The 115,343-nt window shown below is 69.0% G+C and carries 81 protein-coding genes (1 of these 81 running past the window's edge); 38 read left to right on the forward strand and 43 right to left on the reverse strand.

The window, feature by feature from the left end:
* Positions 1-128: 128 nt before the first annotated feature.
* Genes QHF84_RS36250 through QHF84_RS36265 form a run of 4 tightly spaced genes read right to left on the reverse strand, consistent with a single transcriptional unit; the run spans position 129 to position 3,505 of the window.
* The gene (locus tag QHF84_RS36250; protein WP_281318105.1) at positions 129-782 is read right to left on the reverse strand and encodes a radical SAM protein; all 654 of its coding nucleotides are present in this window, start codon (positions 780-782) and stop codon (positions 129-131) included.
* Between the two features lie 14 nt (positions 783-796).
* Complete coding sequence (locus QHF84_RS36255; RefSeq protein WP_281318106.1) at positions 797-1,654, reverse strand: biotin--[acetyl-CoA-carboxylase] ligase; 858 nt, start codon at positions 1,652-1,654, stop codon at positions 797-799.
* On the reverse strand, positions 1,651-2,499 hold the full coding sequence (gene nadC / locus QHF84_RS36260; RefSeq protein WP_281318107.1) for a carboxylating nicotinate-nucleotide diphosphorylase: 849 nt from the start codon (positions 2,497-2,499) through the stop codon (positions 1,651-1,653). Before nadC ends, QHF84_RS36255 begins: the two co-directional genes overlap by 4 nt.
* 10 nt (positions 2,500-2,509) lie before the next feature.
* The gene (locus QHF84_RS36265) at positions 2,510-3,505 is read right to left on the reverse strand and encodes a beta-ketoacyl-ACP synthase III (protein WP_281318108.1); all 996 of its coding nucleotides are present in this window, start codon (positions 3,503-3,505) and stop codon (positions 2,510-2,512) included.
* Positions 3,506-3,710: 205 nt separating this feature from the next.
* Between QHF84_RS36265 and QHF84_RS36270 the strand changes: the two genes are divergently transcribed.
* The 4 genes from QHF84_RS36270 (at position 3,711) to QHF84_RS36285 (ending at position 8,423) form a co-directional block, all read left to right on the forward strand.
* Positions 3,711-4,553 (forward strand): hypothetical protein, encoded by an 843-nt coding sequence (locus QHF84_RS36270; RefSeq protein WP_281318109.1) that lies wholly within the window; start codon positions 3,711-3,713, stop codon positions 4,551-4,553.
* A gap of 107 nt (positions 4,554-4,660) precedes the next feature.
* The gene (locus QHF84_RS36275) at positions 4,661-5,272 is read left to right on the forward strand and encodes a Uma2 family endonuclease (protein WP_281318110.1); all 612 of its coding nucleotides are present in this window, start codon (positions 4,661-4,663) and stop codon (positions 5,270-5,272) included.
* A 197-nt stretch (positions 5,273-5,469) separates the two neighbouring features.
* Positions 5,470-7,449: a serine/threonine protein kinase gene (locus QHF84_RS36280; RefSeq protein ID WP_281318111.1), complete on the forward strand. Its 1,980-nt coding sequence runs from the start codon at positions 5,470-5,472 to the stop codon at positions 7,447-7,449.
* A 56-nt stretch (positions 7,450-7,505) separates the two neighbouring features.
* Positions 7,506-8,423, forward strand: a complete 918-nt coding sequence (locus QHF84_RS36285) for a hypothetical protein (protein ID WP_281318112.1) — start codon at positions 7,506-7,508, stop codon at positions 8,421-8,423.
* A 4-nt stretch (positions 8,424-8,427) separates the two neighbouring features.
* On the opposite strand, the gene QHF84_RS36290 is transcribed toward QHF84_RS36285, so the two are convergent.
* A complete protein-coding gene (locus tag QHF84_RS36290) occupies positions 8,428-9,129 on the reverse strand; it encodes a hypothetical protein (protein WP_281318113.1) in 702 nt (233 codons plus the stop codon).
* A gap of 137 nt (positions 9,130-9,266) precedes the next feature.
* Here QHF84_RS36290 and QHF84_RS36295 point away from each other — a divergent pair, with 137 nt between their 5' ends.
* On the forward strand, positions 9,267-9,803 hold the full coding sequence (locus QHF84_RS36295; RefSeq protein WP_281318114.1) for an FKBP-type peptidyl-prolyl cis-trans isomerase: 537 nt from the start codon (positions 9,267-9,269) through the stop codon (positions 9,801-9,803).
* A gap of 127 nt (positions 9,804-9,930) precedes the next feature.
* Here the strand turns inward: QHF84_RS36295 and QHF84_RS36300 are convergent, their stop codons facing one another.
* Both QHF84_RS36300 and QHF84_RS36305 read right to left on the reverse strand, forming a co-directional pair.
* A complete protein-coding gene (locus QHF84_RS36300; protein WP_281318115.1) occupies positions 9,931-10,791 on the reverse strand; it encodes a serine/threonine-protein kinase in 861 nt (286 codons plus the stop codon).
* 79 nt (positions 10,792-10,870) lie between these two features.
* Complete coding sequence (locus QHF84_RS36305; protein WP_281318116.1) at positions 10,871-11,296, reverse strand: tellurite resistance TerB family protein; 426 nt, start codon at positions 11,294-11,296, stop codon at positions 10,871-10,873.
* Positions 11,297-11,417: 121 nt separating this feature from the next.
* Between QHF84_RS36305 and QHF84_RS36310 the strand changes: the two genes are divergently transcribed.
* The 3 genes from QHF84_RS36310 to QHF84_RS36320 all read left to right on the forward strand — a co-directional run bounded on the left by QHF84_RS36310 (position 11,418) and on the right by QHF84_RS36320 (position 13,242).
* Positions 11,418-12,140 (forward strand): tetratricopeptide repeat protein, encoded by a 723-nt coding sequence (locus QHF84_RS36310; protein ID WP_281318117.1) that lies wholly within the window; start codon positions 11,418-11,420, stop codon positions 12,138-12,140.
* A 28-nt stretch (positions 12,141-12,168) separates the two neighbouring features.
* A complete protein-coding gene (locus QHF84_RS36315) occupies positions 12,169-12,891 on the forward strand; it encodes a nucleotidyltransferase family protein (protein WP_281318118.1) in 723 nt (240 codons plus the stop codon).
* A gap of 150 nt (positions 12,892-13,041) precedes the next feature.
* Positions 13,042-13,242, forward strand: a complete 201-nt coding sequence (locus QHF84_RS36320) for a hypothetical protein (protein ID WP_281318119.1) — start codon at positions 13,042-13,044, stop codon at positions 13,240-13,242.
* 77 nt (positions 13,243-13,319) lie between these two features.
* Here QHF84_RS36320 and ileS read toward each other — a convergent pair whose 3' ends face one another.
* Together ileS and QHF84_RS36330 are read right to left on the reverse strand one after the other, a co-directional pair.
* Complete coding sequence (gene ileS / locus QHF84_RS36325; protein WP_281318120.1) at positions 13,320-17,102, reverse strand: isoleucine--tRNA ligase; 3,783 nt, start codon at positions 17,100-17,102, stop codon at positions 13,320-13,322.
* 73 nt (positions 17,103-17,175) lie between these two features.
* Complete coding sequence (locus QHF84_RS36330) at positions 17,176-17,460, reverse strand: hypothetical protein (RefSeq protein WP_281318121.1); 285 nt, start codon at positions 17,458-17,460, stop codon at positions 17,176-17,178.
* Positions 17,461-17,889: 429 nt separating this feature from the next.
* On the opposite strand from QHF84_RS36330, the gene QHF84_RS36335 reads away from it, so the two are divergent.
* From QHF84_RS36335 to lpxB, 6 genes are all read left to right on the forward strand, one after another.
* Entirely contained in the window at positions 17,890-20,007 is a 2,118-nt protein-coding gene (locus QHF84_RS36335; protein ID WP_281318122.1) for an OmpA family protein, read from the forward strand.
* Positions 20,008-20,236: 229 nt separating this feature from the next.
* The gene (locus QHF84_RS36340; protein ID WP_281318123.1) at positions 20,237-24,103 is read left to right on the forward strand and encodes a MopE-related protein; all 3,867 of its coding nucleotides are present in this window, start codon (positions 20,237-20,239) and stop codon (positions 24,101-24,103) included.
* 192 nt (positions 24,104-24,295) lie between these two features.
* The gene (locus QHF84_RS36345; RefSeq protein WP_281318124.1) at positions 24,296-24,898 is read left to right on the forward strand and encodes a hypothetical protein; all 603 of its coding nucleotides are present in this window, start codon (positions 24,296-24,298) and stop codon (positions 24,896-24,898) included.
* Positions 24,876-25,811: a matrixin family metalloprotease gene (locus tag QHF84_RS36350; protein ID WP_281318125.1), complete on the forward strand. Its 936-nt coding sequence runs from the start codon at positions 24,876-24,878 to the stop codon at positions 25,809-25,811. The genes QHF84_RS36345 and QHF84_RS36350 overlap by 23 nt, the downstream gene beginning before the upstream one ends.
* Positions 25,808-27,052, forward strand: a complete 1,245-nt coding sequence (locus QHF84_RS36355) for an HRDC domain-containing protein (RefSeq protein ID WP_281318126.1) — start codon at positions 25,808-25,810, stop codon at positions 27,050-27,052. The genes QHF84_RS36350 and QHF84_RS36355 overlap by 4 nt, the downstream gene beginning before the upstream one ends.
* Positions 27,049-28,191 carry a lipid-A-disaccharide synthase gene (gene lpxB / locus QHF84_RS36360; RefSeq protein ID WP_281318127.1) on the forward strand — a complete coding sequence of 381 codons (1,143 nt, stop codon included), beginning with the start codon at positions 27,049-27,051 and terminating at the stop codon, positions 28,189-28,191. The genes QHF84_RS36355 and lpxB overlap by 4 nt, the downstream gene beginning before the upstream one ends.
* Before the next feature lie 18 nt (positions 28,192-28,209).
* Here lpxB and QHF84_RS36365 read toward each other — a convergent pair whose 3' ends face one another.
* Positions 28,210-29,139, reverse strand: a complete 930-nt coding sequence (locus QHF84_RS36365) for a hypothetical protein (RefSeq protein WP_281318128.1) — start codon at positions 29,137-29,139, stop codon at positions 28,210-28,212.
* A 1-nt stretch (position 29,140) separates the two neighbouring features.
* Entirely contained in the window at positions 29,141-30,667 is a 1,527-nt protein-coding gene (locus tag QHF84_RS36370; protein ID WP_281318129.1) for a hypothetical protein, read from the reverse strand.
* A gap of 231 nt (positions 30,668-30,898) precedes the next feature.
* Between QHF84_RS36370 and QHF84_RS36375 the strand changes: the two genes are divergently transcribed.
* The gene (locus QHF84_RS36375) at positions 30,899-34,837 is read left to right on the forward strand and encodes a serine/threonine-protein kinase (protein ID WP_281318130.1); all 3,939 of its coding nucleotides are present in this window, start codon (positions 30,899-30,901) and stop codon (positions 34,835-34,837) included.
* 396 nt (positions 34,838-35,233) lie between these two features.
* Here QHF84_RS36375 and QHF84_RS36380 read toward each other — a convergent pair whose 3' ends face one another.
* The 7 genes from QHF84_RS36380 to QHF84_RS36410 all read right to left on the reverse strand — a co-directional run bounded on the left by QHF84_RS36380 (position 35,234) and on the right by QHF84_RS36410 (position 57,703).
* Positions 35,234-46,507: a tetratricopeptide repeat protein gene (locus QHF84_RS36380; RefSeq protein ID WP_281318131.1), complete on the reverse strand. Its 11,274-nt coding sequence runs from the start codon at positions 46,505-46,507 to the stop codon at positions 35,234-35,236.
* A gap of 68 nt (positions 46,508-46,575) precedes the next feature.
* The gene (locus QHF84_RS36385; protein ID WP_281318132.1) at positions 46,576-47,487 is read right to left on the reverse strand and encodes a tetratricopeptide repeat protein; all 912 of its coding nucleotides are present in this window, start codon (positions 47,485-47,487) and stop codon (positions 46,576-46,578) included.
* Between the two features lie 348 nt (positions 47,488-47,835).
* Positions 47,836-49,896 (reverse strand): AgmX/PglI C-terminal domain-containing protein, encoded by a 2,061-nt coding sequence (locus QHF84_RS36390; RefSeq protein WP_281318133.1) that lies wholly within the window; start codon positions 49,894-49,896, stop codon positions 47,836-47,838.
* Between the two features lie 212 nt (positions 49,897-50,108).
* The gene (locus QHF84_RS36395; protein ID WP_281318204.1) at positions 50,109-50,381 is read right to left on the reverse strand and encodes a hypothetical protein; all 273 of its coding nucleotides are present in this window, start codon (positions 50,379-50,381) and stop codon (positions 50,109-50,111) included.
* Positions 50,382-50,582: 201 nt separating this feature from the next.
* A complete protein-coding gene (locus QHF84_RS36400; protein WP_281318134.1) occupies positions 50,583-52,064 on the reverse strand; it encodes a tetratricopeptide repeat protein in 1,482 nt (493 codons plus the stop codon).
* Between the two features lie 11 nt (positions 52,065-52,075).
* On the reverse strand, positions 52,076-55,921 hold the full coding sequence (locus tag QHF84_RS36405) for a hypothetical protein (RefSeq protein ID WP_281318135.1): 3,846 nt from the start codon (positions 55,919-55,921) through the stop codon (positions 52,076-52,078).
* A gap of 99 nt (positions 55,922-56,020) precedes the next feature.
* On the reverse strand, positions 56,021-57,703 hold the full coding sequence (locus QHF84_RS36410) for a hypothetical protein (protein WP_281318136.1): 1,683 nt from the start codon (positions 57,701-57,703) through the stop codon (positions 56,021-56,023).
* Between the two features lie 577 nt (positions 57,704-58,280).
* Between QHF84_RS36410 and QHF84_RS36415 the strand changes: the two genes are divergently transcribed.
* Both QHF84_RS36415 and QHF84_RS36420 read left to right on the forward strand, forming a co-directional pair.
* The gene (locus QHF84_RS36415) at positions 58,281-58,940 is read left to right on the forward strand and encodes a hypothetical protein (RefSeq protein ID WP_281318137.1); all 660 of its coding nucleotides are present in this window, start codon (positions 58,281-58,283) and stop codon (positions 58,938-58,940) included.
* A gap of 23 nt (positions 58,941-58,963) precedes the next feature.
* Positions 58,964-59,404: a YraN family protein gene (locus QHF84_RS36420; protein WP_281318138.1), complete on the forward strand. Its 441-nt coding sequence runs from the start codon at positions 58,964-58,966 to the stop codon at positions 59,402-59,404.
* Between the two features lie 67 nt (positions 59,405-59,471).
* Here the strand turns inward: QHF84_RS36420 and QHF84_RS36425 are convergent, their stop codons facing one another.
* Positions 59,472-60,302 (reverse strand): HAMP domain-containing protein, encoded by an 831-nt coding sequence (locus tag QHF84_RS36425; protein WP_281318139.1) that lies wholly within the window; start codon positions 60,300-60,302, stop codon positions 59,472-59,474.
* A gap of 88 nt (positions 60,303-60,390) precedes the next feature.
* Positions 60,391-61,197 (reverse strand): HEAT repeat domain-containing protein, encoded by an 807-nt coding sequence (locus QHF84_RS36430; RefSeq protein ID WP_281318140.1) that lies wholly within the window; start codon positions 61,195-61,197, stop codon positions 60,391-60,393.
* Between the two features lie 325 nt (positions 61,198-61,522).
* On the opposite strand from QHF84_RS36430, the gene QHF84_RS36435 reads away from it, so the two are divergent.
* From QHF84_RS36435 to QHF84_RS36485, 11 genes are all read left to right on the forward strand, one after another.
* Positions 61,523-63,316, forward strand: a complete 1,794-nt coding sequence (locus tag QHF84_RS36435; protein WP_281318141.1) for a carboxypeptidase regulatory-like domain-containing protein — start codon at positions 61,523-61,525, stop codon at positions 63,314-63,316.
* 129 nt (positions 63,317-63,445) lie between these two features.
* Complete coding sequence (gene ftsY / locus QHF84_RS36440) at positions 63,446-64,855, forward strand: signal recognition particle-docking protein FtsY (protein WP_281318142.1); 1,410 nt, start codon at positions 63,446-63,448, stop codon at positions 64,853-64,855.
* Positions 64,856-65,225: 370 nt separating this feature from the next.
* The gene (locus QHF84_RS36445; protein ID WP_281318143.1) at positions 65,226-66,203 is read left to right on the forward strand and encodes an outer membrane beta-barrel domain-containing protein; all 978 of its coding nucleotides are present in this window, start codon (positions 65,226-65,228) and stop codon (positions 66,201-66,203) included.
* 63 nt (positions 66,204-66,266) lie between these two features.
* Positions 66,267-67,199 carry a hypothetical protein gene (locus QHF84_RS36450; RefSeq protein WP_281318144.1) on the forward strand — a complete coding sequence of 311 codons (933 nt, stop codon included), beginning with the start codon at positions 66,267-66,269 and terminating at the stop codon, positions 67,197-67,199.
* A 234-nt stretch (positions 67,200-67,433) separates the two neighbouring features.
* The gene (locus QHF84_RS36455) at positions 67,434-68,213 is read left to right on the forward strand and encodes a HEAT repeat domain-containing protein (protein WP_281318145.1); all 780 of its coding nucleotides are present in this window, start codon (positions 67,434-67,436) and stop codon (positions 68,211-68,213) included.
* 202 nt (positions 68,214-68,415) lie between these two features.
* Positions 68,416-70,062, forward strand: coding sequence for a hypothetical protein (locus QHF84_RS36460; protein WP_281318146.1), 1,647 nt, complete (start codon positions 68,416-68,418; stop codon positions 70,060-70,062).
* The gene (locus QHF84_RS36465; RefSeq protein WP_281318147.1) at positions 70,059-71,471 is read left to right on the forward strand and encodes a cytochrome c3 family protein; all 1,413 of its coding nucleotides are present in this window, start codon (positions 70,059-70,061) and stop codon (positions 71,469-71,471) included. Before QHF84_RS36460 ends, QHF84_RS36465 begins: the two co-directional genes overlap by 4 nt.
* A 174-nt stretch (positions 71,472-71,645) precedes the next feature.
* The gene (locus tag QHF84_RS36470; RefSeq protein ID WP_281318148.1) at positions 71,646-71,900 is read left to right on the forward strand and encodes a hypothetical protein; all 255 of its coding nucleotides are present in this window, start codon (positions 71,646-71,648) and stop codon (positions 71,898-71,900) included.
* Between the two features lie 83 nt (positions 71,901-71,983).
* Positions 71,984-73,024: a hypothetical protein gene (locus QHF84_RS36475; protein WP_281318149.1), complete on the forward strand. Its 1,041-nt coding sequence runs from the start codon at positions 71,984-71,986 to the stop codon at positions 73,022-73,024.
* Between the two features lie 32 nt (positions 73,025-73,056).
* Positions 73,057-73,710, forward strand: a complete 654-nt coding sequence (locus QHF84_RS36480; RefSeq protein WP_281318150.1) for a DUF3105 domain-containing protein — start codon at positions 73,057-73,059, stop codon at positions 73,708-73,710.
* A 111-nt stretch (positions 73,711-73,821) separates the two neighbouring features.
* Positions 73,822-78,033, forward strand: coding sequence for a sigma 54-interacting transcriptional regulator (locus tag QHF84_RS36485; protein ID WP_281318151.1), 4,212 nt, complete (start codon positions 73,822-73,824; stop codon positions 78,031-78,033).
* A gap of 1 nt (position 78,034) precedes the next feature.
* Here the strand turns inward: QHF84_RS36485 and QHF84_RS36490 are convergent, their stop codons facing one another.
* From QHF84_RS36490 to QHF84_RS36525, 8 genes are all read right to left on the reverse strand, one after another.
* Positions 78,035-78,709 carry an SCO family protein gene (locus tag QHF84_RS36490; RefSeq protein WP_281318152.1) on the reverse strand — a complete coding sequence of 225 codons (675 nt, stop codon included), beginning with the start codon at positions 78,707-78,709 and terminating at the stop codon, positions 78,035-78,037.
* 46 nt (positions 78,710-78,755) lie between these two features.
* On the reverse strand, positions 78,756-79,214 hold the full coding sequence (locus QHF84_RS36495; RefSeq protein WP_281318153.1) for a DUF420 domain-containing protein: 459 nt from the start codon (positions 79,212-79,214) through the stop codon (positions 78,756-78,758).
* A gap of 9 nt (positions 79,215-79,223) precedes the next feature.
* A complete protein-coding gene (gene cyoE / locus QHF84_RS36500; RefSeq protein WP_281318154.1) occupies positions 79,224-80,180 on the reverse strand; it encodes a heme o synthase in 957 nt (318 codons plus the stop codon).
* Positions 80,181-80,370: 190 nt separating this feature from the next.
* Positions 80,371-81,192, reverse strand: a complete 822-nt coding sequence (locus QHF84_RS36505) for a carboxypeptidase regulatory-like domain-containing protein (RefSeq protein ID WP_281318155.1) — start codon at positions 81,190-81,192, stop codon at positions 80,371-80,373.
* Positions 81,193-81,313: 121 nt separating this feature from the next.
* On the reverse strand, positions 81,314-82,420 hold the full coding sequence (locus QHF84_RS36510) for a hypothetical protein (RefSeq protein ID WP_281318156.1): 1,107 nt from the start codon (positions 82,418-82,420) through the stop codon (positions 81,314-81,316).
* 43 nt (positions 82,421-82,463) lie between these two features.
* A complete protein-coding gene (locus QHF84_RS36515) occupies positions 82,464-82,967 on the reverse strand; it encodes a YbjN domain-containing protein (protein WP_272425068.1) in 504 nt (167 codons plus the stop codon).
* 80 nt (positions 82,968-83,047) lie between these two features.
* The gene (locus QHF84_RS36520) at positions 83,048-84,844 is read right to left on the reverse strand and encodes a hypothetical protein (RefSeq protein WP_281318157.1); all 1,797 of its coding nucleotides are present in this window, start codon (positions 84,842-84,844) and stop codon (positions 83,048-83,050) included.
* Between the two features lie 311 nt (positions 84,845-85,155).
* Positions 85,156-86,001, reverse strand: a complete 846-nt coding sequence (locus QHF84_RS36525; RefSeq protein WP_281318158.1) for an SDR family NAD(P)-dependent oxidoreductase — start codon at positions 85,999-86,001, stop codon at positions 85,156-85,158.
* Between the two features lie 86 nt (positions 86,002-86,087).
* On the opposite strand from QHF84_RS36525, the gene QHF84_RS36530 reads away from it, so the two are divergent.
* The 4 genes from QHF84_RS36530 to QHF84_RS36545 are packed head-to-tail and all read left to right on the forward strand — an operon-like array spanning position 86,088 to position 88,919.
* Positions 86,088-86,258, forward strand: coding sequence for a hypothetical protein (locus QHF84_RS36530; protein WP_281318159.1), 171 nt, complete (start codon positions 86,088-86,090; stop codon positions 86,256-86,258).
* 13 nt (positions 86,259-86,271) lie between these two features.
* Positions 86,272-87,297, forward strand: coding sequence for a lysylphosphatidylglycerol synthase transmembrane domain-containing protein (locus QHF84_RS36535; protein ID WP_281318160.1), 1,026 nt, complete (start codon positions 86,272-86,274; stop codon positions 87,295-87,297).
* A gap of 19 nt (positions 87,298-87,316) precedes the next feature.
* Positions 87,317-87,916 (forward strand): SMI1/KNR4 family protein, encoded by a 600-nt coding sequence (locus tag QHF84_RS36540; RefSeq protein WP_281318161.1) that lies wholly within the window; start codon positions 87,317-87,319, stop codon positions 87,914-87,916.
* Between the two features lie 13 nt (positions 87,917-87,929).
* Positions 87,930-88,919 (forward strand): RluA family pseudouridine synthase, encoded by a 990-nt coding sequence (locus QHF84_RS36545; RefSeq protein WP_281318205.1) that lies wholly within the window; start codon positions 87,930-87,932, stop codon positions 88,917-88,919.
* Positions 88,920-89,034: 115 nt separating this feature from the next.
* On the opposite strand, the gene QHF84_RS36550 is transcribed toward QHF84_RS36545, so the two are convergent.
* Positions 89,035-89,298 carry a hypothetical protein gene (locus tag QHF84_RS36550; RefSeq protein ID WP_271918843.1) on the reverse strand — a complete coding sequence of 88 codons (264 nt, stop codon included), beginning with the start codon at positions 89,296-89,298 and terminating at the stop codon, positions 89,035-89,037.
* Positions 89,299-89,655: 357 nt separating this feature from the next.
* On the opposite strand from QHF84_RS36550, the gene QHF84_RS36555 reads away from it, so the two are divergent.
* Positions 89,656-89,907 carry an addiction module protein gene (locus tag QHF84_RS36555; RefSeq protein WP_281318162.1) on the forward strand — a complete coding sequence of 84 codons (252 nt, stop codon included), beginning with the start codon at positions 89,656-89,658 and terminating at the stop codon, positions 89,905-89,907.
* 272 nt (positions 89,908-90,179) lie between these two features.
* On the opposite strand, the gene QHF84_RS36560 is transcribed toward QHF84_RS36555, so the two are convergent.
* Together QHF84_RS36560 and QHF84_RS36565 are read right to left on the reverse strand one after the other, a co-directional pair.
* Positions 90,180-91,580 carry a hypothetical protein gene (locus QHF84_RS36560; RefSeq protein WP_281318163.1) on the reverse strand — a complete coding sequence of 467 codons (1,401 nt, stop codon included), beginning with the start codon at positions 91,578-91,580 and terminating at the stop codon, positions 90,180-90,182.
* A complete protein-coding gene (locus QHF84_RS36565; protein ID WP_281318164.1) occupies positions 91,577-92,194 on the reverse strand; it encodes a Maf family protein in 618 nt (205 codons plus the stop codon). The genes QHF84_RS36560 and QHF84_RS36565 overlap by 4 nt, the downstream gene beginning before the upstream one ends.
* 183 nt (positions 92,195-92,377) lie before the next feature.
* On the opposite strand from QHF84_RS36565, the gene QHF84_RS36570 reads away from it, so the two are divergent.
* Both QHF84_RS36570 and QHF84_RS36575 read left to right on the forward strand, forming a co-directional pair.
* Positions 92,378-94,372 (forward strand): OmpA family protein, encoded by a 1,995-nt coding sequence (locus tag QHF84_RS36570; RefSeq protein ID WP_281318165.1) that lies wholly within the window; start codon positions 92,378-92,380, stop codon positions 94,370-94,372.
* Positions 94,369-95,235: a DUF296 domain-containing protein gene (locus QHF84_RS36575; protein WP_281318166.1), complete on the forward strand. Its 867-nt coding sequence runs from the start codon at positions 94,369-94,371 to the stop codon at positions 95,233-95,235. Before QHF84_RS36570 ends, QHF84_RS36575 begins: the two co-directional genes overlap by 4 nt.
* Before the next feature lie 27 nt (positions 95,236-95,262).
* Here the strand turns inward: QHF84_RS36575 and QHF84_RS36580 are convergent, their stop codons facing one another.
* The 10 genes from QHF84_RS36580 to QHF84_RS36625 all read right to left on the reverse strand — a co-directional run bounded on the left by QHF84_RS36580 (position 95,263) and on the right by QHF84_RS36625 (position 109,939).
* Positions 95,263-95,853 (reverse strand): polysaccharide biosynthesis/export family protein, encoded by a 591-nt coding sequence (locus QHF84_RS36580; RefSeq protein WP_281318167.1) that lies wholly within the window; start codon positions 95,851-95,853, stop codon positions 95,263-95,265.
* Complete coding sequence (locus QHF84_RS36585; protein WP_281318168.1) at positions 95,853-97,292, reverse strand: hypothetical protein; 1,440 nt, start codon at positions 97,290-97,292, stop codon at positions 95,853-95,855. Before QHF84_RS36585 ends, QHF84_RS36580 begins: the two co-directional genes overlap by 1 nt.
* 37 nt (positions 97,293-97,329) lie before the next feature.
* A complete protein-coding gene (locus QHF84_RS36590) occupies positions 97,330-97,908 on the reverse strand; it encodes a hypothetical protein (protein ID WP_281318169.1) in 579 nt (192 codons plus the stop codon).
* Positions 97,909-98,102: 194 nt separating this feature from the next.
* Positions 98,103-99,533: an AgmX/PglI C-terminal domain-containing protein gene (locus QHF84_RS36595; protein WP_281318170.1), complete on the reverse strand. Its 1,431-nt coding sequence runs from the start codon at positions 99,531-99,533 to the stop codon at positions 98,103-98,105.
* Between the two features lie 97 nt (positions 99,534-99,630).
* The gene (locus QHF84_RS36600; protein WP_281318171.1) at positions 99,631-100,212 is read right to left on the reverse strand and encodes a hypothetical protein; all 582 of its coding nucleotides are present in this window, start codon (positions 100,210-100,212) and stop codon (positions 99,631-99,633) included.
* Positions 100,213-100,234: 22 nt separating this feature from the next.
* Positions 100,235-100,474 carry a hypothetical protein gene (locus tag QHF84_RS36605; protein WP_281318172.1) on the reverse strand — a complete coding sequence of 80 codons (240 nt, stop codon included), beginning with the start codon at positions 100,472-100,474 and terminating at the stop codon, positions 100,235-100,237.
* A gap of 64 nt (positions 100,475-100,538) precedes the next feature.
* Positions 100,539-102,188 carry a tetratricopeptide repeat protein gene (locus QHF84_RS36610; protein WP_281318173.1) on the reverse strand — a complete coding sequence of 550 codons (1,650 nt, stop codon included), beginning with the start codon at positions 102,186-102,188 and terminating at the stop codon, positions 100,539-100,541.
* The gene (locus QHF84_RS36615) at positions 102,185-106,576 is read right to left on the reverse strand and encodes a hypothetical protein (RefSeq protein WP_281318174.1); all 4,392 of its coding nucleotides are present in this window, start codon (positions 106,574-106,576) and stop codon (positions 102,185-102,187) included. Before QHF84_RS36615 ends, QHF84_RS36610 begins: the two co-directional genes overlap by 4 nt.
* A 2-nt stretch (positions 106,577-106,578) precedes the next feature.
* Positions 106,579-108,987 carry a tetratricopeptide repeat protein gene (locus QHF84_RS36620; RefSeq protein WP_281318175.1) on the reverse strand — a complete coding sequence of 803 codons (2,409 nt, stop codon included), beginning with the start codon at positions 108,985-108,987 and terminating at the stop codon, positions 106,579-106,581.
* Positions 108,988-109,009: 22 nt separating this feature from the next.
* Positions 109,010-109,939 carry a hypothetical protein gene (locus QHF84_RS36625; protein WP_281318176.1) on the reverse strand — a complete coding sequence of 310 codons (930 nt, stop codon included), beginning with the start codon at positions 109,937-109,939 and terminating at the stop codon, positions 109,010-109,012.
* 426 nt (positions 109,940-110,365) lie between these two features.
* Here QHF84_RS36625 and QHF84_RS36630 point away from each other — a divergent pair, with 426 nt between their 5' ends.
* The 3 genes from QHF84_RS36630 to QHF84_RS36640 are packed head-to-tail and all read left to right on the forward strand — an operon-like array spanning position 110,366 to position 113,894.
* Positions 110,366-110,992: an RNA polymerase sigma factor gene (locus QHF84_RS36630; RefSeq protein ID WP_272425093.1), complete on the forward strand. Its 627-nt coding sequence runs from the start codon at positions 110,366-110,368 to the stop codon at positions 110,990-110,992.
* A gap of 20 nt (positions 110,993-111,012) precedes the next feature.
* Positions 111,013-112,068: a tetratricopeptide repeat protein gene (locus QHF84_RS36635; RefSeq protein ID WP_281318177.1), complete on the forward strand. Its 1,056-nt coding sequence runs from the start codon at positions 111,013-111,015 to the stop codon at positions 112,066-112,068.
* A 53-nt stretch (positions 112,069-112,121) separates the two neighbouring features.
* Positions 112,122-113,894, forward strand: a complete 1,773-nt coding sequence (locus tag QHF84_RS36640) for a hypothetical protein (protein ID WP_281318178.1) — start codon at positions 112,122-112,124, stop codon at positions 113,892-113,894.
* Between the two features lie 354 nt (positions 113,895-114,248).
* On the opposite strand, the gene QHF84_RS36645 is transcribed toward QHF84_RS36640, so the two are convergent.
* Complete coding sequence (locus QHF84_RS36645) at positions 114,249-114,731, reverse strand: TIGR02266 family protein (RefSeq protein ID WP_281318179.1); 483 nt, start codon at positions 114,729-114,731, stop codon at positions 114,249-114,251.
* 60 nt (positions 114,732-114,791) lie between these two features.
* On the reverse strand, positions 114,792-115,343 hold the end of the coding sequence (locus QHF84_RS36650; RefSeq protein WP_281318180.1) for a glycosyltransferase family 39 protein. It continues 2,043 nt past the right edge of the window; 552 of the gene's 2,595 nt are visible here — the last part of the coding sequence; its start codon lies beyond the right edge, outside the window — the gene reads right to left on this strand; its stop codon occupies positions 114,792-114,794.

Below are 115,343 nucleotides of genomic sequence, written 5' to 3' on the forward strand. Positions count from 1 at the left end.
CGTCCGAGAAACCGCGCATCGCGCGGTTTCTCGGCCCTCGGTCCAGGCCGTGCCTGGTCCGGGGTGAAGGGGGCGGACAGCCCCCTTCTGGGGTCCGGGGCAACGCCCCGGGCGCTACGACACCAGCCTCAAACGCCCTGCGCGTCCGCGCCCCAGATCACCTTGTGGAGCTGGACCTGCACGCGCACGACGAGGCTGTCCTCGAGCACCCAGGCCACGAGATCCTTCGGGGAGAGTTTGCCCCAGACGGCGGACGCGAGCAGCGTGCAGCCGAGTCGTGAGAGATCGCGTTCGCGGATCACGCCGCGCATCCACTCGTAGTCGGCGCGGTTGGCGAGGACGAACTTGATCTCGTCGCGCGGGCCGATGTGCGCGAGGTTCGACCAGCGGTTGCGATGGCTCTCGCCGCTGCCGGGCGCTTTGAGGTCCATGATCTTGTGGACGCGGGGATCGACGCGTGAGACGTCGGCTTCGCCGCTCGTTTCCACGAGGACCGTTCGTCCTGCGTCGCAGAGCTCGCGCAGGAGCGGGATTGCGCCGGGTTGCAGGAGTGGCTCGCCTCCCGTCAGCTCGACGAGCGGCGTGCCGAACGCGAGCGCCTTCTCTCGCACCTCGCCGCGTGGCATTCGCTTTCCGCCGTAGAACGCCTGCGTCGTGTCGCACCAGGCGCAACGCAGGTTGCAGCCGGTCAAACGCACGAACGTGCACGGCAGCCCGGCGAATGTGGATTCGCCCTGGATGCTCGAATAAATCTCGTGGACGACGAGGGTGTCTTCCTTCACGGCCGGGGACGTTCTTACCCTGCGGCCCCGCGCGCGCCAGGCCCGCCGCGAACCCGAGCGCCCGGCGAGCCGAGCGGGCCGTGTGTCGTGACACTCCCCGAGCCGATGCGATGCGTGACGCCGTCGTTCGTGAGCACGCGGAGGTAGCCTTCGCGATCGATGCCTGCGGCCGTACCCGAGACGCCTGAGATGTCGATGGGTACGCCGCGAAGGACGTCGCGGTGGTCGAGCTCGGCGAGGAAGGGGTCGAGTCCGTCGGCCTCGAAGGTGCGGACGGTGCGGCCGATCTCGGCGAGCAGACGCGCGGCGATCGACGAGCGATCGAGCCCGCGGCCGCCGAGCACGTGGAGTGAGGTCGCGCGGGAGGCGAGCTCCTCGGGGAACGAGGAGGCGTGCACGTTGAGCCCGATGCCTGCGATGACGGCGTCGATCGCGCCGCCGCGCAGGGCCGTCTCGACGAGCAGGCCTGCGAGCTTCTTGCCGTCCACGAGCACGTCGTTCGGCCATTTGACGCCGGCGCGTGGACCACTCGACGGGCTCGCCCCGAGCAGCTCGTCGACGACCCGCGCGACGCAGACGCCGAGGACGAGCGCGAGCGGTGGCAACGCTTGCGGCGCGAGCTTGGGGCGAAGGACGACGGACAGGTAGAGGTTTTCCCCGGCCGGCGAGTGCCATGCGTGGCCGCTGCGGCCACGGCCCTGGGTCTGCGCGTCGGCGAGGAACGACGCGCCGTGGGGCGCGCCTTTGGCTGCGGCGCGGCGCGCGTCGTCGTTCGTCGAGGCGGTGACGGGGGCGACGACGACGGGCCGGCCGATGCTCGCGCCGAGCCTTTCGAGCTCGGCCTCGATGCGGAGAGGATCGAGGTCGTTCAAAGCTGAAAATCGAGCCCGATGTCGGCTGCGGGCGCCGAGTGCGTGAGGGCTCCGACGCTGATCACGTCGACGCCGGCGCGCGCGAGCTCCGTGATGCGCTCGAGCGTGATGCCACCCGAGGCTTCGAGGATCGGCCGCGGCGTGAGGGACGTGGTGCGAGCGACGGCGCGGGCGACGTCCTCGGTCGAGAAGTTGTCGAGCAGGATGATGTCCGCGCCCGCCGCGATCGCCTCCTCGAGCTGCACGAGCGAGTCGACCTCGACCTCGATGCGCGACGTGTGCGGCGCGTGCGCCCGCGCGCGCTCGACGGCGCGGGTGATGCCGCCGGCCGCGACGATGTGGTTGTCCTTGATCATCACCGCGCTGCCGAGATCGTTCCTGTGGTTGATCCCGCCCCCCATGCGCACGGCGTACCGCTCGAGCGCGCGCAGCCCCGGCGTGGTTTTGCGCGTGTCGGTGATGCGCGTCCGCGCGCCTTTCGGCACGGCGTCGACATAGCGGCGTGTGACCGTGGCGATGCCCGTCATGCGCTGCACGAGGTTCAGCGCCGTCCGCTCGGACGCGAGCACGGCGCGGGCAGGGCCTCGCACGCGCCAGAGCGTCGTCCCGGCGGGCGCCTCATTCCCGTCGGGCACGAGCGTGTCCACCACGCAGCGCGGATCGACACGCGTGAACACGCGGCGAAACACCTCCGCACCGCAAGCGATCACGGCCTTGCGCGCGACGGCGGCGGCGTCGGCCAGCGCAACTGCGTCGACGCAGGCCTCGCCGGAGAGATCACCGCCGGCGAGGTCTTCTTCGAGCGCGCGATCGACGATGGCGTCGAGGATGGGGGGAGCAATCATCGGGCTCTTCTTACCACCGGAGCACGGCTGCGCCCCAGGTGTAGCCGCTGCCGAAGGCGGCCGTCAGCACGGTCGTTCCCTCCTTGATGCGGCCTTCGGCCACGGACTCGCTGAGGCCGATGGGGATCGTCGCGGCCGTCGTGTTGCCGTACCGCTCGATGTTGTGGACCACCTTCTCCGGCGGCAAACCGAGTTTGTCGGCCACGAACTGGTTGATGCGCATGTTCGCCTGGTGCGGGACGAACAGATCGATGGTGCCGATGTCGATGCCGGCCGCGGCGAGCGCCTCGCGGCTGACCTCGGGCATCTTCTCGGTGGCCCAGCGGAAGACCTGCTTGCCGATCATCTTCGGGTACTGCTCGCCCTTGTCGAGCATCTCGTGCGTGATCCGCGGGATGTGCTTCGACGCGGGCGCGGGGATCCAGAGATCCTTTGCGCCCGAACCATCGGCGTGCAGGTGGATCGACATCAGGCCGCGGTCGTCGGACGGGCTCGGGCCCACGAGCGCCGCGCCCGCGCCGTCGCCGAAGAGCACGGCCACGTCGCGGCCGCGCTCGGTGAACTCCACGCCCGTCGAGTGCACCTCGGCGCCCACGACGAGGATGTTCTTGTACGCCCCGGTGCGGACCCACGCGTCCGCGACGCTCAGCCCGTAGAGGAACCCCGAGCACTGGTTGCGGATGTCGAGCGCGGGCACGCCGGCGAGGCCGAGCTTGTCGCCGAGGAAGCAACCCGAGCCGGGGAAGAAGTGATCCGGGCTCAGGGTCGCGAAGATGATCATGTCGACGTCGGAGACCTTCCGCCCGGCGCGCTCGAGGGCCATGTGCACGGCCGGGACGGCGAGGTCGCTCGCGCCGATGCCGTCGTGCTCGATGTACCGGCGCTCCTTGATCCCCGTGCGCTGCTGGATCCACTCGTCGCTCGTGGGCATCATGCGAGCGAGGTCGTCGTTGGTCACCACCTTGGTCGGCACGTAATGGCCGACGCCCAGAATCGCTGAACGCATTCGTTGGCTCGTAATGCGACTCGGCCGGGTATCAAAGGCATAACGACCGACACGGTGCGTCAGCGGACGGAATACGTCCGACCGAGCGGACGCATCCTTGAACGAACTGCGAACGATTTTTTGCGGTGCCGCGTTCGCTCCGTCGCTCCATTTCGCGACCGTTCTCCGTCATGCTCGGACGGCTCTGGGAGGAAAGCAACGAACGATGGAAGGACGCCAAGCGAAGGAACGAGAACGAGATCCGCGAAAGCGCGAGCGCGCGGAGCTTTCGGCGGCGTGTCTGGGGCGAGAGCTCCGCGTACCGCTGCGAAACCCCTCGCGCATGTTGTGGGTGTTCGCGGTGCTTCTCGTACTCGGCTTTGCGCTCGGCCTCTCTGTCGGGATCACGCGTGGTGACAGGATCGGCCTCGGGCTCGCCGCGTTCGGCGTGGTGCTCCTCGCGTGTGGAATCTACGCGGGCGTACTGGCGAGGCGCTTCGGCGCTCGGCAGGACCTCGCGATCGTGCTCGGGCTGCGCACGCTGACGGTTCCGGCGCTGCCACTCGTGCGCGGCGGGACGGTGGAGATCGCGTACGAGGAGCTCGAAGACGTGACGCTCCTGCCCTCGGGCAACCGTCTCGTGCACGTGCTGCGCACGTCGGACGGCCTCGTGCCGCTCCTGCTCGACAGGCTCCCGCGCACGCAGAAGAACACGAAGCTTCCGCTGCGGATCCACGTGCGGGCGGCGCTCGCGCGCAGGCGTCCGCGGCTCACGGCGGCGCGGCTCGCAGCGGTGGAAGCACAGCTCCTCCACGAAGGTCCGAGCATCGGGGCGCTGGTGACGACGAAGGACGGCGAGCCGGAGGTGCTCTCGGTGCTGCGCGACGAAGCACACCTCGGCGCGTGGCTCCTCTCGGGTGAGCTCCCCGCGGACTACGAGATGATCTGCGCGCAAGACGTGCTCGACCCGCTCGGCGATGCGCTTCGGGACGCGATCGGCGCCATGGTCGACGTCGGAGGCAGCGCCGTGGCGGCGAAACAGACGAGCGCTGCGGACGGGGAGCGCTGAGCGAGCACCGCCTCGGCTCCACTTCCATAACCGCTTCCGTATCTGCTCGGGCCCTCGCCTCCGCTTCGTGGCCCGCCTCCGGGCGCGCCTCGTGGTACGCTTCCCCCATGGTTGCAGCACCCTCCATGCCCATCCCGCCGCCGATGTCGCTCGAGCAGTGGGCCGACATGGCCGAGGACGAGCCGGGGGAGCTCGTCGATGGCTACCTCGTGGAGGAAGAGGTGCCCAATCACGCGCACGAAGCGGTCGTCTCGTGGCTCCTGTTCGTCCTCATGTCCTGGGCGAGACCTCGGCGCGGGGTGGTGTTCGCCTCCGAGCACAAGATCGGCGTCGCGCCGACGCGCGGGCGCAAGCCGGACGTCACGATGTACCCGCCGGACACGCGCCTCGGCCTGGGGTCTTTGTCACGCAAGCCCCCGCGGCTCATCGTCGAGGTCGTCTCGCCCGATCCCCGCGACGTGCGCCGCGACCGCTTCGAGAAGGCGAACGAGTACGCGCGCTTCGGCGTACGGTCGTACTGGCTGTTCGACCCCGCCGCGCGCATCGTCGAGTGCTTCGACCTCGACCCCCAAGGGCGCTGGATCCGTGCTGTCTCCGCCGCCTCCGGGCAGGTGACCGTCCCGGGCTTCGACGACCTCGTCCTCGACCTCGACGATCTCTGGTCCGAGGTGGACCGCGTCACCGCCGACGACCCCGAGGACGACCTCGCCGCCCTCTGAGTCCGCCCGGGGCCCCTGCCCCGCCGCCTCACCCGCCACCCCCGATTTCCGCGCCCGTCTCCGTTTCCGCCCCGCCCATCCCGACGCCGGGAGCGCGGGCTCACGAATGCATCGCTGCCACAGGACGAAATTCTTTGTCGTTCGTCCATAGGGCTGTGACACTCTCCCGCGTCCAAAGTAGCGCCGCACAGGTCCCCATGCGCCCTCAGGTCGGCCAGGTCATCAACAACAAGTACCGGCTCGTCCGCGTCATCGGCGATGGCGGGATGGGCAGCGTGTACGAGGCGCGTCACGAGGTGCTCGGCACCACCGTGGCGCTCAAGTTCCTCCACCCCGAGCTCTCGCGACGCCAAGGCCTCGTGCAGCGCTTCCTCCAGGAAGCGCGCGTGTCGGCGCAGATCCAGAGCCCCCACGTCGTGCGGGTCAGCGACGTCGACCAGACGTCGACCGGGCAGGCCTTCATCGTGATGGAGTACCTGGAGGGCAAGACCCTCCAGACCCTCTACGAGGAGCTCTACCACGCAGGCCAGAGGCTCTCGTACGCCGACGCGCTCGAGTACGCGAGCCAGATGCTCGACGGCGTCGAGGCCGCCCATCGCGCGGGTGTCGTGCACCGGGACTTGAAGCCCGACAACGTCATGATCACCCGCGGGCCCAAGGGCGAGCCGCTCCTCAAGCTCCTCGACTTCGGCATCGCCAAGCTGAAGGTCACGGGCGAGCTCGATCGTGGCCTCACGCGGCCCGGCGTGATCATGGGGACGCCCGAGTACATGGCCCCCGAGCAGGCCTACTCCGCAGACGCGGTCGATGCCCGCGCCGACATCTTCTCGCTCGGCGTGATGGTCTTCGAGATGCTCGCCGGTCGAAGGCCCGTCGGAGGCGACGAGCCGCACCAGATCGCCTCGGCCTATCTCACGGGGCAGATCGCGCAGCTCACGGATCTCGCGCCGCACGTGCCGCCCGAGCTCGCGAGCGTCGTGCACCGCGCGATGGGGCCGAAGCCGCCCGATCGATACAACTCCGTCGCCGAGTTCCGGAGCGCGCTCGAGCCGTTCGCGATCGGCACGCGCAGCGGCGCCGCCGGCGCAGCGGTCGCCACACCCTTGCCAGGCGCCGTCACGCCGAAGCCCGCCGCCTCGCCCGCGGCCGCCGTGACGCCCGGCGGCGCCGGCTCCTCGCCCATCCCGAAGACGCTTCCCCCCACCGACGACAAACCTCCGCCCGGGGTCAGTGAACCTTCGATCCCGCCGCCCCAGGTCGGCGCGACGCCGCTCGGCGGGTTCGATGCGCCGCACCGGCAGCCCCACACGTCGATCGGCGAGCCCCTCGCCGAGAGCCTCACGCCAGGCCCGAGGTACGACGCCACGGCCCCCGCCGCGCCTCTCGCCTCGCACACGGCCCCGCCCGGCGCGTACGACATGTCGCCGCGGCCCGGCGGCACCGCGATCGGGCAAGCCCTCCCGGCCGGCGGCTACGGGCCCGTGCAGACGAACTACGGCGCAGCGCCGGGATATCCGCCCGCGAACGGCTACGCCGCGACGCCCGGCTACGGGCCCACCTCCCCGATGAACCCGATCGGGGGGCCGCCCGCGCATCAGACCCAGCAGAAGCGCAGCGGCGGTTCGTCGATCGCGCTGATGCTCTTGCTCGCGGCCGCCGTGACCGGCGTGGTCGTCGGCGGCGTGTACCTCGGGCAGAAGCTCACGAGCAAAGAGGAGAACGGCAGCGATCCCGTCTCGCTCCAGCAGCCGCCCTCCACGGTCGTCTCTTCGGACCCGGGGTCGCAGCAGCCGATCCAGACGACGGGCGTGGTGAACACGAACCCACCGATTCCGCAAACCACGGTGCCGAAGACGACGACCACGGTCGGCGGAACGAAGCCCCCGGGCACGACGAGCGGCGCGGGCACCTCGACGCCGCAGCCCTCGGCCTCGGGGAGCACCGCGCCGACGGGCATCCCGAACCCGTTCGGCTCGAACGGCATCCCGATCCCCTGGGGAAGCACGCAGATCCCGCTCCCCTTCCCCCTACCGGGCCAGCAGCCGACGGCGCAGCCGACGAACACCACGCCGGCCCCGACGGCCACGCCGACGCAGACCACGCCGACGCCGCGGCCCTCGACCAGCGGAAGCGGTCGGCCCCGCATCCGGATCCCGATCCCGGGGCAAAACCCCTGAAGAGTTCGTCCCCGCATGCAGCGCGTAGCTCGTGAGCCCAGGAGAACGTCGGCGAGATGAGCGAACAGCAAGGTGGTCCGCCGGGCGGGCCCTACGGTCCTGGAAAAACCATCGTTGGTGAGCCCCTGTTCGGCCCCGAAGGCCCGGGCGTCGCGCCGGCCCCCGGCATGCCCGCACCCGCGCCCGTCGCAGGCGCGCCCGTGCCCACCACGATGGTCGACGCCGGCCCCGCACAGGCCCCCGTCTACCCAGCCCCCGCGCCCCCCGCAGGCGCCCCGTTCGGAGGGGGATCGGGTACCCAGGTGGGTGGTCCGCCGCCGTATGGCGCGCCGCCCGCTGCAGGCCCGTACGGCGCGCCCATGCCCGGACCGGCTCCCTACGGCGCTCCCGCCCCTGGGCCGGCCCCCTACGGTGCTCCGGCCCCCTACGGCGCGCCCGGCCCGGGCATGGGAGGGCCGCCCGCGTACGGCATGCCGCCGCCTCCGCCCGTTCGAGCCGTCTCCTCCGGGAGCAGCGGTCCGCCGCTCGTCGCGATCGGGCTCGGCGCGGCCGTCGTCATCGGCTGCCTCTCGCTCGGCGGCTTTTTCCTCCTGCGCGGCGGTTCGAGCAGCACCGCCGAGGACGCCCCGATCGCGCCCGTCACCGCGCCCAGCGCCGTGACCGTCGCCTCCGATCCGCCGGCCACCGGCGACACGCCGTCCACGCCGCCGCCCGAAGCCACGGCCGAAGCGCCCACGCCGACGGAGCCAGTGCACACCACGTCGACAACGACAGCTCCGAAGCCCACGGCGACCGCGACGTCCACGAGCACCACGAAGCCGACGCCGACCACGACCACGACGACGCCCAAGCCTCAGCCGACGACCACGTCGACGAACCCGCCCACGCGCCCGACGGTCAGCCTGCCCGGCACGTCCTCTCCGTCGCCGAAGCCCACGACCACGACGAAGAAGAGCATCCCCAAACCGTTTTGAGCTCCTACGGAGCTGGCAGCGGCCCGAGCAGCACGCTCGCCACGGCCTCCGCGATCTCCTCGAACGTGCGCGGCGCGCAGAGCGCCACGTCCACCACCGGATGGCTCAACGCGAACCGCGCGTGCGCGCCGCCCGCGTCCCTCCGCGCCGGCGACACCACGACGCCCGGACGCTTGCCCGCGAGCGTCGCGAAGAGCTCGGCCTCGACCGCGCGGCGCGAGGACTCGTAGCGGATCGTGAGCACGTCCGGCGCGAGCTCGTCACAGAGCGACGCCGCGAGCGCGCCGTCGTCGCAAGCGATCCCGATCGCCCGCGCCTTCCCCTCGGCCCGGAGCTTCCGCATCGCGGGCCACGTCTCCCCGGCCGCCCAGAGCCGCGCGCGCACCCCGAGCAGGTGGAACACGTCCACGTGCCCGACGCCCATCCCACGCGTCACGAGCGCCCACTCCCGCGGCACCATCGCGCCGATCGGCACGTGCGCGCCGGCCGCGATCACCATCCGATCACGATGCCCCGCGCGCACGAGCCTGAGCACGCCCGCCGAGAGCGCGGGCCACAGGGGCGAGGCGACGAAGTAGTTCACCCCGAGCTCGTGAAAGGCGCGCTCGACCGTGTCCGCGTCGAGGCCGCCCGAGCCCACGAGCCCGAGCGGCGAGACGCAGAGCCCCGTCGAGCCGAACGGCTTCTGCGGAAGCGCGGTCGTCATGCCTGCCATCGCCGAGCGCGCCGAGCGCCTTCCCGCGCGGCGGCCGTTCGCCGGAACGTATCACGACCCGGAGCGCGCTCGGCGGCTCTCGGCGCGGGGCGCTTGATCGAGCGGCTTTCGTCGAATAGGAGGGGCCCATGATGGCCATCCGTCGTTTGGGTTCGCTCGCGATCGTCGCCCTCGGCGTCGTCACCGCCGCCTGTGAGAACAAGGTCCCCGAGCCGTCCGCGGAGCCTCGCGCTGCAGCGCCGCGCGAGCCGGAGAAGCCGGAGCCCGCGGACCTCATCAAGGAAGACATCACCGTCGGCACGGGCCCCGAGGCCAAAGAAGGCGACAAGGTCAAGGTCCACTACACGGGCCGGTTGCTCAAGACGAACTTCAAGTTCGACAGCTCCGTCGGCAAGGAGCCGTTCGAGTTCGAGCTCGGCAAAGGCCAGGTCATCAAGGGCTGGGACGAGGGCGTCGCCGGCATGAAGGTCGGCGGCAAACGCAAGCTCACGATCCCCTCGAAGCTCGGCTACGGCGACGACGGCAGCCCGCCCAAGATCCCCGGCAAGGCGACGCTCGTCTTCGACGTCGAGCTGCTCGAGGTCGTCTCCCCGAGCCGCGGCCCGGCAGACGGCAAGGGCGAAGCCGGCAAGGAAACGAAGGCGAAGGACGCGCCCAAGAAGTGACTCCAGCAGGCTGCTGAGACACGCAGCGAGCGCCCTGGAGCTAGGGAGGAGGACGCAGGAATACGCCCGTATTCCGAGGACGACGACCGACGATCCAAGGCGCGCAGCAAGTGTATCGGCAGCCTGCTCAGCGCCAGGCGACTTGGCGCAGATCCTCCCAGACTTCGCGCGCCGATTGATAACGGTAGGCGTCGCGGCGTCGGAGGAGCTTGGCGATCACGTTGCCGACGGGCGTGCCGAGGGCTTCGGCCTTCTTGCGCGGCGCGCCCTCGGAGATCTGCCGCGTGATCTCCGGATACGCGACGTCCACGTCGATCGCGGGCTGACCCGTGTGCATCTGGTACATGAGCAGACCGAACTGGTAGAGGTCGCTCTGCGTCGTCGTGTATCCGGCGGTGACGAGCTCCGGCGTCAGGATCTTGGGGTTCGCCACCTGCGGGCGGAACCAGCGCGTGCTGCCCTGGAGCTGATGGGCCACGCCGAAGTCCGTCAGCTTGACGATCGGGGATCGATCGAGCTGCGAGATGAGCACGTTGCCCGCGTGCAGGTCCGAGTGCACGACGCCGCTGTCGTGCAGGTACTGCAGCGTCATGAGGAGCTGGCGGCAAAGCTCGACGAGCAAGAGGTCCGAGAAGGGACGACCGAGCAGCGCGCGCAGGCTCGTGTCGCAGCGCTCGAGCGCGAGGTAGAAGAGGTAGTTGTTCTCGAACGCGTCGTGGATGTAGACGATGTTCGGATGGCGAAACTGCTCGAGGCGCCGTAGCTCCTGCGCCCACTCGTCCTTCACCGCCTGGTAGGACTTGTTCGCGGGGCGCAACATTTTGAGCGCATACCGTTGATCGAACGGTCCGATGCACTCGTAGACCGATCCGTACTGGCCGTCGCCGATGAGCGCACCGACGACGTAGGTGCCGCGCGTGGACGTGAGCGTCGTCCCCGGGACCGGAAACGGGATTTGATGCGAGCCGGTTTGATTCGACCAGTTCACGCGACTTCAATTTAACAAGAATCAGGCCGCCCGGGTCTCCTCCGCGCCATGCGCGCCCAGGGCGGCGCGGCGCAGAGCGTCAGACGCCTTCCTCTTCGCGCAGCATCTCCTCGATTCCCTCACGGTCGAGCCCGAGCGCCGCGCCGATCTCGTGGATCATGGCGCGCTCCGCGGTCGAGATCGCGCCGTCGGCCGTGATCACGCCGATCGCCAGGCTCAAGGCCACGCGGCAAGCGCTGGTGCTGCCGAGCGTCTGCCGCGCGCCCGCGAGCAGCGCCGCCGTGCCCGAGGCCTTCCGCGCCGCGTCGAGCCGCGTGATGAGCTGCTCCAGTTGCTCCGGCGTCACCTTGCGGTCCGTCAGCGACTGCACGCTCCGCGCGAAATGGCGCTTCTCCTCGGCGCCGAACTCGCCGTCGGCGTACGCAGCGAGGTACATGAGCTCGACGAGGGCCTCGAGCTTCGGTTCGTCGAGCGTGTGCGAGGATCGCAAGGAGATGGGCGGCATGTCCCCTTCCTACACCGTCCTCGCCGAGGCCAAAAGTCCGCTGAAAAGGCCCCGGAACGCCCCGGACGTCACGAACGAGGAAAACCACCGGCACGGGCGATCCGTGTGTCATCCTTCATGGATGCGCCCCTTCCATCAAGGCGCCGCCTTCTTGACGCTCGGGGCGCTCGCGCTCGCCGCCTGCGGCCCCGCGCCCGCGCCGAAGGCCCCGCCGACCGAGGATCTCGCGGCGCAAGACATCGACGACGGAAAGCCCGCGGCCGCGTCCGTCGCGCCCGCACCCGAGCCGCCCAAGCTGCGCCTGCCGTGCGGCGAGAACGATCTCGTGGGCTGCACGAACGGCTGCAACGACGCGATCGTCGAGGACTGCGTCACGCTCGGCGCGATGTACATGCGCGGCGATGTCGTGCGCACCGACCCGTCGCGGGCCATCGACCTCTTCCGCGGCGCGTGCACGAACGGCAGCGCGCGCGGCTGCATCAAGCTCGGCGACCTCTACCACGACGGCACGCTGAAGGACGATCCGACCGAGGAGGTGACGCTCTACCGCAAGGCCTGCGACGCGGGCGCGAACCGGGGCTGCCTCGCGGCCGGCAAGGCCTACCTGGAGGGGCGCGTCGTCGGCGCCGACCCGGTCTTCGCGGCGACGCTCTTCACCCGCGTCTGCGAGCGCGGCAACGCCGAGGCCTGCCTCGAGCTCGGTCGGCTCTACGTTCGTGGCCACGGCGTGCGCAAGGATCCGGCCCGCGCGACCGTGCTCTTCACGAAGGCCTGCCAGCTCGGGCTCGACGAGGGGTGCCTCACGGCCGATCCGTCGGGGGAAGTCGCGCCGCCACGTCAGTGAACGGCCCTCGCGTGGTACGTTCGCCGCGATGAAGGCCATCGTTCTCGCCGGCGGCAAGGGCAGCCGTCTCAAGCCGTACACGGCGCTCATCCCGAAGCCGCTCATGCCGATCGGCGAGCAGACCATCGTGGAGATCCTCCTCCGCCAGCTCGCGTACCACGGCGTGAACGACGTGACCCTGTGCACGGGTCACCAGGCCGGCCTGATCGAGGCCGTGCTCGGCGAGGGTAGCCGTTACGGCGTCAAGCTCTCGTACCGGCGCGAGGAGCAGCCGCTCGGCACGATCGGGCCGCTCCGCGCGATCGCCCACGAGCTGCCCGAGCGGTTCCTCGTGATGAACGGTGACATCCTCTGCGACCTCGATTTCGCCGAGCTCGCGAAGAAAAGCGCCGAGGCGAACGCGCCGCTCACGGTCTGCGTGTTCGAGCGCGCCACGAAGATCGACCTCGGCGTGCTGGAGCTCGACCCCGAGGGGTCTGTCACCGGGTTCCGGGAAAAACCGACCTACTCGTTCTGGGTGAGCATGGGCATCTACGCGATGAGCCGCGAGACGCTCTTGCGCTTCGTGCCGGAAGGCGTGCCGTTCGGCTTCGATCAGCTCATGCACGCGCTGCTCGCGGCGCGGGTGCCGATCCAGACGCACCCCTTCCGCGGGCACTGGCTCGACATCGGGCGCAGCGACGACTTCGCCGAGGCGCAGGACGAGTTCGAGCGCAATCGCCCACGTTATTTGCCTGAAACGAAGGCGTAACGGGCCGGCCCGACCATACGTTCGGGGACAAACCAATCGTCGGCGCCCCCCTCGACGCGGACCTGCCTGGCCCCACGTGGAGGGTGGAGGCGGCGATGCGGCCGGCGGGGTTTTCCCCCGGATGCTCGCCCGCTGGGAGGAGTGTCCGTCATGGCACAGCAAAAAAACCAGGGGAACCAGGGCACCGAGGAGAAAGGCTCGATGACCGTGGAAGAAGCCGGCCGGATGGGCGGCCAGCGCGTGCGCGAGCTCGTCGAGGAAGGCAAGCAGGCCGAGGGCGAGCAAGGCGGTGAATCATCCCGCTCGGGCCAGCAGCAGCAAGGCGGCGGCCGCGGAAGTCAGAGCCGCTGAGTTTTTTCGGGAGCCTCCCCACGCCCCACGAGGCGAGCCGCGGTGGCCCGCTTCGTGGGGCTTTTTGCGGGGATTTTTCAGGCCCGCGCGATCGTCAGGACGAGCGCTTCGCCGTCGACGTTGAGCTCGCGCCGCTCGCCGCTCACGGTCGAGCCGCCGATCTCGAACGAGCGGACGAGCGCTTCACGCGCGATCTCGTCCTTGGCCGCGCGCGTGACGCGGAGGACGCGCTCGCTGCCCTCGATGGCGAGCGCGATGCGGTCCGTGAAGCCGAGCGAGAGGTCCTTCCGTAGGCCCTGCACGCGCGAGAGGATCTCGCGGGAGAGGCCGTCGTCGCGGAGCGCGTCCGTGAGCGCCGTGTGGAGCACGACGACGCCGGCCTTGCCGCCGGCCGCGGCGAAGTCCTTGCCGGCCTCGACCACGACCTCGATCTCCTCGGGCCCGAGCGAGACCTTCTCGCCGTCGAGCTCGAGCTCGATGGCGCCGCGCGTGACGAGCTCGGTGCGGAGCTCGGCAGCGTTCGCCTTGGCGAGGACCTGCTTGGCGAGCTGCACCTTCTTGCCGAGCTTCGGCCCGAGGGCGCGGAAGTTCGGTTTGAGCACGTACCGAACGGCCTCGCCCTCCTGCCCCGGCTCGAGGAAGCGGACCTCCTTGACGTTGAGCTCCTCGGCGATGAGGGCCTCGTGCTGCGCGAGCGCGCGGCGCATGGCCTGGTTCGAGACGATGACGTCGGCGCGCGCGAGGGGCTGGCGGACCTTCAGCTTGTTGAGGGTGCGGACCTGGAGGCCGAGGCTCACGAGCTCGCGGACGGCGCGCATCTCGGCCGCGAGGCCCTCGTCGATCGCGGCGAGGTCGGGCTCGGGGTAACTCGTGAGGTGTACGCTTTCAGGCTGGGACGTGGGCCAGGGGCCGCGGACGAGCGTCTGGTAGAGCTCGTCGGCGAGGAACGGCGTGAACGGGGCCGTGAGGTGCGCGATCGCGACGAGCGCCTCGTACAGCGTGAAGTACGCGTCGCGCTTGTCGGCGAGGGCCTCGGCCGAGACGTCCTCCGCGGGCGACCAGAAGCGCGCGCGGCTCCGCCGGACGTACCAGTTCGAGAGCGCGTCCACGAAGTCGACGAGCCGCTGCGCGGCCTCGTAGAGGCGGTAGTTGTCGAGGTGCTGCGTGACCTCGCGGGTCGTGAGGGCGAGCTCGGAGAGCAACCACCGATCGAGCAAGCTGCGCTCGCGTGCCGGCCGGTAGCCCTCGCTCTTCGCGAGATCCGCGGGCGAAACGCCGCGGGCATCGGGGTTGCCGCGCGCCGGATCGAAGCCGTCGATGTTCGCGTAGATCGCGAAGAACGACCACACGTTCCGGATCTTGATCGCGTACTCCTTTTGCGCGGCGCGAACGTTCGTCAGCGAGTGACGCGTGTTCGTCCACGGAGGCGAGGACGCGTAGAAGAACCAGCGGAACGCGTCGGCGCCGGGCGCGGGCGTCGAAGGATCCTCGACGAAGACGCGGTTTTCCTGGGGAAGCCGCGGCACGTCCTTCGGCAGAACACGGAGGGCGTCGCGGGCCGGAGCGAGCCCGAGGGCCTCGATGTCCGACGTGTGCATCACGATGACGCGGCGCGGGAACTTGCCCATGCCCGACGTCGGCCGGAGCGTGATCTCGAGCGCCTCGTTCGGACGATCGGCGCGGTAAAGTTTGACCTTGGCGCTGTCGCCCTGGAGATCGAGGCCTTCGTAGTCCTCGCGCGCGATGCGGGCGACGCCCTGCTTCACGTCACGCTGATCCTTCAGCGGGTCGTCCTGATCGGAGCAGACCGCGAACTCCATGCTGACGCGGTCGAGGATGACCTCGGGCGGCGTGTAGTTGCCCTTCTGCTTGCTCTCCTTCTTGCCCTCGCGATCGCCGACGTGCCCGAGCACCACGCAGGTCTGGTACGGGTGCGGGAAGCTGCGGATCCTCGAAAGGCCCAGGGACTTCTGCGTCTCCTCGTCGAAGACGAGCGTCGAGATCATGAGCAGCGAGTAGAACCAGCCGCGGGTCTGATCGATCGCCTCGCTGATGAAGTCGGCCGGGAAGGCGCGGTCGAACTTCTCCTTCGAGCCTTCCGCGTGCGGAAATCCCCACTGCGCGAAGGGCATCGCGCCCGAGTCGAACCAGCAGTCGATGACCTCGGAGACGCGCCGGTAGGTGCCGGGCTCGCCGGGCTTCTGGTAGGTGATCTTGTCGATCCAGGGCTTGTGCACGAGCAGGTGCTCGGCCGTCTTCGGGTGCGCGCCCGCGAGCTCGCGCTCGACCTCGGCGACGTTGTTGCCCGGCCGCGCGCGCAGCGTGTTCACCGAGTCGATGGCCTCCATCGCGCCCGTCTGGTCGTTCACCCAGATCGGCAGCGGCGTGCCCCAGTAGCGCTCGCGCGAGAGCGCCCAGTCGACGTTGTTCGCCAGGAAGTCGCCGAAACGGCCGGTTTTGATGTGCTCGGGCAACCAGTTGACCGTCTGGTTGTTCTCGATCGCCTTGTGGATCAGCGCCGTCGTGCGGATGTACCAGGCCGGGCGGGCGTACTGGATGAGCGGGTCGTCGTCCGCGCGCCAGCAGAACGGATACTCGTGGCGATACTGCTCCGCGTACACGAGCTTGCCCGCTTGCCCGAGGTCCTTCTGGAGGTCCTTGTCGGCGTCCTTCACCCAGCGGCCCGCGTATTTTCCCGCCTCGTTTGTGAACGTCCCGTCAGACGCCACGACGTTCAGCAGCTCGGGGGGTTTGATGAACCGCGCACTGTCTTTGCGGTAGGCGTTGAAGTCATCCTCGCCGAAGAACGGCGCGAGATGGACGATGCCCGTACCCGCGTCGAGCGTCACGAAGTCCGCAGCGAGCACCCTCCAGTACTCAAAGTCCTTGCCTCCACCAACGAGCGGCGCCTCAGCGTCCCAGAGCGCTTCGTACGTGTTGAACGGGGGCCGGTAGCGCTTGCCGACGAGCGCCGATCCTTTGGTGGTCGAAAGAACCGGCAGATCCTTGCCGAGCTTCTTCGCGAGCGCCTCGCGCAGGCCCGCAGCGATGACGAGCTTGCGATCCCCAGCGTCGACGACGACGTAGTCGAAGTCCGCGCGGACCGCCGCGTACATGTTCGAAGGCAACGTCCACGGGGTCGTCGTCCAGACGCACAGCGCCGTGCCAGGCTCGTCGACGAGATCGAACGCCACAAAAACGCTGGGATCGTCGACGGTCTTGTAGCCCTGACCGACCTCGGCGCTGGAGAGCGCCGTCCCGCCCTGCGCCCACCACCAGACGACCTTGTGCCCCTGGTAGAGCAGGCCCTTTTCGTAGAGCTTCGCGAGCGCCCACCAGACGCTCTCGACGTAGCTCCGGTGGTACGTGACGTACGCGTCGGGCAGGTCGACCCAGAAGCCGATCTTGTCCGTCAGCTTCTCCCACGCGTCCGTGTAGCGGAAGACGCTCTCGATGCAGCGCGCCACGAAGGGCTCGACGCCGTACTTCTCGATGTCCGCCTTGCCGTGGATGCGGAGCTCTTTCTCGACCTCGACCTCGACCGGCAGGCCGTGCGTGTCCCAACCGGCTTTGCGGGGCACGTCGTAGCCGCGCATGGTCTTGTAGCGAGGGAACACGTCCTTCACGGCGCGCGTGAGGACGTGGCCGTTGTGCGGCATGCCGTTCGCCGTGGGGGGCCCCTCGTAGAAAACGAACGTGCCCTTCGACGGGCCCGTGGCGCGCGTCTCGGCCGAGAGCGTCTTCTGGAAGATGCCCTCCCTCTTCCAGAACGCGAGGATCTCGGCCTCGTCTCTCGGGAAATCGAGCTCGGGCCTTACGGTCTTGAAGAGGTTTTTCCGGGAAGAGTCGCGGCCTGACATGGTCGGCTGCGCTTAGCACGTTTCGCCCGAGGAGGGCGTCGAGCGCGCTCGCTTCCCACGTTTCCAGGCCATATCAGGGGGCCGCGGGGACGGGCGCCCCGAGCTCGGCGAGCTCCTGCCGAGCGCGCTCGGCCAGGCGGCTCGAGGGGTAGCGGGTCGCGAGGAAACGCAGCGTGGTGATGCGCGCCTCCTTGTCGCCCCGCTCCCGGAACTGCTCGGCGAGCTGATAGAGCGCGTCCTCGGGCGGCTCCTCCATGGCCTTCTCGGGGTCGGGATCACGCGCGCATTGAAACGGGGCAGTGGCGAGAGCGCCGAGGACGAGGGCCGCGGCCGGCGCGCGAAAGAGCGGGAGGAGCACAGAGGCATCGTCGCCGGGCCGATTCCGCTGTCAACGATCCCGTGATCTTCGTGCAGCCGGGACGATCGGTCGGTGGTCGGGCCAAACGGTACAGCAATCATTGAAATTGCGACTGGTTTCGGTTCGTTGCGTAACGTCGCATGCCACGCGGGTATGTCGCGGCGCGATCCGAGGACCAGAGGCCTCAGTTGAGGCCCGGGGTTGCTGCCGACAAGCCTCACCAGAATTGGGCGAAGAACGTGTTTTGGCCAGATCGTTTGTGGTCCGTCGCGGGCACAGTCCGTGTATAGGTAGGGTCGCGTGTCCGCTGCCGCCGGAGACATACAGCAGCGACGCGGCGGACATCTTCGGGTCACTCCAGGGCGACGTCTTCCGTCGAGCCTTCCTTTGGCGGACTCCGACACGAAAATTCGAGAGGTCAATCACGCGATGCGAACTTCCAAGGGATATAGGTGGCTGCTCTGCGCGGCGGCGCTGGGGTCGATCGCGGGCATCGCCGCGCCGGCAAGTGCGGACGATCTCGCCATCAACCGGTTCTACCCCGCCCCGGCCGGTGATCGGCTCTTCGGCGCCCAGTCGCCCTATGTGAACGGCGATCTCACGCCGCACGCCGCGCTCATCGTCGACTACGCGCACAACCCCCTCGTGCTGCGTCGCCAGAGCGACGACGAGTCGCTCGGCTCGGTCGTGAGCAACCAGCTCTATTTGCACCTCAACGGATCGTTTGCGCTGTTCGAGCGGCTGCTCGTCAACGTCGACGTGCCGGTCGCCCTCTATCAAAACGGCGAGAATCCTACGAACACGCTCGGCATCAGCTCGCCGAGCGGCGCCGATTTCGGCGACCTGCGCCTCGGCCTCCGCCTGCGCGTCCTCGGCGACTACGACAGCATCTTCCAGCTCGCGATCGGCGGCTACGTCTGGGTGCCGACCGGCACCGGCGCGTTCGTGACGGACAACAGCGTCCGCGGCCTGCCCCAAGTCATCGTGGGCGGTAAGCACGACCGGTTCGTGTACTCGGCCGCGATCGGCCCGGAGATTCGCCCCGACCAGAACTACTTCGGCAACGTCCTGCTCGGCACGACGTTCGTGGCGGGCGGCGGCATCGGCTTCCTGCTCGGCGAGGAGCGTAACTTCCAGCTCGGCCCCGAGTTCAACATCGTCGCCTCGATGCGCGAGACCACGCGGCAGAGCCTCAACGCCGAGGCGCTCCTCGGCGCGAAGTACCGCTTCGCCGAGAACTTCGAGGCGGGCGTCGCCGCCGGCCCCGGCCTCGCCTCCGGCATCGGTACGCCGGACTTCCGCGTCGTCGGCTCGCTCGCGTACACGCCGAAGTGGAAGGCGAAGGACACGGACGGCGACGGCATCGTCGACAAGGAAGACGCCTGCGTCGACGTGAAGGGCGTGAAGCACTCCGACCCGGCGAAGAACGGCTGCCCGGCGGATCGCGACAACGACACGATCCTCGACGAGCAGGACTCCTGCCCGGATCTCAAGGGCGTGGCGAACGCGGATCCGAAGAAGAACGGCTGCCCGCCGGACAGCGACGACGACGGGATCTACGACGACAAGGACGCCTGCCCGGACGTGAAGGGCGTGTCCGATCCCGATCCGGCGCGCAACGGCTGCCCGCCCGACAAGGACAAGGACGGCATCATCGACGCGCAGGACGCCTGCATCGACGTGCCCGGCGTGTCCGATCCCGATCCGAAGAAGAACGGCTGCCCGCCGGACAAGGACAACGACGGCGTGTACGACGCGCAGGACGCGTGCCCGGAGATCCCCGGCATCAAGACGAACGATCCGGCGACGAACGGCTGCCCCGGCGACACCGACGGCGACACGATCCGCGACGACAAGGACGCCTGCCCGAACGAGAAGGGCAAGCCCGATCCGGATCCGAAGCAGAACGGCTGCCCGAAGGCGGTCCGCGTCACCGAGACCGAGGTCATCATCCTGCAGCAGGTGCAGTTCGACACGGCCAAGGCGACGATCCGCAAGGTCAGCGATACGCTGCTCGACGAGGTCGCGGCCGTGCTCAACGAGCACCCGGAGCTCGTCAAGGTCGAGGTCCAGGGCCACACCGACAGCCGCGGCTCGAAGCAGCTCAACACGAAGCTGTCGCAGGCGCGCGCCGACGCGGTGAAGGCCGCGCTCGCCAAGCGCGGCGTGAGCGCGGATCGCATGACGACGATGGGCTACGGCCCGGATCGGCCCGTGGGCGACAACGCGACGGAGGAGGGCCGCCAGGCCAACCGCCGCGTGCAGTTCGTCATCCTCGAGAAGAAGATGAAGGACGGCTCGATCAAGAAGTACGAGAACGTCGCGCCGCCTGCGCCGCCGCCCGCCGCGCCGAAGGGTGCGGCTCCGGCTGCGCCGAAGGGCGCTGCGCCGGCCGCGCCGAAGGGTGCTGCCCCGGCCGCGCCGAAGGGCGCCGCTCCCGCGCCTGCGGCACCGAAGGGCGCCGCTCCCGCGCCTGCGGCACCGAAGGGCGCCGCTCCCGCGCCCGCCGCGCCGAAGAAGGTTGCTCCGGCTCCCACCAAGAAGTGAGGAACGCGGGGCGCCCGCGAAAGCGGGCGCTCCGTATCAACCGCGGTCCGGAGGCTCGAAAGGGCCTCCGGACCCCTACCTTCATCACCTCGGCTCGCTCCCGTGAGGTGCGCGCAGAGGTCTGCGTGGCGCTCGGACTTTGGAATCCGCGCCACCTCACAAGAGGACGGTCGGTCGGGCCGTCGAGCAATCCGTTGGAACACCAAAGGACTGCGACAAGGGACCAGACATGAGAAAACATTTGCTTTTGGCGGGACTCGCGAGCGTCACAGCGCTCGGGATCTCGGCCCGCGACGCGGCTGCCGCGCAGAACCTGCGCGTGCAGGTCGATCAGAAGGGCGACTTCCTCCTCATCGGCAACACGCTCGGCCACGACTGCGCAGGCAACCCGCCCGCGCCCGTCGTCGGCAACGTCGGGGCGTGCGGCAACAACGCGACCACGGACAGCGGCATCGACATCCTGTGGCGCTCGGATTCTCCGATGGACGGGCAGGCCGAGGCGAACACGGGCATCACGGTCGCGAACGCGCGGAGCACCGCGATCCTCACGATCCCGGCGGGCGCGACGGTCACGCACGCGTTTCTCTACTGGGGCGCGACGCGGGCCTCGGCGGGCGCCGACACCACGGCCACGATCGATCGGCCGGGCGGCTTCAGCCAGAACGTGACGTCGATCCAGAGCTACACGACGACGCAGAACAACGCCTATCAGAGCGTCGCCGACATCACGTCGATCGTGCAGGCGCAAGGGTCCGGCGCGTATCGCGTCTCGGGCGTGGACGTCGAGAACCCGGTCGGCCAGGGGGCCGACGACGAGACCACGTTCGCCGGCTGGTACATGATCGTGCTCTACGAGCGCGCCTCGGATCCGCCGCGCAACCTGGCGATCTTCGACGGGCTCGACATCGTGGCCCAGAACAACCCGCAGAACGTGACGCTCTCGGGCTTCCTCGTCCCGCCGGCGTTCGCGAACGCGCGGCTCGGCGTGGTCGCGTTCGAGGGCGACACGACGCTCACGGGTGACTCGTTCTCATTCGGCGCTGCCCCGCCGCTCTCGAACGCGCTGAACCCGGAGACGAACTTCTTCAACCGCACGCGGTCGAACGTAGTCGCGGGCGTCGCGGTCCCCGTGACGGTCGTGGGTGACCTGCCCCAGCTCGCCGGCACGGCCGGCAGCATGGGGGGCATGGACATGGACATCGTGGACATCACGAACAAGCTCATGCCAGGCCAGAAGTCCGCGCCGATCGCGGCGACGAGCACCCAGGAGCAGTACTGGCTCGCCGGGTTCGTGACCTCGATCCCCACGTACAAGCCCGATTTCTCGACGTCCCTGAAGTCGGCCGTCGACGTGAACGGCGGTGCGCTCCTGCCGGGCGACGTCGTCGAGTACACGATCGTCGCGACGAACACCGGCAACGACACGTCGGTAAAGACCGTGCTGACGGATCCGATCCCGATGGGCGTGACGTACGTGCCGGGCTCGATCGAGATCTCGTCGGGTCCGAACACGGGCGCGAAGACGGACGCGCTCGCCGACGATCAGGCCGAGTACGACGCCGGCACGAACACGGTGATCATCCGGCTCGGCACGGGCGCGAACGAGACGACCGGCGGAACGATGCTCGTCGGCGACACGACGACCGTGAAGTTCCGCGTCACCGTGAACGCGAACGCGTCGGGCACGATCAACAACCAGGCGACCATCACGGCCGAGGGCCAGCAAGGCGCGCCCTCCGAGGAGACGCCGACCGACGGCAACGGTCCGACGAGCGGCGAGCCGCCGACGCCGATCGTGATCGATCAGTGCGAGTCGGACATGAACTGCATGGCGCCCACGCCCGCCTGCAACGTGGCCGCGACGCCGAACACCTGCGTCGAGTGCGTCACCGACGTGCACTGCGGCGGCGCCACGCCGACGTGTAATGTCATGACGAACAAGTGCGTCTGCGTGGCCACGGGCGCGGAGATCTGCGACGGCCTCGACAACGACTGCAACGGCACCATCGACGACAACTTCAACGTCGGGATGGCGTGCTCGGCCGGCGTCGGCGCTTGTGAAAACGCGGGCGTGTTCGCGTGCTTGCCGAACGGCACCTCGGCCTGCAACGCCTTCCCGGACGAGCCCGGCATCGAGACCTGCAACGGCATCGATGACAACTGCGACGGCACCGTCGACGACGGCTTCAACGTCGGCATGGTGTGCTCCGCGGGCGTCGGCGCCTGCATGGCGTCGGGCGTCATCGCCTGCACCGCGCCGGACATGGCCGCTTGCAACGCGGTCCCCGGCACGCCCGGGACCGAGATCTGCGGCGACGGCATCGACAACGACTGCGACGGCCAGGTCGACGTCAACTGCCAGGACTCCGACGGCGACGGCATCTCCGACGACGTCGAGACCCAGAACGGCACCGATCCGAACGACGCGGACTCCGACGACGACGGCGTGAGCGACGGCGACGAGCCGCAGTGGAACGTCGACACGGACGGCGATGGCCTGATCAACGCGCTCGATCCGGACAGCGACGACGACGGTCTCTTCGACGGCACCGAGCTCGGCAAGGACTGCGCAAACCCGGCGACGGATCCGGACGCGCAGAGCTGCCGCGCCGACGCCGATCCGAGCACGACGACCGACCCGCTCGACGCGGACACGGACAACGGCGGCGTGCCCGACGGTGACGAGGACACGAACCTGAACGGCAAGATCGACGAGGGCGAGCGGGATCCGAACGATCCGGCCGACGACTCGAACGCGCCGACCGACAGCGACGGCGACGGCCTGAGCGACGATCTCGAGGAGCAGATCGGGACGAACCCGAACGACGCGGACTCGGACGACGACGGCCTGCTCGACGGCGAGGAGCCGAACCCGAGCGCGGACACGGACGGTGACGGCCTGATCAACGGGCTCGATCCGGACAGCGACAACGACGGGCTCTTCGACGGCACCGAGAGCGGCAAGGACTGCTCGAACCCGGCCACGGACACGTCGAAGAACAAGTGCATCGCGGACGCGGATCCGAGCACGAAGACCTCGCCGCTCGACGCGGACACCGACGACGGCGGCGTCATCGACGGCTCCGAGGACGAGAACCGCAACGGCGCCGTGGATCCGGGCGAGCTCGATCCGAACGATCCGTCGGACGACACCACGAAGCCGGACACGGACGGCGACGGGCTGACGGACGACTACGAGAACGAGATCGGTACGGACCCGGAAGATGCGGACTCCGACGACGACGGCGTGATCGACGGCGAGGAGCCGAACCCGACCGACGACACCGACGGCGACGGCGTCATCAACGCGCTCGATCCGGACAGCGACGGCGACGGCCTGAAGGACGGCACGGAGATGGGCAAGAACTGCTCGAATCCGGCCACGGACCCGGCGAAGAACAACTGCGTCGCCGACGGCGACAACGGCGCCACGACGACCTCGCCGGTCGATCCCGACACCGACGACGGCGGCGTGAACGACGGCGACGAGGACACGGACAAGGACGGCGTGGTCGATCCGAACGAGCGGGATCCGAACGATCCGGCCGACGACAACGTCGTTCCGCCCAAGGACTCGGACAACGACGGGCTGACGGACGACGAGGAGGCCGATCTCGGGACCGACCCGAACGACGCGGACTCGGACGACGACGGCGTGCCCGACGGGCAGGAGCTCAAGCCCGGCGAGGACACGGACGGCGACGGCAAGGTCAACGCGCTCGATCCGGACAGCGACAACGACGGCCTGAAGGACGGCACCGAGCTCGGCTTCGATTGCTCGAACCCGGCCACGGACGCAGCGGCAGAAAACTGCGTTCCCGACGGGGACAAGGGCGCGACGACGACCGATCCGCTCGACGCGGACACGGACAACGGCGGCCTCAAGGACGGCGAGGAGGACACGAACAAGAACGGCGTGGTCGACTCGGGTGAGAGCGATCCGCTCAATCCGGCCGACGACGTCCGCGACGGCACGATCCTGACGGGCAACGGCTTCTGCGCCGCGCGGCCTGGCAACGATGGCGCGCCGGGCGTGGGCTTCCTGCTCGCGCTCGCAGCGGGCACGGCTCTCGTTCGCCGCCGCAGGCGCAACTAGCGCCGCAGGAAGCTCTCCGAGCGCGGAAGGCCGCGCCTGGGAGCGATGAAGCGCCGCGGTCCTTTCGGGGGCCGCGGCGCTTCGTTTTTGCAGAGGGCGAACCTCGCATGTCCCGACGGCACGCACGTCCGCGTGCGCGCGGATCGCCCCCACGTGGAGCGCCATCGAGGGGATGGTGGTATCCTTCCCTGCATGCGCGTTCGAGCCTCCCTGCTTGCGCTGTCGCTTGCTTTGCCGGCGGCGCTGTTCGTGTCGCCAGAGTCGCCCCACACAGGCCCGAGAGACGCCGCGGCGGCGGTCTCGGTGGTCGTCTCGCTCGATGAGCTCGTGTCGAGCTCGTCGTACGTCGTCGTCGCGAAGGCGGCCGAACGACAGAGCATGTGGGAAGACAGCCCGAGCGGTCGGCGGATCGTCACGTACACGCGGCTCGACGTGGAGAGCTCCGTCGTCGGCGAGCCGGGCACGCAAGTGTGGGTGCGGACGCTCGGCGGCGTCGTGGGGGACGTCGGGCAGTGGGTCTCGGGCGAAGCGGTGCTCAAGCCTGGGGAGCGCTCGCTTTTGTTTCTGCACAAAACGCCGACTGCGGTCGTCGTGACCGCGATGGCGCAGGGGCATTACCCCGTGATCAGCACCGAGGGGGGCGTGCCGAAGCTCGCGCCGAGCCCGGACGCAGGGACGATCCTGCCGCGGACCGGGCCCAGCATCGGCGCGCGTGAGTTGCTTGTGGGGGCGACGCTCTCGCACGCGCTCGTGACCATCGAGGAGGCGAAACGTGCGCAACGCGAACGCAAGTAACCGAGGACGGTTCGCATCGATCGCGATCGGGCTCTCGCTCGTCGCGGCGGCGACGCTCTTCACGCCGACGGCGTCGGCCTACTGCCGCACGACGAGCTGCAAGGGCGTCGGGACCGGCGCGCGGTGCACGCCCATGCGCCCGACCGACTGCGGCGTCGAGCTCTTCTGGAAGAGCCCGTGCGTCGGCTTCTCCATGCAGAAGGACGCGTCGGTCCAGATCGACCTCGACGACGCGACGAAGATCTTCGAGGAGGCCTTCAAGAAGTGGAGCGACGCCGACTGCGGCGACGGCAAGCATCCACGCATCCAGGCCGTGAACCTCGGCCCCGTGGAGTGTCACGCGCACGAGTACAACAAGAAGGCCGGCAACGCGAACGTCATCCTCTTCCACGACGACGTGTGGCCGCACGCCGGCGCGGGGAGCACGCTCGCGCTCACCACGGTCACGTACAACGTCGACACCGGCGAGATCTACGACGCCGACATGGAGCTCAACGGGGCGAACGTCGAGTTCACGACCGGGGTCGACAACGTCCTCTACGACCTGCCCTCGATCGCGACGCACGAGACAGGGCATTTCCTGGGTCTGTCGCACTCGGCGGACGGCACGGCGACGATGTTCGCCGACTACATGCCGGGCTCGATCGATCTCAGGTCGCTGGCGAACGACGACATCGAGGGCATCTGCGCGGCCTATCCGCCCGGCGATCCGATCCCCGCGTCGTGTGATCCGACGCCGCGCCGCGGGCTCGCGTCGGAGTGCAGTCCGGAGCCGATTCCGACCGACGACGGGGGGAGCTGTTGCACGACGGCCCCGGGAGCGCCTCGATCGGCAGGCGGGACCGCGCTCGCGGCGCTCGCCCTCGCCCTCGGCCTCGCAGCGAAGCGCCGCTCCGAACGCGCGCGTCCATGACGAGCCCGGAAGCGCCGCCGTACGAGGTCCTCTGGGTCGACGAAGCGCGCGCGCTCGGAGGCGCGATCGAGCGCGCCATGCAGGCCGAGGCGATCGCGGTGGACGTGGAGGCGAACGGCCTCTTCGTCTACCGCCCGCGCCTCTGCGCCGCACAGCTCGCCTGGGAAGAAGGGGACACGACGGTCGTCCTGATCGTCGACACGCTCGCCACGAACGCGGCGGCGCTCGAAAAGCTCCTCGGCCCCGAGGGGCCCATCAAGGTGCTGCACGATCTCACGTTCGACGCACGCATGCTCGCCGAGGCGGGCGCGCCGCTCGCGCGCGTGCGGGACACCTCGGTCACGGCGCGGTTCCTCGGCCAGAAGGCGACGGGGCTCGCGTCGGTGCTCGCGGCGGAGCTCGGGGTCGTCCTCGACAAACGGTTTCAGCAACACGACTGGTCGAAGAGGCCGGTTTCGCCGGCGGAGCTGCGTTACCTCGGGGACGACGTCGCGTATCTCCTGAAGCTCGATCGCGCGCTCGCCGCGAAGGCGGCCGCGCTCGACATCGAAGCCGAGATCGAGGAGGAGTGCGCGTACAAGCTCCGCGCCGCGATGGCGCCGCCACGGGAGACGCGCCCGTCGTACGTGCGGATCAAGGGCGCGCACAAGCTCGATCGGCCCGGCCGCGCCGCGCTCCGGAGCCTCGTGGCCGCGCGCGAGGCGATCGCCGAGGCCGCCGACGTGCCGCCGTTCAAGATCGTCACGAACGAGATCCTGATCGAGCTCGCGCAGAGGCGTCCGACGTCGATCTCCGAGGTCGGACGCGTGCCCGGCGCGCTCTCGGGTCGCTCGGGGAGGCACGCGGCGCGGTGGCTCGAGGCGATCGCGCGCGGCGCCGCCGAAGGCGACGTGCCGCCCGAGGAGCAAGCGCTCTTCGAGGTCGTGCCGATCGATCGGAAAGAGATCACACGGCGGCGCGAGATCGAGGCGAAAATCAGCGGATTCCGGCGCGCCGAGGCGAAGCGCCGCGGCGTCGACGAGCAAGCCGTGCTGCCGGGGCATTGCGCGCAGGATCTCGCGAGCATCCTGCTGACGGCGGCGGGGGAAACACCCGCGGCGACGCTCGCGCGGATCGCCGCGATCCCAGGCCTCGGGGAGAAGCGGGTCGAGCGGTACGGCAAGCGCATGGCATCGCTGCTCTCGGCGCCCGGCGAGGCCTCCGCGCAGGCACGAGGGAGCGCGCCGCACGAGGAGCCGTGAGCAGGGCAGGCGCGCCGCTGCTCGTCGTCGCGGGCGAGGCTTCGGGGGATCGCATCGCTGGCGAGGTGCTGCGCGCGCTCGGGCCGGCCGCGCGCGCCTTCGGGATCGGCGGGCGCGGATGCCGGGCGCAGGGCATGGAGACGCTCGCGGAGACGTCGGACGTCGCTGCGATGGGCACGCTCGACGTGCTGCGCAAGGCGCCGGCGCTCGGGCGATCGCTCGGCGCGCTGATCGGACGGGTCCGCAAAGATCCACCACGCGCCGCGCTGCTCGTGAACTTCACGGAGCTGAACGCGCGGCTCGGGCGGGCGCTGAGGCGACGTGGAACACGCGTGCTCTGGGCCGTCGCGCCGCAGGTCTGGGCCTGGCGCGCGGGGAGGATCCGCGCGCTTCACGATGCCGTCGATCGGCTCGCCGTCGTCCTGCCGTTCGAGGAGCCGCTCTGGCGCGAGGCGGGGTACGATGCTCGGTTCGTGGGGCATCCGTCGGCCGAGGCGCCGCGCCTGCCCCGCGAGGTCGCGCGCGCCCGGCTCGGGCTCGGCAAAGGGCGCGCCGTCGCCGTGCTCCCGGGCAGCCGCGCCGGCGAGATCACGCGCCTCGCGCCGCTCTTTTGCGAGGCAGCCTCGATCCTCGCGGCGCGCGGGGACGTGGACGAGGCGCGCGTGCTCGTGGCCCCGTGGCTCGATGCGCGTGCGCGGGGCGAGCTCGAACGGGCGGCCTCTCGCGCCGGGATCGCCATCGCCGAAGCCGATGCGGAGCACGGCGCCTCCCCGCTGCTCGGCGCCTTCGATCTCGCGCTTTGTGCCTCGGGCACGGCTTGCCTCGAGGCCGCGCTCGCCGGGCTGCCGACCGTCATTGGCTACCGCGTCGATCCTCTCACCTACGCGCTCGCTCGCCGCCTCGTTCGGACCCCGCACATCGGCCTGCCGAACGTGCTGCTCGGCCGACGCGCTTCCCCCGAGCTGCTCCAGGACGCGGCCACGAGTCGATCGCTCGCCGAGGTCGCCGCTTCCCTGATGAACGACGCGCACCACGCGCGCGCGCAAGCCGACGCTCGTGCGCTCGACGCGCTCCTCCGGCCCCCTTCCCCGGGTCCGTTCGGCGCGCGCGTCGCGGCCTTGCTCGAGCCGTGGCTCTGATCCTTTGACCGCAAACGATCACGTGCGCGGCAAGGACGACGTCCCCGACGCGGCCCGCTTGTCCGGCTTGGCCCGCATCGCCTCGAAGGTGCTCACGACCTCCCGGGAAAATTCTTCCACCACCGCTCGATGCGCCACGAGCCCGCCGTCGAGCCCTGCGCGCGCCTTCTCCAGCGCGGTCGTGACGTGCTCGGCCCGCTGTCGCGAGAGCACCCGGAACGCGAGCATCCGACCCGCGGGCACCGCGACGAGCGCGATCGTCGCGGGCGACCAGGCGAAGGCCGGCGCCGCGCGCGTGATGGAACCGAGGTCGGTGATCGGCGAACGCGAGAGCCACGCCGCGAGCGCGCTCTGGTAGCCCTCGGCGACCATCGACGGCAAACCGTCGCACATCTCGTGCAGCGGCACCCGCTGCGTCTCCACGTGCACGCGCCGCAGGTTTTGCCACATGAGGAGCCGCTTCGGCGGAGGCACGCCGCGGAAGCTCGCCGAGCCCGTCCACCAGCGCACCGACGTATCCGCGCGGCCGAGCTCCATCACGCGGGCGAACGTCGCGTGACGGGCGAGCGCCCCGCCCACGTCGCGCGGCGGCGGGATCTGGCCACACAGATCGAACACGCTCCGCAAGAGGCGCATGTAGCGACCCTTCGTGAAGAGCCCGCCGAGCTCGTGGTTCGTCACCTGCAAGAGGTCGTTCAGCGCCGCGGCGAGGGCCCACTCGTGCGCGTCGAGCTCCGGCAACGTGTCGACCGGCGCGATGAGCCGCGCGCGCCTGACACGCGCGAGGTCGATCCGCGAGCGCAGGTCCGCGTCGACGATGTGCCTCCCCTCCCCGAGCGTCGTCCCGAGCTGCCCGAACGGCCGCGCGAGGCGCAATTTTCCGCCGAGGACGAGGGGCGCGACGATCCCCGCGACGAGCTCCTCGAACCGTTCGTCGTCGCTCGCCAAGCTAGCCTCCGCTGCCCGCGCCCTCGGGGAGCGCGGGAAGTGCGCCGTCGTCGCTCGCCGTGACGTCCCTGAGCGGCCGGAGGCCCACGCCGCCGAGCGTCACCTCGGGCAGCTCCGTGGCGAGCGCCGACGAGAGCGCATCGGCGAAGCGATCGGCCGCGAGCGGCAGCCACGCCTGCGCTTCGAGCACGGCCGCTTCGAGCGAGACGAACCCCTCTTCGGGCACGCCGAGCACCGTGCCGTCGCGACCGATGAAGAGCACCTGCCCGGGCGGCGCGCCGAGCGAGCGGTAGAGCACGTCCGGCGCGACCGCGGGCACCACGTCGTAACCCGCGGGCACGTAGAGCTGCTTGTGCACTTCGCGGAAAAACTGGCCCACGGGGATGCCCTCGATGCCCGTCGGATGCCGGACGATCGCGCCGCGCTCGGTGAACGCGACGCGCGCCGCGCGCAGGCTCTCCGGCCCGAGCGCGTAGGCGATGCGGCGGAGCACGGGCAGATCCTCGGCCTCGACCCAGGTCGCCGTCACGTGACGCCACGGATCGAGCGTGGGAACGAGGCGAAGCGCGACCGAGACCGAGGTCGTCGGCTGGGCACTCGCGCGCGCGGCGGCCACGTCCTTGCGCATCTCCATGCGCGCGAAGGCGCGCACGTCGCCGAGCGCGGGCAACTTCGGGATCTCCAGCGGATCCAGGCCATGACCGCGGAAGAGCACGAGGCCGGTCTCCGCGAAGACGGGGCACGCGCGGAGGTTCACGGGGTGCCGGAAGCCCACCTCCACGGCCGTGCCCGGCGCGGCCGGCAGGAACATCGAGAGGCCGGGCGTGCGCGTGAGCAGCGGGATCATGCGCTCCGGCAGCTCGGGGACGCGGAAGAGGTACCGGACGACCGGCCCATCGTCGAAGCTCGACGCCGGCGGCCACTCGGCGACGCCGACCTCGGCCGTCACGCCCGATCGCACGAAGTAGTGAATCAGCGCCGGTCCGAGCCCCGCCTCCGCGGAAAGCCAGCGCGGCCCCGGCTCACGCCCCGTCGAGGGATCCGCGTGCGGCTCGAGGCGCAGCACGAGCGAGCGCACGTCGATCTTCCGCTCCGTCTCGTAGCTCTGCGAAAACGTGTTGTGGTAGAGCCAGAGCGTCGCGTCGCCCGCGCTGATCTGGGCGACGTCGTAGCCGAAGGGCGCCGCCGCGTCGCGGTACTGGACGAAGTGACGGCTCGTCCCGGTGAACGTGTAGCCGCCCGCGAGGCGAGCGATCTCGGCGATCCGATCCATGCGATCGCTCGTCTCGGCCGCGAAGGTCAACGTCACCTCGCGCGCGCCGAGCTTCGAGCGCACGACCTCGATCGCGAGCGACCGCAGGATGTCGGCGAGCGAGCCCTGCCTCGTGTAAAGCGCGAGGAACGCGACGAGGCGATCGATCGAGGGCAGGAGGACCACGCCCTTCGCGCCGAGCGCCACGCCACGCGCGTCCAGGCCGAGGCCCGGTGTGCGGAGCCTCGTCTGGTGGACCGCGACCCGCTCGAGCATGCGCTAGCTCCTCTTCGCGTCTCCTCGCGCTCGCCGGTTCCCACGAATCCGGGCGGGCGCGTGGCCGTGAGGCTAGGGGTTCGGCCCGAGACCGTCAAGCGAGCGCGCTCTCGAATGCACCTCTCGCCTTTTGGCTCGTGCGACGATTGTGTACCCTTGGGCGGGCCCGCGTACCACGGGTCTACGTACACCCTCGGCCGGCAATCGGCGATAGGGAGTCCCGAGCAAGGCATGGCACGCACCCAGCAGCTCATCGCCGGGCGATTTCAGGTCGAGCGCGAGGTCGGACGCGGCGCCGTCGGCATCGTGTTCCGCGCGTTCGACACGGTCTCCCAGCGGCGCGTCGCCCTGAAGATCATCGCCGCGGGCGAGTCGGATCCGGGCGAACGCATGCGCCTCCTGCAAGAGGGCAAGATCCTGAGCGAGCTCGATCATCCGGGGATCGTCCAGGTCGTGGCCTACGGCGCCCTCGACTCGAGCTACACCGCCGCGCTCGGCCGAAAATTCGACGAGGGCACGCCCTTCATCGCGATGGAGTGGCTCGAAGGCGAGGACCTGCTCACGCGCCAGCTCCGCGCCGCGCTCACCATGCGCCAGGCCCTCGACATCGCGCGTCAAGTCGCCTTCGCGCTCGCCGCCGCCCACGACGCCGGCGTCGTCCACCGCGACATCAAGCCCTCGAACATCTTCGTCCTGTCGAGCCGCTTCCCCGATCCCGACTCGCCCCCCGTCTCCACGCGCACGACGCGCAGGACCCGCGACGACGGCGAGCCCGCCCCCGAGCAGCTCACCTCGAAGCTCGTCGACTTCGGCGTCGCCACGTCGCGCGACATGCGCCTGACCGGCAACGACATCTTCGTCGGCACCCCCGCGTACATGGCCCCCGAGCAGGCCCGCGGCGACGCCATCGCCGACGCGCGCAGCGACATCTACTCGCTCGGCGCCACGCTCTTCGAGCTGCTCACGGGGAGGCCCCCGCACATCGGCTCGAACTCGATCGCCACGATCGCCCTGCTCGCCACGACGCCCGCGCCACGCCTGAGCGAGCTGCTCCTCGACGTGCCCGAGGCCCTCGACGAGCTCGTCGCGCGCATGCTCATGTCCGAGCGCGAGCACCGCCCGACCTCGTCGCGCGAGGTCGCGCTCGAGCTCGACGCGCTCTGCCGCGATCCATCCGTCCCCGAGATCGCGCGCGCGCTCGCCACCTCGACCGAGCCGCCGCCCATGAACACGCGGCTCGTGACGACGCTCGTCGCGCTGCAAGTCGGCTCGCGCAAGGAGCAACGCCTGCAGCTGCTCGAACGGCTACGCGAGCGCGGCGCCGACGCCTTGCCCCTCGGCACCGACTCGATCGTCGCGCACCTCGGCATGCGTCAATCGCACGGCGACGAGGCCACGAACGCCCTCGATCTCGGCCGCTGGCTCGCCGAGCTCGGCGCGTGCGTGGGCGTCTCCACGGGCCGCACGCGGCTCGATCGCGTCAAATCCGCGGGCGACGTCGTCGATCGCGCGAGCGCCCTCGCCCGGAAGGCGGGCGAGGCGAACCTGCTCTGCGACAGCACGACGAAGGACCTCGACAAGGGTTTCTTCCAGTTCGACCCCGTCCCCGGCGGGCATTTCAAGGTCGGCGCGCGCGCCAAGCCCGAGGGCCGCAAGACCGAGCAGTTCATCGGACGCGAAGCCGAGCTCATCAACGCGCTCGCCCAGTACGAGCGCTGCGTCGACGATCGCACGCCCATCATCGTCACGATCTCGGGCCCGCCCGGCATCGGCAAGAGCCGCCTCGGCCGCGAGTTCGTCAACCGCATCACGACACGCGACGAGCCCCCGCTGCTCGTCCGCGTGCGTTGCGAGTCCTTCGGCCGCGCCCAGGCCCTCGGCGTCGCCACGGACGCCCTCCGCGCCCTGCTCGGCCTGCCCAAGGGCGCGAGCCTCGAGCAGGTCGAGCAAGCATTGCGCGTGCGCAAGCTCCGGAGCGGCGACAGCACGTTGCTCTCGCGCCTGCTGGCGAACCAGCCCTTCGACGACGGCCTCGACCCACGCGGCGCCCGCGACTCGCTCTACCTCTCGATGACCGAGCTCGCCCTCGGCGCCGCCTCTGCCGGCCCCTGCGTCCTGCTCTTCGAGGACGCACAATGGTCCGATCCCGAGAGCATCTCCTGGATCGAGCACCTCCTCGGCCGCGCCACGAACCTGCCCCTGTTCGTGATGATGGTCATGCGGCCGTCCTTCTGGCGTGACCAAGGTCAGCGCTTCGTCGGCCGTGATCACGTGCGCATCGACCTGCGCCCGATGTCGAAGAAGGCCACGCGCGAGATCGCCCGCGCCATCATCGGCGAGAACGCGGACGAGGCCATCTTGAACCGCGTCGCCGAGCAGGCCGCCGGCTCGCCGCTCTTCGCCGAGGAGCTCGCGCGTGTCATCGCCGCAGGCAAGGACGTCACCACGGCCGCAACGATCGAAGCCGCAATCCAGGTCAGCCTCGACGCCCTCGACGACGCGACCCGCGAAGCCGTCGTCCGCATGAGCGTTCTCGGCCTGAGCGTGTGGGACTCGGGCATCAGCGCCGTCGGCGTCGCGGACGCGGACGGCGCCCTGAAGAAGCTCATCGCCGCGGAGCTCCTGGTCGAGCACGGCGCGAGCCGCTTCGCCGGCACGCGCGAGTTCCTGTTCAAGCACGCCCTCGTCCGCGACGTCGCCTACGCCTCGGCAAACGAGGAGCTCCGCAAGCAGATCCACGCCGCCGCAGCAGAATGGCTCGCAAACATGGGCGAGGACGCCGCGACGGTCGCGCAGCACTTCGATCTCGGCGCGCAACACGAGAAGGCCGCCGTCCACTGGGAGACCGCCGCGCGCCGCGCCCTCGCGACAAACTCGCTCGGCGAGGCCGTGAAAATGGCCGAGCGCGCGCTCATGTTCGCCACCGACAAACCCACCGCATTCGGCCGCGCCGTGCTGCTCGACGAGGCCCACAGCCGCCTCGACGCGAAGTCCTCCGAGCGCAAGGAGGCCATCGACGCGATGGCCGAGAACGTCTTCGACGAGGAGAGCGAGATCCGCTCCCTCGGCGCACGCGTCCGATACGACTACGTGCTCGGCGCGGGTTTCGACGTCGAAGCGCGCCTCATCCAGTGCCGCGATCGCGCCGCAAAGCTCGGCCTCGTCGAGGAAGAAGCGCGCTGCTCGGCGTCGCTCGCGAACCTGTACGCCTACGCAGGCCGGCTCGATCTCGCCGAGCGCGAGACGCGCGTCCTGCTCGATCTCACCGAGCGAGGCTCGATCGACTGGGCCGCCGTCGACGCCTGGCAGGCCCTCGCAGTCGTCCGGCAAACGCAAGGTCAGCTCGGCGCAGCGCTCGATGCCCGGCGCAACGCAGCCCGCGCCGCGAAGAGCGCAGGCCTGCAAGAGCGCGAAGCCATGCTCATCACGAACGTCGGCTTCGCCCTGACGACGATCGGCGCGCGTCACGAGGCGCTGCACCAGCTCGAAGCAGGCCTCGCCAAAGCCTCCGCGATCGGCAGCCCCGGCACAGTGCGCAACGCGCAGATGAACCTGCTCTGCTGGGCCGCGACATTCGGCCCCGAGAGCCGCCTCGACGGGCCCCTCGCCGAGCCCCGCGCGAGCGCCGACGAGGCAACCGTGGCCTGGTTCCACAAGGATCGCGTGACGCTCGGCACGCTCTTCTACCGCGGCTGCGAGCTGCTCCGCACAGACGGCGCGGGCAACATCCCACGCGCGCGTTCGCTGCTCAAAACGGCAACCGAAGCCTACCGCGCCTCACAAAACCGCGACGTCCTGCCCGTCGCACTCGGCTTCTGGGCCGAGGCCGAGCGTCGTTTCGGCAACTCCGACCAGGCAATCGAGCTCGCCTGCGAAGCCGCAAGCCTCGTCGAATCCGGCGCCCCGAGCCTGCTCAACGAGGCGTCGATCTACCTGACGCTGCACGACGCATACGTCGACATCGGCGACCTGAAGAGCGCCCGCGACGCAATCCAGCGCGCCATCCCGCACCTCGAGCGCCGCCTGAAGGGCCTCGAAGGCACGCCCTACGCACGCGCCTTCCTCGTGAACCTCCCGCACAACGCAGGCCTGCTCGCCGCCGCCGAGGCCTACGGCTGCGTCACGAAGCCAATCGAGCAGGTCCTCGCGCTTCCGCCAAACGAGTCGTGATCCCATAGGCAGCGTGGGCGCCGGGGTTTCACCCCGGACCCCGACCAGGGGTTGTCCACCCCTGGACCCGGACCAGCGCAAGCGCTGGACCCGGGGTCGATGAACTGCGCAGCGCGCAGTTCATCGAACAGGCCGAGGCAAGACTGGCGAGGGGCCAGCCGAGGCGGCAGCGCAGCCCGTCAGCCTGCCCGGCAACGCCGCTCGTGGTCTTGCCACGGGCCCGCTGGATGAACTGCGCGATGCGCAGTTCATCCACCCTCGGTCCAGGCCGTGCCTGGTCCGGGGTGCAGGGGGCGGACAGCCCCCTGCTGGGGTGCGGGGCAACGCCCCGCGCATACAAAACGAAACCGCCCTCCCCTTTCGAGGAGGGCGGCCGTTTTGTCGACGCGGTGAGGGTTACTCGCCGCCGATCGCGATGCCCAGCGTTTGCCGCAGCGCGAAGTATTGATCCGACACCGAGAACAGGAGCAGCTCCTTGAGCTTCTCTTGCGGCGGCAGATCACCCGGCTGCTGCGGCTCGGCTGCGATGATCTTCTTCGCGATCTCGAGATCGCCGCAGAGCAGGTACCCGGCGCGGTTTGCCGTGATGTCCACGCACTGCGACCACCGCTTCAGGTTGGCCTTCGCGCCGTCCGCCACGAACTTCTTCACGACCATCCGCAGACCTTCGATCTGCATCGGCTGCATGAACTGGCGGATCGTCTGTGCCGTCGCGAGCACCTGCTTGTCGATGTCCGGCGGCGAGGGCGCGTCCGGCTGGACGAGCTTGATCGCCGCGAAGAGGAGCACCGTCAGCTCGGTGACCGTCGGGAACAGCGTCTTGATGTAGTGCTCGCCGCGATACATCGCGAGGTGCTTGCCGATGATGAACGTCAGCTCCTGCGGCGAGAACCCGGTCAAGACCGTTTGACCAGCAACCGACGACGGCGGCTCGGCCGGAACGGCGACGAGGGCACCGGGCACGTCGCTGCGCACGTACAGCGCCGGGCACGGGATCCCGAGCACCTGCGAGGCCCAGCCGAACGTACGCGCGAACGTGACGGTCGACGTGGCCGGATCCTGACGGAAGCGCGGATCGAGGACCGGCTTCTCCTTCTTCGCCTCCAGCGTCGCGATCTTCGCCTTGAGCGCCGCGGAGGCGATCATCTCGAAGATCTTGCCGATGTAGAGGTTCTCCTCCTCGTGGAAGAGGTTCCGGAGCCACTGCTCGTTGTCGAGCCGGTTCTTGACCTGCAGCATCCCTTGCGGACGGTAGTCCTCGAAGAAGCGCTGCTCGTCCTCGTCGGCCTTACGGATGAACGCGAGCGCCGCCGCCGTGCACCACGCCGGATCGTACGCCTTCTGCTCCACGTAGAGCCGGTAGAGCTCGTGGTAGGAGTCGGCGTTCGTCGCGTCGATCTTCACGAGCGACTGGTACTCGGTGATCGCGTCTTCCGTGTTCCCGAGGCCCGTGTAGAGCTGCGCCAGGATCTGGTGCTCCTGCTGGTCCTCCGGCTTCAGGCGCGAGGCGATCTTGAACGTCTCGACGGCCGCGTTCACGTCTTCGAGTCGATCGCGGTAGATGAGGCCGAGCGCGTGCCAGAGGGTGAACTCGAGGTCGATGTTCCCCTTGCCTGCCACGCGGTGCAGCATCTTCCGGTACGCGCGCTCGAGCTGCTTCCAATCCCTCTGCGCCGTGAGGATCTTGTTGATGCGCTCGAAGGCGTCGAGGAAGGCCGGATCGAGGTCCAGCGCGTCGTTGAACAGGTCTACCGCGCGCGGGAGATCCTCGAGTTTGTCGCGGTAGATCTGCGCCATCGTGAAGAAGTAGCGCGACTTGCGACCGGGCTGCGTCTCGAGGTCCGCGATGCGCTGGAGCGTGTCCACCATCCGCTCCCACTGGGCCACCTTCTGGTACAGCGTGAGCATCCGGTGCAAGAGGACGTGGTTCTGGGGCTCCAGATCCAGCGCCTCTTCGAGCGCCTCGACGGCCTTCGACGGGTTCTGATCCTTCTCCCACGTATCGGCGATCTCGCCGAGGAGCTTGAAGCGCTCGGCGCCGTCGATGAGGTTGTCGAGGATCTGGCGCTTGTAGTGCGCGACCTGCTTCCAGTCCTTCAGCCCGTCGTAGACCGCGACGAGCGCGTCGAGCGTCGGCCGATGGGCCGGCTCCACGCCGAGGGCCTTCTCGAAGTTGTTGATCGCCTGCTTTGCCTGGCCCTGGTTCTGCTTGATGAGGCCGAGCTTGTAGTAGACGTTCGCCCGCGCCTCGGTCTCGTCATCCGTGTAGCCCGACAACACCTTCTGGTAGTTCGTCAGCGCGCCGGCCCAGTCGCTCAAGCGGAAGCAGACGTCGGCGAGGCCCTCGATGGTCTCGCGATCCGTCATGTCGATCGCGTAGGCCGCCTGGTACGCCTTGAGCGCCTGCTCGTTCTTCCCGACCGCGACGAGCACCTTGCCGAAGGTGTTCTGCAGCCGGTGCTGCTCGGCCTTCTCGCGCTTGCCCGACTTGCGTACGAGCATCTCGGCGAGCGGCTCCGCCTTCGCCCACTTCTCGTTGCTCACGTACTCCGTGAGCAGCGGCATCGCCGCGTCCTCGTTGTCAGCGTCGCTCTGGAGCGCCAGCTCGTACGCCTGCACCGCGAGGTCGTGCTCGCCGATCTGGTGGTCGCGCAGCTTGCCGAGCTCCACGAGGAGCTTGGCGCGCTGACGCGGCGCCTCGGTGTTCATCTGCTCCTGATCGAGGTACCGGGCAGCGGTATCCCAATCCGCGGAGTCGATCGCGATGACGCGCAGCGCGGCGAGGGTCGGCAGGTGTGCCGGATCGAGATCGAGCGCCATCTCGAAGCGATCGCGCGCGGCGATCCGATCGCCCTGCTTCTCGTCGAGCTGCTTACCGATCCGGTAATACATCTCGACGCGCTGCTTGCCGTCCGGAGTCAGGTCGGCGACGCGCGTCATGTAATCGATGGCGCGCGACGTATCCTCCTGCTTCTCGTAGAGCTTCGCGAGCGCTTCGAGCGCCGGGATGTGCTTGTCGTCGAGATCCGTGATGTTCAGCCACGCGTCGATCGCGCGGTCGAAGTCCTGGACCTCCTCGGCGTACACCTTCGCCGTCGCCGACCAGAGCTCGATCTTCTTCTGCCGATCGATCGTCGCGTTGATGTGGCGATCGTAGGTGCTGATCAGGTCGTGCCACTGCCGCAGCCGGCGGTAGCAGCGCTCGAGCGACTCGAGCGCCGCCTCGTGGTGCGGATCGATGTCCACGACCTGCTCGAGCCTCGCGGCCGCGAGATCCGGCTTGAGGAACTGCTCCTCCTGGATCTTCGCGATCTTGAGCAGCACGTCGATGCGCTCGCGCTCCGTCGTGACCACGTCGAGCTGCATCTCGAGCACGCTCACGAGATCCGGCCACTGGTGCGTCTGGTTGTAGACGCGCTCGAGGCCGCGCATCGCGAGCAGGTTGGCCGCGTCCACCTCGAGCACCTCGCGGTAGACCTGACCCGCCTTCTCGATCTGGCCGAGCTCCTTCTCGTAGAGGCCCGCGCAACGCAGCTTCGTGGCCGCGATCTGCGAGGACTCCGTCTGCGCCTTACCCTTGCGGGTGAGGATGTCGACGAGCTCCGGGAGCAGGCCGCGATCCGTGTAGATGCGGTCGAGCGCATCGAGCGCCGGCAGGTGGTAGGCGTCCACGTCGAGCGCGCGCTTGTAGAACGAGAGGCCCTGCTCCACGTCGCCCGCGTTCTTCTCGAGCACCTCGCCGAGCTCCGTCAGGATCTCCTTGCGATCGGTGTCCTTGACGGCGATCTCGAGGGCCCGCGTGAGCATCTGGCCCTGCTGCTGCCACTGGCCGCCCTTCTTGTGGAAGTTCGCCATCTGGCGCAGCACGTCGACGTTGTTCGGGTCGATCTGCAGCACCTTGCCGTAGTACGGCTGCGAGTACTCGGGGTGCCCGAGGTCCTCCGCGTACCACTTCGCGAGGTGCAGGCAGAGCCGGATCGTGCGCAGCGGATCCCGGTCCGGGTTCAGCCCCTGCAGCCAGCCGTTGACCGTCTGCACGAGCTCCGGCCAGCGGTTCGTCGCCTGCGCCATGCGCTCGAGGTAACGGACCGTGTCCATGTTGTCGAAGTCGAGCTCGAACGCCGTGAGCAGCGCGTCGAACGCCTGCATCCGGTCCTCGAGCTCGGTCTCGAACACGCGCGCGACCTTGCGGAGGATGTCCGTCTTCTCGTCCGTGTCCTCGCGCGTGTCGAGGCGCGCGAGGTACAGCTCGATGAGCGGCTCGGCGCGGTGCGCGGCGCCGTGCAGCTCTTCGAGCGCGAGGTAGGCTCGATCGTGCGTCGGCTCGATCTCGAGGACCTTCTCGTACGCCGGCGTGCCCTTGTCCTTGTCCTGGACCTGGTGCTCCCAGATGTCGGCGACCTCGAGGTACTCGCGGATCTTCTCCGCGCCGTCCTCGTACGCGGCTGCGCGGCCCATCTTGACGTCGATCACCTCGACCCAGCGCTCTTCGGCGCGGAGCAGGTTCTCGAGCGCCGCCATGGCCACGAAGTCGCGCGGGTCGACGGCGAGCAGCTTCCGCCACGCGTCGATCGCGTCGTACGGCTGGACGAGCACGTTCTGGTACGTCGTCCCGAGCTCGCGATAGAGGGCCACCACGTTCTCGGCCGGCAGCACCGAACCTGCGCGATCCACCGTCTGGTGGAGGATGCTCACGAGCTCGTTCGGATCGTTGCGCTTCCGCCAGATGTCCGCGATCGCGTAGAGCGCCTCGACGTTCGCGTACTCGATGTCGAGGGCGCGGTTGTAATCGTCGAGGGCGAGGTCGTCGCGCGTGAGCTGATCGTTGTAGAGCTTCGCGCGACGGAGGAGCACGGCCACGCGCGCCTCGTCGGTCGGCTCGACGTCGAACTGCCGCTCGAGGACCTCGCAGAGCTCCGCCCACCGCTGCTCGCGCTCGTACAGGTTCGCGAGCGCGAAGAGCGCCTCCGTGTCCTCGCCCTTGATGTCGAGGACCTGCTTCCACATGTCGATCGCGGCCGGGATGTTGTTGAGCATCTCCGGCTCGGAGAGCAGGCGCGCCATCTTCGCGCGCACGTCGCCCTCGTTCGCCGTGATCTGGAGCTCGCGCTCGTAGACGCCCATGAGCTCGGTCCACGAACCCTTGCTGCCGTACAGGCGCTCGAGCGCGTAGATCGCGGCCTCGTTGTTCGCGTCGAGCTCGTCGAAGAGCCGGCGGAAGGCGCGGATCGCGTCGTCCACCTGCCCGAGCTGCTCCTCGTACACCTGGCCGAGACGGCCGTAGAGCTCGATGAGCTCGTAGGGCTCCATCGGCACCTTCACGCGCTGCTCGAGGATCCCCGCGAGGTCGGCGTACTGCTCGAGCCCCGTGTAGATCCGATCGAGCTCGGCCAGCGCCTTCGGATCGAGCGGATCGACGCCGAGCACGTAGCGGTACGTCTGCTCCGCCTTCTCGATGTCGCGCAGCTCTTCCTCGAACACGCGCGCGAGCCGCGTGCCGATGTTCGTCTGCACGGCCTTGTCGGAGTGCAGGCCGAGCACGTCGGCGTACGCGTCGCCGAGCGTGTTCCAGCCGCCGTCCGTCGAGCCGCCGAGCCGCTCGACCTCTTCGAGCGTCTTCTCGTCCGCCGGGTACTCCTTGAGCGCGCGGACGTACACGCCGAGCGCGCCGTCGAGCGCCACGAGCCGCTCCTCGTGGATCTCCGCCATGCGGTAGTACATGGCGAGCCGATCCGCGGGCTCCGTCAGGTGCGTGAGCTGCGCCTCGAGGACGCCCACGAGCTTCTCGAAGTCGCCCGACGACTGGTAGAGCGGCTCCAGGATCTCGCCGATCTCGAGCTGCTTCACGCCGGCCGCGAAGAGCCCTTCGAGGGCCTCCAGCGTCGCCGTGTGATCGGGCGCCGCGTTCAGGATCTCGCGGTAAACGCCGATCGCCGCCGCGAGATCGTTCAACCGGAGCTGGTGGACCTGGCCGAGCCGGTACTTGAACTCGAGCGAGTCCTCCGGGTTCGGCGACGACTCGGCTTCGCGCGCGAGCACGGGCACGAGATCGGTCCAGCGCTCCGTCATCGTGAAGAGCCGGTCAAGCGAGGAGATCGCCGTCCAGTTCTCCGCGTCGACCTCGAGCACGCGCCGGTAGCGCGCCACCGCGCTGTCCACGTCCTCGAGCTGCGTCTCGAAGATGCCCGCGAGGCGGAGCCCGAGTTCCACGAACTGATCCGGCTGCTCACCGAGCTTGCCGAGCTCCTGATCGTAGAGCGCCGCGACGTCCTTCCAACGCGTCACGTACATCGCGAGCCGCTCGATGTTGCCGAGCGAGTCCTGGTTCGCGATGTCGAACGTCACCGCGCGCGCGTACGTGTCGAAGGCCGCCTGGTGGTTGCCGAGCATCTCCTCGTGCAGTCGCGCGATGCGGTGGAGCAGCTCCACCTTGGCGTACGGATCGTCCGCCTTCGCGACCTGCACCTCGAGGACGCTGATCAGCTTGTCCCACTGCTGCGCCGTGTCGTAGATGGGCTCGAGCACGAGGGACGCTTCGAGCGCCGCCGTCGCGCCGCTGCTCTTGATGCCTTCGAGGGCGATCAGCGTGGGCTCGTGATCGGGCATCACCTGCAGGAGATCGCGATACAGCTCGATCGAGCGCTGCACATCGCCGAGGTGCTTCTCGTAGAGCTCGGCGATTCGGTAGTTGTAGCTGATCTGCTCCGCCGGATCGGCCGAGATGCGGGAGAGGTGCTCGAGCACGCCGAGCAACTCGTGCCAGTTCTGGGCCTGCTGGTAGAGCACGTCGAGCCGACCGAGCGCCTGCTGATCGTCCGGATCGAGCTCGAGAACGCGCTGGTACGTGTCGATCGACGCCGGCACGTCCTTGAGCTCGCTCTCGTAGACCGCGCCCATCTGGTAGTAGATGCTCTTCTTCTCCTCGGGATCGCCGACGAGATCGACCTTCTTCGTGTACACCGCGAGGAGGTCGGCCCACCGCGACAAACCGAGGTAGAGCTTGATGAGCTGATCGATCGCGCCGAGATCCTCCGGATCGAGCTCCAGGATCTTGCCGTACACCGCGATCGCCGCGTCGTGCCGCTGGAGGATCTCCTCCTCGATCGACGCCGCCTGGAAGAGCGCGCCCTTCTTCTCGCCGAGCTCGTCGAGGATGTCGGCCTTCTGCTGGAGGATCGCCGAGAGCTCCTCGAAACGATCCGCGACCCTGAAGAGGTTCTCCAGCGCCTCGGCGGCGCCGAGGTTGTGCGCGTCGATCGTGAGCACCTTGCGGTAGTGCTTGATCGCGCTCTCGATGTCTTTGATGTCCGACTCGTAGACACGCGCGCTCATCGTGTAGAGCTGGCTCGAAAGCTCCGGCTCCTGCTGCTGCGCCGCGAGCTCCTCCAGCACGCGCGCGAGGTCGGGGAACCTTCCCGTCTCGCGTGCCAGCCGATCCAGGCCCTGCTGCGTCGTGTCGAGCGCCGGGTCGTGCCCGAGCGCGCGCGCATACGTGTCGAAGGCCGAGTTCAGATCACCGCCGGCCTCCTCGTAGAGGGTCGCGATCTGGTGGAGCAGCTCCACCTTGCGGCTCACGTCGTCGCTCCGTCGGACCTGCACCTCGTGCACGCCGATGAGCTTCATGTAATCGCCCGACGCCCTGTAGAGCGGCTCGAGGATCTCGGCGATCGCCACCTCGTGCTCGGGCAACTTGCCGAGCCGCTCGAGCGCGCCGAGCGCCTCCTCGCTCGCGGGCTCGCGCTCGAGGACCTGGCGGTAGCCCTCGATCGCCGTGTCGAGCAGGTTCCGCTTCGACTCGTTCAGCGCCGCGAGGCGGAGCATGAGCCGGATCTGCTGCTCGTCCTCGGTGGCGTACCGGAGCTGCTGCTCCAGGTTGTCCGCGAGGTCCTCCCACATGCTCTGCCGCGAGAAGAGGCCGTCGAGGGCCGCGAGCGCGACGTGGCTCGTCGGATCCTCGCGCAGCACCTCCTGGTAGGCCGCGATCGCATCACCGGGCTGCGAGAGCTTCTCCTCGTAGACCTCGGCCATCTGCGCGAAGAGCGCCTCGCGATCCGTGAACTCCGGCGCGAGCGCGATCCGCCGGCGGAAGACCTCGATGAGGTCCTGCCACCGCTCGGTGCGGCGATAGAGCGCGTCCATCGCGGCCAGCGCCTCGCCGTCCGCCGGATCGATCTCGAGCACGCGCTTGTAGCCGTTCGCCGCGTCCTCGATCTTGCCGAGCTTCTCCGAGATGCCCGCGAGCCGCATCCAGTACTCGCGCGCGAGTCGCTCGTCGCTCAAACCCCCCGCGATCTCGCTGAAGACCGCGAAGAGTTTGTCCCACGAGCTGGCCTGCGCCGCGAGCTGCTCGAGCTCGCCGCGCGTCTCGCCGTTCGACGGATCGTCCTTCAGGGCGCGGCTCTGCGCCTCGAACGCCCGCGCGAGATCCGTCAGGTGCTCGGCCGCCGTACGAGCGACCTTGCGCAGGAGGTTCACGCGCGTCCCGACGTCCGCCTCCGCGGCCGCGAGGATCTCGAGCGACTGGATGAGCTTCTCCCAGTCGCCGCGCGTCTCGTAAATCTCCTGCAGGATCCCGGCCGCCTCGGCGCGGAGCTCCTCGTTCTCGAGCAGCTTCTCGAGCGCGATGCGCGCGCCGTCGTTCGCCGGATCGAGGACCAGGATCTCCCGGTAGTTCTCGAGCGCGCCGTGCGCGTCGCCGAGCTTCTCGAGCGTCGAGCCGAGCCGGTACTTGAGGTCGACCGTGATCGCGTCGCCGAGGTTCAGCTCGATGCGCCGACGCAACACGTCGACGTAGCTCTCCCACTGCTCCTGCTCGCGGTAGAGCGTATCGAGCGCCTCGAGCGCCGGCGCGTCGGCCGGATCGTCCTGGAGGACCTCGTTGTACGTCGTGATCGCGCTCGCCGGATCCTTGATCTCGTTCACGTAGAGCTGCGCGATCGCGTAGCGAATGCTCTTCGTCTCCTCGGTATCCTGCGCCAGCTCGAGCTTGCGCTTGTAGATCTCGAGGAGCTCCGTGAACCGACCCGTATCGCGGTAGAGACGCTCGAGCGCCGAGATCGCCGCGGCGTTCTCGCTGTCCGTGTCGTACACGGCGCGGAACTGCGCGAGCGCGTCGTCCACGCGCTTGACCTCGTCGACGAGGACGCGACCGAGCCGGAGACGCAGCGCGATCCCGAGATCACGATCCGCCTCCTCGTCCGCGCGCGCGATCGTCTTGCCGTACGACGCGATGAGGCTGTCCCAGCTCCCCGTCGTGCGCGCGACGCGCTCGACATCCTCGACGCACTGCTCGTCGCCGGGCGCGAGCTCGAAGGCCGACAGGAACCGCTCGAACGCCCTCTGCGGCTCCTTGAGCTTCGCCTCGTAGAGGCCCGCGACCTCACGGTAGAGCGCGAGCTTCGTCTCGGCGTCCTGATCGTTCGCGAGCTTGACCTCGATCGCGGTCGCGAGACCCTTCGCGTTGTTGGCCTGCGTGTAGAGCGGGATCAGGGCCTCGGCCGCCGGCAGGTACCCGGCGTCGATCGTCCAGACCTTCTCGTAGGCCTTCATCGCCCGATCGGCCTTGCCCTTCTGATCCAGCCAGAGCTGGGCCGTCTTCATGAGCAAGCTGATCTTGTTCTTGTCCTCGGTCTCCTTCGCCTCCTGCGACTCGAGAACGCGGATGAACTCGTCCCACTTGCCCTGCTCTTCGTAGAACCGCTGCAGGTCCTCCCAGCGAGCGACCTTCAGGTAGAGCTTCTTCAGCGCCTCCTGGGCCTTGCGCTCGTTCGGGTTCAGCGTGAGGAGCTGCTCCCACGCCTCGATCGCCGCGTCGTCGTTGTTCAGGCGCTCGCCGTAGAGCGCGCCGAGCTTGCCGAGCAGCGCCTCCTTCGCCTTGAAGTCGGCCGTGATCTCGACCTGCTTCTGCAGCACGACGGCGAGTTTGTCCCAGTCCTTCGAGCGCTCGTGGAGGCCCGACAGCGCGTTCAGCGCCTCGACGTTCTCCGGATCGTCGGCGAGGACCTCGTCCCACAGCTCGACGCAGACCTCGGGCTTCTTCACGCGCTCGGTGGCGAGCTTCGCGATCTCGAGGAACTTCTCGGCGCGCGACGGCCCCGGCGGCATCATCTGCGCCTTGCGCCGGTTCAGCCCGATGAGCTTCTCCCAGTCGCGGCGCTTCTCGTAGCTCTGCTGCAGGTACTCGATCGCTTGCGCGTTCTCGCCGTCGATGACGAGGATCGCCTCGAAGCACTTCACGGCCTCGGCCGCGTTCGAGAACTTGCCCGTGTAGAGATCAGCGGCCTGCAGGTAGTACGAGATCTTGTCCGCTGCGTCGGGCACCGCCTCCGCGAGCTCGACGAGCGTCTTGACGTACTCGTTGAAGCGCTTGGCCTGCTCCTGCTTCTGGGCCTTGGCCTTGAGCTCTTCGATCTTCGCCCAGTCGACGGCCATCTCTTCCTCGACGACCTCCGTCGACACCTCGGTCTCGACCTCGGGCGCAGCGGCAGACGGCGCGGGCTCGGACACCGCGGGCACCGAAGCCGCGGGCACCGAAGCCACGGGCACCGACGTCGCCGCGCCGAGGCGCTCGCCGATCTGCGTCTCGAACGCCTGCAGCGTGGGATGCTGCGGCGCGACCTGCGAGAGCTTCTCGAACCAGGGCCGCGCGCGGATCACGTTGCCGAGCTTCTGCCAGATGATCCCGCCGGCCTGCGCGAGCATGAACGGCGAGCCGTTGCCGCCGTCCGACGCGATCTTCTCGGCGAGCGTCGCGACGCGCTCCCAGTCGCCTTCCTTGGCGCCCCAAAGATCACGCAGGTACGTGAACGCGCCCTCGGCCTCGGGATCGTGCGCGAGCGCCTCTTCGAGCAGCTTCGAGCCGATCTCCGGGTTCTGATGGCGCGTCGCCCAGCGCGTGCCGAACCGAAGCGCAGCCTCGGCGCGCGAGCGACCGCTCATCGCGTCGAGCACGCGACGTTGCGCGTCCACGAGCGTCTGCGAGCGCTCCTCCTCCACGAGGATGCCCTCGTAGAGCGCGGCCACCTGGGGATCGAGCGGGTTTGCCTCGTACGCCTTGGCGAGGAGGTCATCGACCTCCGCCGGCGCGAAGCGACGCGCGAGCCGCGCAGCCCGCAGGAACAGGCGCGCACGCGAAGCCGCATCGAGCGACGCGTCGTTCGCGCGCTGGAGGAGCTCGGCGGCGTGCGCCTCCCAGCTCCCGAGCTCGACCTGCGCATCGGCGAGGCCGGCGCGCGCTTCCTCGCTCGTGCCACCGGACGCGCCGAGAGCGCGCGCGTACGTCGACACGGCCTTCTCGTTGTCGCCGATGTCGCAGTACACATCCCCGAGCTCCACGAGCAGCGCAGTTGCTTCGGGGCCGTCCCCGAGCCCCTTCAGCTCGAGCTCGAGGAGCCTCTGGACCATGTTGATCTTGCCCAGGTCCCAGTACACGAGCCGCGCGAGGCGAAGCGCCTCGGTGAGCGTCGAATTCAGCTTGAAGGCGTCCTGCAAATGCTTGAGCGCCTTGACGCCCTGGAGGAACTTCTCCTCGAGGAGCCGCCCCAGACGCAGGTGGTAGCCGGCCTTCGCCGTGGCATCCGCCTCGCTGGCGAGCCCCTTCTCGAGCTCTTCAGCGAGCCCCTGCCATTCACGAACCGACTCGAGATGCTTCAGACGCTGCGCAAGATCCATGGATTCCTCGGCCCCTGACCTGACCTACAAAAGGCCTTGCAAACGACGTCGTCGAACCGCGCCCCCGACTAGTTGCCACCGAGCCGCGTGACCAGCGTCTGCGCGGTCTCGCACTCGGTCTTGAAGCTCGCCGCCTTCGCGCCCTTGCATGCCCGGGCCGTGAAGCCCTTGAGCATCTGGACGGCTTCCTGCGTCCTCGGCGGCGTGAGCTGCGCGTAAGTGCTTCCCAAGCTGAAGAGAATCTGCACCGACTCCGGGCCTTCGTTGCCCGCGACCGCCTTCGCTGCTTCGAGCTCCGTCACCATCTCCGGGAGAGACCCGCGATCCTGGTGAACCTGCGAGAGCAGCACGTGCACGCCGAAGAGAGTCTTGTCGCCGGGCTTCGCGAAGTTCTTCGCTTCCTTGAGCACCTGCTCGGCCTCCTTCGTGTACCCGAGGCGGATGTAGAGATCCGCGAGCGCCGTATAGTAACGGATCTCCGTCGGATTGTGCTCGACCGCCTTGGTGTAGTTCTCGAGCGCCTTCTGCTCGTCGTCGGTCCAGAGGAACACGTTGCCGAGCTGGTGGTAGCAGTCAGCGAAGTTCGGATCGTTCTCGATGCACTTCTGGTACGGCTCTTTGGCCTCGTCGTACGAGATCGTCTTCTTCTTCGCCTGCATCTCGAGCGCGTAGGCGCGCTCGAACCAGTAGTTCGCGAACTTCGGCGCGAGCTGCGTGGCGCGGCTCAAGGTCGAGGCGGTCTTGTCCCACTCCTCCTTTTTCTTGTAGGCCATCGCGAGCTTGTAAAAGATCTTGTGGTTCGTGGGATCGAGCTTCGTCGCCTGCTCGTACTTCGTCGCCGCTCCGTCCGGGTTCAGCGCGACCTCTTTGTCCGCCTGGTTTGCGAGGATCACGGCTTCCTGCCGGTTCCGGCTGCACCCGAGCCCCAGCACGCTCGAGACCACGAGACAGGACGCCATCACCATTGCGCCAAGCTTCATTGCTTCGCTCACCTTTCTCTCGGAGCTGGCTCCGCCGCTCCTCGCGTCACCCGTGCGCGGAGAGGGCCACGGCAGCCCCACCCGCACGAAGCACGCACATAAGTCCTCGAACTTGCAGCCCAAATTGCCGCCCAGGCACAGGACGAGACGTTCTCTTGCGCGCCGAGAATAGGCGGATGGCGCGCCGAAAGTCCAGTTCGGATTGTGCCCATCCCCCAAAGCGCCAAGCGTCCGGGCGTACTCGGGAGGCCGAGACGCTCCCCCCGCGAGCGTTGATGCTCGTCGACAAAAACACGAAGCCCCGCGAGCTCGTGACCCGCGGGGCAACGCTTCCGGTGCAAACCGACGTCAGCCGCCGGGGCTGAACATGATCGGGTACACGACGGTCACGATGCCGCCTTCCGGCTGCGGGAAGGACAGACCGTAGAACGCGCGGACCACGCACGACACCACGCCGCCATCCGGCATGTCCGAGCCGCCGTTGCCCACGTTCGACACCGCGCCGTCACGGCCGATGACGAAGCGCACCGCCACGCGGCCCTGGAGGTTCGGGTTGTTCCGCAGGCCGTTCTCGTAGCAGAGGCGGAACCGGCCGAAGTTCTGGCGCACGATACGCTGGATGACCTCGGGCGGGAGACGACCGCTCACGCTCGTGGCGCCCATGCGCACCTGCGGCGGCTTCGTGCGGTGCGACCCCGACAATCGGCCGTGACCGGAGCCGAAGCCCTGCCCCGTGCCGGTGCCCGCGCCGTGGCCGATCGTGCCGATCGAGCCGAGACCGATACCCTCGCCGCGGCCACCGCCGCCCTCGCCGATACCGGACAAACCGAGGCCGCCCGCGCCGAACGAGTCGCCGATGTTGTCGCCCCACATGTTGCCGCGGGCCGAGAGGGCGTCGTTGCCGAGCGAGTCGTCGCGACCCCAGGGCGCGGTCGGCGCATTCGGATCACCACCGGCGCCCGAGTTGAGCAGACCGATCATGCCGAATTCCGCCGCGTCACGCAGCGCTGCCTGGCGCGCGATGTGCGGATCGGCGTTGTCCGCCGGGCCCTGCACGCCGTACCGATTGCCCGACGCCTTGGTGTTCGGGTTACCCATGGAACCCTCTTCACCCTTGGCGCGCGTGCCCGTGCCGCCTTCCTTGTTGTCGGCGGCGTTGTCGGCGACCTGCTCGGTCTCCTTCTCCTCCATCTCCTTTTCGGCGGCCGCGTTGAGGAACTGCTGGATCATGAACTTTTGATCGTCCGAGACCCCGTCCTCGTCCGTGGCGCCGAGCGGCGGCATGAAGAACGCCATCGCTGCGAGGAGCCCGAGATGCACGGCCATCGAGAGGCCGTGATAGAGGTAGTTCGTCGTGTCGAGCTGCACGTGCCCCGCGACCACGCGGCCCGCGTTCACCGTCGACACCTGGAAGATCAGGCCGTCCACGTCGATGCGCGCCTTCGAGCCCGGCGGCAGCGACATCTGGAACGCGCCCGAGAGCTCCGAGCAGGGCTGCGTCTTGCCGCTGTCGATCGCCTGCTGCACGGTCATCTTCGGCTGGCCCGCGAGCTCGATCGTGCCCTTCGCGCGGGGCAGGAGCACCACCGAGACCGACCCGCCCTTGTCCGCGAGCACCACCGGCGCGCGCGTCGTGCCGATCTTCTCTTGGGGCACGAAGTAATCGCACTTGAAGTTCTTGCTCTCCTCCTCGCCCACGTAGAACGAGCGCGGCGGCGTCAGGTGCGAGACGTGCAGGATCATCTGATCCCACATGATCATCACCTCGACGGACGCGGAGGGCGTCTCGACTTCTTCGTTCGGGACGTCGGGGCCGCTCTTGACGAGCTGGTACGTGTACGAGCCCTCGGGCGCGTCGTGCGGCACCTCATCGTGCGAGGGCGGCTTCGGCTGCGCGAAGGGGTTGTTCATGCCGAACGGGTCGCCGCCGCCGCCGCCGAACGGGCTCGGCGCCGCCGCGGGAGCGCCCGCGAACGGGTTGCCGCCGGCTGCCGCGAACGGGTTTGCCGCCGGAGCCGCGCCGAACGGGTTTGCCGCCGGAGCCGCGGCAAACGGATTGCCGGGCGCCTTCGCCGCGCCTCCCGCGACCGCCACAGGCTCGGCCTTCTCGAGCACGATCTTCGTGCCGCCGATCTGGAGCTGATCGTTCGCCTTGATCTTGACCTTGTTGACCCGGGCGCCGTTCACGAGCGTCCCCGGCTCGTTGCCGAGGTCGATCAGCGTGATGTCCTCGGGCGACGCCACCTCGATGACGGCGTGCATGCGCGAGGCCAGCTCGTCGTCGACGCGCAGATGGCTCTTCGGGTCCTTTCCAACCTTGACGATGTCCTGCGTCACCGTCTCTCGACGCACGAGCGCTTCATTCTGGTAGAGCGCGAACGTGAGCGCGACCTTCTGCTTGCCTTCCATCGTGAGCCAGCCTTCCCTGCCTTTTGCGTCCCGCCGTCGCCCGAGGCGACCAGAAACCCCGGGTTCGGGGCACCGAATATTACTCAGGGGCCCGTGCGCCTTCCCAGAAAGGCGATAGGGCCCTTGGATTCATCGCTGCGGTCCAGCGATCACGTCCCCGCGCTCGCACAAAACCGCAGCCCGAGCCCCCCCACATGAGCCCCCGAGCCTTCTCAGAGATTCTCGACCGACTTCAGCATCTCCGGCACGAACGACGTGCGCGGACGGATCAGGGTCGTGCGAACCGGACCGGGACGAACGCGGATCGTCGCATCGTTCGGCCCGAAGCCACCGGCGTTGAGGGGATCGTCGGTGAACTCGTAGCCGTACCCCTCGTCCTTCTTCCCACCGCCGCCGGCCTTGCCCTGGGCAAACGCGAACGACGTCACGAGAAGAACGCCGACACCAGCGACCAGCGCCGCACCCAAACGCGTTGACCTCTTCATCTTCAAGCCTCCTCGCCAGTCTTCGCCGTATTTTCAGTCACATCGTACCGTCCCTGAAGGGACGGGGTCAACGGGATCCGAGCCTGATTTCGTTCGAGACTCTCTCGTCCTGGCCCGAAAAGACACCCCGTTCGACCCAAGGTTCCCGGAGGATCAAAAAAAAGGCCCGCGGCGCCGTCTCGGGCACCGCGGGCCTCTCCCTCACTGCGGCGGGGGCGCACCACCCTCGGGCGGCTTCGCCTCGCCACCGCCCTCCTCGGTGCCCTTGGCCTCTGCCTCGGCGGCGCGGTTCTTCGCCTCCGCCTCGGCCGCCTTGCGCTCCGCCTCGGTCTGCTTGTTGAAGTCGATGATCTGCTGGATCTCTTCCATGCGCTCCTTCGAGCGCTTCACCGCATCCGCATACTCGGGCGCAGTCCCCGCCTTGGCGATGAACTCGCCAAAGAGCTGCTTCGCCGCGAGGAGCATCGGCTCGGCGTCCTTGCCGCCCGACTTCGCCTTGTACTCCTGCGTGAGGATCGCGTCGTTGTAGTACGTCTCCGCGCGCTCCGGCGCGATCTTCTTCGCCTCCGCAAGCTCGGCCGCGGCCGCCGCGACCATCTTGTCGAAGTTCGTATCGTCGATCTGACCACGCAGCGCGAGCGCGAGCCCGAGATGCGCGTCGTAATCGTTCGGCCGCATCTTCAGCGCGGCGCGATACGCCTCCTCCGCCTGCGCGAACCCGCGGAAGCTCAGGTTCACGGCGGCGAAGTTCATCTGCGCCTCGTAGAAGGTCGGGTCGAGCTTGCGCGCCGTATTGAAGGCGCTGACCGCGCCGTTCAGGTTGCTGAGCTCGACCTGGATCATGCCGGCCGTGTTGTGGATCGGCGCGTAGTTCGGGTTCTTGCGGATGGCTTGCGAGCAAACCAGAGCCGCGAGATCCAGCGCCTGCGTGTCGATCTTCTTCTCCTTGCTGACGTTCGTCGCGACGCCCTTCTTGGAGGAACGACCCGCCTTGACCTTCGCCGTCTCCATGTAGATCAGCGCGAGCAGATTGAACGCCGGCAGATACCCGTCATCGACGGCCAGCGCGCTCTGCGCGTAGCGCTTCGCGTTCTGCAGGTCCGTGCGACCATCCTTGTCCGCCTGCGGGTTGTTGCGCTTCATGTGCAACATGCCGAGCTGGACGAGGCCCTCGACGTTCTGGAAACGCGCGTCGACGACGGCCGCCTGATAAAGCTCATTGATCGCCTGATCGATGGCCTTCTCCTGCGACTCGGCGAAGGAGTAGATCGCAAGCTGCACCCGCGCGCGGTGGAACTTCGGATCCGCGTCGAGCGCCTTCTTGAAATACTCCTTCGCTTTCGCGTCCTGCTTGCAGCGCTGGTACGAGACGCCCGCGTTGTAGATCGCCTCGACAAGCACTTTGCCGCTCTGCTCGTCGGCGGCGTCGAGGAAGATCTCCGCCGCCTCCTGGCAAGTGGCCTCGGTCCAGTCACGGGCCTTGTCGTGCTTGTTGAAGGCCTCGAGACCGTCCTTGTACTTGTTCGCCGCAGCGACGGAGACCGCGTTGCCCTTGCTGTCGACGATCGCCGCGCCGGTCTTGGGATCCACCGCGGGCTTGCCGCCCGTTCCCCCTCCCCCGCCGCCGCAGCCAACTGCGGCGGTGAGGGCAGCCGTCGCCACAAGAATTGAAAATCTCTTCATGGCTCGCTCCCTTAGTTCTTCTTGGTGGTGGCGCCCTCGATGGCGGCCTTCTCGGGTGAAGTGCCAGGCTTCTGCTCGGCGGGTTTGTCACCCGTCGCCGGCGCCGCGGGCTTGTTCTCCGCGGGCGGCGGCGTATCGCTCGCCGGCGCGAACGCCGTTCCGTCGAGGTTCACCGGCTGCGCGCGATCGCTGAGGCCCGAGTTCACCCGCGACGGCGAACCACGGAACTCGTCGATGAGGTGGTACTCGGCGCCGTAGTTCTTCGACAGCCACACCTCGCAGGTACGCGAGTACTCATCGAAGAACTGATACTTGACCGAGTAGTCGAGGCACTTCTTGAACGCGGCCTTGGCAGCCTGCTTCTGCGGCTCGCTCGCCTCGTCGAGCTTCGCGTAGTACTCGCCGCGGAGCTCGGCGTAGCTGAGGTCCGTACCCGGGACCATTCCATTGCCCTTCCACTCCTTCGGGATGGGCGCGGCGCGGAACTCGGCGACGAACTTGCTCCACATCTGACCGACACGCGAACCGGCGGCGATGACCCAGCGAGGCGGAGGCAGCGGCTCGAGGTTGACGATCTTCACGTACTCGTTCGAGGCTTCCTCGATCGCCGGCCGCTTCTTCTTGATCCAGTCCATGACCTTCGTGTTGATGTGCTTCATCACATCGTCACGCTGGCCGGAGCCCTTGTATTCGGGGAACCGGATCTTATCGACTTCCTTCCGCTTCAGCTCTGCGAAGAAGAAGAGCGCCTCACCGACGGCCGTCAGCGACTTGCCCAGACGACGGATCTTCTCGTCCTCACTGCCGCCGATGGCGTCGAGCTTCTTCAGCGCAGCCTGCGGGTCCTTCCAGTAGCCGCGGACCTTGTTGTACTCGGGCGTCGCGCTCGACGGGTTGTTGATCTTCGTGAAGACCCGCCCGAGCAGCGCGTGCGCCTGGATCTGGACGTCGAACGTCGCGTTGCGATCGATCTGGCCCATGGCCGAGCTGAGCCGCCGACGCGCGCCGTCCCAGTCTTCCTTGTCGATGTAGTGCGACCCGATGGCGAACGCGATCTTCGCGGCCTCGGTCGGCTTCTGCGATCCGTAGTTCTTGTTGAAGAGGTCCGCGTCCTTGATCGCCTGATCCTCTTGGCCGAGACCGAGACGGAGCACGACGGCGTCCTGAAGCGCCTCGGCCGCCTTGTCCATCTTCGGGTTCTCGCGCGAGAACCGCTCGTACCAGTTGGCAGCCTCGTCGTAGACCGCGATCGCCTGGTAGTTACCGCCGATCTCGTAGATCGACTTCTTCGCGAGCTCGGTCTTGTCGAGGTTGTACTTGGGGTTCAAAAGGATCTGGCGCGCCGTGATCGACTTCGCGATGAGGCGCGCGGCCTGGAACGCGCGGGCCGCGTTGTAGAGGATCTCCTCGCTCTTCTCGCAGGAGGCTTCCTTCTTCTCGCACGCCGCCTCGCCGTACTTCTTCCACAGGTCCATGTAGGCCTGGGCGCCGCGCTCGTACATCTTGATCGTGTCGACGCCCTGGCCACCGGCGTCCGCCGACTCGATGAGCTTCTGCGCGCGCAGACGCTCGATGTCGCGCTGGATGCGCGTGAGGATCCCGCACTGCTCGGCGTTTTCCTTCTCCTTGCCGCCCTTGCAGTACAGGTCGAGGAACTTGGGCACGTCCTCCGCCATGTTGTCGTAGCAGGACGGCCGCGCCGGCTCGGAGTTCGAGCCGAGGATGTTCAGCGACTCGAGGTAGAGCTGCGTCGCGTAGATGCCCACGTCCTTGTCGGAGTGGTTCACCGCGACGTCGCGGAACGCGTACGCCGCCTCCTCCCAGTGCTGCGCCTCGAAGTACGTACGAGCGCGCGCGTACTTGACCTCGACGTAGTTCTCCTGGGCTTCCTTGTCGTTCTCCGGCGGCTTGATGTAGCAGATGTACCGGTTGAACGCGGTCAGCATGCCCTTCTGGTTGTCGGTCAGATCCTTCGGGGCCCACTTGGCCTTGTCGGCCTTCTTGTCGCCCTTCTTGCCACCATCCGCAGCGCTCGGGAGCTGACCCGTGCCCTTCTTCTCCGAGCCGTCCTTGTGCAGCTCGGTGTAGATGTTCTGGTAGCAGAGCACCGCAGCGAACGCGGCCTCGGGCGCGAGCGGGCCGCTCGGATCCTCCGCGACGACCGAGTCGAAGGCCGGACCGCACTTGGCCCAGTCCTTGTTGAAGTACGCGAGGTCGGCCATCGCGTACTTGATCTTGAAGATGTTCGGCCAGTCTTCCTTGACGATGCGCGGGAACTCGAAGCGCGCGAACTGCTCCTGCTTGAAGTTCTGCACGACGCGCTCGTAGAGCGCCGTCGCGAGCGTCATCGTCTTCTTGTCGCCCGTGCCGCGCACACCGCCCGAGCCGACGGCCTCGAGGTGCCACGCCATCGCGGTCTCCGTGAGAAGACCCGCGGTCGCGTTCGAGCACTTGAGCTTCATGTCATCGGGGTGCCCCTCGGCGATGAACTTGTTGTGCACCTCGAGCATCGAATCGAGCTCGGCCTTGATCGAGTCCTTGTTGCCGGACTTCATGGCGAGCGTCGCCTCGGTGATGTGGCCCTGGTACTTGCAGTACTTCGGGCCACGATCGCGGACCATGAGGTCCTTGTAGAGCTCGATGCCTTCCTTGTAGTGGCCGGTGTCGAGATAGTTCTGGCCGAGATCGTCGAGCATCTTGAGCGTCTTCTCGTTGTTGACGCCCGTGTCGCCCGAGAGCGGCTTGAAGAAGTCGTGCGCGGCCTTCGGCGCCGCCGCGAGCGCGTACACCGGGATGATGTCGCGCCGCGCGGAGTTCGCGAGCTCCTTCGCGTTCGGCAATTGCTGGTACTGCATGCCGTACTCGATGGTCTTCTTGAACTCGGAGAGCGCCTTCGGGAACTCGCCCTGGTTCCAGTACACGTACCCGAGCTTGTAGTGCGCGTAGCCCCAGACCTTGTTGTCCGGCGCCGGGTACTTCGTGACCTCCTGGTACGACTGCTCCGCGAGCTGCCACTTGGAGGGATCACCCTGCGCCTCGTTGAAGAAGAGCTCGCCGAACGCGAGGTACGCGTTCGGGATGAACTTCGACTGCGGCCAGTTCTGGATGAGCTCGAAGTAAACCTTGCGCGCTTGATCGAGCTGGTTGGCCTGCTCGTACTCGTACGCGAGGTAGTAGAGCACCTCGTCCGTGCAGCCCGTGCTCTTCGTCGGATCCTGCGCGTTCGAGCTCTGGCACCACTTCGGGTAGCCGTTCTTCAGCAGCGTGTAGTACTTGATCGCCTGCTGGCGCGCGGCGACGAGGATCTTGTCGGCCTTCGCCGCCTCGTCACGGAACCCCTTCTCCGCCTTGGGGTTCTTGCGCTTCGCCTCGTCGGCGTTGATGCTCTGCTCGGTCTTGTCGCGGAACGCGGCCGACTCGAGCTCGACGTACCCCTCGGCCAAACGCCGCATCAGCTTCGGGCGATCGGGCGCGTTTTTCGGGGTGTTCGAGAAGAGGCTCTCGAGGCCCTGGATCTCGGTGATGAGCAGCTGGCGCGAGCGCGCCGCCAGCCGGTTGCGACGCTCGTCGCGCTGCGCGGCGTTCATCGACGCCGTCGGATTCGTCGGCTTGAGCTGGTCGTCCCGCTTCTTCAGCTGAACGCCCTGCGGCGCCGACTTGAAGCTCATCGCCGGCTTCTTGCCAGCGCTCTGCTTGAGCGACCCGCCGGGGCACTGCGCCAGCGAGTCCTTCGCTTGTTGCGTGATGCATTCATCGGCGGCCGACGCCGGGCCCGTCGCGACGGCGGCGGTGAAAAGTGCTGCTGCGCCCGTCACGAGACGGAGTCTGCGCAGCGCACTCACGTTGGACTGCTTCATCGTCGTCATCTCCTCAACTGATAACTCGCAACCCGGAGGCGGCTTTGCCGCAATCCCCCCGGGGCGGCGCAACTCGTCGCCGCCCCCTCGGGCCTCCCGCTACTTGCCGCACTTCGACGTGACGACCTGCCGGTAGAAGCCGAGCTCGTCGCGCCAGTACTCGCCGTTGAACGGCCACAGAACGTGCTCGTCATCCGGCTTGACGACGCCGAACACGAGCGCTTCTTCCTTCGTGAGCTGGCCGCTCACGACTTCCTGATCGAGCTTGTTTCGCTCGGCAGCCGTGATGTCGATGAGGATCTTCGAGGCGTCGCGGAGGTGCTCGTTGAGCTCGTCGAGGTAACGCTGGTAGCGCTCCCGCGCGAGGGTGCCGGCGTTGCGCACCGCGAGATCACGAGCGAGCGAAAGCGCGTCCGTCACGTCGCCGCCCACGGGCGAGTTGCGGAACGCAGCCGGCGCCTTCTTGTAACGAGCGTCCTCCTCGTCGAGGACGCGCACGTACTCGAGGTTGCGGAGGAGCTGGCGATCCGAGAGCGCGTTCTCGACGATCGGCTTGACCGTCGGCGAGAGCGCCGCCTTGCCCGCGCGCACGTCCTTCAAGAAGTCGAAGAACTTCGTCTCCGCGTCCTCGCCCTTGAAACGGTTGAGAATCGCCTCGAGCTCCTTCTTGATCGGCTCGTAGCGCTTGCGCATGCGCGCCACGATCGTCGTCGCATCCTGGTACTGGCAGATCGTGAACGAAATGACTGCCTTGAGGATGTCCGCCTCCGGATAGAAGGCGTTCGGGAAGTACGGCGACTCGATCGTGTGCATGTTGCCGAGCGCGTGCGGGTAGTCGCCGGCCATGAAGTACGCCCACGACTGCTCGAAGAGCGCGTCGAGCCAGTACTCGCTGCCCACGTCGACGCGGTTCCAGTACTTCACGGCCGCGCTGAGCTTGTTGCCGTCGATCTTCGGGACGCTGTTGTCGTCGAGGCGGACCGACGCCGAGTAGTACGTGCGGGCCATCGAGAGGAACGCGAGATCGCGCATGCGGCTCTCGTCCTCGACGCCTTCCACGCCCTCGTCGAGCGCGCGCACGATCTGCTGGAACGACTTGACTGCGGGCACCGACTTGCGGAGCTGCACGTTCGAGATGCCCGTGAAGAACTGGGCCTGAACGTAGTACTTGCTCTTCGCGTCGACCTTCTCGAAGAGGCTGATGGCCTCCTCGTAGTTGCGGTTGCGGTACTTGTAGCGGCCGAGCAGGTAGTTGAGCTGCCAGTAGAGATCACGCTGCTGCGGGTTGTTGAACCGCGCGACCTGCTCGCTCTTGTACTTACCGACGCGCTCGATGATGTCGGCGGGCTCGGGGAGCTGCGTGGCGAGCTTGGACAGCCAGAGCAGCGTCTCGTTGAACTTGAGGTGATTCGTCTTGTCCGCGATCTCGGAGAAGATCGCGTAGCTCGCCTGGAAGAACTGCAGGCGATAGAGCGCGATCGCGAGGTGATACTGCGCGATCTGCTTGTTGCCCTCGTCGTCGCCCGTCTCGCCGTCGACGACACGCTTCAGGAGCAGAGCCGATTCGCTCCATCGCTCCGCATCGAACAGCCGCTTCGCTTGCGCCGCTTCCTCGGTCATCTGGCCCGCGGTCACGGGCCCGTCGGCCTCGTCCTCGAGCTCGATCTCCTTCGGAGCGGCCTTCTTGTCGTTCTTCTTGGCGTCGCCAGCCTTGGCTGCCGGAGCTGCCGGAGCCGCCGGAGCTTTGCCCTTCTGGGCAAAGGCCGTCGGCGCCACGAGCATGGCAGAAGCAAGAAGACAGAGAGTAGCCAGCCCTTTCCGCATTCGTCGTTCCTCGTCGTTCGGAGGTTGAGGTCGATGAAGGCGACCCGAACCGGCCCAGGTACCGTTCGTCGAGCGGCTGGATCCGCAGTGGACGGGGCCCTTCGCAGTCGCGGCCCCCGGTGTTTCGTGACCGGGAGCGATGACCAAAAACTTCAATGAGAATCAGCGGATACTTGCGTCTGGCCGCGGATGGTAAAATTATGACGGTTGGCTTGTCAAGCGGCGGTTTCCGAGCGCTGCGCGGTCCAGGTGCCGCTTCCGACACCTCTCCAGAGAGTGCCTTGGGGCGCGCCAAGGACTCGTCGGGGTCGCGGGTCGATCCCGGGTCGCGCCCGGACCGACACCCCCCATGGACGAAATCCGGCGGCAGTCCGTCGAGTTGTGCATCGAGAGGTTGACGGTCCGTCGCCGCTTCGATTAGCGTCCTCGCTGCTGGCGTCGTTCGCCGAGTCCTCGACGCGGACGCGCGGGCGGCGCGTCGCGCTCGCGCGCCCCGCATGGAGCAGGGGCGCCCCGGCCCAAGGAGCACGATCTGATGACCCGTTCGATCCTGTCCGGCATGCTTGGTCTGATCAGCGTACTCGCCCTGGGCGGCCTCCCGGTCGCCTGTCAAAGCGGCGGCGTCGGTGACCCCTGCATCCCCGAAGACGAGTACAAAACCGACTTCGCCGGCTTCAAAGTGACCGAGGAGAACATCGAGTCGCGCTCCTTCCAGTGCCAGACCCGTATCTGCCTCGTGAACCACTTCCAGGGCCGCGTGAGCTGCCCCTATGGGCAGACGAAGCCCGCGACCGGCGGAGTCGCCACGAACGGCTGCCAGACGGCCGGCTCGACGGCGGACGACGCGAACAAGGCCTGCTGCATCCCCGGCACCGACACGGTGATCGAAGCCGAGGTTTGCGGTCAGTGCGCGCCCGACTCGCAGCGTGATGCGGCGCAAGCCGTGTACTGCTCCTGCCGGTGCGGCGTGGCCGACGGCGAGCCGCCGGATCCGAACTTCAACTTCTGCGAGTGCCCGACCGGCTACTCGTGCGAGCAGATCCGTCCCAACGTGGGTCTCGGCGATCCGCTGCTCACGGGCAAGTACTGCATCAAGCAGGACACGAAGTTCGTCAGCGAAGGAACCTGCGGCACGGTCAAGGGTCACTACAACGCGACCCAGTGCAAGGGCAACGGCTTCACGACCGATAGCTGAAACGAGCTGGGACGCGCGCGCCCGTGACGCGTCCTCCTCGTCGTCCGCTCGCCTCTTCCACAGCCTCCCCTTCCCCTGAGCTTCGAGTCATTCGGCCGCGCGATGCGCGTCATCGCGCAGGCGCGCGCGCCGAAGACGCGGCCGCGGATCACTTCGTCCGCATGGGATGCACGATCCTCGGACGCAACGTGCGCGTGGGGCGCGCCGAGATCGATCTGCTCGTCCGCGACGGCGTCGTGATCGTGGTCGTCGAGGTGCGTACGCGTGGTCCACGCAGTTACCAGCGCGCGCTCGACAGCATCGACGCACGGAAGCGCGCGCGCCTTCGCGCGGCGGGACAAACGCTCTGGACTTCGAAGTTTGCCCGCGACGAGAGGATCGAACGCATGCGCTTCGACGCCGTCGCGGTCGCGTTCACGCCCGACGGCGATCCGCTCGTCGAGCACATCAAAGCAGCCTTCTGATCGGGATACGTGAGGCGCGGCGTCGCGTGATCCTCTTGATCACGTCGACGCCGCAATCGTGGAGACGTCAGCCGTCGATCTGGGCCTGCATCTCGGCGCGCAGCTTCTTCAACATCGCCACGCCGTCGCTCGAAGCCTCCGCTTCCATGCGCGAGATCACGGCGTCGATCTGCTCGATCTCGCGTGTCTTCTGCGCGCGGAGATTGCCGAGCATCTGATCGAACGATTCGAAGAAGTCCTGCATCTCGTCGCCCTTGCGCAGGCGCTCGCGCAGGGCGAGGTGGCCCTCGCCGACGCGACCGAACATGCGCTTCATCTTGAACACGGGCCCCGCGATCTTGTGCGTGACGACGATGCCCGCGAGCCAGATGCACGCGACGAGGAAGCCGAGCGCGAGCACGAGGCCGAGGATCAAATTGCGCTGCTGCTCCTCGACTGCCGCCGCTTGGCGCTCGAGCTCCGCGGCCTGTTGCTTCAAGGAGTCCGCGTCCTTTTCGAGGCTCGCTTGCTCTTCCTTGAGCTTGTTCGCGTCGTTCTCCGCGTCCTTGCTGAACTGTTTCGCGAGCTCGGGCGAATCTTCGTACGCCTTCGCGATGTTCATCTTGACGAGCTCGTCGTTCTTCTTGCGCTCGGCGAGCGCGAGCTGGCCGCGCTTCACCGTCTCCTGTCCTTGCGTGACGAGCGCCTTCTGCTGCACGACGGCCTGTCGGCTCTGATCGATCAGCTTGTTGCTCGTCCACCACAGGACCGCGCCGAGGAGGACAGAGACGACGAGCGCGATCGCCGCGAGATAGCCCGCGTATTTGAGCTGGAAGCGCTTGTCGAGAAGGAAGTTGCGGATGCGGCGCTGCTGGCGGCCGCTCGTGGCGGCGGGCGGGGTGACAGAAGCCTCGCTCATCGGGGACCTTGCGCGTCTCTTGCCACGGCGCGTGGTGTTTGCCCGAGGGGTCGCGGCGCGCCGGATCCGCTCCCCTCTCGCTGCGATATCACATCGACGCGACGATCTTCGCGAAGCTGTCGATGGCGTTCTCCACGCACATCTTCATGAGCACGTTTTCGCTCTGTACGTCGGTCTTGGGCGTGTCGGATTGCGTGAGCTTCGGCGAGAACTCGCCTTGCAACGCCTTGCCCGGGTACGTCCACATGCTCACGCGCACGATCTGCGTGAGGTTTCCATTCTCGTACACCGGCGGCTCGACGCTGGCGATGAGATAGAAGCCCTTCAACTTTTTGCCATTGACGACCTTGCCGCCTTGTGCAGCCGTCTCGCCCTTCGGCGCCACGGCATACCCGGCCTTGCCGAGGAGCTTCGTCTGCATCGCTGCGCGCACGATCGTCTCGATCTCGGCTGCGGGTCGCTTCGTCTTGTTCGAGATCTCGATCGCCACGTAGTACTTCGTGTCGGGGCCGGGAGGCGGAGGCGCGGGCACGCCGCCGCCGTTCTTCAGCGTGTCGATCGATTTCTGCATCTGCGTCTTCGCGGAGGCGCTCTTCTCGTTCTTGATCGCAGTTTGCAGACAGGGCAGGCCCGTCGGTTTGCCGAGCTTGCCGAGCGCGGCGGCCGCGGCGACCTTCACCGAGTCGTTGGCGTCCGCGAGCGCATCGCAAAGAGGTTTGACCGCGGCGTCGTCGCCCGATGCGCCGAGCGCGAGCGCAGCTTGCGTTCGCACGCGGAAGTCTTCGCTCGTCTTGAGCTGCTGGACGAGATAACCGGTGCGAGGATCCGCTCGCACGACTTCGGGGGTCAGCACGAACAACGCGAGGGCCGCGACGACGGGGACGCTCTTTCGCATTCGAGCTCCGAAGATACACGATGCGCGCGGACGAATGGAGAAAGCTGCCGTCGGATCGGAGGTCGTGGAGTTCTCGAACACGCGATCACCCGTCTTCTTCATCCTGCACCTCACCCGTACCTCGACGCAGAGCGGCACGACTCGGTTGCTCGGTCCAGGAGGGACCAGAGCGACCTCGACCATTCGCGATCCGCCGCGTCTGTCACGCGCGGAGGAACCGTGGAGACTTGGACGTGTCTCGCCCGGGCTCGCTTCAACGCGGGGCCTGACCATGACATCGGCGGAAGCGCTGGTCGCGCGGGGCGATCCCGCATATAGGAAGGGGATGTCCCGCAGCCGAGGTGCCCAGGCGAGAGCCTCGTCGCGCCCGCTGTGCGCGCTCGTCGCCTTGCTGTTCCTGCTCCTCTCGGCGCCCGTCACGGCGCAGACACGAGGAGCCGGAAACGTGATTCGCATCCAGGTACGAGGCGGCGCGCAGATCAGCGCAGCCGCGGCAGTCGAGCCGTCCGGCACGATCGTCCGAGGCGAGCTGCTCGACGACGCAGGCGCCGCCGTGGCCGGCGCGACGATCACGCTCCGCGCGATCGCGGACGGAGGCGCCGCCGTCAACCTGCCGACGCCCTCGACATGTGACGCAACGGCACGAAGGTCACGACGCTCGGTTCGCCTGGTCGGCACGGATGCCTACGAGGTACAGACCGACGATCGAGGAGCGTTCTGCGTGCGCGCCGGAGCGCCGATCGGGCAGGCGTCGATCAAGCTCCGCTTCGAGGGCGACGAGCTGCGCGATCCCGCCGAGAGCGTGGTGCGCCTCGACGCAGCCGACGCGCCGCTCGCACGGACGATCCTTCGCTTCGAACCTGCGCCCGACGTGATCGATCTCGATCGCGAGACCGTGCTGCTCACGGGATCGCTGCGCGTCGATCGCGTCGGGTCGTCCCGATCCACCACCACGCGGCGCGAAGGGCTCGCGATCAAGCTCGAGGACGAGCGCGGCGAGCGCATCGCGGAGGGGCAGACGGGCGGCGATGGACGCGTGCGTTTCGAGATCCCGAGCGCGTCGTTCCCCGGTCCCGGATCGGGCGAGCTGCGCCTGCGCTTCGAAGGGACGACGACGCTCGCGAAGGCGACGACGACGCAGCCGATCGTGAGGCGCGCCGAAGTGCGGCTCGCGCTCGCGCATCCCGTCGACGCGGCGGATCCCGAGGACGGCGTCGGGATCGATGTGGATGTCACGACCTCGCGAGGTCCGGTGACGGGCGGCGTGGTCGAGGCGCTGCGCGGGAGCGAGAGCGTGGGCGCGGGCGCGGTGCAGGGCGGCAAGGCGCACGTCATCGCTTCGTTCGCGCTCGAACGAGCAGGCGTCGTGCCGTTGACGCTGCGGTACGTGCCCGCCGCGCCTTTCTACAAGTCGGGGGCGAACCTCCAGGTCGACGTGAACGTCAAGGGGCCGGGCATCGCGCGGCAAATCTTGATCGCGATCGTGGTACTCGCAGTGACCGCGTGGATCGTCTTCGGCTGGCGGCGCGCGCCCATGCCTCCGAAGAAAGACGAGGACGACGAAGCGCATCCCGTGCCGTCGGGACGCGCCGGCGTCGAGGTCGTGCGAGCATCGACGGGACAGGGTGGTTATCGTGGCTCGGTGCTCGACGCGCACGATGGAATCCCGATCGCCGGCGCGCGGCTCGTCGTCGTGGCGCCCGCGTTCCAAGGCGACGGTGTCATCGCGCGCGCGACCGCCGACGAACGTGGAACCTTCGTGCTGGATGTGCCCTACCGCAGCGATGCGCGCCTCGTGATCGAAGCGGACGAGCACAGCAAGTACGAGCAGGCGCTTCCCCCGCCGGGTGTGCTGCGCGTTGCCCTGATCACCCGCCGCCGCGCGCTGCTCGAGCGGCTCGTGAAATGGGCGCGCCGCACCGGAGCGCCTTTCGACATGCAACCCGAGCCGACCCCCGGACACGTACGGCGGGCGGCTTTCCGCGCGAACAACGCGGAGATCGAGTCCTGGGCGCGAGCCCTCGAGCACGCTGCGTACAGCCCCTCCGTCGTCGACGAGGGGGTCGAAGCGGCGCTCCTCAACGACGAACCCAGGGGCGGCCGAAAGCCGGCAGGATGACGTGAACTGCCCCCGCCTCCCCCACCCGTACGCTCCCTTTGCCGTCGCGCGCAGAGCACACACGTTGACGTACGGGTACCGTCCCATATAGTCGCGAACCAGTTCGCGGACCGCTGGAGAACGCACATCGTGGACCCCCTCTACATCGTCATCGGTCTCGTGGTCGTGGCGCTGGCCGTCTACTTCCTGTTCATCAGGAAGCCGGAAGCGCCCAAGAAGCTCGAGACGCCGCCGGAGCCGAAGAAGCTCCCGGAGACAAAGGCGCCCGAGCGTGAACAGCCGGCCAAGGCCGCGGGGAAACCCGCGAAGGAGGAGCCGAAGCCGGCTGCTCCTGCGAAGGCCAAGCCGGCCGAAGAGGCCAAGGAGGCCAAGAAGAAGGAGGAGAAGAAGGCTGCCGAGCCCACGCCGGCCGTCGTGGAGAAGCAGCCCGAGCCCGCGCCCGTCGCGAAGGAGCCCGAGGCGAAGCAGCCCGAGCCCGCGCCCGTGCAAGCTCCGACGCCCGTCGCCGAGCCTGCGCCGAAGCCCGCAGAGGCGCCTGCGATCAAGCCCGTGGCGATCGCGGCGCGCGAACTGCCTGCGCCGTCGGCTCCGCGCAAGAAGGATGTCGAAGGCCTGCGACGCGGGCTCACGAAGGCACGCGAGAGCGAGGGCTTCTTCGGTCGCTTGAAGGCGCTCTTCGTCGGCCGCAGCGAGGTCGATCCCGGCCTCGTCGATCAGATCGAGGAGGTGCTCCTGACCTCCGACGTCGGTGTGAAGACGACCGAGGCGCTGCTCGAAGAGATCCGCACGGGCATCAAGGAGAAGAAGCTCGTCAAGGACGAGCAGGTCTGGGATGCCTTGCGTCGTCGTGCGCGTGAGCTCCTCGGTGGGAGCGGCGGCAACATCAAGTTCCCCGCGCGTCCCACGGTCGTGATGTTCGTGGGCGTCAACGGCGCGGGCAAGACGACGACGATCGGCAAGCTCGCGACCAAGCTCAAGGCGGAAGGGAAGACCGTCGTGCTCGCCGCGGGCGACACGTTCCGCGCGGCGGCGGTGCAGCAGCTCATCGTGTGGGGCAAGCGCGTCGGCTGTGAGGTCGTGAGCGGCAAGGATGGCGCGAACCCGGGCGCGGTCATCTACGACGCGATCCAGAAGGCTGCGGAGATCGGTGCCGACGTCGTGCTCGCCGACACGGCGGGTCGCTTGCACACGAAGACGAACTTGATGGACGAGCTCAAGAAGGTTGCGCGCACGATCGACAAGGCGCTGCCGGGAGCTCCGCACGAGACGCTGCTCGTGCTCGATGCGACGAACGGTCAGAACGCGCTGCAGCAGGCGGCGATGTTCAAGGAGGCGCTGCCGCTCTCGGGCATCGTGCTCACGAAGCTCGACGGCACGGCGAAGGGCGGCGTCGTGCTCGGCATCTGCGCGGAGCATGCGCTGCCGGTGCGCTACATCGGCATCGGCGAACGTCCCGACGAGCTGCGTGACTTCAACGCGGACGAGTTTGTCGAGGCGCTGCTCGGTCAGGCCGACGAGTCAACGGACGCGGCGGCGTGAACCTCTGCGCCGAGCACGAAACACGCGCGACGGGGCCCCGACCGGGAGCGGAGACGGGGCCGCGCCGCGCACGTTTCGGACGGATGGCGCAAAGGTCATGGATATCGTTTGATTTTCTTGCTCGTACGCGAGCATCTCGTGGTTGGATGGGCGTGGATCGTGTCGCTCTGCGTGAGCAGCCGGGACGGTCCTGCCCGATCCGATCCGAGAGAGAAACAGATTTGGTTGTTGATTCCCTGATTTTACGCGTGATATAGTCCGTCCCGCTTGTCGGTAGACCGTTTTTTTGAATGAAGTCGCGCAGTTAGACTTGTACGGACGGACCGGACCGAACGATGCTCACGTCGCACGGACTGCGGAAGGGATGGCGATGAACCAGGTTCGCGTGGGGCTCCTCGTGGCGGCTGCGCTGCTGGCCATGCCGGTGACGGCGGCAGCGCAACCGAAGAAGGAACAACCGAAGGAGATCAACCTCGACGACGAGGGAGCCGAGAAGCCTGCTGACGCCCCCGCTGAGGGCGAGGGCGAGGCCGCCGGCACCGGCGAGGGTGAGGGCGAGACTCCTGGCGGCGAGGGTGAAGGCCTCGGGGACATCTGTAAGATCGACCCGTCGGCCTGCCCGAGCATCAACATGGATGAGGCCGCGAAGCGGGACATCAACGCTGAGATGTACGCGGTGCAGCAGATCTACGCGCTGCGCCGGTTCCGCTTCGAGATCACGCCCTACTTCGGGATCACGATGAACGACCAGTTCGTCGCGCACCCCGCGCCCGGGCTCGGTCTCAACTTCTACATCACGAACGTGCTCGCGGTCGGGGTCAACGGCAACTTCTACGCCGCCCTGAACTCGCCCTCGAACTTCAACTTCCAGACGAGCCGCGCAGCGCGCGTCGGTATTCCGATCACGGAGTACGCCTGGAACGCGAACGCGAACTTCTCGTACGTGCCTGCGTACGGCAAGTTCGCCGGGTTCGGCGACTTCATCTTCCACTACGACTTCTACGTGCTCGGCGGCGTCGGCGCGATCGCGACGCGCCCGATCGCCGTCGTCGACCCTGACAACCGCACGTTCGAGTTCAAGCCTCGGCTGTCGTTCCACGTCGGCGGCGGGCTCCGCATCTTCTTCAACCGCTGGTTCGCGGTCGTGGCGGAGCTCAGCGACTACATCTTCTTCGACGAGCTCGAGAACCCGGGTATCGCGACCGGCAACGACGCCAACGGCAATCCGAGAGCACAGGATCCGACGACCTGGACCGCTCCCGAGACGAGCTTCACCAACAACGTCCAGGCACAGGTCGGGTTTTCGGTCTTCCTGCCGTTCAGCTGGGAATACCGGCTGCCCAAGTGAGCCGAGGGGCAGCGAGGCGTGCAAGGAACATCCGGGACGATTCAGCCAAGTACGGGGACATGCATGATGCGTCGATTCGTGAATAGCCTTTGCGCGTCTCGCCTGCTCCGCAGGGGCATGCTCGCGGCGCTCACGGGATGTGCAGCGCTCGCCATGAGCGCAGGTGCCGAAGCGCAGGAGATTCAGCTCACGGGTCCCCTCGCGGGGGCCCCGGCCGTGCGGAAGTTGCGCCTGCATCGCGCGGGCCGCTTCGAAATTACGCCGAGCGCGTCCTTTACACTGCTCGACGAGTACCAGCGCACGATCATGCCTGGTCTGCGCGTGATGTACCATCCGACCGACTGGTTCGGGTTCGGTCTCTGGGGCGGCTACGGCATCCAGTCGACGACGTCGCTCACCGACGAGCTGCAGGTGAAGGCGATCGACGAGCGTAACTGCCCCGCGGACTCGAACACGGCGACCGACACGGCCTGCAAGCTGACGGCCGTCAACCTGACCCGCGGCAACCTCGCCCAGGATCAGCTCGGCCGCATGCAGTGGGTCGCGGCGCCGCAAGTCACGTTCGTTCCGTTCCGCGGGAAGCTGGCGCTGTTCGCGACGCTCTTCGTCGACACGGACATCAACCTCTTCGCCGGTGTGGCGGCCATCGGCCTCCAGGAGCGCGCGCCCTGCGGCAAGGACAACGACGGCAACGACCTCAACGACCGCCCCTGCGCGGCGCAGAGTTCGTTCGCGCTCGAGAGCCGCGTCGCCATCGCGCCCACGTTCGGCGTCGGCTGGAACTTCTACCCGACGTCGTTCTTCGGCTTCGGCGCGGAGTGGAGGGCGCTTCCCTTCGCGTGGAACACGTCCGGCTTCGACAACGCCGGCGCGGGCAACGACGAGGCCTTCCCCGACACGGCGGTCAACAACAAAGATCGTCAGTTCCGCATGAACAGCATGATCTCCGTCAACCTGATGTTCTCCCTTCCCATGAAGGTGAAGAACAGCGACTGACGAAGACGAAGCCGGCTGCACCGCAGCCGATGACACGCCCCGGGATGCGGGCGGCCGAGACGGAGACCCGAAGCTCCGCGACGCCCCGCGCATCACGGGGCGTTTCGCTTTCGAAGCCGCGCTGGCAGGGGCAGCGCGCTCCTCACGAGGTCGAGCACTTGCTTTGTCTCTGGCGAGGGCCTATGCGAAGCCTGCTCCAGCCCTCCCCCTGCCGGGCCGGAGCGCGAGGTAGAGGTGGGCATTTTCGACTTCCTCCGTAGCAAAGGCGCGAAGAGCGCGCCCCCGTCGGGCAGCGCGCCCGCCGTCGACAAGAAGATCGCCGGGCCGGCCAAGGTCGTCGCGGACAAACGCGCCCAGACCTACGACCGCCTGGAGGCCATTCAGGCCCTCGTCGACATGAAGACGCCGGAGGCAGCCGCCGCGCTCCTCAAGCGCTTCAACTTCACGATCGATCCTTCGATCACGGACGCCGAAGAGAAGGACCTCGCGTTCCGCGGCATCGTCGCCGCAGGCAAGGACGTCGTCCCCGCGGTCATCGAGTTCTGCACGAAGGCCGAAGCGCTGACGTGGCCGCTCAAGGTGCTCGATGCCGTGCTCGACGAGGACGCGTACCGCGAGGAGCTGCTGGATCTGCTCGAGGGCTTCGACACCGAGTACGCGCGCAACGTCGAGCCGAAGATCCAGATCATCCAGGCGCTCGAAGAGGTCGTGCACGAGGACGTACGCGCGGCGGTGGAGCGCTTCTTCGAGGATGTCAACGAGACCGTGCGGTTCCACGCGGTCCAGACGACGTTCGCCCAGGCGATGCCCGAGAGCGTCAAGCCGCTCATCGACATGCTCGTGAGCGAGGAGTCGGTCCGCGTGAAGAACAAGGTCGCCGAGGGCCTGCTCGTCCGCGGGTGGACGATCCCCGAGGATCGTAGGGACGCCGTCGCCGACGCGCTCGGCGACACCGGCGGCTACACGGTCGGCGAAAGCGGCAAGATCGTGAAGCGTTCGCTCCGCTTCGGCTGATCCAAACGCGTAGCGGATTGCGCGCCTCGAGAGCGCGATCGAGCACCAAGCTCGCCCTTCGTCCGTGTTGACAGCGCGGGCCACGCTGAAAGAGGATCCGTGCTGCCCCGACATGTTGGGGTGTGTCGAAAGCCCAGCGGCGGCCGCGCGGAGACCGCGCACGCTCCCCGGCACCAATCGACGGAAAGCGAGCATCCCAGGCGTGAGGGGACATCGATCGACGCGCCTTTCGCGCGTGGTTGCATCCGGGCTCGCCGCATTTGCCACGGCGATCGCCGCGCATCCGCGTGATGCGTTTGCCCTCGACTTCGAGGTACAGAGCGACACCGCCGCGCAGGCGTACCAAGTCGCGAGCCCGTGGGGCGACACGATCCTCGATCGGCGTCGCCTCATGCAGACGCTGTCGCTCGGCGTGTACAACCTGCAGGGCGATCACGTCCCGGGGCGCGCCGATTTTTCGGTCGTCTTGCGGGTGCGCCTCGACGCCGACTTCGGGATCAACGGCCACCTCGGCGACGCCGATCGCGGCGGCGAGACCAGTTACCTGACCGAGGCGGGGCCCGGCGTGCGCTTCGTTCCGGGCCTGCAGCAGGCGCCGGTCGATCTCATGTACGCGTACGTCGAGGGACGGAACCTCTTGAACGGCTGGCTCGGCTTCCGGGCGGGTCGGCAATACGTCGTCGACTCGCTCGGCTGGTGGTCGTTCGACGGCGCGCTCGCGCGCGTGACGACGCCGTACTTCGTGCAGGCCGAGCTCTACGGCGGGCTCGAGCAGCGCGGCGGGCTGCCGCTGTCGACGTCGCGCTACGAGCGACCCGGCGTTTGGCGCGGCAACCACGCGGGCTTCGGCACCGCGAGTGATCAGCCGAGCGTGACGGACTACCCGTCGTATCAGTACACGCAGCCCGCGCCTGCGTTCGGCGTCGCGCTCGAGAGCAACGGGCCGAGCTGGATCCACGGACGGCTCTCGTATCGACGCGTCTACAACATGGGCACGTCGGTGACGCAGCAGTTCCCCGATCCGACGGGCGGGTATCGCACGGCGAAGGGGCTGCGCGTGTCGCAGGATCGGCTGGGCTACGCGCTCGATCTCAACAAGAGCGACCTCGGCGCGATCAAGGGCGGCTTCACGTACGACTTCTACAACCAGATCGTCGGCTCGTATTACGGCGGGGTCGAGGCGTACCTGGGCAAACGCGCGACCGTCGGCGCGGACATCGACTACTTCGTGCCGACGTTCGACGCGGACTCGATCTTCAACTGGTTCACGAAGAGCCCCATCACGACGGCGACGGCGCGCGTCTGGGTCGCGCCCACGCAGCGCCTCGATCTCTCGGCCTACGGCGGCGTGCGGATCTGGATGGCCGACGGGGATCCCGAGACGTTCGGCACGGAGCAGTGCAGGGCTTCGGGGCTCTGCAGCGGCGATCAGGAGATCGATCCGGCGAACTCGAAGACGTTCACCCGCGATCCCGACAACCGCGCGATCTCGACGACGATCGACGCGCTCGCGAACGTATCCGGGCGGTATCGCTTCGGCACGGGCGAGGTGGGGCTACGCGGCATGGTGCAGGCCGGCGCGCGTGGGCACACCGGAGGCGCGGATCTCTCGGGCGAGAAGCGCTTCGACGGCGGGCGTTACCGCGTCGGCGGGCGCGTCTCGCTCTACGACTGGGACGACCCGCTGCGGCCCGATCGCGGCGCGACGTCGTTCGGCTACGTCCTCGGCGCGGGCGTCCGGCCCGTGCAACAGGCCGACCTGCGGATCGAGTGGGAGCACGACATGAACCGGCTCGTCGGGCAGCGCTTCCGCATCGTGGCGCTCCTCAACTTGAGGCTCGGCGGATGATGATGAACGCCTCCAAGCGAAGCGCAGAGAGCGCACGCAAGACGCGCCGGCCGAACGGCCGACCGCTGCCGGGATGGCTCGCCTTCGTGGCGTGCCTGTCGGCCCTCGTCCTCGGCCTCGTCGGGCCCGATGCGTCCGCGCAGGCGGCCGACGATGCTCCTGCCGCGGAGTCCGCCGCGCCGCCGGCGCCGCCTCCCGGTGGCTACAAGAGCGGGCTCTCGCCGATGCCGAACGACGCGGAGACGCCGCTCGCGTTCATGCCTCCGGGCAGCGCGGCGAGCCCCGTGCCGAGCGAAGAGATCTACCCGCCCCAGACGATCACGATCCGCTTCAACCACAAGAAGCACACGAAGGATCTCAAGCAGACCTGCAAGTCGTGCCACGCGGCCGCGTACACGAGCGACAAGGTCGCCGATCGACTCATGCCGAAGGCCGAGCAGTGCGACGCCTGTCACGACGTCGATCACTCGGACCTGCACGCGGTGAAGGCAGGCACGGACGCGAACGGGCAGTGCGTCTTCTGCCACATCGGCGACAAGGCCGGCGAGAAGGGCGCGGTCGCGCCGATGGTGCTGCCGAACGCGAACCTCGTGTTCACGCACAAGAAGCACCTCGACCGGAACATCCAGTGCGGGCAGTGCCACGGGCAGGTGGGCGAGCTCGAGCTCGCGACGCGTGATCAGCTCCCGCGCATGTCCGGCTGCTTCGCCTGCCACAACATGAGCGGCGCGGCGCAGGGTCAGGCGAAGGGCGCGTGCACGACGTGCCACACGGCCCGGAACGACGGCCGCATGATCACGAGCTTCACGACGGGCAACCTCGTCCCGCCGCAGTGGATGCACAACGCCGCGCACACGCCCGACTTCATCGAGCGGCACAAGACGGTCGCCGCGAACGACAGCGCCTTTTGCGGGAGCTGCCACACGACGAACGAGTGCACCGACTGCCACGACGGCCGCGTCCGCCCCCGCAAGGTGCACCCGAACGACTGGCTCTCGATCCACGCTCAGTCCGCGCGGCAGGACAACCCGCGCTGCTCGAGCTGCCATCAGGCCCAGACGTTCTGCGCCGACTGCCACCGTCGCGTCGGCGTCGCGCGCGACACCGCGAGCGGAAACCGCCTCACGGGCCGCCGCTTCCATCCGCCCGCCGCAGAGTTCACGACGGCGCCGCGCGGGCCGAACCATCACGCGTGGGAGGCGATGCGGAACTTGAACGCCTGCGTGTCCTGCCACACGGAGCGTGACTGTGCGACGTGCCACGCGACGAAGGGGCTCTCCGGTGGGCATGGCGTGAACCCGCACCCGCTCGGCTTCCGGGACAAATGCAGCGCGGCCTTCGCGAGAAACCCGCGCCCGTGCCTCGTTTGCCACCAGTCGAACGACCCGTTCGTGAGGGCGTGCCAATGAAACGCCGACATCCGTCGTGGTCTACGCCCGAGGCCTCCGCTCCGCCGGACGGAGCACGGCTCCCGAAACCTCCGACATATTCCTTGCACACCCCTTCTGGCGACGGGTATAGCGAAGAGCGACGGTGCGCTTCCTCCCCCGCGGTGGTCGCGCGCGTCGTCAAGGAGAACGGGTGTGAAGGAGCTGATCAAGTACCTGCTCGACAATCTTTACCTCGACTTCCAGGGCGAAATCACGCTGGACACCGTGCGGGGCTTCCTCCGAGAAGACGACGGCCGGGAAGCGCGCCAGTTGCTCGCGAAGCTCATCGAGGAGAGGGGGGTCGAGGACCTGCTCATCACCCTGGCCGACTGTTTGAAGGAACACCTCCAGACCGGGATCAACGAGAAGGTGGTCCGCGAGCAGCTCTCCACCTACGCCGAGAGCTGACAGGTCCCCGAGGCCTTTCCTTCGCCCCGCGCGCCCTCCGCGCCGCCCTGCTCGCCCTCGCCCTGCCTCTCGTCGGTTGCGACGTGGGCAGCCCCGAACGCGAGGCCATCGATGCCCCCCCCGTCCACCTGGTCGAAGTCGAGCTGTCCGGGCTCGACGCCGGCGGTCAGCCGACGACGCTGACGCTGACGCCGAGCGCGCCCGCGCCCACCGACGACAGCCGCGCGCTCTCGACGACGAGCGTGCGCGTCACGTTCGATCGGTTCCTCCTGCCCGGCGAGGCGATCCGGCAAGCGATCTGCCTGCAGCCGAGCGCGGATCCGGTGCCGACGGCGTCGCAGTGCCAGCAGGGCGTCTTCCTCGAGCCGAGTTACGACCCGGTGCATCGGCGCGTCACGTACCGCCTGCCCGCGATGACGGCGCTCGTGCCCGACACGAAGTACTGGCTCACGGTGCTCGCGGCGACCGAAGCCTCGCCGTTCGGCGTGCGCGCGTTCGACGGCGCGCCGCTCGAGGCGAACGTCGTCCTGCAGTTCACGACGGCCGTGATGGATCCGCCCGGCGGGCCGGTGGATCCGGCGCTCGACGAGGCGGCGCGGCGCGCTGCATCCGAGGAGCTCTTCTGCACGGCGAGCGCATGCGTGGCGTCGTGCGCCGTGGATGATCAGCTCTGCATCGACAAATGTCCGGTGTCGAAGAGCCTGGTCGTCGGCTGCGGCGGCTGTCATGGGCCGCTCGAGATCGGCGCGGCCGCGATGGGGCTCGATCTGTCGGGCGTGGAGCGGATCCCGGCGGTGATCGGGCGTGTCGCGAACCAGACGCAGACGGGCGAGCAGGCCGACGAGGTGGACCTCCGGCCGCGCCGCTTCGGACGGGCGATGCCGCACGTCGACCCGGGCAACGCGGGCAACAGCTACCTGCTCTACAAGATGCTCGCGAGCCCGATCTACGCGCGCATGGATGCCGCGAAGGGGCTCGCGCCGGGCGAGATCGACCGGCTGCGCGCGTCGGTCGTGGTGGGGTTGCCGATGCCCCCGTACGACCTCTACGCAGCGCCGCAGTCGAGCCTGGAAGCGCTCAGCGCGTGGATCACCACGGGCGCCGAGACGCCGGCCTGCCCCTGAAGCGAGAGCCTTCGGCGTGATAGGGTCACGCCATGTCTTACGAGCTTGTGCGTGACGCGCTCGCGTGCGCGTGTGTCCTGGTGTCGCTCGGGATCGCGGGGTGCGGCGAGGAAGCGCCGCCGGGGCCGACGGGGCCGGCGCAGACCGAGGTGCTGACGCCGGACGCGCCTCCGCTGCCCGGGCAGACGGAGTGCCGTGTCGTGAAGACGACGAACATCCCGATCGCGTCGGCGAGTCACCTGGCGCTTTGCACGGACGTCTCGTACGAGACGAACCCGCCGAGCGGAGGAGACCACTGGGGTCAGTGGGCGGCGTTCAAGAAGTACACGACGCCCGTGCCGCGCGAGATGTACGTGCACAACATGGAGCACGGCGCCGTGGTGCTGTCGTATCGCTGCGACGATGCATGTCCGGAGGTCGTGGCGGCCCTGGAGAAGGTGTTCGACGAGGCCGCGGCGGATCCGCTGTGCTTGTCGAGCGGCGCGGGCCCCAAGGCGCGGCTCGTGCTCACGCCGGACAAGGACCTCGACACGCCGATCGCAGCGTCCGCGTGGGGCGCGACGTACACGGCGACGTGCATCGACACGGCGTCGCTCGCGGCGTTCGTGGCAGAGGCGTATGGCAAGGGGCCCGAGGCGATCTGTTACGAGGGTGTCGACGTCCCGCCGACTTGCGGCGGAAGCTGAGCTTTCGCGCGCGGCCGGGCCCTCCCCTCCCCTGCGCCGGCAGCGCTTCGAACGCGGGTTCGTGCCACCGGCGTTGACACCTCGGGGCAGAGGTCGAACACTCGATTTCCGATGAACGAGCACGGATCGTCATCGGAGTTGACGGATCGAAGCTTCGAGCTGCTCGCCCCCGCCGGGAGCGGCGGCGCAGGCGAGGTGTGGAGGGCGCGCGCGCGGCGTGACGGGACGCTCGTGGCGCTGAAGGTCGCGCGTGATGCCGCGGCGCGTGAGGCGATCGCGCGGGAAGCGAGGCACGCGATCCTCGCGCTCTCGCCACGTTTGCCCGAGCTCGTCGACGTCGGGTGGTTCGTGCGGGATGGAGACGTCGCGCGCGCGATCGAGGCGGGCGACGATCGCGCGGGCGAGCGGTTCGCGTTCGTAGCGCTGCGCTGGGTCGAGGGCGCGACGCTCCGGGAGCGGGCACGCGAGGCCGGCGTGGATCGAACGACGCTCGCGCTCGCGGTGGCGCGTGACGCGGGCGAGGCGCTCTCGGATCTGCACGAGGTCGGGCTCGCGCATGGAGACATCAAGCCGGAGAACGTGCTGCTCGGCTGGGGCGGGCGCGCGCACGTGATCGATCTCGGGCTCGCGTGTCCGGTGTACACGGCGCGGATCGAGGGGGGAACGCCGCGGTATCTGGCGCGCGGAGACGCAGCTCTCGGAGATGCACGCGCGCGGGATCTCGTGGCGTTCGGCGCGCTGCTCGCGGAGCTCGTGGACGATGCGGTGGCAGCCTCCGAGCAGCCGATCGAAGCGGCGCGCGCGGCGCGCTTGCCCGAGCCGATCGCGCTGCTCTGCGAGGCGCTGCTCTCGCCGAGCCCGGGCGCGCGTCCGCCGGCTTCGTGGGTCGCGGAGACGGCACGCGCGGCGCTCGCAGCGCGGGATGCGGGATCGGGTCGCGAGCGGGAAGAGCGCGGCGAGCGTGATGCGCGGCGCGTGCGTGCGGCGTATCTGTCGGCGCGACGCGACGAGCTCGTGACGCGCGCGTCCGCAGGCGCGGGCACGGCGGCGTGGCTCGGGGACGCGCTGGCGTGGGCACGTCGCGCGCGATCTCTCGTCGACGCGGAGAGCTCGCTCGCGCAGGACGCAGGTGCGAGTGAGATCGGTCCGCTCGGTCCGGAAGGGATCGCGCGGTGGATGACGTCGCTCGTCGGGAGCCCGGCGGCGGCGTGGCCGACGGGGCCGCTCGCGAAGATGGGAGAAGCGTCGCTCGCCGCGGCGCTCGTGGATCTCGCGCGGAAACTTCCGCCCGCGGCGTGGACGTTCGCCGACGTGGAGGGCGCGGCGCTCGGAAGAACACCCACGGCGACGACGCCCGAGCGTCCGACGTCGGCGCCGTTCGACATCGAGGAGGTGGCGCGGCTGTCGATCGCGATCGCCGCCGTGCCGCCGGATCCGATGGCGATCGAGCGCGTGGAGCGTGGAGAGAGCGCGCCCGCGTCGCTGCTCGTGGCAGCCGCGGATGCGCTGCGTCTGTCGGGCGAGCTCGGGCGCGCGAGGAGCCTCGTTTTGCGAGCGCGGGAGCGTCGCGCGAAGGGGGCGGATGCGCTCGCAGCGGAGATCCTGCGGCGCGCAGGCGAGCTCGGCGCGGCGCGGGAGATCGCCGCGGAGGCGGATCGACGCGGCGAGGATCCCGATGGGAAAGCGCGCGCGATCCTGGCGCGGATCGCGTTCGACGAGCGGCGTTACGAGGAGGCCGAGGCGCTCGTGCAAGGCGCGACGAGCGTGCCCGCGTACGAGGTCGCAGCGCTCGTCGCGTCGACGAGGGGGGATACGGAGCGCGCGCTTGCTTCGATCACGCGCGGCGAGGCGATCGCACGTCGCGCCGAGGAGCACGCGCGGATCGCGGCGCTGCGGGGATACGTGGAGCATGGCGGAGATCCGGCGCGCACGCGGAGCGCGTTCGCCGCGGCGGTCGAGCATGCGACGCGGGCAGGAGCCGTGGTCGAGGAGGCGACGTACAGGACGGGCGAGGCAGCCGCGGCGGTGGATCTCGGCGATCTCGGCGGGGCGATCACCACGGCACGGCGCGCGGCGCTGCTCTGGGAGCATCTCGGCCGGCCGGCGCTCGCGGCCCGCGCGCTCCTCGCACGCGCGGCGGCACACGCGACGGCGGGCGTCGCGCACGAGGCAGAACGTGTCGCGCGGGAGGCGATCGCGCGGGCACGGGAAGGTCGTGACACGCGGGCGGAGGCGTACGCGCTCTGGGCAATCGCGGACGTATCGCCACGCGGCGCCGCCGAGGGACGCCGCGCCGCCGAGCAAGCACGAGCACTCCTCGCGGATGCGAGCGGAGACGACAAGTTACGCGCCTCCGCGCGGCTGCTCCGTCACGCGGAAGAGGCGCTCGATCTGGAGACGTGTCTCGAGCTCGATCGCCTCGCGGAGACGCCGAGCCTCACCGCCGGCGCGCGTCTCGACTGGTGGCGCGCGCGTGCCGAGGTGCTGCTCGCGGCCTCGGGCGAGCTCGAAACGCGCACCGCAGAGCACGTGCTCGGCGCGATCGTCGCGCTCTCGGATGCACGCGCGCCCGTCTGGGCGCGGGGTCCCTCCATCGCAGCCGGATATGCGCTCGCCGCGCGGGTCGGTCGGGGCGACGTCGCCGTCCGGCTCCTCTCGTCTCTCGGTGATGCCGCGCGTGATCTGCTCTCGCGTGCTTCCCCCGAGCTCGCGCCTTCGATCCGCGCGCTCCCGTGGGTCGCGCAGGCCGCGGCCGCGCCGCAGGAAGGCATGCGCGCGGAGCAGGCGCGGGAGCTCGAGCAGCTCATCGTCTCGCTGAGTGATCGCGAGCGGCTCCGCTCGCTGCTCGACCGCGTGGTCGACGCGCTCGTGCTGTGGACGGGCGTCGAGCGAGGCTTGCTCCTCCTCCGCGCGCCGGACGGTCGGCTCGTCGCGCGCGCGGCGCGTAACCTCGCGCGGGCCGATCTGCGCGACGAACAGCTCTCGCTTTCGCAGACACTCGCGCGGCGCGCGCTCGCGGCGCTGGAGCCCGTCGTCGCCGTGGACGCGGCGGGTGAGATGCCCGCGGTGCACGTCAGCGTGCACGCGCTCAAGCTGCGGAGCGTGCTCGTCGTTCCGCTCGTCGCGCGCGGCGAGGCGCTCGGGGTCGTCTACCTCGATGATCGCGTGCGCCGCGGCGCGTTCGGGCCCCGCGAGCTCGCGTGGACCCGCACGGTGGCGACGATCGCGGCGCTGGCGATCGCCGACGCGCGGGATCAAGCGCTCCTGCGGCGAGCCGCGCGCAAGGCGAAGCGCGCGAGCGCGGCGCTCGAGGAGACGCTGGCGAGGCGGGAGGCCGCGCTCGACGTGGCCGAACGCGAGCTCAACCGGACCCGCGGTACGCGCGAGACCCGCTTCGAGTACAACTCCATCATCGGCGAGAGCGAGCCCGTCCGCGCGATGTTGCGGCTCGTCGATCGTGTCACGACCGCCGACGTCCCCGTCCTCATCCACGGCGAATCGGGCAGCGGCAAGGAGCTCGTCGCGCGCGCGATCCACGACAACGGTCCTCGCGCGGGACACCCGTTCGTGGGCGAGAACTGCGGCGCGATCCCGGAAGGCCTCCTCGAGTCGACGCTCTTCGGCCACGTGCGCGGCGCGTTCACGGGCGCGGACAGGCCCCGCTCCGGCCTCTTCGAAGCGTCCGATCGCGGCACGCTCTTCCTCGACGAGATCGGCGAGATGAGCCTCGGCATGCAGGCCAAGCTCCTGCGTGTCCTCCAGGACGGCATGGTCCGACCGCTCGGCACCGAGCGCGCGCGCAAGGTCGACGTGCGTATCGTCGCCGCGACCCACCGCGACCTCGACGCCATGGTCCGTGCGCGCACGTTCCGCGAGGACCTCTACTACCGCCTCAACATCATCACGATCCGGATCCCGCCGCTCCGCGAGCGCGCGAGCGACGTCCCGCTGCTCGTGAAGCACCTGCTCGCGAAATACGGTCGCTCCGAGGTGCGCGTCACGCGCGCCGCCATGGATCGGCTCATGGCGTTCCCCTGGCCCGGCAACATCCGCCAGCTCGAAAACGAGGTCCGCCGCGCGCTCCTCCTCTGCGACGGCGTCATCGAGCGCGAGCACCTCTCGCCCGAGATCGCGAACGTCACCCCGCCTGTCCCCGTGGATCTCGGCTTGCGCGTGCGCCCGCGCGTCGACGCCCTCGAAGCGCAGCTCGTGCGCGAAGCGCTCGAACGCACGAAGGGCAACCAGACCCAGGCCGCGAAGCTCCTCGGCCTCTCGCGCTTCGGCCTGCAGAAGATGATGAAGCGGCTCTCGGTCTCGTCCTGATTCAGTTCTTCAGGAGAAGCCGCGCGTCCCGCACGATGGCCTCGATCCCCGCGTCGTCCGCGTCGTAAAAGCCGCGGATCTTGCCTTCGGCGTCGACGAGCACGAAGCGCTCGCCGTGGAAGATCTCGAGGATGCCCTCGCTCGTCTCCTTCTTGCCCATCGCGATCTTGAAGCCGCGAAGAACAACGGTCTCCACCTCGCCGAGCGGGCCCGTGAGGAACGTCCAGCGCGCGTCGTCCGCGCCGTATTTGCGCCCGTACGCGGCGAGCACCTCGGGCGTGTCGTTCTCCGGATCGACCGAGAACGTCACGAGGTGGAGCTTGTCGCCAAGATCCTCCGTGCGCTTCTGCACCTCGACCATACGCTTCGTGAGGCGCGGACAGACGCTCGGGCAGCTCGTGAACACGAAGTCCGCGACGTAAGGCTTGCCGCGCAGATCGGCCGCGCCGAACGCCTTCCCGTGGTGATCGGTGAGCGTGTACGCGGGCAGCTCGAGCACCGGCTTCGGCGCCGACGGCCGCGGCGTGATCACGATCCGCGTGATCAGCACGAGCACGAACACGATCCCGAAGACGAGCCACGGGAACCGCTTCGCACGCGCAGGCGGCGCCGCCGGTCGCGTGTCCTGCGGAGGTGCGGCCCCCGCGTCCGTTCCGCCCTCGTCTCTGGCCTCCACGCGCGACGTCACAGCGTGCGTGGTGTAGGCGTCGCCGCGCGCACGGTCAAGGCGCGTGGGCCGTGGGCGCGAGCATCGGCGCGAGGTGGTAGAGCATGAGATACACGACGATCCCCGTGACCGAGACGTACGCCCAGATCGGGAACGTGATCTTCGCGAGCTTGCGGTGCGCCTCGAAGCGCCCCTGCCGGCCGAGCCGGAGCGTCACGATCGCGAGCGGCAGCGCCGCCATCGCGAGCAGCGTGTGGGTCGAAAGGATCACGAGGTAGATCGTGCGGACGATCCCGACCTCGGGGAACCGATGCGTCCCCGTGAGCGCGAAGCGCGCCACGTAACTCACGAGGAAGACGCCCGATGCGATGAACGCGCCCTGCATCCGCCGCCGGTGCGCCTCGATGTTCCGCTGCTTGATCGCGACGAAGCCGGCGAAGAGCAGCGTCGCGCTGGTCGCGTTGAGCAACGCGTTCAGCGGCGCGAGGAGACGACCGATGCTCTCAGCGCTCATCGGGAATGCTCACGCGCCGATGAGCAGCGCGGCTTGAAGCAGCATCAGGTACACGATCGAGATCGCGAAGAGCCTGCGCGCCCATCGGGTCCCGAGCACCGTCGGGCGGAGCCCCCACGCGCCGAAGCCGAGGAAGCCGAGGCCGAGCAGCGCGGCCGAGGCGAGATACACGGGACCGGCGACGCCGAGCGGGACGAGCAGGAGCGAGACCAGCACGAGCGCCACGAGGTAACCGACGATGTGGTGCCGCGTGTGGCGATCCCCGCGCTCGATCGGGAGCACCTTCAGGCCCGCGCGCTGGTAGTCGCGGCTGCGGAACATGGAGATGGCCAGGAAATGCGGCACCTGCCACAGGAACAGGATGCCGAAGAGCGCCGCGCCGGGGCCGTCGATGCGATCGGTCACCGTCGTCCAGCCGAGCAGCGGCGGGATCGCCCCGGGCACCGAGCCGATGAGCAGCGCCAGCGTCGTCTTTCGCTTCAGCGGCGTGTAGACGAGCACGTACGAGAACAACGCGAACGCCGCGAGCAGCGTCGTCGTCGTGTTCACCACGAGCCCGAACAAGACGAGCGAGAGCGCGGAGATCGCGAGGCCGAACCAGAGCGCGAGCTTCGGCGAGATCCGACCCGCGGGCAGCGGTCGGTTCTTCGTCCGGGCCATGAACCCGTCCGTATCGCGCTCCAGGTACATGTTCAGCGTGTTCGCGCCGCCGACGACGAGCACCGTCGCGAGGAGCGAGAGCATGACGACGCCCGGAGACACCCCGGCCAGGCCTTGCTCGTGCGCGTACCGGTTCGCGACCCACGCTCCGCCAAGCATCGTCGCGACCACGATGACCGTGACGCGAGGCTTCGTCAGCGCGATCAGATCTCGCGCCACGGCCCCATACGAACGCTCGTGCTGCTCGTAGCCGGAATTTCGACGGTTCACGTGCACGTCGCCGAGCGGCTCCGCGGGGATCGTCATGCGCGCACCTCGATAGCAGATGCAGCACCCGGGGGCACGTGCGTGAGGCCAGGAAACACGGCAGGAGCAGCAGCGACCATACAGAACGACGTCATCAAGCGGGGGGAAGCTTTCCGGGTGGCGCTTGTCGCGGGAGGAAAGCCCAGCGCGATCGTGGGGTCAACTCGGGTTCGAGACAACGGGGTCGGGCCTACCAAAGTCCCTGGAGCTCGCCCTGATTTTCGGGCGGCTCCGGCTCGGTGCCGTCGAACGAGAAGGCGACCTCGAGCGTCTGCCCGTCGGTCACCGTCACCTCCTGCGTCTTCACACCGTACCGGGCGTGAAACGCCTCGAGCTTGTACTTCCCGGCCGGCACGCGATCGATTCTGAACGCTCCATCCGCGCCGCTCACCGCGAAGAACGGATGATCGGTGACCACGACGAAGCTCCGCATCCACGGGTGGATGTCGCATCCGAATCGTACGATGCCGGAGGGAGGCAAGCGCTTCGCGATCGGCGGCGATCCCATCGCCGTCGCCTCGTTGAAGACCGTCTCCGCGCCCAGGTACGTGTGCACGTTGTGCAGCGTCCGGTCGCTGTTCTTCACGGTGATCTCTTGCCCGCTGAGGACACCCTGGATCCGCGGCACGTACATGCAGTCGACCTGATCCACGGTCGCGGCCGGCGGCACCTCGTAGCGCCCGTCGAAGCTCTTCGGCGCGATGCGGACGAGCACGTCCTTCAGCTTGCCCCCCTGGACGATCACGGCGTCGTGGGCGAGCTGCTTGTCTTTGCAGACGTCGGTCGCCTGCGCGCGCTTCGCGGGCACCTTCATCTCGGGCGGTTGTCCCGTGAAGCGCACCTCGCCGCGCAGCGTCGCGCTGCCGAGCTTGCCCGCCGGGGCTGCGCTCGCCGCTGCGGACGCTCCGGACGAAGGCGAGCTCCCCGTCTCCTTCTTCGACTCGCAGCCCGCGGCGAAGGCGAAGAGCACGACGACCGAAGGGAGGATCCAGGCTGTTCGATGAGACGTCATGTTCGCGGGTGCGCCTCGGGAGGGCCCGATCGAGCGCTCCCCGCGTCCTAGTGAACGCTTCGCGGCACGTCAACGGAGCGCGCGGGTTCGTCCCGTCGGTTTCGCGAGAAAACCGAACCTCTCAGCCCGGCCGCGCGCCTTTCGCCTCGCCCGTCCCCGGGCCCTCGTCCGACGTCGAATCCGCGCGCGTGATCGCGGCCCAGAGCCCCCGATGATCCCGCGCCGCGAGCACCGTCGCGAGCGACGCGAGCACGAGCGCGAGCGCGCAGAGCGGCACGTCCGGCGCGCCCCGCGCCACGAGCAGGAGCGCGATCGCCCCCGAGAGCGCCGGCGTGAGCGTGCGCGTCGAGAGCGCCGCGATCGCGATCGCCGGCGCCGCGAAGGCGACGAACGTCGCGATCACGGGCGAAGCCAAAGGCTCGGGCCGCAAGACCAGGTTCTTCGCCGCGCGCGCAAGAAGGACGCTCACCGCGGCCGCCTCGTCCGACGTGCCCGCGAGCGCTTGCCGTGTGGCGAACAGCGCGACCGCCAGCGCCGCGAGCGTCGCCGGGCTCGTGAGCTTCTTCCCGCGCGACGCGACGAACCCCACGGCCACGGCCATCGCCGCGCCGTCGAGCAAGAGGCCCACCGTCGACACGCCACGCGCGATCCGCGCGAGCCCCTCCGGCGCGACCCCGTCACGCATCACGAGGAGCACCGCCGCGACCCGCGAGAGCCCGCCGAGCCCGAGCAGCCCCAGCATCACCGCCGTCGCCCGCGCGAACGGCGTCCGCATCGTGTCCCACGCCGCGAGGAGCGCGAGCACGCACGCGACGCCCCCCACCAGCACGAGCGAGGCCTCCGGCACGCGCGACGCCGACGCCGACAGCGTCACGAGCACGACGAGCCCGCTCGCGAAGACGGCGCCGAACCGCACCACCGCCGGCAAACCTGCGCGCAGCGCGGACAGGCCGAGCGCCATGGCGCCCACGGTCGCGAGGATCAGGAAGAACTGCGACATCGCCGCGCCCGCGAGCTCCAGGTAGTCGCCCGCCCTGCCGAGCCCGACGGCGAGGCCTCGCACCGAGGGGCCGAACGCACGTCCGAGCAGCATCGCGAGCACCCCGAACGCCGCGAGCGGCCGGACGAACCCGAGCACGCCGAAGCTCGTCGGCGGCTGCGAGCGCGGCGCGGGCGGGGCGGAACGGGGCGCTTCGGGTGCTTCGGTGCTTTCGCCTTCCGTGCTCATCGAGGTCGGGCTCGTCGCGAGCGGCTCCCTGCAAGGCGCAGGCTCACGCGTCGCTCCAGTCGCGGAGGTGGACCGTGTCGTCGAAGAACGCCGACGCCGCGGAGGCGTCGATCAGGTCCTGCATGCGATGCCCGCCGAACTCCTCGAAGATCCGGTCGTCGTACTCGTCGGCGATGACGGACATGTCGCGCAGCGCGGCGAGGATTTCGTCCGGATCGAGCGTCTCGCCGCCGAGCAGCGTGTGCACGAGGACCACACAAGCGCCCTGCGGGACGTAGCCGAAGGCCCCGAACCGGAGGCGCGCGTTCATGCGCAGGAGCTTCATCGCGAGGTCGGGCGTCATCTCGACCCCACGGACGAGCTGAGCCACGAACCGCACCACGGCGCGGTCGGGCTCCCACGGGATGATCTGGATGTAGATGTACGCCGTCCCCTGCCGGACCACGTAGAAGCGCGGCTCGACACGGACGAAAGCCGGCGAGTCCGCGAGCGTTTGCTCGATCCGCGCGATGCTCACGCGAGCGGCGGATGCAGCGTCCTTGGACATCGTGGGGCGATACTACCAGCTCGAAGGCGGGCCGTCTCGCGTTGTCCTAGACAAACCCGCCCACGCTTGCCGCGCCGCGCTCAGCGCGTGGGGACAGGAAGGAGCGGCGGTGGGCCGCGTCGCTCGTCGGAGGGCGTGAGCGTCGGCGCGCGTGGCGGACCGACCGGCGAGACGCCGCCGCCGCCGCCCTTCGGCGCGGGCAGGAGGTACGGATAGGCGTTGCGCGTGCTGCACGCGTCCACCGGATCACGATGGAACTCCCAGTGCAGATAAACCTTGCCGTCGTGCGAGACGATCGCGTCGGGCGCCTTCCCGAACGGCGACGCGCGGCTCATCGAGTTCAGCGCAACGACGTCGAAGGCCGTCATCCCGCTCGCCCTCGTCACGCCCATCCGCACGATCTTCCCCTCGTCCTTGCTCAGCACGATCTCGAGGTGCGTGACGAGGTTCTTGTTCAGCGTGTGCTCCTGCGGGAGGTTGTCGAGCGAAGCGAGGAACTCCTCGGCGAAGATCGGATGCAGGCGGTTGTGGATCGTGTTCAGGTACGTCGCGAACGCGGACTGCGCGGCGTTCAGCGCCGTCTGGTTTCCGACCTTCACCGTCGGCTCGTAGTTCTCGATCGCCGCCTTGTACTTGCCGAAGTTGTTCTTCTCCCACTTGCCGCGGTGCGCGCTGCGCCGCGCCGCGCCGTCGGCCGCGCGCTCGGCCTCGAGTTTTTCCCGACCGACCGAGGCCTCGAAGCCCGCGTGCGACAGGTTCAGGTTCGGCCCGCCCGCGATCCCGGGCGCGCCGAGGCCCACGGAGCCGACCTTCACCGGGCTCTGGTAAGGCGCCGGTTGCCGCTTCTTTCCGGCCTTGCGGCTCTTGCCGTCGCCGCCGGGGTTTGCCGGATCCATCGTGAACCCGCCTGCGCCCACGCCTGCGACGACCTCGGGTGACGCGGGGCCCGCGCCGCCGGGGCTCGGCGGCGGAGCTGCGGGCGTCTTCGGCGCGTTCGCGCCTCCACCGGTCGTTCCACCGGGCGCCATCGGCGGCGGCGACGCCTTCGCGATCGCGGCTGCAGGCGGCGCGGGTTTGGCCGTGTGGTGGTGCTCGGCGCTCTCGCTGTGATCCTTCGACTCGCCGGGCGCCTTGTTTGAGCCTGCTTTCTCCTCGCTCTCGGCGACCTTCTCGTGATCGTCGTTCCCCTCGCCAGACGTCGCGGGTTTCTTCATCGCGCCCGCGTTCGTCTCGGGGTGATCCTGATCGTGTGACCGCAGGCGCGCGACCGTCTCTTCCTTCACGGTGTTCGCCTGATCCGCGATGCGGCTCGCGTCGGGGTTGTCCTTCTGGTTCGGCTCGACGTGCTGACGCACGGCGATGCGGCGATCCGGCTGGATCGGCTTCGGCGGCTCCTGCTTCGCGACGTCCTCCGGAGGCGGCGGAGGAGGCGGCGGCGGAGGCGGTGGAGGCGGCGGCGCCACGGGCGGAGGCGGCGGCGGGACCACCTTCGGCTCCTCCTTGGGAGGATCGACCTTGGGCGGCTCGACCTTCGGCTCTTCCTTCTTCGTCTCCGGCGGAGGCGGCTTGATCTTGGGCGGCTTCGGCGGCTCCGGCACAGCGTCCGGATCCGGCTTCTCGTCGTCCTTCGTGTCGTCGGCCTTGTCCTCGGGCGGCTCGGCCTCCTGCGGCGAGGGCGTCGCGGGCGCATCGACGAGAACCTCGAACTCGGTGTCCTGCGGGCGCAACCCTTCGCGAACGGACTCGACGAGACTCCGGATCTGGGCGCGATCCTCGACGACCTGCGCGACCTCCACCGCACCATTGCCGCCCGCCATGTGGACGACGATGGCCGCAGAGATCCAGAGCAGCAGGGGGATTTGGGCTTCGCGCGACATGCCGGTTCGTGAGGCTCCCGGGGCGGAAGGGGCAGATCGTGGGAATGAACCCAGCACCCACCCATTCGACGTGGCCGGGAGGCTTCACCCGGCGAACGACGAGTTACCCAGCGACGAAGTCCTGAGCGAAAGCTCACGACGGCCGCCGCTGAAAATCGAAACTAGCATCCGTGTCCGAGCCCAGCAACGGCCGGGTTGGCCGAAACGGGCCGTTTCGGGCGGGATCTTCGGCGGAGAACGGGGCGCGTTCGTGAGCCTCGGCGCATGACGCGGGCGGAAACCAGCGAAGAACATCGTCCGCCCGCCCGTTTTCAGACCTTCGTGATCGCGTCCCAGTGGTCGGCGATCTCCTGGGCCGTCCACACCGCGCCCTCGTCTTTGAACTTTCCCGCGCTTTGCACGACCTTGTAGGCGAAGACCTGCGAGCCCGTGACGGCGAGGACGTGCCCCGTCCGATCCGCACAAAGATCGGAGCCCAGAAAGAGCGCCGCCGGCGCGATGTGCTCCGGCGTGAGCGACTCCATGCCCGCCTGGAACATCGGGAGATCCTCGGTCATGCGCGTCTTCGCCACCGGCGCGAGCGCGTTCACCGTGATGCGATGTTTCTGCAGCTCGATCGCCGCGGTGCGCGTGAAGCCGTAAATGCCGGCCTTCGCGGCCGCGTAGTTCGATTGCCCGAAGTTGCCGACCATGCCCGAGACGCTCGTCGTATTGACGATGCGCCCGCCGCCGCCCTGCGCGATCATCTGCTTCGCCACGGCCTGCGTGACCAGGAACGTGCCCTTGAGGTGCACGGCGATCACGCTGTCCCACTGCTCCTCGTCGAGCTTGAGCAGCGTCTTGTCCCGCAGGATGCCCGCGTTGTTCACGAGGACGTCGATGCGACCGAAGGCGTCGAGTGCGGTCTTCACGATGCCCGCCGCGCCCGCGGCTGTCGCCACCGTGTCGAAGTTCGCGACGGCGACGCCACCCTCGGCCGTGATCTCCTCCACGACCTTTCGCGCCATGGCGTCACTTCCGCCGGTTCCGTCGCGCGCGCCGCCGACGTCGTTGACGACCACCTTTGCGCCCTCCCTGGCGAAGAGCAGCGCCTCTGCGCGGCCGATCCCGCCGCCAGCGCCCGTGATGATTGCCACCTTGCCGTCGAGCAGACCCATCCCATGCCTCCTTCACGCGTGCTTGTCGCGCGCGAACAATACCGCTTCTTGCCCTTCCCCCTAGGCCCGTGTAACGACGAGCCCGCGTGAGCTCGCTGCAGACGACAACGGAGCGGCCCCCCGAGGGCCTGGCCCGCGGAATCGTGGTCGCGCCCAAGTGGGCCGTCGCCGCGCTCGGCGCCGCCGTGGTGCTCGGCGCGATCATCTACCTCGTCGTGCGCGTCCGCCGCGCTCGAAAAAGCATGAGAGCGCCATGATCGGAGCGGTTTCTTGAACACGCTGGTCCGCCGCGTCGTGGCGGTGATGCTGCTCGGCGTCGTCCTCTACGGCGGCCTCGTCCTCTATCGCGACGCGAACCTCATCGCCGCGCGCCTCGCGACGTACGCCTGGTCCACGTTCGGGATCGCCTGCGCCCTCGCCTTCTCGAACTACCTCCTGCGCTTCCTCAAGTGGGAGTACTACCTCGCGCGGCTCGACATCCGCGGCGTGCCCAAGTTCGAGAGCCTGCTCGTGTTCTTGTCGGGCTTCGTCCTGACGGTGACGCCGGGCAAGGTCGGCGAGGTCTTCAAGTCGCTGATCCTGTTCCAGCTCCGAAAGATTCCGATCGAGCGCACCGCGCCCATCGTCATCGCCGAGCGCGTGACGGATCTCATCGGCGTGATCGCGATCATCGCCCTCGGCAGCGCGAGCTTCCCCGGCGGCGCGATCTGGGCCGGCTTCGGCGCGGCCACCGTCGTCGCGCTGCTCGTCTTCGTCTCGGTCCCCGCCGTGAGCGGAGCCGTCGTGCGGCTCTTGCCCAAGCTCCCCGGGCCGCTCGGACGTGTGGGCGGCAAGCTCGCGCCGAAGATCGACGAGGCGCTCTCGGGCCTCCGCACGATCGTCTCGCCCGCGCAGCTCGTGTGGCCGACGTTGCTCTCGATCGGCGCGTGGTCGCTCGAAGGCGTGGGGCTCTGGGTGATCCTGCGCGGCTTCGGCGAGCAGGCGTCGATGCCGCTCACGATGTTCTTCTACTCGACGGCGACGCTCGCGGGCGCGCTCGTGCCGGTCCCGGGCGGGCTCGGCGTGACGGAAAAACTCCTCGAAGAGCAGATGGCGCGGCTCGGCGGCGTGGAGGCGGCGACGTCGACGGCGGCCATGATCCTCGTGCGGTTTGCCACGTTGTGGTTTGCCGTCGCGGTCGGGTTCGCGGCGCTCGGGCTGCTCCGCGCCAAACACGGCGCGGCGGTGCTCGGCGGCGAAGCCACGCCGTCAGGGTCTTCCGATCAACGGAATCTCTTGACAGAACGCACGCCTTGACGGTCGGCTACGCGGAGACATGGCGACCATCGAACGAGGCATCGGGCTTGTACAGCGCGTCATCGCGGAGCTTTCGAAGCGTCCGGAGGGAGCGGGCGTGGTCGGCGCGAGCGCGGCCGCCCTCGACGCGCTCGAGTCCAAGCTGATGGTGGAGCTGCCGCCGAGCCTGCGGACGTTCCTCGCCTACGACTTCACCTTCGCGAGCTTCGGCAAGCGCTTCAAAGGCCGCCGCCGCTTCGGCGCCGATCCGCGCGCGCCGCAGCCGAAGATCACCTCGGTCCGCAAGCTCGCGGAAGCGATGGTCGAGCTCGGATGGACCGACTCGCGCATCCGCGGCAAGGTCGTGCGCCTGCCGAACAAACCGGGCCAGCCCTGGAACGCGCTCTACCTCGGCGAGGCGCGGCGCGACGGCGAGCTCGTGATCCTCGGCCTCGAGAACGACGAGACGAACGTGCGCGTCTTCCCGCGCTACACGGCGTTCGACCTCTACCTCGCCCACCAGCTCGGCGTGCTCAAGCTCAGTCGAAGCGCGATGCTCGACGATCTCGACTCGCACCTCGCGCACAACCCAGAGCTCCACTCGCGCGAAGAGGACGAGGACGAGAGCACGGACTACTGATTCGCGGTCCGTGATGCGACGCACGCCCGAGCCCCTCGTCACCTCATCGTTCGAAGCGAGCGCGACCGATCCACGCGACCGCCTGGACAAGCTCGTCGTGCGCCTGCTGGAAAAATCAGGCACGAGCGCGTCACGCGCCGCGGTGCAGCGATGGATCGAGAACGGGCGCGTGCTCGTCGACGGCAAGCCGGGCCGCGCCTCGATGGCCGTGGCCGCGGGCGCGCGGATCGACGTGACCCCAGAGCCGCCGGAGCCGACACGCGCCGAGCCGGACGCGTCGATCGAGCTCACCGTGGTGTACGAGGACGCGCACCTCGTCGTCGTCGACAAGCCCGCGGGGCTCGTGGTGCACCCGGCGAAGGGGCACGCGAGCGGGACGCTCGTCAACGCGCTGCTCGGCCGCGGCGGCTTCGAACGCGCCGGCGCCGATCCGCTCGATCCCGAAGGGCACCTGCGGCCCGGAATCGTGCATCGACTCGACAAGGACACGAGCGGCCTGCTCGTCGTGGCGAAGGACGCGGAGACACGCGAGGCGCTGAAGGAGCGCTTCGCGAAGCACGACATCGAGCGCGAGTACGTGGCCATCGTTTTGGGCGAAGCGAAGGAGGCGACCTTCGCGACGTTGCACGGGCGGCATCCGACGGATCGGCTGCGGTTCACGACGCACGTGCGGGAGGGCAAGCGCGCAGTGACGCGCGTACACGTGCTCGAACGGCTCGGGGCGGCAACACTGGTCGCGTGCCGGCTGGAGACGGGGCGCACGCATCAGATCCGCGTACACCTGTCAGAGCGTGGGAAGACGCCGATCCTCGGCGATGCGCTGTACGGGAAGGCGCCGCGGGATCCGGGGCTCCGCGTGATCGCGGAGTCACTCGGGCGTCAGGCGCTGCATGCGCGGGTGCTCGGCTTCGAGCACCCAGCGACGGGGAACCGTCTGCACTTCGAAAGCCCGATCCCCGCGGACATGGCCCGCGCGATCGAGGCGCTGCGGCAAAGGGCCTGAGAAGGGGCGTTGCCCCTTCACCCCACCAGGGGTTGTCCGCCCCTGGACCAGGGGCCTGGCACGGCCTGGACCGAAGGTGGATGAACTGCGCGATGCGCAGTTCATCCAGGCGTCGTCACCAGATCTTCGACTTCACGTGCCCCTTCGACTTCACGAGGATGTCGACGATGGCACGGTCGTAGAAGTTCTTGGCGTAGAGCTCGGGGGAGACGCGGCTCTTGTAGAGGGCGCGCCCCTCCTCGATCTCCTCGGCGAGGACCGTGAAGAGATCGTCGTTCTGGATCCCTTGGACGATCTTCTCTTCGTTGTAGAGCGAGAGGTCGCTCGCGATGGCGCGCGCCAAACGGCGGGCGGCCTCCTCGGTCTCGATCAGGGGCATCGGGTCGTCTCCTCCGAACCTCGAACTGGGGGTTCCTGGTAGAACCCTCGGGCGCAAGAATGCTCGGGTTTGCGGAGCGTGTCAAAGTCGCGGTGATCGGGCTGTCGGGGGCGAACGTGGGCAAGGCCCCGGACTACGCAGAAGCGTACGGAATCGCACGGGGATCGGGTCCTGCGGGTGCCCCGGGCGTCGGGGGATCAGCGCGGAGAGCCCGACGGGAGGCAGGGATGCGTACGCAGCGGCGACCTCGTGCAGGCGTTTGTCCGGGGACCCGGGGCGAACCCGCAATGCTGAAACTGCCCGCTTTTTGCGAAGGACTTCGTGCGTTGCGTGCCCGAGCCGTGCTACCTTTTTCCCATGTCCACGCAAGAGCTGCTCGCGTACATGCTGAAGCTCCCTCGCGAAGAGCGGGTGCAGGTCGTGGAGGCGCTTCTCCTCAGCTTGGAAATCCTCGACGAAGAGGAAGTCGCGGCGACGTGGGCACCCGAGCTGGAGCGCCGTTCGCGCGATTTCGCAGAGGGGAAGGTCCAGACCATGGAGTGGGGAGACGCGCAGACGGAACTCCTGAACGAGCTTACGGAGCGTCGTGCGCGTCGAGCTGCATTCTGACGCACGTAGCGAGCTTCGCGCAGCGGCCCTCTGGTACGACGAGCAGCGGCCCGGGCTCGGGGCTGAGTTCGTCGGCGCGGTCTCGCGGGTGATCGAACGCGTGCGTGAAGCCCCCGCGTCGTTTCCGGTTTGGCCCGGTACGGAAGGCGGTCCCACGCTCATTCGCAGAGCCCTCGTCGATCGGTTTCCTTACGCGGTCGCGTTCGAGGTTCACGCCGAGCACGTGCTCGTGCTCGGCGTCCCCCACGCACGGCGACACCCTATGTATTGGCTCAAGCGCGCATTCTAGGTCGCGCGAACACGAGCCCCGCCATCCCCGCAATCAGCGGAAACGTCACGAGCCCGTAGCGTCCGGCGCCGAAGAACACTGCGTGCGTGAGCAGCGTCGCGCCGAGGACGGTCACCGCAGCCACGGGCAGAACGGGGCCGCGGAGCAGGGAGCGGCCGCCGATCAGCGCCGCCACGACCAGGGCCGCGTAGGCGACCCACGCGTGCACCTGGAACAAAAACACGAGCCCGAGGCCCACGACGGCCCACGTGGCGATGCGGCGGGCGCGGCTCGCCGCCCTCGAGAGCGCGAGGCCGACGAGCGCAAGGGCGAGCACGCCACGCTCGTAGAGCGTTTCGGCCACGCCGAGGCCGAATTTGCAGCGGTCGCCGCAGGCCGCGCCGTTCGATTCGTGGAGGTACCAGCCGGCGGCGCCGCAGTAGTCGAAGGTCGCGGCGAGTTTCTTCGGGACGAGCGAGAGCCACGCGCCCGGGTGCTCGGTGATGTAGAGCGTGGCCGCGCGGCCGAAACAGGCGTCCTTGCCGGCTTCGTCCCAGACCTCGCGGCACGCGTCGGGGACCTTGATCGGCGACCACGCGCCCGTGGACGCAGGATCCGCGCCGATGAGCAGGTTCCAGCCGCCGTTGACGCTGACGAGCGCGCAGCGGTTCATGCGCTCGCAGTTGCGGATCGTCCACGGCAGGCACACGGCGAGCGCGAAGGCCGTCGCGAGCGCGGAGAAGCCGATCGTGAGCGCACGCGCGCGACGGCCCGTGATCGGCGCGACCGCGATGAACGCGAAGAGCGGCGCGAAGACGAGGCTCTGCGGACGAACGAGCGTGGCGAGGCCGACCACGATGCCGAGGAGCGCCGTGCGTGCCGCGATCGTACGTCGCGCGCCCGAAGGCACGACGTCACGCACCCACGCGGCCGCCCACGCGGCGCACGCGACGAGCGAAGCCGTGACGCCCTCGCTCATGAGCGCAGGCGTGTACGCGACGAGGCCGGGATGCAGCGCGACGACGAGGCCCGCCGCGAGCGCCGCGCCGGGGGGAGCTGCGCGCGCCGCGAGGCGATGAACGGCGACGGCCGCGAGCGCGCCGAGCAAACCGTTGAGCGCCATCGCGACGCCCGGATGCGCGCCGAAGATCGCGTACGCCCCGCCGATGAGCGCGGGGTATCCGACGGGGTAATGCGCGGCGTACGTGACGACGCCGTCAGGCCAGAGCCACGTGTAGCCGAGGCCTTTGGCCACACGCTCGGCGATGCGGTGATAAAAGGTGCCGTCCGCCGTCGGCGGGAAGCGCGACGCGGCCCAGGCGATGACGGCGAGGCGCGCGACGAGCGCGGCCGCGAGCACGATCCAGGTGTCCCGCGAGCGGGGCGAGGCGCGCTCGGACGTCACGCGACCGGGGGGCGCGGGAAACGCCCGAGCAGGCCCGCGCCGCGCAAGGCGGCGATCACCTCGCACGCAGGCAGGCCTACGACGTTGGAGTACGAACCTTCGATGCGCGCCACGGCAAAACTACCGATGCCCTGGATCGCGTACGCGCCGGCCTTGTCGAGTCCCTCGCCGGTCGCGGCGTAGGCCTTGATCTCGTCCGCGTCGAGCGCGCGGAAGAAGACGCGCGTGCGCACGGTCTCCGCGTGGATGGGGCGCGTGGGATCGGCGCCGGAGGCGATCGCGAAGCGCGTCCAGACCTCGTGCTCGCGCCCGGCGAGGGACGTGAGCATGGCCCGCGCTTCGGCATCGTCCGCGGGCTTGCCGAGCGCCGTCTCGCCGAGGATCACCGACGTGTCGGCCACGAGCACCGCGCCCACGCCCACCGCGTGTGGCGTCGCTGCGGCGAGCTTGTCCGCCACGATCCGCTCGAGGTAGGGCCCCGGCCCTTCTCCCGGCCGGAGCCGCTCGTCGATGTCGAGGGAGACGACCCGGAGAGGCAGGCCGAGCGTCCCGAGGATCTCGCGGCGCCGCGGCGACGCCGAGCCCAGCAGCAAGGGGTGCGTTTCGTCGATCATGGCGGGTTCCGGGCCTTCGCGGCGCGCCTGTCCTACCACGGCTTCATCCACATGGGAGGGTCGCCGCGTTTGCCGTTTTGACTCCGGACGGGAAAGGAGTAGACGTGCAGCGCGCCGTACGCCGGACGCGTCCGCCTCTCGCGGGCATGAAAGGCGCTGGGACCGGGCCCGGACCGACCTGCCATGACATTCCTTCCTGCCCAGAAGCCCCACCGCCTCCGCTTGATCGGCTCGCTCCTCGCGGCCGCCTCCGCCTTGACGATCGCGCCCGACGACGCACACGCGCAGTGTGATCCGCGCGCCGAGCTCTCCGGCTGCATCAACGCGGACAACCTCTGGGTCCACGCCGGCGCAGGGCCGTTTCTCTCGCTCGGCACGCCCGTGCTCGCGCCCGCCGGCAAGGCTTCGTTCGGGCTCGCGCTGAGCTATCTCTCGCGGCCGATCGGCCTGCGCGTCGCGTCGACGGATCCCGACGGGACCATCATGCCCGTCGTCGACAACGCCGTGAACGCGACCTTCCTGTGGTCGCTCGGCGTGCATGATCGACTCGAGCTCACGGCCGCCGTGCCGATCACGTTTTACCAGGATGGCACGGGCGTCGGCATCGCGACGGCGAGCGACGCCGAGCTGCCCCGAAGCTCGATGCGCGACGTGCGCTTCGGCTTCGCCGCGTCGATCCTGCCGCGACCTCGCGCGGGCAGCGCCGACGGCGCGAGTGTCATCGGCCGCTTCGAGCTCGCCGTGCCCGCGGGCGATCCTCAGGCGTTCGCGAGCGGCCGGACGATCACGTGGTTTCCGTCGGTCCTCGCGTCGTACCGCCGCGGCCGCTTCGAGGCCGGCCTCGAGGCAAGCGCGCGCATTCGCGGCGAGTCGCGCCTGGCGAACGCGCGTGTCGGCTCGCAGCTCGGCGGCTCGCTCGGCGCGTCGTTCGACATCCTGCAAGACGGGTGGCTCACCGCGGCCGGCGAGGCGTTCGTCCTGTACAACTTCGCCTCGCAGCTCCCGCCCGCGCGCACGGTCGACGAGCCCCAGAGCCCCGCGTTCGTGCCCGCGGAGTGGATCCTCTCGGCGACGACGGCGCCGATCCTCGGCGGCGACATGTCCTTCACGCTCTCCGGCGGCGGCCCGATCCCCTTCTCGTCCGAGGCCGCCGTCACCACGCCGCGCTTCCGCTTCGGCCTCGCCGCGCGCTACGCGCCCACGGGCCGCGATGTCGACAGCGACGGCGTGCTCGATCGCGACGACAAGTGCGTGAAGGTCGCCGAGGATCGCGACGGCTTCGAGGACGGTGACGGCTGCCCCGATCCCGACAACGACAAGGATCGCATCCCCGACACGCAGGATCGCTGCCGCGACGCGGCCGAGACGGTCGACGGCTTCAAGGACGACGACGGCTGCCCCGATCCCGACGACGACGAAGACGGCGTGCTCGACGAGGCCGATCAGTGCCGCAACGAGGCCGAGGACAAGGACGGCTTCCAGGACGGCGACGGCTGCCCCGATCCCGACAACGACGCGGACGGGCTGCTCGACAAGGTCGATCGTTGCCCGAACGGCGCCGAGGACAAGGACAACTTCAAGGACGAGGACGGCTGCCCCGATCCCGACAACGATCTCGATCAGGTCCTCGACGCGGCCGATCAATGCCCCGACGCGCGCGAGGATCTCGACGGCTTCCAGGACGACGACGGTTGCCCCGAGGTCGACAACGACGAGGACGGCGTCGCCGACAAGGCGGACAAGTGCCCGCTCCAGGCCGAGACGATCGACGGCAAGGACGACGCGGACGGCTGCCCCGAGGCGGGCGCGAAGTCGCTCGTGCGCTGGTCGGGGGATCGCATCGTCGCGGAGACGCCCGCGCGGTTCGCCCCGGGCAAGGCGGATCTGGCGAAGCCGATGGAAGAGATGCTGCGGCAGATGGCGCAGCTCGCTCTCGGCCACGCTCCCCTCGCCACCATCGTCATCGAGGGATATGCCGACCGTGCCGGCGACGAGTCGCCGAAGGCCCAGGAGCTCGCCGAGAAGCGAGCGATCGCCGTGAAGGATGCGCTCGTGGCCGCTGGCCTGCCGGCGGATCGCATCACGGCGGCGACGGGAGATTCGGGGGAAAAGCGCGCTGCGAACGTGCCGCAGTTCGAGATCACGGTGCAGCGGGACAAACGAGGAAAGCGTCGATGAACGTCGTCGAATCGAAGGGTATTCGCCATCTCGTCGTCAGGGCCGAGAGTGGCGAGGAGCTGCCGCGCGCGCTCGCGCAGGCGCTCGAAGAGGCCTCCGCCAAGGCCGGTCGTCTGTCGGGAACGGGTGTGCTCGACAGCGTCGAGCTCGCGAGCGTCGACGCGGACGGCGCGCGCGTGACGCGGCGGATCGACGCGCCCGTGATGGCCGTCTCGATCACGGGAAACATCGCGCAGGAGGGCGCGGCCGTGAGCGTGCGGCTCTACGCCACGCTCGTGCAGGAGAGCCCGTTCGGCTTGCAGACGGTGGCCGGCGAGATCGTTTCCGCGCGCGCTCTTTCGCTCGAAATCTTCGCGACCGCGCTCGACGACGTCGCACTCGTGCGACAGGGCGACGATCGCTCCTTCGCCGCAGCGGCCTCGTCGCAACCGCAGCCGCAGGCGCAACCGCAGCCGCAAGCCCAACCGCAGCCGCAGGCCCAACCGCAGCCGCCCTCCCCTCCCCCGGCGCGCACCGCGGCGCCTGCCCCGCGCATCACGCATCCGGAGCCGCCCCGCGCACCCGCCCCGTTCCCCGCGGCCGCGCCGACTGCGCCCGCCGAGCTCCCTTCGGCCCCGACGCCGGTTGCGCGGCCGATGCAGCACCGCGACGACATCGAAGTCTACCCGGAGACGGGGGACCTCGTGAGCCACTTCCACTTCGGCGAGTGCGAGGTCATGAGCTCCGACGGCGAGCGTATCCGGCTGCGGCAGGAGAAGGACGGCCGCGTCCGCGAGGTCGCGCTCGGCATGCTCAAGATCGAGGCGCCGACGACCGACCCCGCCACGGGCAAGCGCCACTTCCGTTTGTCCCGCAAGCATTGACGCCCGGACAAACCGGGCGTCGAGCACCTACCACATACGCTGCGGAATGTTGATCGAGTCGCCTGCCTGGAGCGGGACGTCGGGGATCGCGTTGTCGATGATGTCCTCGACGCTCACGACGACGGCGCGCGTCTTGTCGCCAACCTGACGGCGGATCGTGACCTTGTCGCGGGCGGCCATCTGGTTGAAGCCGCCCGCGAGCGAGATCGCGCGGAGCAGCGTCATGCCGGGCTCGAAGCGAAGCGAGCCCGCGCGTTGCACCTCGCCGAGCACCTCGACGCGCTTGGAGTTGTACTCCTTCACGCTCACGCTCACGATCGGGTCGGTCAGGATCTCCTCGTCGATGAGCCGCTTGCGCACCGCCTCGGCGATCTGCTGCGGCTCGAGCCCCGCGACCTTGAGGCGCTTGATGTACGGCAGATCGACCGTGCCATCGGGCGCGACCGTGAACGCCGTGGGCAGGTTGTCCTCGCGCACGATGCGCATCTCGAACACGTCGCCCACGCCGACGGTCGCATTGCTCACGGGGGCTGGCAGATCCGCGGGGCGCGGGCGTCCGCCGCAGGCGACGAAAAGCGCGGCGAGCGCGAGCGTCGCGAGGAGGTCGCGCCTCCGCATCACATGAGCCAGCGGGCGCCCAGATAGGCCTCGAATTGCTGCCACTGGAGATAATCGCGGCCTTCGGGGATCTGGAACCAGTTGTCGCTGATGCGCGTGTTGTAGCGCAGCGTCGTGTTGATGCCGAAGGCGTCCTTGAAGCGGTACTCCGCGAAGCCCGAGGCGTCGATGCGGATGTCGGTCCAGGGCTCTTCGGGGCTCGGGAGGCTGCGGATCGCCGGGTTCACGAGCGCGCCGACGCCGGCGTCGACGATGACGACGAAGCGACCACCGAAGAAATACGTGAGCTTCAGGTAGCCGCGATCGCGCTCGAAGAACGTACCGACGTACGCGTCGTAGAAGTCGCGCGTGAAGCCGAGCGAGACGGACGAGAGCGTCGTGCTCGCGGCCTGAGGATCGGAGCTCGGGTTCGGCGTGAGGAAGTAGCGGATCTCGGCCTGGCCGATGAGGCTGTCGAAGTCCTCGACGGTCTCGGCCGTATCGCCGGCGGGAGGGTCGTAGAAGCTCGCGCCCCAGCCGGCCATGAGCAGCGCGCCGAAGTTCTTCGTGATGAGGCCGTTGTAGCCGAGCTGCACACGGAGCGGCGTCGAGCCCGTTTTGGCGCCCGCATCGAGGTAGTGGATGATGCCGATGCGGGCGTCGTAGAGGAGCGCCGAGCGCGGCAGGAAGCGCCAGCGGCCCCGCGTCTGGATGGTGTGGTGGATGTTCGTCAGGCCGCTGAAGTCCTTGGACTCGAAGACGGTGCCGGCGAAGTTGTAGCCGATGCGCCAGTCGAGCAGGCCGCTGCCCGGGTTCCACGCGAGCTCGGCGCCCACGTTCGGCGTGAAGCGGTTGTAGCTCTCGTAGCCGTCGCCGGCGTCGTTGAGCAGGCTCTCCTGCGGGGCCTGGATGAGGCGCCCGACGCTCGCGTAGATCGATCCCGACCAGGGCCGCGAGGGCAGGATGTTCAGGCGCACGTCGAACAGGCCGCTCAGGTTGCGCTGCTGCCACATCCGGTCCTTGCCCTCTTGCGGGCCGGAGACCGGGAAAAACTCGTTGTAGGTGAGCGAGATCCCGCCGGTGAACTCGGCCGTGGGCAGGGCCTGCGTGGTGGAGCCGCCCTTGCGCTGCGGGCCGAGGGTCGAGAACGAGAACGACGGCGTCACGCGCAGGCGCATCGCGCCCACGGGATCGCCGGGCGCATCGCCCTCGCTCGCGCGCATGAAAAAGTTCGAGTCGTAGCCGAACTCGAGCGCGACGCCCGGGTGCAGCTCGTAGTCGCCGACGCGGTAACCCGGGCCCACCGTGAAGCGGCGATCGGCGAGCCAGGGTTGGTCCTGACCGAACGCCGTGGCGGGCGCGAGGCTCGCGAGGGCGAGAGCCGCAGCCAGGGGCTTGGGGCGCAGGACGCCCGAGGCGATCCGATGCCCCAAACGTTGAACGAGGCCGCGCGTCTTCATGGGATCAGGTGAGGCTCGGGCGGTCCGGACCAACGCGTCACTTGATCACGCTCGCGGAGGGCGGCGGCTCCTGGACGATGATGGGAGGCGGGTAAAACGCCGGATCGTCGGGGATCCCGGGATCGATCTGCGTGACGGTCGACGTCTCGCCGAGGATGTCGGCGTCTTTCCCGATGCACTGGTTCGCCTCGGCCGTGAGCTGCTCGACGCGCTGCCGCAGGACGCCGAGGATCGTGAACTCGTGGGACGACAGATCCGCGTCGTCGCGCTTCACCGCGAGATCGAGCGCCTGCCTGCGCTCGCGCGCGCTGCGCAGCGTCACGTCGATCTGGTTGAGTTTGTCGTTCAGGCAGAGCGTCTTGACCACGTCGCGCTGCGCGCGCGCCTCTTCGAGCAGGCGACGCACGACGCTGCGCGCGCTCTCCATGCGGGCGAGGTACGTGTCCGTCTCCTGGAGCTGCTGCGCGGGCGTCAACGTGACCTGACGCTGAAGGCCCGCGTTCGTGTCGGGCGACGCAGGGGGCGCGCCTTGCGCCTGCGCGGACGCGATGCCGGCCCCGACGAGCAGCGAAAGCGCGCAAAGCGCGCCGAAGCCGAACATCCGTTCTCGCTGCATCGAAGTCCTCCGAAGGGGGCCAGACGGGGTCACTATAGAAGCGGGCAAGCGCACCTGTCAACGCGAGCAGGCGAAGAAACCCCGTGAAATCCAGCCGTTTGCGAGGCTCTCGTGGGGGTCTCTCGGACGTTCTGTTGCGGCGCGGGGGAGGAACATTCACGCGCCCCGGACGCGAGCAGGATCGAGGCGCAGGGTCACTGGCTGACGAACGAGACAGGGATGACGACGGTCGCGCCGCCGCCCTCGGGAGGCGAGAACTGCGCGCTCTGGACACGCGCCACGACGCAGGAAATGACGTCGCCCGAGAGGCCACCGCCGCCCGAAGGCGACGCGGAGAGGACCTCGCCGTTCGGGCCGATCTTCGCGGTGATGCGCACCGAGCCCTTCATCGTCGGGTCGGCCTGCAAGCCTCGGTTGTAACAACGTCGGAAGCCCGCGGCCATGCCGGCCACGACGGACGAAGCGTTCGCGACGTTGCCGCCGGAGACCGCTGCGCCGCCGACGTTCGCGCTGCCCGTCGGACCCTTGACCGTCTTCGCCGCGCCCTGCGCGCTCGACGCGGCCGCGGCCTGCGTGTCGCCGATGCTCGCGAGTCCTCCGCCGCCGGCCGCGCCGGGGCGCACCGTGCCGCCGCCCGCGCCGCCGAGGTTCAGGCCCGCGATGCCGCCGAGGCCCGCGCCCGCGCCCGAGGCGGCCGCGTTGTCGAGCAGGCCGAGCGGGACGTCGCCGCGATCGAGGACGCCGGCCGTCGCGTTGCCCGCGGCGTTCAGGGCGCCGAGCATCTGCATGTCGAGCTGGTTCAGCTCGTTCGCGATCGCGGACGCGCGCGTGTCGCTGATCTTGCCGCCGCCCGCGCCCTTCGCCGCGGACGCGCCTGCCGAAGGCTTCGGCGCCTCGGCGGGCGCGGTCGAGGCCGGCGTGGGCTGCGTGTCGGTCTCCTTCGGCTGCTCGACCGGCGGAGGCGGGGGCAAGCTGCGCACGGTCTCGAGGATCTGCGCGACGTCGACCTCGTCGTTCACGAGCGGATCCATCCAGTCCGAGTAGATGGTGCCGACGGCGCCGAAGTGCAGGAGGAACGAGAACGCCGCGATGATCGTGGTGGTCCAGTCGATCGACTGGACGAACCCACCGCGCACCGAGGCGGGGAGCTGCGGCTTCGGCTGGGGCGGCGGCGCGGCGACGAACTGGAAGAGGAAGGTCGTGTCGCCGACGACGATCTTGCCGCGGGCGTCGTCGCTGAGCGGCACCTGGAAGGCCTGCACCTGGCCGAAGCTGACCTTCTTGGCCTGCGATTTCAGCGAGGCGAGGTCACTCACGCCGGTCTTCAGGGCGACGCGGCCGGCCATGCCTTCGAGGAAGTTCAGCGCGTATTCGTTTCCAACGAGCTCGAACAGCCGGAAGCTCGGCGGCACGTTCTTGCTCGGCGTGACGAACATGCTCTTTTCGCTGGGGCCGATGGTGACGTGGGTGCGCTGCTTGATGATGCGCTCCTCGATCACCTTGCCGCCCTGGACGACCCCGACGCGCAGGACCTTCGGGCCCGTCGCCTGGTTCATGGCCCGCATGACCGCGGTCATCTGACCGGGCTTCGTCCCGGAACCCGTCTGCGTCGTCGTCTGCGTCATGAAAAGGGCCTCCGCCTGGGGCGATGAAGACGCCCAGCCGACACGGAAGTTTCAACGGAAGGGTACACAAGGGCGGCAGATCGGTAAAGCACACGGCTCACGCACCGCGTCTTCGGCCCGGCCGAGGCGCTCGCGGGGGAGCGCCCGGGGCGATGCGCTCGCGCAGGCCGAGGGCGTCGACGAGCGCGTCCACGGCTCTTCGCTGGTCGTCGGCGAGCTCGCGGGCGCGCCGGCCGAGGGCCGCACACGTGGCCGCGCCGCCGAGCCCGAGGACGAGGAGCGCGGGCGCGGCGAACGAGATCGAGCCGGGGCGCAGGAGGACGGTGATCACCGCGAGGAGGAGGCCTCCATAGGCGGCGATGCGCGTGGCGGCGCCGGGCCAGGATGCGCTCGCTTCGAGGGCGAGCTCGATCTCGGCGAGGAGCTCGTCGACGGCGGCGCTGCGTGCGTCGTCGGAGGGTTCGTCGGACGCCACGATCAACGCGGCGAGGCGGCGCTCGGCGCTTCCTTCCGGCGCACGCGCGGCGAGGGCCGCGGCGCGTTCTTGCATGGGGATGCGCTTCAGCGCGACGAGGAGCTCGGCGGTCTTGCCGGAGGTCGCGCGTCGGACGCGCGTGAGGTGCGACCACGCGAGGAGCACGGAGGCCGAGGTGACGAGAACGCCGAGCGCGAGAATCAAGCGTCGAGGCGGGATCGTTGGATCAGAAAGGATCCTTGAAGATGGCCTCCTCGATGCGATCGAGGAACGGCTGCCGGAGCTCGGCGAGCGTGAGCTTGGGCTGGATGCGGCTCACGTCGACAGCGGCGATCGGCTTTTCGATGCGGCCGGTGATCGTGACCTCCGACAGCGTGATCGCGCCGCGAGGTTTTTTGTCCTTTTCTTGGGCCTCCGCGGTTCGTACGGACGAACCGAGGACCACGAGCCCGGCGAGGATCAGCATCGCTCTCCGCATGCGCGACCTCCGTTCCACAAGATGCCTCGTCTGGCGTGCGCCGTCCATCTGCCTAGAAGCCCGGAGGCGGCGTGGAGAAGGGCGCGACGATGGTGCTCGTCGGCGTGGGCGCCGGTGCGGGCGGCGGCGCAGGCGGCGGCGCGGGCGCGGCGGAGCTGCTGTCCGAAGGCGCAGGCGCAGGCGGCGGGGCCGCTGAGTTCGCAGGCGGAGGAGCCGCGGAGTTCGCAGGCGGAGGGGCCGCGGAGTTCGTAGGCGGCGGGGCCGCGGAGTTCGCAGGCGCCGTGTTCGACGGAGGCGCGGCGGCGTCCGGGGCGCCTGCATCGGCGTCGGTCGGCGCGCTCGGGAGCGAAGCCACGGGCGCGGGCGCCTCGGCAGCCGCAGCGGCCGCGGCGGCGAGCTCGCCCTCCTTGAGCTTCGCGCGCTGGAGGAGCTCCTCGGAGTCGTCGCGCTCTCCTTTGCGCCGGAGCTCTTGGTACTTCTTCAGCTCGACGATCGCCTCGGCGACCTGCTGCTTCGCCGACATGCCCGGGACGCTCGGCGCGAAGAGGTAAAGCAGTCCGAGGTCGTAGTGGACCTGCGGCATCGACGCGTCACGCGCGAGCACCCACTCGAACTCGCGCTTCGCGTCGCCGTAACGGCCGAGCAAGCGATACGTGTCGCCGAGCGCGAGGTGCGCGGGGAGGTTGTCGCCATCGTAGCGGACCGCGCCTTCGAGCAGCGGGAGCGCCTCCTGGCCGTTGCCCGCTTCGAGCAGCATCGCGGCGAGTTGCACGCGCGCCTCGACGAGATCGGGCCTGCGTTGCACGGCGCGGCGGAAGTTGTCCATCGCGCCCGCGCGCTGGGATTGTTCGCGCAGGATGAGCCCACGCAGGAGCAGCGCCTCGGGGTTCTCCTTGTCGCGCGGAGGGTTGTCCGTGCCGAAGCCGTCGAGGATCGCCTGCAGCGCGTAAAGCGCGAGATCGAGCCTGCGGTTGCGGTAGTGGTCGCGGGCGATCACGACCATCGCGGGCCGGTAGTCCGGGTTGATCTTGAGCGCTTCCTGCGCGAGGCGCTGCGCCGAGCCGGTGTCCTTCTGCAGGCTCTTCACCTCGGCGAGCGTGGCCGTGACCGCCGCGGAGCGCGGCATGATCGCGCGCTTCTCCGTGAGCAGACGTTCGGCCTCCGCGAGGTTGCCCTTCCGCGCGAGCAGCATCGCGTAGGCGATGATCGCGGGCTCGTAGTCGGGCGTGATGGAGAGGGCCTTCTGGTAGCTCGCCGCGGCCTCGGGCTCGCGCAGGCGCTCCTGCACGGCGCCGAGCGAGTAGTGCGCGTGGTGCGCCCGCGCATCGGCCTGGATGGTCTGCTGGAAGAGGCCTTTCGCCGCGTTGAGATCCCCCGCAGCAAACGCGGCCATGCCTTGCTGGTAAGGCCCCGCCGCGGCCGGCGGGAGCGGCGCGGGCGGGGGCGGCGGCGGCGCGGCCGAGAGCGTCGGCGGCGCGCTCGGCGTGAGGCTCGGCGTGGGGCTCATGCCCACCATCGGCGGGGGCTGGCCCATCTGCTGGCCCCACGGGTTCATCCCGTTCGAGCCATACGGATACGCGGCCGAGGGTTGCGGCGGCGTCTGCGGCTTCTGCTGCGAGGTCGTCTCTTCGCACGCCACCGCGAGGAGCGGCACGAGCGCGCATGCGAGAGCCGCGAAAACCAGACGAGGCGAACGCTTCATGGCAACGTCACCGGGAGCGGCGCGGGCAAGCCGTCGGGCTGGAGCGCGGGCGCCATGCCGGGCCGCGTGCGGAGGAACATGCCGTCCTGGTACTGGAACGGCTGCCCCGTCTCGGGATCGATGATCCCCTGGCTCATGTCGCGGATCTTCGCGTCGCCGAGGATGTCCGTGAAGAACGCGAGCCTCTGGATCGCGTGGTCGACCTCGGGGTTTCGCACGTTCCACGCCCGCGCGTAGACCACGGCTTGCACGTAGAACTTGATCATGGCGCGGTCGGCGTCGTTGAGGAGCCGCTCGCGCGCCTCGCGCCACTGCTCGCGGCGCTTCTGGCGGATGGCGTCCGCGGTCTCCTGCAGGTCCTCGCGATCGCTCGTCTCCGCGAGCTTGAGGAGCTTCTCCTCGCGGTCCGTGTAGAGCTTGAGCCCCGGCGGTCGCGTGTTGTAGAGGCCCGTGCGGCACGAGTCGTAGAGCGAGCCCTGCCGCGCGAAGGCCGCGACGGACAAGGCGCGCGACTCGTACGTCTTGATCACCGACTGCAGATCGTTGAAGTGCGTGTCGCCCGCCTTCTTGAGGTCGTCGGAGTACGTCTTGACGACCTTGTCGATGACGCCGGCGTAGCGATGGTGGCCGGCGTCGTAATCCCACGACTGCCGCAGCCGGTCGTTGATGACGCCGTACGCGCACTCGGCGGCCATGTCGGCCTGCATCGTGCCGAGCGCCTTCTTGCCGTCGACGGCGGCGAACGACTTGAACTTGTCGAACGCGGAGATGGTGTTGCGGCACCACTCGAACGCCTTCGGATCACCGGCCGCCTTGCGCATCTTCGCCGCGTGGTAGGCCGCCTGGACGAGGAACGGCGTGGCCGCCGGCGTCAGGCGGTTCATCTCGTAGTAACCCTCCATCGCGTCCATGGCCTTGACGCGCGCGGCCTTGTTCGCGCCCTCGTCGAGCCCCTTCTCGTCCCACGCCTTGAGGTCGGCCGACGCGACGATGTAGTCGATCTCGGCCTTCTGCTCGACGGGCGCCTCGAGGTTCAGGAACGCATTCCGCGAGGCGATCACGCGATCGCGCTCGCCCACGTTCGCGTAGAGGAGCACCGCGCTCCGGGCCGCCTCTCGCCGCGCGGGCTTTTCGAAGCGGGCGTTGCGCGAGATCGTGTCGTACGTCTCGGCGGCGGCGCGGTAGTTGAAGAAGAGCACGTACGCCGCGCTGAGCGCGTCGTAGGCCTGCTTCAGGTACTTCACGCGCTCGGCGTAGCGCTTCGGATCGGCGGGCTTCGGCGGCTTCGCGGCATCGTCGCCCTTCTCCAGCTTCGAGAGGTTCGCCTCGCTCCCGTACTCCTTGATGAAGAGCGAGTACATGTCGATGGCCTGGTCGTAGTCGCCGACCTGCTTGTAGCAGTACGCGCCGTTCATCGCGGCCTCGGGCGCCTCGTCCCGCGCCGGCGCCTTTTCCAGCGCGACGCGGTAGAGCGCCGCTGCCTCACGCCACGCCGCGACGCGCTCCGGGCCGTCGGGCATCTTCTCGGCCTTCTCGAACTTCGCCGCGGCGTCGACGTAGTAGCCGCGCGAGATCGTGGGCTGGGCGATGCCCGTCTCCTTGAGCTTCTGCTCCTCGCTCACGGCGCAGCTCTTCGTCATCGCGGCCTCGGCGAGCGCGCGTGAGCGCGGCACGTCGTTCTCGAGGTTCGCCATCGTCGTGAGCTTTTCCCAGGCGAGGTAGCCGAACGGCGTCTTGCCGCACTGCTCGGCGTAGATCGGCTCGAGCCTGCGGCGCGCCTCGGGGAAGTTGCCGTAGAGGAAAAAGAACTCGGCCGATTGGTACGCGTAGAGATCGCTGTTCTTCTGGTCCTGGTTCGTCTGCGGATCCCGCGTCGAGAGATCACTCGCCGGAGGCACGCGCTGGATGTACTCGTCACGCGCCGCGACCGCGTCCTTGACGACCTTCGGCAGCTCCTCGGTGACGACCTTCTGCTTGTCGTTCTCCGTGACGATCTTGAGGCCCGTGCGTTGCTCGATCCCCTCTTGCCCGCCCGTGCGCTTGTAGAGCTTGTACTGGTCGAGCAGCGCCTGGTACGCGGTGTCGACGACCATGAACGCCGCGGGCTGCAGGTGCTTGTCGTCCTCGTTCGAGTCGCGGACGTCGACGGCGGTGCGCCTCGCCGTCTCGACCTCGTCGGCCGTCGGCGAGCGATCCATCGCCACCTGGATCACCACGACCATGTGGTTCGCGTCGGCGAGCCAGTAGCGGCTGTCGTAAGCGTCGGGCGCGTTCTCGTCCTCCTGCAGGACGCCCTGCCAGCCGAGCGCGGCCATGCGGTACTCGGAGAGCGCGCGTTCGAAGAGCTTGGTGCGCGTCTCCTGCTCGCCGCTCTGGATCGCCGCGTTCACGAGCGCGCTGCCCGCGTTCGTGTGATCGGCCGCGGCGCGCCTGAGGCCGCCGCGCACGAGGCGCTCGGCGGTCTGGATGGCCTCGATGTCGTCCTTGTTCGCCTCGACCCACGGCGTCTTGCCGACGTAGTTCGCGAGCTTCGTGCGCGCGTCGAGGGCCTTCGCCGCGTTCTCCGCGCGCTCGGCCGTGCCCTCGCGCGACTGCCCCGTGAGCGTGTCGTAGATGTCCGCGATCTGCGCCTGCATGACCGGCGCGTCGCGGTGCATCGGCCACTTCTTGAGGATGAGCTCCGAGACCTCGATCGTGTTGCGGTACTGGTTCAGCTCCTTGAACTCGGCCGCGAGCGCTTTGTAGATCTCCACGGTCCACTTGCGATCCTGCGGGATCAACGACGCGTTCTGCACGCGCTCGATCGCGACGCGCATCTTCTGCTCGCGGATCCGCGGGTCCTGCTCGAGGTCGAGGATGTCGCTGCGCGGGACGAAGGGCTCGTCCGCGGCGGGCCCCGTGAAGTCGAGGAACGTGAGCGCGCCGGCGATGTACGTGTACGACTCGCCGCGGAAATCCGTGCCCGGATCACCCGTGAGTTTTTCCTGTTCGTCGGTGTACTTGAGCAGCTCGACGAACTGCCGCACGCTCGTCTCGTAGCGGAGCTGCTTGAAGTACGTCCAGGCGAGCTTGTACATCGCGACGCCGTAGACGGGCGGCTTCTTGTACTGGAGCGATCGCGTGTACGCGATCTCGGCGCGGTTCAAGCTGAAGGGACCGCCGCCGGGATCGATCTCGTTGAAGTGGTAGTCGCCGATGAGCCACCAGACCTCGGCGAGGTACCGCGGCTCCGCGCCCTCCGCGACCTTCTGCGGGATCGGCTTGCAAGCATCGGGGTACGGGTTGACGAAGACGAGCTCGTCCTCGATCGCCGGCGCCTCCGGCTCGGGCTCGGGCTCCTTCGCTTTGCCCTTCCCCTTGCCGTTCGTCTTCTTCGGCGGGGGCTGCGCAGCCTTGCGTTTCGCGGCCTCGCCGATGGGGATCGGATGCCGCGCCTCCCAGCCGAGCCAGTAGTCGCGATCGTGATCCTGCGGGAGCTTGCCGACCGTGTCGCGCGTCGGATCCTTCGGATCCGTAGGAACGGGGTACGGGTAACGGTCGTGGCAAACGAGCGACCGGAAGACCTGCTGCGCCTCGAAGATCCGCGCCGAATCGTTCAGCGCGTGGCCGAGGTAGTAGTAGACGCCGGCGAGCTCCTTGTACTGCGGGAACTCGCGGATGATGCGCTTGTAGAGCGCGATCGCGGGCCGGAGGCCGACGGCGAGATCGTCGGCGAGGTCCGTGTCCTCACGCGCACGCTCCTCGTAAAGCGCCGCGAGGCGGAACATGGCCGTGGGCGTGCTCTCGGGGTGCGCGTTCCGGCCGCTGTACGTCTCGACGAACTTTTCGAGGCGGCGGATCGCCTCCTCGCGCGCCGTCTTCAGATCCCTCTGCTCGACGTCGATCTCGCGATCGAGGGCGGCGATGACGCGGCGCCTTCGCTCTTCGTAGTGCTGCTGGATGATCCGCGTGATCGAGGAGCGGTAGTCGCGCGCGGCCTGCTCGTAGGCCGCGGCCTCTTTCTCCAGCTCCGCGAGCACCGCGACCTGCTCGGGCGTGGGAGGCGGCGGCGGTGGCGCCTGCACGCGCGGCTTGAACGCGGGCGTGGGCGGCGGGATGGGCGGCGCGCTCGCGGACGTCGCTGGAGGGGCGGACGTCGGAGGCGCGGAGGTCGGTGGCGCTGCACTCGATGGAGCCGTCGGCGTCGTGCCCGTAGGCGCCGTGGGCACCGCGGCGGTGGGCGCCGTCGGCGCGGACGTCGGCGGAGTTGTCGGCGGCGCGGCGGGCGCAGACGTCGGAGGAAACGGCTGCGGCTGCGACGCGGCGCTGCCTGCGACGCAAGTCGCCACGAGGAGCGCGAGGATCGACGACGCGCCGCGACCCGACCGCGACGAGGAACGACGAAGCACGCTCATTTGCCCTCCGTCTCGGGCGCGCCGCTGTCGTCGAGGACCTCGTCGAGCTCCTCCCGCAAGAGCTTCTCCTCGCGCGCTCGCTCGACGCGCAGGCTGCGCACGCGCGTCATCTGCTCCTCGCGCACCTCCCACGCCTCCTCGGTGATGCCCACGTCCGCGCGCAAGACGATGCTCCGCAGCCTGTCGCGCACGAGGCCGAAGTTCCGCATGGCCACCTCGCCCACGACGCCGCGCGCCTCCTTGTCGAGCCGCTCGAGCTCCACCTCGTATCCCACCACCGCGGCCGTCTCGCGCGCCAGGATCGCCCGCACATCCGTCGTCCTCCGCGCGACCTCGCGCTCGAGATCACTCAGCGCCGCGAACACCTTCGCGTCCGTCTCGTCACCCTTCTGCAAGATCGGCGCGACGCGCTTCGCATAAGCCGCGAGCGACGCGCCCCCCTGCCCTGCCATCGCGAGCTGCACCTCGCGCAGGATCGCCTCGCGGTACGCCTGTCGCACCTGCGCGTCCTCGATGAAGCGCTGATCGCCGAAGCCGACCTGCATCTTGCCCGCGCCCACGAGCTTGCGCAGATCCGCGATGTGCTTGCGGTACGCCGCGAGATCCCGCTCGTGCACGGCGAGCTCCTGCTCGAACCGCGCGACCGCCGCCGGATCCCGCACGACGCCCGCCTGCGGCGCCTCGCGCAGCATGCGCCGAAGCCCGTTCACCTGCGCCTGGAGCGAGTCCACCTCGAGCGTCATGCGCTGGATCGACTGCGACGCGCCATTCCATTGCTTGAGCGCCTGCCCCTCGCGCTCCTGGAAATCCGAGTCGTTGACCGGGATCACCCCGAGCCGCTTCTCCAGCGAGCGGCGGCGCGCGCGCACCTGCCCGATCTCACCCGAGAGCGCCGAGGACTCGACCTCGTCCATGCCCTGCCCGATCGCGAGCCGCGCGAGGCCCACGCGGTTGATGAGCCCGAGCGCCTTCTCCTCGCCCGCCTTGAGCTCGGGGAAGGCGCGGACGCGGTTCGTCGAGGCGACGACCGCGTTCAGCTTCTCGATGAGATCGTTCGACTGCTGAATGAGCTCACGGCACTGCGCGATGCCCTCGATCACGGCGAACGCGGCCGGGCCGTCCTCCGCCTCGCGCGCCCACTGGATCGCCAGCGTGGGCAGGCCCGAGCTCGAATCGAGGACGTCGAGCTGCTCCTGGCTCAGCTTGTCGTAGTAGACGGCCGGATCGCTGGTCGCGCCGAGGAACGCGTCGACCCGCGCGCGCATCGGATCGTAGTTCGCGCGGACGCCCTCGTAGACCTTGAGCGATTTTTCGAACTGGCCCGCGCGGAGCATGAGATCGGCGCGGAGGAGCGAGCCGTCCGCGATGTTCTGGCTGTTCGGATCCGCGACGGAGAGGACCTCGAGGGCCCGCTGCGCGCGCTCGACGTCGCCGAGACGCACGTACACCCAGCCGAGCTCGTACAGCATCGTCCCGAACTCCGGCGAGGATCGGTCGATGTGGTTGTACGCCTCCACGGCCTGCGCCCACTGATCCGACTCGTAGAAGAGCCGCCCGATCGCGAGCCACGCCATGTCGATCACCCGCTCGTGATCGTTCGAGTCCGGCGGGAGCTGCGTGACCTTGCGGAACTGATCGATCGCCGCGACGTAGCGGCTCCGCGGCGCGCGCGGCGGCACCTCGCCCTCGGCGAGCGGGACCGGCGGCGGCGTCGCCTCCTTCACGGCCACGACGCCGAGCAGATATCCCGCCTGATGCGCGTACTCGCTCTTCGGATCGACCGACGCGAGCGCCGCCTTCGCGCCCGCCCAGTCCTTCTTCACGACGAGGCCCTTGCCCCGCGCGTACGAGATCCCGCTCGTCACCGCAGCCGGCGGCAGGCGGGTCATCGCGGCGAAGACGTCGTCGAGATGCCGGTAGTCCTTCGTGCGCATCGCGATGTCGACGAGCCGCTCGAGCGCCTTGCCCTGGTAGGACAAGAAGCGCGGCTCCTGCGCGCGATCGGTGATCTTGAAGTAGATGCGCCGCGCCGAGAGGTACTGACGCGACTGGAAGTACGTCTCGCCGAGGAGCGAGAGCGCGTCGGGGTACGCGGTCGGGTGCTCGGGGTACTTCTCGATGATCTCGTTTAGCAGCGTCGCCGCGCGATCCCAGTCCTTCGAGCCCACGAGGAGCACCGCGTCGGCGATGCGCTGCGCAGGCGTGCGCTCGCGGCCCTTCGACTTCTGGATCGCGTCCTCGATCGCCCGCAGGCCGTTCGTCGCGATCGTGACCTGCTGCGAGGCCGTGGTGATCGCCTGCTCGGCGTCGAGCGCGTGGGCGAGGCTCGGCGCGAGGGCCGCGAAGGCCGCGACGATGCCCGCGAGGAGCGCCTTCCGCGTGCGGAAACCGCGTGTGCCGTTCATGCGTGCGCCTTCCGGAGATCGATCACTTGGCGACGCCCTGCGGCGCCGGCGCGCCCGCAGGGGCGTTCGGATCCGAGAGCCCTTGCGTGACCTTCTCGACGAACCGCACCGCGGGGCGTTCCTCGATCGGCGTGGTCACGCCGCCCTTCTCGAACGACACGATCTGCAGCGTCATCGTCTTGCCTTCGAGCGCGGTGAACGAGTGGTTCGAGCGGACCTCGAGCCGGTAGCCGCGCATGTACGAGAAGACGCCGTAGCCGTTGCCCTGCAGGTTCACGAGGACCTGCACGGTGTGATCACCGGGTGGGATCGAGCCGTTGAAGATCGGGATCTCGCCGGCCTCCGCGATCGCGCCCGTCTGATCGGTCTTGTTGTACTGGACGGCGCCGTCGAGGACGACGAGCAGGCGCGTGATCTTGAAGGCGCCCGAGAGCTCGTTCGTGTACTTGAGGTTCGCGCGCGATCCGGCGCCGCCGCTCGACAGGATCGTGTCGCTGAGCAACGAGAGCCGCGTGTGGCTGCGGCGGATCTGCTCCTTCAGCTCGTCGATGCGTTGCTCGAGATCCCGCAGGCGCACCGCGTACGTCTGTCCGTCCATGCCGGGCGCGGGCTGCTGCGCGCCGGGGGCGGGCTGCGCGCCGGGCATGCCCGTGGGAGGCGCGGGTTGCATGCCGGGTTGCATCGGCGGCTGCGGCTGAAGACCGGGCTGCGGCTGAGGTTGCATGCCGGGTTGCATCGGCGCGGGCTGCATCGGCGGTTGCTGCACCGGCGGCGGCTGCGTGCCGGGCTGCGTCGGCGCTGCGGGGAGCGGGGTTTGGCCGGGCGGAACGGCCTGGAGCGCGCCGAGGCCTGGGGCCGGCGGTGGCGCCGTCGGGGCCTGGGCGAACGCAGGCGCCACGGTCAGCCAGGTTGCCGCGAAGGTCACGGCGAGCGTCTTCGGGAGCAATCGCATGAAGACCAACCCCATCGTCGAAGGAAGGCGGGAGGACGCGCTGTCGCCCGGCCATGCTTGCCGGCCTTCGCCAAGTGTACGTTCCGGGAGCGCGCCGATGCAACCGAGGACCCCGCGCGTCACCGGGACGTGACGTGGCGTGAATTTGCTGGCGCTCCGTATCCGCCCCGGCGCGAGGTCTTTCCGAGGGGCCCTTCCACCCAAACTTCGCGGCTCCGCCCGTGTCCCGATCCGGTAAGGTGGCGTCGTGCAGCGACGACCCCCTCCGATCAGAACTTCGGGCCCCGTCGCGCGTCCCATGGAGCAGTTCGACGCTTGGGGCTTCGGGTCGCCTGAGGGCGCCCTTCGCCCCAAACCCCAGCTCGATCGTCGCCACGGCCCCCTTTCGCCCGCGTCCGCGGACGCGCGAGGAACGAGGAGGTGACGATGGCGAGCATCTCGCGCGAGGAGGTGACCGACGAGGTCCTGATGATGCGGTTCCAGGGTGGTGACCGAGCGGCGTTCGCCGGTCTCGTCCGCAGGCACAAGACGAACGTCTACAACTTCATCCTTCGCCAGGTCCGCGCGCCCCAGATCGCCGAGGATCTCGTGCAGGACGTGTTCGTCAAAATCGTGCAGAACGCGGCCGACTTCAAGCACGAGGCCCGCTTCTCCACGTGGGCCTACGCCATCGCCCGGAACGTCTGCATCGACCACCTGCGGAAGGCCGCACTACGGCGGCATCCGTCGCTGGATCAGGCCACGAGCACGGGAAGCGGCGAGGAGGGCCCGACGCTCGCCGAGCGCACGGCCGACGCGCACCCGACGGCCTCGGTCGAGCGGGTCGCGATCGGCGCCGAGCTCGGGCATCGGATCACCCACGCCGTCGAGCGGTTGCCCCCCGAGCAACGCGAGGTCTTTCTTTTGCGGGAGATCGGCAACGTGCCGTTCAAGGACATCGCCGAGATCACCGGGGTGCCGGAAAATACCGTCAAGAGCAGGATGCGATACGCCCTCGAGCGCTTGCAGGAAGCGCTCGCCGAGTACGAGGACTACGCTCGAGCCCTGCGATAACCGCCGGGCAAGGTGCTCCCATGGATTGCCAGAAGTTCGACCAGGTCGTGATGGATGCGCTGTACGAGGAGCTCGACGAGCTCACGTACGCGGCGCTCCGCCGACACGTGGAGTCCTGCGCGCGCTGCGGCGAGGCCTGGAACGGGCTCCGCGCGACGCGCGAGGTCGCGATGCTGCCGCTCGAGGAGCCGAGCCCCGGCCTCGAAGATCGCATCCTCGCCGCCGTGACGGACGCGCAACGCACGACGCCCTGGCACCGCAAAGCGCTGCGCGCCCTGGCCTGGGCCGGCAGCCACGCGATGCGGCCGCAGCTCGCGATGGCCGCGCTGTTTTTCCTGGTGATTGGATCGAGCCTGCTCTTGCTCCGCGCCAAACCCGGGACGGTCGGGATCACGCCGGTGCGCGTGACGGAGCGCGGCGTTCCCGCGCCGGACGAGGGAGATCTCTCGCAAGCGGCCGCTCCGACAGAGCCCCCGCCCATGGCCGCGGCGCCCATGCCTGCCGCCGCCGAGGCCGCAGAGAGCGGGAAGAAGGGCAAGGACGACGCGGCGGACAAGGTCGCGACGAAGGACGCGGACGGCGCGGGGAAGGCGCTCGCCGAGGCGCGAGCCACGCGCGACGGCTCTGGCTGCGATGCGGCGCTCCGCCTGTACGACGACGTCGGCGCGCGTTACCCGGGCACGCCGCAAGCCGCCGACGCGATGTGGGAAGCGGCGCAGTGCCAGCGCAGCCTCGGCAACACGGATCGCGCAAGAGAGCTCTATTCCGCGCTCAAAAAGAGCGATGGGTACAAGGCGCGCGCCGAGGAAGCGCTGAAGGAGAGCGAGCCCGCGGCGCAGACGAACAACGCCGGGGGCGGCGTCATGGCAAACCGCGCCGCCGCGCCGGCTCCGGCCGCGCCTCCGGCCGCGACCTCGACGGTCGCAGGCGCGCCCGCCGGCAAGCCCGCAGCGGCCGCGCCCCTGGAAGACGAGGTGAACGCGGACAAGGCCGCGCCGGGGGGTGGCCCGGGCCGCAACGTGACCGCCGCGCCGAAACGCTCCTACCAGCCCGCCCCAAGCAACGCCGGCTTCTGACCAGGCCATCAACGGCCTCCCGAAACGGGGCCGCGACCCGCTAGACTCGGCGTATGCGCCGATCACGCCTTTTCTTGGGCCTCGTTCCTGCCCTGCCCGTGGCCGTTGCCGTGGGCGCTTGCGCCGAGACACCCGCCAACGTGGGCCTCGTCATGATGGCGCCCCAGGGGCTCCTCGACACGGCGACGAGCGTCACGCTCCGCGTCTTCGACAAGGGCAACGCAACGTGCACGCCCGCGACGGGCCGCGTCGAGAACGCGCCCACGGGCGACGCCGTGCAGACGTTCGAGCTTCAGAAGAGCGGCTGCGGCGAGGGCGTCACGTGGTGCAAAGACATCGAGCTCGATCGCGACGGAGCCGAGAAGATCTTCGCCGTCACGGCCGAGGGCAGTGCAGGCGTGCTCGCCGAGGGCTGCGCGCTGGAGAAGGTCGATCAAGACCCGCTCGAGGTGACGATCAAGGTGCAGCGGTACACGCCGCCCGCGTGCTGCAACGACGGCGCGGTCGGCACCGGCGAGCAGTGCGACCTCGGCCCCGAGAAGGCATTGGCCTGCGACGGCAGCCCCGCCGAGACATGCGGCGGCATCGCGCCGGACGCGGTTTGTCGGTGCGACTGCACGGCGCAGGAGATCCTGCTCTCCGTGAAGAACACCGTGCCACCTGCGCTCGACAACGACGGGCCAGGCACGAAGACGCACCTCGCGATGGAGTTTTGCCCGGGCATCGACGCGACGAAAAACGCGCTGCGCACCGCATACATGAGCACCACGGGCAGCGGCGGCGGCGACATCCTGATGCGCTTCCTCGCCGCAGATCTCTACCCGATCGAAAAGCCCTACCCGCTCTCGCAGCAGATCCAGCTCCCCGCGCGCTGCACCACCCTGCCCGCGTCAGGACCCCCGCTCGTTCAGCGTGATCCTTCGCTCGCACCCGTCGGCCTGAACCACGTGGCGATCGTGTACGCGAGTGATCAGGAAGCGACGAACAACTACCACATCTACCTGAACGCCCAGAACGAGTGGGGCTGCGCGGACACGCCTCCGCTCAAGATCAGCACGCAGGTCGGCGACGTGCAGATCCGTCCCGACGTCGCAGGCGGGCCCGAAGACGCCGCGCTCGTCGTATGGAACCGCGGCACCGGCGTCTTCGGTCGCATCTGGAAGAAGACGGGAGATCTCGAGCCGGCGATGGGCGAGATCCCGATCGCCACGAACGGCTCGGCGCCACGCGTCGCAGGCAACAAGGACGGCTGGGTGGTCGTCTACCAAGGCGCGGGCGACGGCGACGGCGACGGGATCGTCATGGTGGCCGTCAAGCCAAACGGCGAAGTCGGCACGCCGAAGCTCGTGAACGACGCGACGATGGGTCTGCAAGACCAGCCCGATGTCGCAATGCTGCCCGACGGAAAGTTCATCATCGTCTGGCACGCAGGCGGCGACATCTTCTTCCAGCGCTACAACGCAGACGGCAGCCGCGTCCCCGGCACCGAGGATCAGAAGGCCGTGAACACCACGGCTGCCGGCCTGCAACAGAACCCCAAAGTGGCCGCAGGTCTCGGCTTCTTCACGGTCGTCTGGGAGGACGAGCGCGGCACGATCGGCGCGCGCTTCATCGGAGGCACATCAGGCTTCGGCTACAACAGCGTCACAGGCCAGAACGACGCATTCGTCGCAAACATCCCCGATCCCGAGGGCACGACCGGCTCCCGCAAGGGCCCCGCAGTGGCGATCGGAGGCGCAGGCTTCGTCGCCATCGGCTGGCAGGACGACAGCCCCAGCCACTTCGGCGTGTACGTGCGCCGCTTCCCACTCCCGATCGGGCTGTAGGACTCCCTCACAGGCGCTTCGCTGGGGCTTTGCCCCAGACCCCAGCAGGGGCTGTCCGCCCCTGCACCCGGACCAGCGCAAGCGCTGGACTCGGGGTCGATGAACTGCGCGATGCGCAGTTCATCGAACGGGCCTGGTCAAGACAGGCGACGACGTTGCCAGCCAAGACCGCAGCGCTGACGGTTCAAGCTCGAAACCGACCTCCAAGGTCTTGCCACCGACCTGCTGGAAAAACTGCGCGGTGCGCAGTTTTTCCACCTGAGGTCCAGGGCTTGCCCTGGTCCGGGTCGAGGGGCGGATAGCCCCCGCGGGGCCCGGGGCAGCGCCCCGGCTCCACGCTCCCGGATGAGCCCCTCAGTTCGACGGCGGTCCTGCGCCCTCGCGCAGGTACGCGATCGTGCGGATCGTCTCGACGAGGCGCTCGCGCTCGGCGGCCGTGATGTGCACGAAGCGCACGCCCATGCCGGGGTTCGGGTTGTCGTGGAGCGGGCGGACCGCGTTGATCCACTGCACCGTTCCTTCGAGCACGAACGAGTCTCCGCTGTTTGGCGGGGTGAACCGGAGTGTGAGGCTCGTGCCGACGGGCAAGGGATCCGTCGTGTGCACGAAGATGCCGAGCTCCGAGATGTTCGTGATCGCGGCGTAGAGGAACGTGTCCTCTGTCTCGCAATCCACCGACCACGTCACGTCGAATCTCTCCGAGGAACGCCGCTCGAACCAGCTTGGGCGGCTCGGGGGCGGTGCCTCGTCTTCGCGGGTCGACGACGGAGGTTTGTCCGCCGTGGCGGGTTCGTCGACCGCTTCGCGCTCCGGATCGCTCCCGTGACGCTCACCCATCGAACCTCCCGCGTAGCCGCTTTCCACACGGGCGCCAAGGGATCCGGCAGGGTGCTTCGATCAACGCACGCGGAGCGCTCCGCCGATGACGCGGTTCTCGTGGTTCGGGCCACGCGCCACCCGGAAACGCGTGTCTCCGGAGAAGAAGCCGAAATAGACGGTGTAGTCGCCTGGCGTGAAGTTTGGTTCGAGCTCGAACACGTAATCGTCCACGACGATGTCGTTCGGCTGCCACAGGTTCATCGCATATTTGCCGTCGAGTGCGGTGTGATCGCCGTTGTATCGGCGCTGGTAGCCGTCGATGTGCAGGAAGGCCTTCCAGGTGCCGGTGATGGGCTTCACGACCCGGTAATAGAAGCGCATGTGGTACTTGCGCTGCGGGACCACGCTGTCCACGACCTGGCCGGCGCCGTCGCGGACCTCCCAGCCGAGCACGTCGAGTTGATCCTCGAATGCGGCGTCGACGACGTGGAGCGTGGGCGGGGGCGGCTCGTCCATGACCAGCGCGCCGAGGGGGTTTTCGTTGCGCTGGCCCCCGAGATCACTCGACACGAGCAGGATCTGGCTCGAACGCGCGTCGAGCACGGGCAGGTTCGAGCCCTTCTCCTTGCG

This window comes from Polyangium sp. y55x31, from assembly GCF_029946505.1.
Classification (GTDB): Bacteria; Myxococcota_A; Polyangia; order Polyangiales; family Polyangiaceae; genus Polyangium.

Coding starts and splice junctions, on each gene's coding strand:
- QHF84_RS36385 (WP_281318132.1), bottom strand. CDS start 47,487: ATGAAGCTTGGCGCAATGGTGATGGCGTCCTGTCTCGTGGTCTCGAGC.
- QHF84_RS36435 (WP_281318141.1), top strand. CDS start 61,523: ATGTCCCGCAGCCGAGGTGCCCAGGCGAGAGCCTCGTCGCGCCCGCTG.
- QHF84_RS36575 (WP_281318166.1), top strand. CDS start 94,369: ATGAACGTCGTCGAATCGAAGGGTATTCGCCATCTCGTCGTCAGGGCC.
- QHF84_RS36280 (WP_281318111.1), top strand. CDS start 5,470: ATGCGCCCTCAGGTCGGCCAGGTCATCAACAACAAGTACCGGCTCGTC.
- QHF84_RS36525 (WP_281318158.1), bottom strand. CDS start 86,001: ATGGGTCTGCTCGACGGCAAGGTGGCAATCATCACGGGCGCTGGCGGC.
- cyoE (WP_281318154.1), bottom strand. CDS start 80,180: ATGACGATCCCCGCGGAGCCGCTCGGCGACGTGCACGTGAACCGTCGA.
- QHF84_RS36480 (WP_281318150.1), top strand. CDS start 73,057: ATGTCTTACGAGCTTGTGCGTGACGCGCTCGCGTGCGCGTGTGTCCTG.
- QHF84_RS36540 (WP_281318161.1), top strand. CDS start 87,317: ATGGCGACCATCGAACGAGGCATCGGGCTTGTACAGCGCGTCATCGCG.
- QHF84_RS36630 (WP_272425093.1), top strand. CDS start 110,366: ATGGCGAGCATCTCGCGCGAGGAGGTGACCGACGAGGTCCTGATGATG.
- QHF84_RS36295 (WP_281318114.1), top strand. CDS start 9,267: ATGATGGCCATCCGTCGTTTGGGTTCGCTCGCGATCGTCGCCCTCGGC.
- QHF84_RS36265 (WP_281318108.1), bottom strand. CDS start 3,505: ATGCGTTCAGCGATTCTGGGCGTCGGCCATTACGTGCCGACCAAGGTG.
- QHF84_RS36430 (WP_281318140.1), bottom strand. CDS start 61,197: ATGCGAAAGAGCGTCCCCGTCGTCGCGGCCCTCGCGTTGTTCGTGCTG.
- QHF84_RS36585 (WP_281318168.1), bottom strand. CDS start 97,292: ATGAAGACGCGCGGCCTCGTTCAACGTTTGGGGCATCGGATCGCCTCG.
- QHF84_RS36320 (WP_281318119.1), top strand. CDS start 13,042: ATGGCACAGCAAAAAAACCAGGGGAACCAGGGCACCGAGGAGAAAGGC.
- QHF84_RS36310 (WP_281318117.1), top strand. CDS start 11,418: ATGCGCCCCTTCCATCAAGGCGCCGCCTTCTTGACGCTCGGGGCGCTC.
- QHF84_RS36565 (WP_281318164.1), bottom strand. CDS start 92,194: ATGATCGACGAAACGCACCCCTTGCTGCTGGGCTCGGCGTCGCCGCGG.
- QHF84_RS36515 (WP_272425068.1), bottom strand. CDS start 82,967: ATGTCCAAGGACGCTGCATCCGCCGCTCGCGTGAGCATCGCGCGGATC.
- QHF84_RS36355 (WP_281318126.1), top strand. CDS start 25,808: ATGACGAGCCCGGAAGCGCCGCCGTACGAGGTCCTCTGGGTCGACGAA.
- QHF84_RS36380 (WP_281318131.1), bottom strand. CDS start 46,507: ATGGATCTTGCGCAGCGTCTGAAGCATCTCGAGTCGGTTCGTGAATGG.
- QHF84_RS36485 (WP_281318151.1), top strand. CDS start 73,822: ATGAACGAGCACGGATCGTCATCGGAGTTGACGGATCGAAGCTTCGAG.
- QHF84_RS36505 (WP_281318155.1), bottom strand. CDS start 81,192: ATGACGTCTCATCGAACAGCCTGGATCCTCCCTTCGGTCGTCGTGCTC.
- QHF84_RS36340 (WP_281318123.1), top strand. CDS start 20,237: ATGAGAAAACATTTGCTTTTGGCGGGACTCGCGAGCGTCACAGCGCTC.
- QHF84_RS36275 (WP_281318110.1), top strand. CDS start 4,661: ATGGTTGCAGCACCCTCCATGCCCATCCCGCCGCCGATGTCGCTCGAG.
- QHF84_RS36370 (WP_281318129.1), bottom strand. CDS start 30,667: ATGCTCGAGCGGGTCGCGGTCCACCAGACGAGGCTCCGCACACCGGGC.
- QHF84_RS36590 (WP_281318169.1), bottom strand. CDS start 97,908: ATGCAGCGAGAACGGATGTTCGGCTTCGGCGCGCTTTGCGCGCTTTCG.
- QHF84_RS36315 (WP_281318118.1), top strand. CDS start 12,169: ATGAAGGCCATCGTTCTCGCCGGCGGCAAGGGCAGCCGTCTCAAGCCG.
- QHF84_RS36465 (WP_281318147.1), top strand. CDS start 70,059: ATGATGATGAACGCCTCCAAGCGAAGCGCAGAGAGCGCACGCAAGACG.
- QHF84_RS36400 (WP_281318134.1), bottom strand. CDS start 52,064: ATGAAGAGATTTTCAATTCTTGTGGCGACGGCTGCCCTCACCGCCGCA.
- QHF84_RS36640 (WP_281318178.1), top strand. CDS start 112,122: ATGCGCCGATCACGCCTTTTCTTGGGCCTCGTTCCTGCCCTGCCCGTG.
- QHF84_RS36610 (WP_281318173.1), bottom strand. CDS start 102,188: ATGAAGCGTTCGCCTCGTCTGGTTTTCGCGGCTCTCGCATGCGCGCTC.
- ileS (WP_281318120.1), bottom strand. CDS start 17,102: ATGTCAGGCCGCGACTCTTCCCGGAAAAACCTCTTCAAGACCGTAAGG.
- QHF84_RS36445 (WP_281318143.1), top strand. CDS start 65,226: ATGAACCAGGTTCGCGTGGGGCTCCTCGTGGCGGCTGCGCTGCTGGCC.
- QHF84_RS36625 (WP_281318176.1), bottom strand. CDS start 109,939: ATGCGATTGCTCCCGAAGACGCTCGCCGTGACCTTCGCGGCAACCTGG.
- QHF84_RS36345 (WP_281318124.1), top strand. CDS start 24,296: ATGCGCGTTCGAGCCTCCCTGCTTGCGCTGTCGCTTGCTTTGCCGGCG.
- QHF84_RS36395 (WP_281318204.1), bottom strand. CDS start 50,381: ATGAAGAGGTCAACGCGTTTGGGTGCGGCGCTGGTCGCTGGTGTCGGC.
- QHF84_RS36595 (WP_281318170.1), bottom strand. CDS start 99,533: ATGACGCAGACGACGACGCAGACGGGTTCCGGGACGAAGCCCGGTCAG.
- QHF84_RS36285 (WP_281318112.1), top strand. CDS start 7,506: ATGAGCGAACAGCAAGGTGGTCCGCCGGGCGGGCCCTACGGTCCTGGA.
- nadC (WP_281318107.1), bottom strand. CDS start 2,499: ATGATTGCTCCCCCCATCCTCGACGCCATCGTCGATCGCGCGCTCGAA.
- QHF84_RS36415 (WP_281318137.1), top strand. CDS start 58,281: ATGACCCGTTCGATCCTGTCCGGCATGCTTGGTCTGATCAGCGTACTC.
- QHF84_RS36335 (WP_281318122.1), top strand. CDS start 17,890: ATGCGAACTTCCAAGGGATATAGGTGGCTGCTCTGCGCGGCGGCGCTG.
- QHF84_RS36620 (WP_281318175.1), bottom strand. CDS start 108,987: ATGAACGGCACACGCGGTTTCCGCACGCGGAAGGCGCTCCTCGCGGGC.
- QHF84_RS36405 (WP_281318135.1), bottom strand. CDS start 55,921: ATGAAGCAGTCCAACGTGAGTGCGCTGCGCAGACTCCGTCTCGTGACG.
- QHF84_RS36555 (WP_281318162.1), top strand. CDS start 89,656: ATGTCCACGCAAGAGCTGCTCGCGTACATGCTGAAGCTCCCTCGCGAA.
- QHF84_RS36510 (WP_281318156.1), bottom strand. CDS start 82,420: ATGAGCACGGAAGGCGAAAGCACCGAAGCACCCGAAGCGCCCCGTTCC.
- QHF84_RS36605 (WP_281318172.1), bottom strand. CDS start 100,474: ATGCTGATCCTCGCCGGGCTCGTGGTCCTCGGTTCGTCCGTACGAACC.
- QHF84_RS36425 (WP_281318139.1), bottom strand. CDS start 60,302: ATGAGCGAGGCTTCTGTCACCCCGCCCGCCGCCACGAGCGGCCGCCAG.
- QHF84_RS36410 (WP_281318136.1), bottom strand. CDS start 57,703: ATGCTCGTGGCGCCGACGGCCTTTGCCCAGAAGGGCAAAGCTCCGGCG.
- QHF84_RS36580 (WP_281318167.1), bottom strand. CDS start 95,853: ATGCGGAGGCGCGACCTCCTCGCGACGCTCGCGCTCGCCGCGCTTTTC.
- QHF84_RS36520 (WP_281318157.1), bottom strand. CDS start 84,844: ATGTCGCGCGAAGCCCAAATCCCCCTGCTGCTCTGGATCTCTGCGGCC.
- QHF84_RS36270 (WP_281318109.1), top strand. CDS start 3,711: ATGGAAGGACGCCAAGCGAAGGAACGAGAACGAGATCCGCGAAAGCGC.
- QHF84_RS36570 (WP_281318165.1), top strand. CDS start 92,378: ATGACATTCCTTCCTGCCCAGAAGCCCCACCGCCTCCGCTTGATCGGC.
- QHF84_RS36450 (WP_281318144.1), top strand. CDS start 66,267: ATGATGCGTCGATTCGTGAATAGCCTTTGCGCGTCTCGCCTGCTCCGC.
- QHF84_RS36495 (WP_281318153.1), bottom strand. CDS start 79,214: ATGAGCGCTGAGAGCATCGGTCGTCTCCTCGCGCCGCTGAACGCGTTG.
- QHF84_RS36550 (WP_271918843.1), bottom strand. CDS start 89,298: ATGCCCCTGATCGAGACCGAGGAGGCCGCCCGCCGTTTGGCGCGCGCC.
- QHF84_RS36635 (WP_281318177.1), top strand. CDS start 111,013: ATGGATTGCCAGAAGTTCGACCAGGTCGTGATGGATGCGCTGTACGAG.
- QHF84_RS36645 (WP_281318179.1), bottom strand. CDS start 114,731: ATGGGTGAGCGTCACGGGAGCGATCCGGAGCGCGAAGCGGTCGACGAA.
- QHF84_RS36305 (WP_281318116.1), bottom strand. CDS start 11,296: ATGCCGCCCATCTCCTTGCGATCCTCGCACACGCTCGACGAACCGAAG.
- QHF84_RS36545 (WP_281318205.1), top strand. CDS start 87,930: ATGCGACGCACGCCCGAGCCCCTCGTCACCTCATCGTTCGAAGCGAGC.
- QHF84_RS36390 (WP_281318133.1), bottom strand. CDS start 49,896: ATGGAAGGCAAGCAGAAGGTCGCGCTCACGTTCGCGCTCTACCAGAAT.
- QHF84_RS36375 (WP_281318130.1), top strand. CDS start 30,899: ATGGCACGCACCCAGCAGCTCATCGCCGGGCGATTTCAGGTCGAGCGC.
- QHF84_RS36290 (WP_281318113.1), bottom strand. CDS start 9,129: ATGACGACCGCGCTTCCGCAGAAGCCGTTCGGCTCGACGGGGCTCTGC.